The organism is Psychrobacter sp. P11G5, from assembly GCF_001593305.1.
GTDB lineage: Bacteria > Pseudomonadota > Gammaproteobacteria > Pseudomonadales > Moraxellaceae > Psychrobacter.
On the sequence record NZ_CP012533.1, the window covers coordinates 1 to 115,343 of the forward strand.

At 41.6% G+C, this 115,343-nt stretch carries 99 protein-coding genes and 2 tRNA genes (1 of these 101 running past the window's edge); 47 read left to right on the top strand and 54 right to left on the bottom strand.

All coding sequences use genetic code 11. The annotated features are described in order from the left end of the window. Positions 1–18 precede the first annotated feature (18 nt). The 5 genes from dnaA to AK825_RS00025 all read left to right on the top strand — a co-directional run bounded on the left by dnaA (position 19) and on the right by AK825_RS00025 (position 8,292). Positions 19–1,464 (top strand): chromosomal replication initiator protein DnaA, encoded by a 1,446-nt coding sequence (gene dnaA, locus AK825_RS00005; protein ID WP_068038810.1) that lies wholly within the window; start codon positions 19–21, stop codon positions 1,462–1,464. A 149-nt stretch (positions 1,465–1,613) separates the two neighbouring features. Further along, entirely contained in the window at positions 1,614–2,789 is a 1,176-nt protein-coding gene (gene dnaN / locus AK825_RS00010; RefSeq protein ID WP_068033534.1) for a DNA polymerase III subunit beta, read from the top strand. Positions 2,790–2,961: 172 nt separating this feature from the next. Beyond that, entirely contained in the window at positions 2,962–4,188 is a 1,227-nt protein-coding gene (gene recF, locus AK825_RS00015; RefSeq protein ID WP_068033539.1) for a DNA replication and repair protein RecF, read from the top strand. 571 nt (positions 4,189–4,759) lie between these two features. Further along, on the top strand, positions 4,760–7,387 hold the full coding sequence (gyrB, locus tag AK825_RS00020) for a DNA topoisomerase (ATP-hydrolyzing) subunit B (protein ID WP_082787114.1): 2,628 nt from the start codon (positions 4,760–4,762) through the stop codon (positions 7,385–7,387). A gap of 278 nt (positions 7,388–7,665) precedes the next feature. Then, a complete protein-coding gene (locus AK825_RS00025) occupies positions 7,666–8,292 on the top strand; it encodes a manganese efflux pump (RefSeq protein ID WP_068033541.1) in 627 nt (208 codons plus the stop codon). Positions 8,293–8,389: 97 nt separating this feature from the next. On the opposite strand, the gene rlmF is transcribed toward AK825_RS00025, so the two are convergent. Further along, positions 8,390–9,448, bottom strand: coding sequence for a 23S rRNA (adenine(1618)-N(6))-methyltransferase RlmF (rlmF, locus tag AK825_RS00030; RefSeq protein ID WP_068033543.1), 1,059 nt, complete (start codon positions 9,446–9,448; stop codon positions 8,390–8,392). Between the two features lie 29 nt (positions 9,449–9,477). Then, entirely contained in the window at positions 9,478–10,251 is a 774-nt protein-coding gene (locus AK825_RS00035) for a LysE family transporter (RefSeq protein WP_068033545.1), read from the bottom strand. 340 nt (positions 10,252–10,591) lie between these two features. On the opposite strand from AK825_RS00035, the gene AK825_RS00040 reads away from it, so the two are divergent. Beyond that, complete coding sequence (locus tag AK825_RS00040) at positions 10,592–11,395, top strand: crotonase/enoyl-CoA hydratase family protein (protein WP_068033547.1); 804 nt, start codon at positions 10,592–10,594, stop codon at positions 11,393–11,395. A gap of 110 nt (positions 11,396–11,505) precedes the next feature. Further along, positions 11,506–12,453, top strand: a complete 948-nt coding sequence (locus tag AK825_RS00045; RefSeq protein WP_068033548.1) for an AEC family transporter — start codon at positions 11,506–11,508, stop codon at positions 12,451–12,453. A gap of 248 nt (positions 12,454–12,701) precedes the next feature. Here the strand turns inward: AK825_RS00045 and AK825_RS00050 are convergent, their stop codons facing one another. Continuing rightward, positions 12,702–13,526 carry a hypothetical protein gene (locus tag AK825_RS00050; RefSeq protein WP_227514086.1) on the bottom strand — a complete coding sequence of 275 codons (825 nt, stop codon included), beginning with the start codon at positions 13,524–13,526 and terminating at the stop codon, positions 12,702–12,704. 523 nt (positions 13,527–14,049) lie between these two features. On the opposite strand from AK825_RS00050, the gene AK825_RS00055 reads away from it, so the two are divergent. Then, positions 14,050–15,222 carry a MalY/PatB family protein gene (locus AK825_RS00055; protein WP_068033549.1) on the top strand — a complete coding sequence of 391 codons (1,173 nt, stop codon included), beginning with the start codon at positions 14,050–14,052 and terminating at the stop codon, positions 15,220–15,222. Positions 15,223–15,412: 190 nt separating this feature from the next. Here the strand turns inward: AK825_RS00055 and AK825_RS00060 are convergent, their stop codons facing one another. Both AK825_RS00060 and AK825_RS00065 read right to left on the bottom strand, forming a co-directional pair. Then, complete coding sequence (locus AK825_RS00060; protein ID WP_068033550.1) at positions 15,413–15,856, bottom strand: BCCT family transporter; 444 nt, start codon at positions 15,854–15,856, stop codon at positions 15,413–15,415. Between the two features lie 31 nt (positions 15,857–15,887). Continuing rightward, complete coding sequence (locus AK825_RS00065; protein WP_082787115.1) at positions 15,888–16,421, bottom strand: cupin domain-containing protein; 534 nt, start codon at positions 16,419–16,421, stop codon at positions 15,888–15,890. A 281-nt stretch (positions 16,422–16,702) separates the two neighbouring features. On the opposite strand from AK825_RS00065, the gene guaA reads away from it, so the two are divergent. Next, positions 16,703–18,322: a glutamine-hydrolyzing GMP synthase gene (gene guaA / locus AK825_RS00070; protein ID WP_068033561.1), complete on the top strand. Its 1,620-nt coding sequence runs from the start codon at positions 16,703–16,705 to the stop codon at positions 18,320–18,322. Positions 18,323–18,549: 227 nt separating this feature from the next. Beyond that, on the top strand, positions 18,550–19,542 hold the full coding sequence (locus tag AK825_RS00075) for a hypothetical protein (RefSeq protein ID WP_068033562.1): 993 nt from the start codon (positions 18,550–18,552) through the stop codon (positions 19,540–19,542). A gap of 75 nt (positions 19,543–19,617) precedes the next feature. On the opposite strand, the gene AK825_RS00080 is transcribed toward AK825_RS00075, so the two are convergent. The 6 genes from AK825_RS00080 to AK825_RS00105 all read right to left on the bottom strand — a co-directional run bounded on the left by AK825_RS00080 (position 19,618) and on the right by AK825_RS00105 (position 25,068). Further along, positions 19,618–20,622: an oxidoreductase gene (locus AK825_RS00080; protein ID WP_068033565.1), complete on the bottom strand. Its 1,005-nt coding sequence runs from the start codon at positions 20,620–20,622 to the stop codon at positions 19,618–19,620. Positions 20,623–20,693: 71 nt separating this feature from the next. Next, positions 20,694–21,671, bottom strand: coding sequence for a zinc-binding dehydrogenase (locus AK825_RS00085; RefSeq protein ID WP_068033567.1), 978 nt, complete (start codon positions 21,669–21,671; stop codon positions 20,694–20,696). A 171-nt stretch (positions 21,672–21,842) separates the two neighbouring features. Next, complete coding sequence (locus AK825_RS00090; RefSeq protein WP_068033575.1) at positions 21,843–22,478, bottom strand: GDYXXLXY domain-containing protein; 636 nt, start codon at positions 22,476–22,478, stop codon at positions 21,843–21,845. Continuing rightward, positions 22,475–23,590 (bottom strand): DUF4401 domain-containing protein, encoded by a 1,116-nt coding sequence (locus AK825_RS00095; protein ID WP_068033578.1) that lies wholly within the window; start codon positions 23,588–23,590, stop codon positions 22,475–22,477. Before AK825_RS00095 ends, AK825_RS00090 begins: the two co-directional genes overlap by 4 nt. Continuing rightward, the gene (locus tag AK825_RS00100) at positions 23,583–24,722 is read right to left on the bottom strand and encodes a DUF2157 domain-containing protein (RefSeq protein ID WP_068033579.1); all 1,140 of its coding nucleotides are present in this window, start codon (positions 24,720–24,722) and stop codon (positions 23,583–23,585) included. Before AK825_RS00100 ends, AK825_RS00095 begins: the two co-directional genes overlap by 8 nt. A gap of 91 nt (positions 24,723–24,813) precedes the next feature. Then, positions 24,814–25,068 carry a DUF2798 domain-containing protein gene (locus tag AK825_RS00105; RefSeq protein WP_068033581.1) on the bottom strand — a complete coding sequence of 85 codons (255 nt, stop codon included), beginning with the start codon at positions 25,066–25,068 and terminating at the stop codon, positions 24,814–24,816. 266 nt (positions 25,069–25,334) lie between these two features. On the opposite strand from AK825_RS00105, the gene AK825_RS00110 reads away from it, so the two are divergent. Further along, the gene (locus tag AK825_RS00110) at positions 25,335–26,075 is read left to right on the top strand and encodes an aspartate/glutamate racemase family protein (protein WP_068033584.1); all 741 of its coding nucleotides are present in this window, start codon (positions 25,335–25,337) and stop codon (positions 26,073–26,075) included. 111 nt (positions 26,076–26,186) lie between these two features. Here the strand turns inward: AK825_RS00110 and AK825_RS00115 are convergent, their stop codons facing one another. Continuing rightward, a complete protein-coding gene (locus AK825_RS00115) occupies positions 26,187–27,755 on the bottom strand; it encodes an MATE family efflux transporter (protein WP_068033587.1) in 1,569 nt (522 codons plus the stop codon). A gap of 259 nt (positions 27,756–28,014) precedes the next feature. On the opposite strand from AK825_RS00115, the gene AK825_RS00120 reads away from it, so the two are divergent. Continuing rightward, positions 28,015–28,962 carry an alpha/beta hydrolase gene (locus tag AK825_RS00120; protein WP_068033589.1) on the top strand — a complete coding sequence of 316 codons (948 nt, stop codon included), beginning with the start codon at positions 28,015–28,017 and terminating at the stop codon, positions 28,960–28,962. A gap of 80 nt (positions 28,963–29,042) precedes the next feature. Here the strand turns inward: AK825_RS00120 and AK825_RS00125 are convergent, their stop codons facing one another. From AK825_RS00125 to AK825_RS00150, 6 genes are all read right to left on the bottom strand, one after another. Continuing rightward, on the bottom strand, positions 29,043–30,086 hold the full coding sequence (locus AK825_RS00125; RefSeq protein ID WP_068033591.1) for a nitronate monooxygenase: 1,044 nt from the start codon (positions 30,084–30,086) through the stop codon (positions 29,043–29,045). A 157-nt stretch (positions 30,087–30,243) separates the two neighbouring features. Beyond that, positions 30,244–34,281 (bottom strand): ATP-binding protein, encoded by a 4,038-nt coding sequence (locus tag AK825_RS00130; RefSeq protein WP_068033592.1) that lies wholly within the window; start codon positions 34,279–34,281, stop codon positions 30,244–30,246. 221 nt (positions 34,282–34,502) lie between these two features. After that, on the bottom strand, positions 34,503–34,880 hold the full coding sequence (locus AK825_RS00135) for a DsrE family protein (RefSeq protein WP_068033593.1): 378 nt from the start codon (positions 34,878–34,880) through the stop codon (positions 34,503–34,505). Positions 34,881–35,048: 168 nt separating this feature from the next. Further along, positions 35,049–35,591 carry an acyl-CoA thioesterase gene (locus AK825_RS00140; protein WP_068033594.1) on the bottom strand — a complete coding sequence of 181 codons (543 nt, stop codon included), beginning with the start codon at positions 35,589–35,591 and terminating at the stop codon, positions 35,049–35,051. Positions 35,592–35,639: 48 nt separating this feature from the next. Beyond that, positions 35,640–36,809, bottom strand: a complete 1,170-nt coding sequence (locus AK825_RS00145) for an alpha/beta fold hydrolase (protein ID WP_068033596.1) — start codon at positions 36,807–36,809, stop codon at positions 35,640–35,642. A gap of 111 nt (positions 36,810–36,920) precedes the next feature. Further along, positions 36,921–37,517, bottom strand: a complete 597-nt coding sequence (locus tag AK825_RS00150; RefSeq protein WP_068033599.1) for a YigZ family protein — start codon at positions 37,515–37,517, stop codon at positions 36,921–36,923. Positions 37,518–37,653: 136 nt separating this feature from the next. On the opposite strand from AK825_RS00150, the gene AK825_RS00155 reads away from it, so the two are divergent. Together AK825_RS00155 and AK825_RS00160 are read left to right on the top strand one after the other, a co-directional pair. Continuing rightward, the gene (locus tag AK825_RS00155; protein ID WP_068033601.1) at positions 37,654–38,358 is read left to right on the top strand and encodes a 16S rRNA pseudouridine(516) synthase; all 705 of its coding nucleotides are present in this window, start codon (positions 37,654–37,656) and stop codon (positions 38,356–38,358) included. Positions 38,359–38,803: 445 nt separating this feature from the next. After that, the gene (locus AK825_RS00160; protein ID WP_068033603.1) at positions 38,804–39,880 is read left to right on the top strand and encodes a thioredoxin fold domain-containing protein; all 1,077 of its coding nucleotides are present in this window, start codon (positions 38,804–38,806) and stop codon (positions 39,878–39,880) included. Between the two features lie 115 nt (positions 39,881–39,995). On the opposite strand, the gene AK825_RS00165 is transcribed toward AK825_RS00160, so the two are convergent. After that, the gene (locus AK825_RS00165; protein WP_068033605.1) at positions 39,996–40,655 is read right to left on the bottom strand and encodes a DUF2939 domain-containing protein; all 660 of its coding nucleotides are present in this window, start codon (positions 40,653–40,655) and stop codon (positions 39,996–39,998) included. A gap of 502 nt (positions 40,656–41,157) precedes the next feature. Between AK825_RS00165 and dnaJ the strand changes: the two genes are divergently transcribed. The 3 genes from dnaJ to AK825_RS00180 all read left to right on the top strand — a co-directional run bounded on the left by dnaJ (position 41,158) and on the right by AK825_RS00180 (position 44,292). After that, positions 41,158–42,294 (top strand): molecular chaperone DnaJ, encoded by a 1,137-nt coding sequence (gene dnaJ, locus AK825_RS00170; RefSeq protein WP_068033607.1) that lies wholly within the window; start codon positions 41,158–41,160, stop codon positions 42,292–42,294. Between the two features lie 183 nt (positions 42,295–42,477). After that, complete coding sequence (gene dapB, locus AK825_RS00175) at positions 42,478–43,308, top strand: 4-hydroxy-tetrahydrodipicolinate reductase (protein ID WP_068033609.1); 831 nt, start codon at positions 42,478–42,480, stop codon at positions 43,306–43,308. 72 nt (positions 43,309–43,380) lie between these two features. Next, positions 43,381–44,292, top strand: a complete 912-nt coding sequence (locus AK825_RS00180; RefSeq protein WP_227514087.1) for a type II and III secretion system protein — start codon at positions 43,381–43,383, stop codon at positions 44,290–44,292. 129 nt (positions 44,293–44,421) lie between these two features. On the opposite strand, the gene AK825_RS00185 is transcribed toward AK825_RS00180, so the two are convergent. From AK825_RS00185 to erpA, 8 genes are all read right to left on the bottom strand, one after another. Further along, the gene (locus AK825_RS00185; protein WP_068038823.1) at positions 44,422–45,597 is read right to left on the bottom strand and encodes a type III PLP-dependent enzyme; all 1,176 of its coding nucleotides are present in this window, start codon (positions 45,595–45,597) and stop codon (positions 44,422–44,424) included. Positions 45,598–45,691: 94 nt separating this feature from the next. Further along, positions 45,692–46,246, bottom strand: a complete 555-nt coding sequence (def, locus tag AK825_RS00190; protein ID WP_068033610.1) for a peptide deformylase — start codon at positions 46,244–46,246, stop codon at positions 45,692–45,694. 220 nt (positions 46,247–46,466) lie between these two features. Next, complete coding sequence (locus AK825_RS00195; protein WP_068033613.1) at positions 46,467–46,721, bottom strand: GlsB/YeaQ/YmgE family stress response membrane protein; 255 nt, start codon at positions 46,719–46,721, stop codon at positions 46,467–46,469. Between the two features lie 411 nt (positions 46,722–47,132). Further along, the gene (gene mpl / locus AK825_RS00200; protein WP_068033616.1) at positions 47,133–48,665 is read right to left on the bottom strand and encodes a UDP-N-acetylmuramate:L-alanyl-gamma-D-glutamyl-meso-diaminopimelate ligase; all 1,533 of its coding nucleotides are present in this window, start codon (positions 48,663–48,665) and stop codon (positions 47,133–47,135) included. Positions 48,666–48,933: 268 nt separating this feature from the next. After that, the gene (locus AK825_RS00205) at positions 48,934–49,569 is read right to left on the bottom strand and encodes a copper resistance protein NlpE N-terminal domain-containing protein (RefSeq protein ID WP_227514088.1); all 636 of its coding nucleotides are present in this window, start codon (positions 49,567–49,569) and stop codon (positions 48,934–48,936) included. Positions 49,570–50,184: 615 nt separating this feature from the next. Beyond that, the gene (locus AK825_RS00210; protein ID WP_068033617.1) at positions 50,185–50,706 is read right to left on the bottom strand and encodes a disulfide bond formation protein B; all 522 of its coding nucleotides are present in this window, start codon (positions 50,704–50,706) and stop codon (positions 50,185–50,187) included. Between the two features lie 66 nt (positions 50,707–50,772). Next, on the bottom strand, positions 50,773–52,347 hold the full coding sequence (gene gshA, locus AK825_RS00215) for a glutamate--cysteine ligase (RefSeq protein ID WP_082787117.1): 1,575 nt from the start codon (positions 52,345–52,347) through the stop codon (positions 50,773–50,775). Between the two features lie 390 nt (positions 52,348–52,737). Continuing rightward, positions 52,738–53,118 carry an iron-sulfur cluster insertion protein ErpA gene (gene erpA / locus AK825_RS00220; protein ID WP_021813277.1) on the bottom strand — a complete coding sequence of 127 codons (381 nt, stop codon included), beginning with the start codon at positions 53,116–53,118 and terminating at the stop codon, positions 52,738–52,740. 575 nt (positions 53,119–53,693) lie between these two features. Between erpA and AK825_RS00225 the strand changes: the two genes are divergently transcribed. Then, positions 53,694–55,727, top strand: a complete 2,034-nt coding sequence (locus AK825_RS00225; RefSeq protein ID WP_068033621.1) for an ATP-binding cassette domain-containing protein — start codon at positions 53,694–53,696, stop codon at positions 55,725–55,727. Between the two features lie 103 nt (positions 55,728–55,830). Here the strand turns inward: AK825_RS00225 and AK825_RS00230 are convergent, their stop codons facing one another. Continuing rightward, entirely contained in the window at positions 55,831–56,193 is a 363-nt protein-coding gene (locus AK825_RS00230) for a septal ring lytic transglycosylase RlpA family protein (RefSeq protein WP_068033623.1), read from the bottom strand. Positions 56,194–56,907: 714 nt separating this feature from the next. On the opposite strand from AK825_RS00230, the gene AK825_RS00235 reads away from it, so the two are divergent. Further along, positions 56,908–57,930 carry a DnaJ C-terminal domain-containing protein gene (locus tag AK825_RS00235; RefSeq protein WP_068033625.1) on the top strand — a complete coding sequence of 341 codons (1,023 nt, stop codon included), beginning with the start codon at positions 56,908–56,910 and terminating at the stop codon, positions 57,928–57,930. A 61-nt stretch (positions 57,931–57,991) separates the two neighbouring features. After that, a complete protein-coding gene (locus AK825_RS00240; RefSeq protein WP_068033627.1) occupies positions 57,992–58,315 on the top strand; it encodes a chaperone modulator CbpM in 324 nt (107 codons plus the stop codon). Positions 58,316–58,417: 102 nt separating this feature from the next. Here the strand turns inward: AK825_RS00240 and sstT are convergent, their stop codons facing one another. From sstT to AK825_RS00260, 4 genes are all read right to left on the bottom strand, one after another. Next, positions 58,418–59,620 carry a serine/threonine transporter SstT gene (gene sstT, locus AK825_RS00245; RefSeq protein WP_068033629.1) on the bottom strand — a complete coding sequence of 401 codons (1,203 nt, stop codon included), beginning with the start codon at positions 59,618–59,620 and terminating at the stop codon, positions 58,418–58,420. Positions 59,621–59,932: 312 nt separating this feature from the next. Beyond that, complete coding sequence (locus AK825_RS00250; RefSeq protein ID WP_068033631.1) at positions 59,933–60,406, bottom strand: DNA polymerase III subunit chi; 474 nt, start codon at positions 60,404–60,406, stop codon at positions 59,933–59,935. A gap of 7 nt (positions 60,407–60,413) precedes the next feature. Continuing rightward, positions 60,414–62,084 carry a leucyl aminopeptidase gene (locus AK825_RS00255; protein ID WP_068033633.1) on the bottom strand — a complete coding sequence of 557 codons (1,671 nt, stop codon included), beginning with the start codon at positions 62,082–62,084 and terminating at the stop codon, positions 60,414–60,416. 355 nt (positions 62,085–62,439) lie between these two features. Further along, positions 62,440–63,045: a cysteine hydrolase family protein gene (locus AK825_RS00260; RefSeq protein ID WP_068033634.1), complete on the bottom strand. Its 606-nt coding sequence runs from the start codon at positions 63,043–63,045 to the stop codon at positions 62,440–62,442. 547 nt (positions 63,046–63,592) lie between these two features. Between AK825_RS00260 and lptF the strand changes: the two genes are divergently transcribed. Both lptF and lptG read left to right on the top strand, forming a co-directional pair. After that, positions 63,593–64,864 (top strand): LPS export ABC transporter permease LptF, encoded by a 1,272-nt coding sequence (lptF, locus tag AK825_RS00265; RefSeq protein WP_068033637.1) that lies wholly within the window; start codon positions 63,593–63,595, stop codon positions 64,862–64,864. Further along, positions 64,864–66,063, top strand: a complete 1,200-nt coding sequence (gene lptG / locus AK825_RS00270; protein ID WP_068033639.1) for an LPS export ABC transporter permease LptG — start codon at positions 64,864–64,866, stop codon at positions 66,061–66,063. The genes lptF and lptG overlap by 1 nt, the downstream gene beginning before the upstream one ends. A gap of 176 nt (positions 66,064–66,239) precedes the next feature. Here the strand turns inward: lptG and AK825_RS00275 are convergent, their stop codons facing one another. Next, positions 66,240–66,848: a methyltransferase gene (locus AK825_RS00275; protein ID WP_068033641.1), complete on the bottom strand. Its 609-nt coding sequence runs from the start codon at positions 66,846–66,848 to the stop codon at positions 66,240–66,242. 122 nt (positions 66,849–66,970) lie between these two features. On the opposite strand from AK825_RS00275, the gene AK825_RS00280 reads away from it, so the two are divergent. Both AK825_RS00280 and AK825_RS00285 read left to right on the top strand, forming a co-directional pair. After that, the gene (locus AK825_RS00280) at positions 66,971–67,198 is read left to right on the top strand and encodes a hypothetical protein (protein WP_068033643.1); all 228 of its coding nucleotides are present in this window, start codon (positions 66,971–66,973) and stop codon (positions 67,196–67,198) included. A 153-nt stretch (positions 67,199–67,351) separates the two neighbouring features. After that, positions 67,352–68,119, top strand: coding sequence for a hypothetical protein (locus AK825_RS00285; RefSeq protein ID WP_068033645.1), 768 nt, complete (start codon positions 67,352–67,354; stop codon positions 68,117–68,119). A gap of 43 nt (positions 68,120–68,162) precedes the next feature. On the opposite strand, the gene AK825_RS00290 is transcribed toward AK825_RS00285, so the two are convergent. Continuing rightward, positions 68,163–69,328, bottom strand: a protein-coding gene (locus tag AK825_RS00290; protein WP_149038736.1) for an IS3 family transposase whose coding sequence is annotated in 2 segments (ribosomal slippage) — positions 68,163–69,070 and positions 69,070–69,328 — 1,167 coding nt in all. Because the reading frame shifts where the segments join, the coding sequence is not laid out codon by codon here. A gap of 149 nt (positions 69,329–69,477) precedes the next feature. Between AK825_RS00290 and AK825_RS00300 the strand changes: the two genes are divergently transcribed. Continuing rightward, complete coding sequence (locus AK825_RS00300; protein ID WP_346243092.1) at positions 69,478–69,882, top strand: ImmA/IrrE family metallo-endopeptidase; 405 nt, start codon at positions 69,478–69,480, stop codon at positions 69,880–69,882. Between the two features lie 5 nt (positions 69,883–69,887). Here the strand turns inward: AK825_RS00300 and xerD are convergent, their stop codons facing one another. The 7 genes from xerD to recN form a co-directional block, all read right to left on the bottom strand. Next, entirely contained in the window at positions 69,888–70,826 is a 939-nt protein-coding gene (gene xerD, locus AK825_RS00305; protein ID WP_068033653.1) for a site-specific tyrosine recombinase XerD, read from the bottom strand. Positions 70,827–70,850: 24 nt separating this feature from the next. Next, on the bottom strand, positions 70,851–72,071 hold the full coding sequence (locus tag AK825_RS00310; protein WP_068033655.1) for a class I SAM-dependent methyltransferase: 1,221 nt from the start codon (positions 72,069–72,071) through the stop codon (positions 70,851–70,853). A 149-nt stretch (positions 72,072–72,220) separates the two neighbouring features. Beyond that, on the bottom strand, positions 72,221–72,547 hold the full coding sequence (gene tusA / locus AK825_RS00315; protein ID WP_068033657.1) for a sulfurtransferase TusA: 327 nt from the start codon (positions 72,545–72,547) through the stop codon (positions 72,221–72,223). 82 nt (positions 72,548–72,629) lie between these two features. Continuing rightward, positions 72,630–73,109, bottom strand: coding sequence for a hypothetical protein (locus tag AK825_RS00320; protein ID WP_068033659.1), 480 nt, complete (start codon positions 73,107–73,109; stop codon positions 72,630–72,632). Between the two features lie 74 nt (positions 73,110–73,183). Then, the gene (ruvX, locus tag AK825_RS00325) at positions 73,184–73,705 is read right to left on the bottom strand and encodes a Holliday junction resolvase RuvX (RefSeq protein WP_068033660.1); all 522 of its coding nucleotides are present in this window, start codon (positions 73,703–73,705) and stop codon (positions 73,184–73,186) included. A gap of 92 nt (positions 73,706–73,797) precedes the next feature. Continuing rightward, positions 73,798–74,361 carry a YqgE/AlgH family protein gene (locus tag AK825_RS00330; protein ID WP_068033662.1) on the bottom strand — a complete coding sequence of 188 codons (564 nt, stop codon included), beginning with the start codon at positions 74,359–74,361 and terminating at the stop codon, positions 73,798–73,800. A gap of 165 nt (positions 74,362–74,526) precedes the next feature. Next, entirely contained in the window at positions 74,527–76,206 is a 1,680-nt protein-coding gene (recN, locus tag AK825_RS00335; protein WP_068033664.1) for a DNA repair protein RecN, read from the bottom strand. 647 nt (positions 76,207–76,853) lie between these two features. Here recN and AK825_RS00340 point away from each other — a divergent pair. Further along, complete coding sequence (locus tag AK825_RS00340; RefSeq protein WP_068033666.1) at positions 76,854–77,189, top strand: pyrimidine/purine nucleoside phosphorylase; 336 nt, start codon at positions 76,854–76,856, stop codon at positions 77,187–77,189. Positions 77,190–77,398: 209 nt separating this feature from the next. Next, entirely contained in the window at positions 77,399–78,169 is a 771-nt protein-coding gene (gene rlmB / locus AK825_RS00345; RefSeq protein ID WP_068033668.1) for a 23S rRNA (guanosine(2251)-2'-O)-methyltransferase RlmB, read from the top strand. Here the strand turns inward: rlmB and coaE are convergent. The 4 genes from coaE to pilB form a co-directional block, all read right to left on the bottom strand. Next, the gene (coaE, locus tag AK825_RS00350) at positions 78,132–78,815 is read right to left on the bottom strand and encodes a dephospho-CoA kinase (RefSeq protein ID WP_068033670.1); all 684 of its coding nucleotides are present in this window, start codon (positions 78,813–78,815) and stop codon (positions 78,132–78,134) included. The genes rlmB and coaE overlap by 38 nt on opposite strands. Positions 78,816–79,026: 211 nt before the next feature. Continuing rightward, entirely contained in the window at positions 79,027–79,926 is a 900-nt protein-coding gene (locus AK825_RS00355) for an A24 family peptidase (RefSeq protein WP_068033673.1), read from the bottom strand. Positions 79,927–79,933: 7 nt separating this feature from the next. Continuing rightward, a complete protein-coding gene (locus tag AK825_RS00360) occupies positions 79,934–81,157 on the bottom strand; it encodes a type II secretion system F family protein (RefSeq protein ID WP_068033674.1) in 1,224 nt (407 codons plus the stop codon). A gap of 112 nt (positions 81,158–81,269) precedes the next feature. Continuing rightward, a complete protein-coding gene (gene pilB / locus AK825_RS00365; RefSeq protein WP_068033676.1) occupies positions 81,270–82,979 on the bottom strand; it encodes a type IV-A pilus assembly ATPase PilB in 1,710 nt (569 codons plus the stop codon). 444 nt (positions 82,980–83,423) lie between these two features. On the opposite strand from pilB, the gene tpiA reads away from it, so the two are divergent. The 15 genes from tpiA to AK825_RS00440 all read left to right on the top strand — a co-directional run bounded on the left by tpiA (position 83,424) and on the right by AK825_RS00440 (position 98,471). Then, positions 83,424–84,251: a triose-phosphate isomerase gene (tpiA, locus tag AK825_RS00370; protein WP_068033678.1), complete on the top strand. Its 828-nt coding sequence runs from the start codon at positions 83,424–83,426 to the stop codon at positions 84,249–84,251. A gap of 226 nt (positions 84,252–84,477) precedes the next feature. After that, complete coding sequence (gene secG / locus AK825_RS00375) at positions 84,478–84,786, top strand: preprotein translocase subunit SecG (protein ID WP_068033680.1); 309 nt, start codon at positions 84,478–84,480, stop codon at positions 84,784–84,786. 297 nt (positions 84,787–85,083) lie between these two features. Then, positions 85,084–85,168 (top strand) — tRNA-Leu (locus tag AK825_RS00380). 124 nt (positions 85,169–85,292) lie between these two features. Then, positions 85,293–85,369: transfer RNA gene (locus tag AK825_RS00385), tRNA-Met, on the top strand. Positions 85,370–85,817: 448 nt separating this feature from the next. Further along, complete coding sequence (gene rimP, locus AK825_RS00390) at positions 85,818–86,318, top strand: ribosome maturation factor RimP (protein ID WP_068033682.1); 501 nt, start codon at positions 85,818–85,820, stop codon at positions 86,316–86,318. 147 nt (positions 86,319–86,465) lie between these two features. Further along, positions 86,466–87,950: a transcription termination factor NusA gene (gene nusA / locus AK825_RS00395; RefSeq protein ID WP_068033684.1), complete on the top strand. Its 1,485-nt coding sequence runs from the start codon at positions 86,466–86,468 to the stop codon at positions 87,948–87,950. A gap of 191 nt (positions 87,951–88,141) precedes the next feature. Then, positions 88,142–90,874, top strand: coding sequence for a translation initiation factor IF-2 (gene infB / locus AK825_RS00400; RefSeq protein ID WP_068033686.1), 2,733 nt, complete (start codon positions 88,142–88,144; stop codon positions 90,872–90,874). A 149-nt stretch (positions 90,875–91,023) separates the two neighbouring features. Further along, positions 91,024–91,413 (top strand): ribosome-binding factor A, encoded by a 390-nt coding sequence (locus tag AK825_RS00405; RefSeq protein ID WP_068033687.1) that lies wholly within the window; start codon positions 91,024–91,026, stop codon positions 91,411–91,413. A gap of 9 nt (positions 91,414–91,422) precedes the next feature. Continuing rightward, on the top strand, positions 91,423–92,505 hold the full coding sequence (gene truB / locus AK825_RS00410; protein WP_068033690.1) for a tRNA pseudouridine(55) synthase TruB: 1,083 nt from the start codon (positions 91,423–91,425) through the stop codon (positions 92,503–92,505). A 329-nt stretch (positions 92,506–92,834) separates the two neighbouring features. Then, positions 92,835–93,359, top strand: a complete 525-nt coding sequence (locus tag AK825_RS00415) for a type 1 glutamine amidotransferase domain-containing protein (RefSeq protein ID WP_068033692.1) — start codon at positions 92,835–92,837, stop codon at positions 93,357–93,359. 86 nt (positions 93,360–93,445) lie between these two features. Further along, on the top strand, positions 93,446–93,607 hold the full coding sequence (locus AK825_RS14740; RefSeq protein WP_158510464.1) for a hypothetical protein: 162 nt from the start codon (positions 93,446–93,448) through the stop codon (positions 93,605–93,607). A gap of 110 nt (positions 93,608–93,717) precedes the next feature. After that, positions 93,718–93,903, top strand: coding sequence for a hypothetical protein (locus AK825_RS00420; RefSeq protein ID WP_068033694.1), 186 nt, complete (start codon positions 93,718–93,720; stop codon positions 93,901–93,903). A 403-nt stretch (positions 93,904–94,306) separates the two neighbouring features. Beyond that, a complete protein-coding gene (gene rpsO / locus AK825_RS00425) occupies positions 94,307–94,573 on the top strand; it encodes a 30S ribosomal protein S15 (RefSeq protein WP_068033696.1) in 267 nt (88 codons plus the stop codon). A gap of 630 nt (positions 94,574–95,203) precedes the next feature. After that, the gene (gene pnp, locus AK825_RS00430) at positions 95,204–97,300 is read left to right on the top strand and encodes a polyribonucleotide nucleotidyltransferase (RefSeq protein ID WP_068038829.1); all 2,097 of its coding nucleotides are present in this window, start codon (positions 95,204–95,206) and stop codon (positions 97,298–97,300) included. A gap of 481 nt (positions 97,301–97,781) precedes the next feature. Beyond that, positions 97,782–98,471: a NeuD/PglB/VioB family sugar acetyltransferase gene (locus tag AK825_RS00440; RefSeq protein WP_068033700.1), complete on the top strand. Its 690-nt coding sequence runs from the start codon at positions 97,782–97,784 to the stop codon at positions 98,469–98,471. A gap of 647 nt (positions 98,472–99,118) precedes the next feature. Here the strand turns inward: AK825_RS00440 and AK825_RS00445 are convergent. The 5 genes from AK825_RS00445 to AK825_RS00465 all read right to left on the bottom strand — a co-directional run bounded on the left by AK825_RS00445 (position 99,119) and on the right by AK825_RS00465 (position 103,822). Then, positions 99,119–99,853, bottom strand: a complete 735-nt coding sequence (locus AK825_RS00445) for a hypothetical protein (RefSeq protein WP_068033702.1) — start codon at positions 99,851–99,853, stop codon at positions 99,119–99,121. Positions 99,854–100,013: 160 nt separating this feature from the next. Continuing rightward, a complete protein-coding gene (locus AK825_RS00450) occupies positions 100,014–100,568 on the bottom strand; it encodes a hypothetical protein (RefSeq protein ID WP_068033705.1) in 555 nt (184 codons plus the stop codon). 117 nt (positions 100,569–100,685) lie between these two features. Continuing rightward, complete coding sequence (locus tag AK825_RS00455) at positions 100,686–101,204, bottom strand: hypothetical protein (protein WP_068033706.1); 519 nt, start codon at positions 101,202–101,204, stop codon at positions 100,686–100,688. Between the two features lie 156 nt (positions 101,205–101,360). After that, positions 101,361–101,618, bottom strand: coding sequence for a YheV family putative metal-binding protein (locus tag AK825_RS00460; protein ID WP_068033707.1), 258 nt, complete (start codon positions 101,616–101,618; stop codon positions 101,361–101,363). Beyond that, complete coding sequence (locus tag AK825_RS00465; protein ID WP_068033709.1) at positions 101,618–103,822, bottom strand: M3 family metallopeptidase; 2,205 nt, start codon at positions 103,820–103,822, stop codon at positions 101,618–101,620. Before AK825_RS00465 ends, AK825_RS00460 begins: the two co-directional genes overlap by 1 nt. Before the next feature lie 566 nt (positions 103,823–104,388). On the opposite strand from AK825_RS00465, the gene AK825_RS00470 reads away from it, so the two are divergent. The 3 genes from AK825_RS00470 (at position 104,389) to AK825_RS00480 (ending at position 107,593) form a co-directional block, all read left to right on the top strand. Further along, on the top strand, positions 104,389–105,501 hold the full coding sequence (locus tag AK825_RS00470) for a hypothetical protein (RefSeq protein WP_068033711.1): 1,113 nt from the start codon (positions 104,389–104,391) through the stop codon (positions 105,499–105,501). A gap of 205 nt (positions 105,502–105,706) precedes the next feature. Then, positions 105,707–106,465 carry an endonuclease/exonuclease/phosphatase family protein gene (locus AK825_RS00475; protein ID WP_068038832.1) on the top strand — a complete coding sequence of 253 codons (759 nt, stop codon included), beginning with the start codon at positions 105,707–105,709 and terminating at the stop codon, positions 106,463–106,465. A 123-nt stretch (positions 106,466–106,588) separates the two neighbouring features. Beyond that, positions 106,589–107,593 (top strand): NADP-dependent oxidoreductase, encoded by a 1,005-nt coding sequence (locus AK825_RS00480; protein ID WP_068033717.1) that lies wholly within the window; start codon positions 106,589–106,591, stop codon positions 107,591–107,593. Here the strand turns inward: AK825_RS00480 and AK825_RS00485 are convergent. The 3 genes from AK825_RS00485 to AK825_RS00495 are packed head-to-tail and all read right to left on the bottom strand — an operon-like array spanning position 107,590 to position 111,058. After that, positions 107,590–108,207, bottom strand: coding sequence for an alpha-ketoglutarate-dependent dioxygenase AlkB (locus tag AK825_RS00485; protein WP_068033720.1), 618 nt, complete (start codon positions 108,205–108,207; stop codon positions 107,590–107,592). The genes AK825_RS00480 and AK825_RS00485 overlap by 4 nt on opposite strands. An 8-nt stretch (positions 108,208–108,215) precedes the next feature. Next, entirely contained in the window at positions 108,216–109,106 is an 891-nt protein-coding gene (locus AK825_RS00490; protein ID WP_068033722.1) for an alpha/beta hydrolase, read from the bottom strand. A gap of 41 nt (positions 109,107–109,147) precedes the next feature. Further along, the gene (locus tag AK825_RS00495; protein ID WP_068038836.1) at positions 109,148–111,058 is read right to left on the bottom strand and encodes an ABC transporter ATP-binding protein; all 1,911 of its coding nucleotides are present in this window, start codon (positions 111,056–111,058) and stop codon (positions 109,148–109,150) included. Positions 111,059–111,417: 359 nt separating this feature from the next. Here AK825_RS00495 and AK825_RS00500 point away from each other — a divergent pair, with 359 nt between their 5' ends. Both AK825_RS00500 and AK825_RS00505 read left to right on the top strand, forming a co-directional pair. Beyond that, entirely contained in the window at positions 111,418–112,323 is a 906-nt protein-coding gene (locus AK825_RS00500) for a hypothetical protein (protein WP_068033724.1), read from the top strand. Between the two features lie 285 nt (positions 112,324–112,608). Then, on the top strand, positions 112,609–113,499 hold the full coding sequence (locus tag AK825_RS00505; protein WP_068033726.1) for a fructose bisphosphate aldolase: 891 nt from the start codon (positions 112,609–112,611) through the stop codon (positions 113,497–113,499). 241 nt (positions 113,500–113,740) lie between these two features. Here AK825_RS00505 and thiC read toward each other — a convergent pair whose 3' ends face one another. Then, positions 113,741–115,343, bottom strand: the 3' portion of a protein-coding gene (gene thiC, locus AK825_RS00510; protein WP_068033727.1) for a phosphomethylpyrimidine synthase ThiC. It continues 335 nt past the right edge of the window; only the last 1,603 of its 1,938 coding nucleotides appear in the window; the start codon falls outside the window, past its right edge; its stop codon occupies positions 113,741–113,743.

Sequence of the window (115,343 nt, forward strand, 5' to 3'; positions counted from 1 at the left end):
ATGGGGTTCGTACTTTTCATGATAGATACAGCAGCTATTTGGGATAAATGCCTAAACGATTTACGTTATCACGTTAAAGATAATGTATTTACTATGTGGTTAAGACCACTATCAGCACATCAAGAAGCGCAGACACTTATTATTCTTGCCCCTAATGATTACTTTGTAACGTATATCAAAAAAAACCATTTGCATGATATTCAGCAGCTGGTAGCTAAGCATAGCCAAGGCAGTATTGAAGAAGTTATTGTGCGTGTTGATAACGCTGGCCGTGACATTGAAGATAATAATCAGCTTGAGTCAGGTTCCTTATTTGCAGAAGATAAGCCCTCCCCTACCCTTACAGATCACAATTTTGAAACGACGCATAATAATATTGCTAGAGCAGATATTGATGCCAACACGCGTCATGCAGAATTGGTCGACTCAGCCGATGCTAAGTCATTAAGTTATCTTAACCCTGATTTTACCTTCGAAACCTTTGTCACCGGTAAGTCTAACAATTTAGCTTACAAGGCATGTTATGAGCTTAGTAAGCGCCAATCAAAGAATCGTCACAATCCTTTATTTATATACGGTCCTTCAGGATTGGGAAAAACGCATTTAATGCATTCTGTAGCACATCGCTATTTAAAAAATAATAGAAGTTTTTATTATTTCACTTCTGAAAAATTTATTAATCAATTAGTTTATTCATTAAGAAATAATAAAATAGAAGATTTTAAAAAGAAAATAAAAAAAGTAGATTTATTAATTGTAGATGATATTCACGTATTAGCTGGAAAGACTAAAAGCAGCAATGAGTTTTTGACTTTATTTGCTGATTTTACTAGTGGTGATAAGCAGTTAATTTTGGCTTCTGATCGTCACCCATCACAGATGACTGAATTCGACGAACGTTTTAGATCGCGTTTTTCTTGGGGATTAACGGTAGCTGTTGATCCTCCAGAAATCGACACTCGCATGCAAATCTTACAAAAGAAAGCGGCATCTTATGGAATGGCACTTCCTAAAGAATGCGCGTTATTTATTGCTCAAAATGTCGTTTCAAATGTTAGGCGTTTGGAAGGTGCATTGAATCAGGTGTTTGCAAACGCTAATTTGACTGGAGCGCCGATTACTCTTGAGATGGTGCAATATGCGCTAAAAGATATCGTCGCTATGCGCGTACAAGCGGTCAATATGGACAATATTCGTAAAGTTGTCGCTGAGTACTATGATGTAACAGTTAAAGATATCATGGGGCGTAAACGTACTCGTAGTATTGCAAGACCCCGTCAAATAGCGATGGCATTAGCACGTGAGTTAACAGGTGATAGCTTTCCAGAGATTGGACAGTCATTTGGTGGGCGTGACCATACAACGGTGATGCATGCTTGTGATAAAGTTAATCAACTACGAGCAGCGGATCCTGCATTCGATAAGGACTATAAGACGCTAGCGCTGATGTTACAAGCGGCTTAGAGGAGCCTAGGATCACTATGTTTTAGTAGGGTGATATGGTTTATAATAGTCTCAGCATCTATCTACTATATGGATTATATTAGGTGGACAGTATCGAACCATTATCTATATCATTATAAAAAGAATCATTCAAATAAGAGTAACTAAGCATGCAATTATCGATTAATCGAGAGTCGTTACTAAAAGCTATTAACTTGATCGCCAAGGCTGCTGACAAGCGCCATAATATGGTTATCTTGGGTAATATTAAGCTGCAGTTGTCTGAATCTGAGCTTATTTTAACCGCCTCTGATTTAGAAGTAGAGCTGACATCGACATTGAAATTGCCGGTTGGTGCTTGTGTTGAAGCAGGTACAACGACTTTACCAGCTACTAAGTTAAGAGATATCTGTAAATCACTACCTAACCAAGCACAAGTTAACCTTGCCACTCAAGAAAACGAGCGCTGCTTGCTGACTAGTGGTAAGAGTCGCTTTACTTTAGGTACGTTGCCTAGCGAAGATTATCCAAGCTTGGGTAATCCAGAAAATATTACACCATTGACCATCAGCCGTAGTCGTCTTACTGATCTGATTCATAAAACCCAGTTTGCGATGGCAATTCAGGATGTACGCTATTATCTAACGGGTATGCTATTTGATGTTTCACAGCAGCAACTAACTACGGTTGCTACCGATGGGCACAGACTAGCGTTGGCGCGTAGTGTCATCGATGTAAGTGCTGATCTTAATATGCAGGCTATCTTGCCACGTAAAGCAGTGATTGAGCTTGAGCGTTTGGCGTCTGAGCTTGGTAAGATGCTTGGCGATCAAGATAATCCGGTTACTTTAAGCTTCGGTCGTGAATTCTTGCAAGTTAGCCTACCATTTGGTGAAGTTGATAGTGCAGGACAGGTGAGTCAAAACTTAATGGTTACTTTTACCGCGCGTTTGATTGATGGCAAGTTCCCTGATTATCGCCGCGTTATGCCAAGTAATACCGATAAGCTGGCCTTATTCAATCAAGAAAAAATGACTGATGTGCTACGCCGTGTCGCGATTTTAAGTAACGAAAAATCACGTGGCGTAGTCTTTAATTTTGCCAGCGACGGTATGGTAGAAGTCCGTGCTAATAACGCTGAGCAAGATGAAGCCGTCGAGATGATACAAGCTAAGTATCAAGGTGAGCCGATGGAGCTGTCATTTAATGCAGCTTATCTACAAGATGTTTTAGGCGTGATCCAAGGTGATCTACAAATGCATATGAGCCAATCAAATGCCTCAGTGCTGGTCAATCAGCTTAATGATGAGTTCCATCAATATGTCATCATGCCAATGCGTATATAGCATTTTTGGTTTTTAAAAAGACGGTGAGTTAGGCTGTAAAACTTTCTTCGCATAACGGTTTTTAGCAAGTTTCTACGTTTAAAGTCTAACTCTAAATCACTAAGAAAATTACTATTGAATTAAACTTTTGCCTGCTATTAAGCAAGTTATAAAATAGGCGGCTGTCGGTACTATGATTGAACGTCTACAAGTTTCACATCTGCGTAATTTAACTCAGGTCGATCTAGAGTGTGCTGCTTGCAACGTCATCATCGGTGCAAATGGTAGTGGCAAAACATCATTACTTGAAGCTATATTTTTACTTTCAAGAGGTAAAAGCTTTCGCCACCATCAGCCTAAACGTTATATTCAGCACCATCAGAATACTACCATCGTACATGCTAAGCTCAACGATAACAGTACATTAGCTATCCAGAAACAAGCCGATGCTACAACACTTCTACGTCTTAATCAAAACACCGTTTATAATCAAAGTATCTTAACTGAACAGCTACCAACGTTACTGATAGATCCATCCACGATGGATATGTTAGAGCAGGGTAGTGCTAGCCGTCGACAATTATTAGACTGGCTAGTGTTTCACATGAAGCAGGGCTTTCATCCACAATGGGTTGCTTATCAACGACTATTAAAACAGCGCAATAGTTTGCTAAAAAAGACGCGTCATTTGACTCAAGTACAGCTTGCTGAGCTAAAGTCATGGGACAAAGGTCTTAGTAATCATGCCGCACTTATCCATTATTATCGTGAACGGATATTTACTGAATGGAAGCCTTATTTTGCTCAAAGTATCGCTCAGTTATTGCCTGCTTATGCTGATCAATTGAGCCTGAGTTATAACGCTGGCTATGATACTAATGTTGGGCTAGACGTACAGCTCAATGAGCGGCTAGAGCAGGATTTACAGTTAGGATATACTCGTATTGGTAACCACCGTGCCGATATTCACGTGCATTGGCGTTCTATCGATTCAGTAGAAAAGACAAGTTTCAGTGAAGATGAAGATGAAAATATAGGTAAAGTATCAAAAGTTGAAGCAAATCCTAAACTGCCTGTCTTAAAAGAGCAGGCAGCTAATGTGTTATCTCGCGGTGAAAAAAAGCTGTTGATTACTGCTTTGCGTTTGTCTCAGTTACCACTGTTGCTTGAAACTGAAAAAGGCGTCTCTTCATCTAACAGCAATTTTCAATCAAGAGTGACACCAGTAGTACTGCTAGATGATATTACTGCAGAGCTAGATAGCAGAGCAATAGAGATATTATTGTTGACTTTAGCGCAGCTACCATGTCAGGTGTTTATGACCAGTTTGATGGATGATATTTTACCCTTAGTGCATCAGTACTGGTCAGAACCTAAAGTGTTTCATGTGAAACAGGGTGAAATTACTCGTTTTAGGTAATATCTTATTATTTGAGTAGCGTATTATCTTTTTTAACCTGATTTTCGATAAACATCTTCACTTATCTATTTATTTTTCACTCACAATTATCTTCTTTTAAACCCTATCTACCTCCCAAACTGTTCGTTATTTATCCTACTGTCTTCTTATAATCATTATTATCTTCAGAGACCAAGGAGTAGTGATAAAACTCTCAGTAAACAGTGACTTAGAAGCAAAAAAATGCTAAAATGGGGCTTTATTTTTGTCCTATTCTCAGCAAGTTATTTTGTGAATTTATATAGATGTTTTTTATTATCTATAAGCTTTTAAGTGTTTGATAACTATACGTTTCGTTTTTTATCGAGCTTCAATAATGTTTAAAACAAAACGGAAGCTTTGACTTAAAACTGAGGTACTAGTTTTAAGTCTATATTACATGTTACAAAGCTTTAGCTAACAGTGTTTTAGCTAATAATATGCATTAAAGATTTCGACCGTAAAACGTTAAGTCTAAGATAACATCATAAGGTGTCACCGTAGTGGTGAGCTGATGATATATGGCTGATTATGGCTAGATTAAGGAATGCACATGAGTGATTCATTACCTACCGATTACGAACAACTGACGTCAGATACTATGGTGTCAGATATTGTCATTGAGACTGTTGCCTCCGCTGTTGTTCCTGAAGGACTTCCATCTGATTATAGCTCCAAAGATATTCGTGTATTGCGCGGGTTAGAAGCGGTGCGCGTGCGTCCTGGTATGTATATCGGTGATACCGATGATGGCACAGGCTTGCATCATATGGTCTTTGAGGTAGTGGATAACTCTATCGATGAGGCACTTGCTGGTCATTGTGATCAGATTGATATCATCATTCATGAAGATGAGTCAGTGAGTGTTAGCGATAATGGTCGCGGCGTCCCTGTCGATATCCATCCAGAAGAAGGCGTATCGGCAGCACAGGTTATTATGACCGTACTGCATGCTGGCGGTAAGTTCGATGATAACAGCTATAAAGTCTCAGGCGGTCTACACGGTGTAGGTGTCTCCGTGGTTAACGCTTTGTCTAAAAAGCTTGAAATGAATATTTGGCGTGAAGGTTATCACTATCATCAGACTTATACCGATGGCGTGCCTGATGCTGACATTCAACAAATGGAAGCAACTGATAGAACGGGTACTCAAATCCGCTTTTATCCTAGTACCGATGTATTTACCGGTACCATCTTTGAATATGACATCTTAGCTAAGCGTTTACGTGAATTATCTTTTCTTAATTCGGGCGTGCGCATCGTCTTAACGGATGAGCGTATTGATAAGCGTCATGAGTTTGAACACAAAGGCGGATTGTCGGAGTTTGTCAGCTATATCAATGCGGGCAAAGACAGCGTCAATGAGATATTTCACTTTAACAGTGAGCAGGCCGACGGTATCAGTGTCGAAGTCGCGCTACAGTGGACAGATACTTATAACGAAAAAGTGCTTTGCTTTACTAACAACATTCCACAGCGTGATGGTGGTACCCATTTATCTGGTTTCCGCTCAGCGCTGACTCGTTGTTTGAACACTTATATGGATCGCGAAAACTTATTCAAAAAAGAAAAAGTGGTCGCGACCGGTGATGATGCACGTGAAGGTTTGACGGCAATTGTATCGGTTAAAGTGCCTGATCCCAAGTTCTCAAGTCAGACCAAAGATAAGCTGGTATCGAGCGAAGTTAAATCTGCTGTTGAATCAGCGATGCATGATAAGTTCAATGACTATCTGCAAGAGAACCCAAGTGCTGGTAAAGCGATTGCTGGTAAGATCATTGATGCAGCTCGTGCACGTGATGCAGCTCGTAAAGCACGTGAAATGACGCGTCGTAAGACTACTTTGGATATCGCAGGTCTGCCTGGTAAATTGGCTGACTGCCAAGAAAAAGATCCAGCCTTATCAGAACTTTATATTGTGGAGGGTGACTCTGCAGGTGGTTCAGCTAAGCAAGGTCGTAGCCGTAAGACCCAAGCAATTTTGCCATTAAAAGGTAAAATTTTAAACGTTGAGCGTGCACGTTTTGACAAGATGTTATCATCTGCTGAAGTAGGCAACCTAATCACTGCGCTTGGTTGCGGTATTGGCCCTGATGAGTATAACCCTGATAAAGTACGTTATCATAAAATTATCATCATGACCGATGCGGACGTCGATGGGTCGCACATTCGTACGTTGCTGTTGACCTTCTTCTTCCGTCAAACGCCTGAGCTGATTGAGCGTGGTTATATTTATATTGCTCAACCACCGTTATATAAAGTGAAAAAAGGTCGTCAAGAGTTATATCTCAAAGATGACGAAGCCTTAAAAGCCTATCTATTGTCATCGACGATTGATAATACTAAGCTACATATCAGTGCTGATGCGCCTGCCATTACTGGTCAAGCGTTAGAGACGCTACTGAATGACTATAACCAAACGCAGCTGATCAAAGCACGTTTGCAGATTCGTTTTCCAGCAGTGATTTTGGACGCCTTGACGCATACGCCAAAGCTTAGCACCGATATGACTTATGATAAGTCTGCTATGCAAACATGGAAAGAAGCCATGCAAACTCAGCTTAATAACTTTGGTAGTGATTTGAGCCCTGAGATTGAGTTGGTCAATATTCATGCACCGCAACCGAAAAATATGGATGCAGCGGCAGCAGATTTATTGGGTATGAAGCCAGTAGTAGAAGCTGAAGCAGGCGAAGCGTCTAATAATGAGGCGTTATCTACTAAAGCGCAGTGGTTGCCACGGATAACCGTCTATGTGCATCAGTTGGCACATCATTATCTGCTCGACTCTAGCTTTATTAACTCGGGCGAATATAGCAAGCTGCTACGCTTATCAAGCGAGTGGAATACTTTGTTAGAGGACAGCGCATTTATCCGTCGCGATAGTACTAGCGCTAGTAAGGACATTCCAATACGTGACTTTGATTATCTGTGGCAACAGATGATGTTAGATGCGCGTCGTGGTCTATCGGTTCAGCGCTATAAAGGGCTAGGTGAGATGAACGCCGATCAGCTTTGGGACACTACGATGGATCCTGAAAACCGTCGTATGCTACGTGTCACGATTGAAGATGCTATCGCTGCCGACCATATGTTCACTTGTTTAATGGGTGATCATGTTGAGCCGCGTCGTATCTTCATTGAAGAGAATGCGTTGACAGTCTCTAATTTAGATATTTAAATTGGCTATGAAAGTTGCTTAATAACTGTTAAATAATAAAAACCACCGCTTTGGCACTCAAGGCGGTGGTTTTTTAATATTAGAGTTGTTTCACGTGAAACTCAACTCAAAATGGCATTCTACTGGAATAAATTTTTCTCGCTTGCTGTGCGCTTTGCACTTCAGAGGCTTTGCAAAATTTATTCCAGCAGCACTGTATTTTTTCTAAATTGAATCGACTATAGACACTTTCCTAAAGTATCCCAGTTATAAATTATTAGTATAAGCGAAAAAATAAAATGATCGAAGTCGTGTTACTTGCCGTTGCTCTAGCAATGGACGCATTCGCCGTCGCGATTGGGCTGGGTGCCAAGTCGCAAAAACAGAGTAAGCAATATTTATGGCGTTTAGCTATTTATGCTGCGTTATATTTTGGGATTGCGCAGGGCGTGATGCCACTTATCGGCTATTTATTAGGCGCGGCCCTCTTAGGTTGGTTGGCTGCTGCTGCACCTTGGATAGGGGGCATTATACTTATCGGTCTTGGTAGTAAAATGCTTTATGAGGTTTTTGCTGGTGATGGAGAAGATGCGGTAGACAGTGCGCTTCATCTAAAAGCCGATGCTAATAATGCAGTTACGACTATTGAGACTATTAATAACGGTCATCAAATTATTAATCATCGCACCATGTTTACGCTCGCGATTGCGACTAGCATTGATGCGATGGCAGCAGGCTTTACCCTTAATTTATTGGCGCTTAATGCGTGGTTAGCTTGTTTGATTATTGCGCTAGTAACCGCTGGATTTGGGTTGTTTGGTGTTTATCTGGGTTGGCGCTCAGGTACATGGCTAGAGGATAAAGCGGAAGCGTTGGGCGGCTTGGTGCTTATCGCAATTGGGCTAAAAGTTATGTTTTTCGCCTAAAAAAACATTTTATTTTCTCAATAAAAAGCACCGTTCTGGACTCCAGAGCGGTGCTTTTTTGGTTTCACGTGAAACTTTTCATTTATATGACTAACGATTATTCTTCGTCAGTGTTAAAACGCCATGCTAATACACGGGTGTTTTTTTGCCCTTGACTCATCTCAATAATGCGCATTTGAGCGACATCGAGTTGCTTTAACAATAACTGTAGTGGCTTAACGTTTTCAGACTTTGAGACGAGGGTAGTAAACCAGCCGACATGCTCGGCGAAGTCCTGACTCTCTTTTGCCATCTTGGTCAAAAAGGCAATCTCACCGCCCTCACTCCACAGCTCTTTATGCTGACCACCGAAGTTTAGGTTTTGCGCGGCATTACCAGCCTTCGTTGAGTGTCGGCTTATTTGCTCATTTTCATTCTTACCGCGATGTCTTTGTAAATTGTGCTGCTTGCGGGTATTGGCTTCCATCGCTTCCTCTAATGAGGCATGAAATGGAGGGTTGCAAACGACCACATCAAAGTAATCTTGGCGACCGATAATATTCTTAAAAATACGTTTAGGCTCAGGCTGTAGTTTTACTTTAACCGCACCTTTTAACTTCGCATTGGCTTCGCAAATAAGCGCTGCGGTATTGACCGAAATAGGGTCGATATCGCTAGCCGTAAAACGCCAACCGTAGCTTTGACTACCAATAATTGGATAAATGGCACTGGCACCCGTACCAATATCGAGGGCGTGGATTTCTTTACCAGTAGGCGGGGTATTGTCGTCATTAATGTGCGTGGTTTGAGCCAATAAGTCAGCGATGTAATGAATATAGTCGGCACGACCAGGAATAGGCGGACAGAGATAGCCTTCTGGAATGTCCCAAAACTTGACGCCATAATAATGAGCTAATAGCGCTTGGTTGAGCACACGTACAGCCTGATGGTCGGAAAAGTTAATCGTTGGCTCGCCATTAGGGTTGGTAATCGTATGCTTGGCAAGCTCAGGCAATGCGCGGGTCAATACCGCAAAGTCATAACGACCTTGGTGCGGATTACGCGGGTGTAGCTTACCGAGTTTTTTCGCGGTCTCAGGTGAGCGGTTTCTGTGTTTATTAGTGTTTGGTCTACTGGTCATAGTGTGGGGCTTTGATGTTTGAATATAACCAACCATTTTAGCAGATTTCGCGGGTAACGAATGCCTTATCGGCTACGTAAAATGAGGTTTAATCCTAATACTATCATCGCTGTACCCAATACGCGGTCTATCCAGTGCTCAAAACGTTGAAAGCGTCGATGAATCGCAGGAATGGAGAGCAACATTACTACGGTACTAAACCATGCCATCTGCAACACCATCATCCATACACCATAAATGGCCAACTGCCACAGCGGTATGCCGGGTGATAATACGAGGGTAAATATCGCCACGAAATACACCGGTGCTTTTGGATTGAAGACATTACAAAAAAATCCTCGGCGCAAAATGGCAAAAGTTGAGTCAGTATTGGTAGAGGGTTGTTTCTTAGACAGGTTCTTAGACAAGTTTTTAGCAGTAGGGCTTTGTGTTAATAATTTTTCATTAGCATGTGGTTGTTCTTGCTCGGCAGACGCAGTGCGTGAAACGTCAATGCCTGCATTTTCTGAGTTTGCCGCATTTGTTGAGGCTGCTAAATCTGATGGCTTCTTAGGTTTGGCTTGAATGCCTTGCCACCCGAGATAAATAAGATAGCTACCGCCCAACCATTTAATAGCGGTCAATAGAGGCTGAGAATGGGCGATGACTGTCGCTAGTCCTAGCACCGAATAGATAATATGTACGGCGAGACCTAAGGTAATACCAAGACTACAAATCAAACCAGTGCGGCGACCTTTTGCTAATGTCTGCTGTGAAACCAAAACAAAATCAGGGCCAGGGGAGGCAGCAGCGAGTAGATGGACGCTGGTGATAAGCAAAAAACCGTGCCAAAATTCCATAAAATGCTCTGAGTGAAGTCTTAATTTGGATAATAGTTGCACTTATCGCAAATCAGGTCAACTGATATTGATGGCAGCTATGAATAGCAATGCTAAAACGGTGCTTGCGTTGCAAGGGGTGTATGTCTATATTGAAAGTGAACGATGTTAAAAACACTCTACATAGATACAATCCAAAATGAATGTCTATATCTCCGTATAGCTGGAAGAAATTTTTTTGCTTGCTGTGCGCTTTGCCAGACAGAGGCTGCAAAAATTTCTTCCAGCCATACTTTATCTATTGTGGGTTAGTCTAACTATGTCACTGACCTTACAAGAGTAAACTTTAAAAGGAAATACCATGACTACGGAAAGTAATAACAGTACAGACAATCGCATCACTTATGAAACGGACGGCTATATCTGCTTAATCGGACTAAATCGTGCCGATAAGCGCAACGCCTTTGACAGTCATATGATTCAGCAATTATCTGAAGCACTTACCCATTACGATAATGACGATAACCTACGTTGTGCGCTGATATTCGCCCATGGTGAGCATTTTACCGCTGGTCTGGATCTGATGGAGTTACAAGATAAATGGGACAAAGGCGCGTTTGAATTTAGCGATGATGAGATTGACCCGTGGGGAATCAGTGGTAAATTACGTACTAAACCTGTCGTCGTCGCAGTACAAGGTACTTGCTTTACCGCTGGCATTGAGTTGATGCTCAATAGTGATGTAGTCATTGCTAGCGACAACTGCAACTTTGCGCAGATGGAAGTGCAGCGCGGTATCATGCCATTTGGTGGGGCAACGGTACGTTTCATACAGGCAGCAGGCTGGCAAAAAGCCATGCCGTATCTACTCACAGGTAAGGCGTTCGACGCGCAAACCGCAGATAGACTTAATCTAGTCAGTGAAGTGGTGCCAAATGGCGAAGAATACGAGCGTGCAATGACTATTGCGCAAGAGATTTGCAAAGCTGCACCACTGGGCGTACAAGGTCTACTGTCCTCAGCACAAGATGTCAGTCGTAGTGGAACTGCGGCCGCATTGGCTAATATTCATAGCTATTTGCCGCATTTATTCCACTCAGAAGATGCCCGTGAGGGTGCAATGGCGATGGTTGAGAGAAGGGATGCTGAGTTTAAAGGTCGCTAAAGAAGGACGTTAGATTTTGGGTTTATATTTATTCTAAAATCGATTGTTTATAACAGTGCTCATCTGTATCAATGCCTACAAGGGGCAATCATTCCTATGCTTTCACTACTATGTTAGACATCATTAACATCACTGCCCCTATTTTTATCATCATCGCACTTGGCTACTTATGTGTACGCTTCAAAGTCATTGACGCCAAGCATGCGAAAGGCATGGGTAGTCTAGTGATGAATATTGCGCTGCCAGCGTTGATGTTTAACGCTATCGCTGGCACGCCCTTTCAAGAAGTCATCCTACCGCATTATCTGTTTACCTATGCTTTGGGCTCAGTCATGGCTTTTATGGTTGGCATAATGCTCACCAAAGCAGTCTGGCGACAAGACAACATCTCCGCCGCTTTAAATTCCGCTGCGCTCTCGTTTTCTAACAGCGCCTTTATCGGCTTTGCTGTCGTCTCTATGGTTATCGGGTCTAGCAAGGCTGCCGCCTACTTATCGATGAACGTCCTTATCGAAAGCCTTTTAATCCTACCGATGCTGTTTGTAATGGCTGAGATGAATCCTGCTTCAACTAAGTCGCTGGCAAGCGTGCTGCTAGGCATTGGCAAAAACTTCACTCGTAATCCGCTTATCATCGCCATCGTGGTCAGTGTGATTTTCTCTATCTTTAGTATCCCTGTACCACAAGTTGTCGCCCAAACTACGCAAATGCTCACTGGCGCTGCGGCACCACTTGCCTTGTTCGTTATCGGTATGAGCCTATATGGGCTAGAGTTAAAAGGAGATTTACCAAAAATCACCACCATCGGCTTAAGTAAGCTGCTGCTGCATCCGCTGTTGGTACTGCTCGCCATCACATTAATACCTGGCGGCTCGATACAAGATAAATATGTGGCTATGCTATTTGCCTCAGCGCCGGTGTTCTCTACCATTGCTATCATCGGTCAGCATTATGGCTTGGTTGATCGCATGTCTGCTATCGTCATCGTCTCTACCGTGGGCTCGTTCTTTAGTATGAGTGCGGTGCTTATTTATTGGCAGGTGACTGTCGGATTTTAGAGTCTAGGGCGTGATAGCGATAACTAAGAGGAGAGAACTGAATTTAAGGTGTTGAAGCTCTATACTTACAGCAGTAACTAAGTATTATTTAAAGAGTTTAAAGCTATAAGGTATACAGCTAATCCTAAATGAACCTGAGTACTAATTGAGCTTTTTTAGTTATCAAAAAACCCCGCAATTGCGAGGTCTTATTATCTTATCGAGTATTATTGGTTATATTTGCGCCAGCGTTAGCAGTTTGACTATGACTATTTAGCTGATTTATAGTAATCAACGAGCATAGTGCCTAAAGTGCCGTTATCATCGATAGTGACTATTCTGACGGTACCTGACTGTGACGCAGTACTTGATTGAACTTGTCCGGCATTGCCTAAGACGACTTGGTTGTTTTTAGTCGCCTTTGCTTCGTTACCGATAGCGATGCTGTTCATGCCGCCTGCCATAGATTTATTGCCTACGGCTACCGAATTTGCACCTTGTGCTGCTGCCGCCTCACCCACTGCGGTAGAACGTACCCCACTAGCGTTGGCTATGTGACCAAAAGCTTGCGCACGTTCGGCAGTGGCTTTAGATTGCCAACCGATAGACGTCGAGCCTAGACCTGCGGCATTAGCTTCACCGCCAACGGCGGTTGCTGAGTTCAGACCTGCATTGGCTTTATTACCGACAGCGACCGTGTCATTTGTGCCACCAGCCATGGCCGCTTCACCCACTGCGGTAGAGCGAACGCCACCAGCATTGGCTAGATGACCAAAAGCTTGCGCACGTTCAGCGGTGGCTTTGGATTGCCAACCGATAGACGTTGATCCTAGACCTGCAGCGTTGGCTTGACCACCAACAGCGGTTGCTGAATTAAGTCCTGCATTGGCTTGATTACCGATAGCAACGGTATCATTCGTACCGCCAGCAGTTGCGGTATTGCCAAGAGCGAGGGCAGTACTGCTAGTAGCATTTGCATTTATTGGTTGAGGCTCAGTGCTTGTTGCCATAGTCGTGCATGAAACGACGCCTACGATTGCTAAAGTAAGGGCACTAATTTTGAGTGCTAAGTTTGGTAAAAAGTCCATTTTCATAATGCTAAATCCTTTTAGAAAAGCCATCTTGGCTTAGTAGGTGGTTTGGGTGGATGCTTATAGAGCATAATCCTTGCAATATCAGCGCACTCTGGCATAAATAACTCAATTATATGTAGAATTCGCAATATTAATGTAACACTAATTTTTAACCATTATTCAAATAATGATAGTGTTATATTTTTAAAGGTTATTTAAGCTGATGAATGAACAGTTATAGTCTATAAACACGCTAGCTTATTAGCTTATTAAATTAAGCAGCAAAAATATACTTATTGCGCAGTGATATTGTGAGTCAGGTATTGGTAGATGCTATGACCAGTGCCACCAATAAGCAGTAGCGTTACTTAAGAAAAATTGATTTTTCTTAAGTAACGCTACTAAAGATTGAAGTAACAGTAGTCGCAGTAATGATAAATCCTTGTATATATTACCTCTCGAATCATTATGCTATGAGTGGATTAGAGCATAAAAACCACTGTAATATTTGGACTATAATAAATTAAAGCTACCGTAAAGGAGAATGCTGGTGTTATACAACTTTGATGAGATAATTGATAGGCGTGATACGGGGTCACTCAAATGGCATTATAGCGATGACACAATTCCGCTGTGGGTGGCGGATATGGACTTTAAAGCCGCCCAGCCTATCTTGGACACGATTGAACAAGTAGCGCAGCACGGCGTATTGGGTTATACCAAACCTACTGCGGCTTTGTATGAGTCAATTATTGAGTGGCATGGCAGTCGTTATGATTTGCGGCTGGATAAGCAAAATATCTTGTTTTCTCCGGGTGTTGTGCCAAGCTTGGCACTAATGATGAATATATTTACCGAAGTAGGTGCGGCGGTACTGGTCAATGATCCTATTTATACGCCTTTTATGACCAAGGTTGAGCAAAATAGTCGTAAGCTTGTGACCTCTGCACTAAAGGAAGTCGAAGGACAGTATCATTTAGATTTGGCTGATATCGAAGCTAAGATAGTCGAGCATGAGGTAAAGCTTTATTTGTTATGCAATCCGCACAATCCTGGCGGACGCGTGTGGACGAGGGATGAGCTTGAGGCGTTGCTGTCGATTTGTAAAAAGCACAATGTAGCGATTGTCAGTGATGAGATTCATCAAGATTTGACCTTGAGCGGTCATACGTTTATGCCTTTTTTAACGCTAGCAGAAGGTTACGCGCATAAAATAGTCAGCCTGACCTCGATGACGAAAACATTTAACATCGCAGGTATTAAAGGCTCGATGATATTTGCTAAAGATGAGGAGTTAATCAAAAAAATCAGTCAGCAGCAGCACTTAAATGACGAGTACGAGTTGAATTTGTTTGCTTATGAGGTGATTCGTAGTGCTTATAAAGAGGGCGATGAATGGTTGGAGCAGGCACTGGTTTATATTGAAAAAAATATCGAATTAACGCTAGACTTTTTAGCAGGGCATTTGCCTGATATCAAGGTCATGCGCCCAGAGGCGTCGTATTTGATATGGCTGGATTGCTCGGCGTATGGGCAAGATGATCAAATGCTGTATGACAAGTTGAGAGAGGCCAAAGTTGAGCTGAGTGCAGGGATTAAATATGGCGCGGAAGGGCATCTTAAAATGCGCCTTAACGTGGCCTGTCCTGAAGCGCTATTGAGAGAAGGGTTGAATCGTATTTATGCGACTTTTAGTGATGTCGTTAAGGACTCATAAAGCTAGCAAAAAATTCGTTCCACTGGCACTATTTCTGTTTTTGCCTTTGTTTCCAGCTCCGTTTCTAGCTCCTTTTTAAAGTAGATTAACTATTACAGATAGAAACAGCAAAAAGGCTGGACTACGTTGGTAGCCCATCCTTTTAATTTGATATTTTAGAAAAAGCTCAAATACAGTCAATTTTCATAAGCTACTTCTCACTTCCATTGTTTTCAGTATCCTCGCGCATTTGCTCCCATTCCTCATGCTGATGCATGATTGAGCCTTCAAGTGATACTGAGGTTTCGCCTACTTCCCACGGCGCATTATCGGGCAGCTCTTCGATATGAATGGTTTTTATATTGTAATCAGGCTGATAAGCGAGATCATAACGCGCAGCTTTAATTACCGAGACCATCATCATGGAGAGAATGATAATGAGCGGCGCACCAGCGATGATAGAAGCGGTCTGCAAGGTTTGCAGGTCTCCTAAGAACATCAGAATCGCCGGTAATAAACACAATGTGAATGCCCAAAAGAGACGATTCCAACGATGCGGTTCATCGTCTACTTCTACTTGTACGACGGACGCCAAAATATAAGAGATGGAGTCAAAGGTCGTGGCGGTAAAAATGGTGGCTAAAGAGTTACTCATTTTGTTTTCTCTTTATATTGGATGTTAAATTTTATACCTCACCTAGATTTTCTAAGTCCACAAATTCCTTTTTACCGTGGATAGTATACATTTTGCGATTGATGTCTGGATAATTGCAAATATCAATCGGCGGTCTGTTGCCACCCATAAGATAGACTGCGTCTGTATCGCTATCATTAAGCATAGAATGCGCGTCGCCATGCGCTGGGAAACCTACGAAATCGCCGGCAGTTAACTGATAACTGTCATCTCCATAACGCAGTGAAAGCTGGCCAGATAGCACATAAACGAACTCGTCTGACTCTTCATGATAGTGATGCTGCGTGGTCTCATCACCCGGCTCAACGCGTACAAGGTGTAAGCCAAATTTGGTCAGACCAGTGATGACGCTCAATGAAACCGTATGCCGAATGGCCTGCTCATTGAACTGGTGAATATGCTTGGTCTCAGGTGTATTTTCGATATCAGACTTGCTTAGGACATAGTTTTGAGTGTCTTTCGGCAGCTCGTGGGATTGCTCTTTGGTTGGCCTTTTCAATGGCCCTTTCAATGACTTAGTCATCATCTATCTCCGTTACTTTTATTTTGCGCTAGGCCTATATTAGCTATAAATGCATGGTTTTATTTACTTAATTATGTATAAAAGATGATTAGCGGGCTTTTATTCTTCTAATTATTGACCTTCCCGCGTCTTCTTTTGTCGCTTTTACTCTCGTCAAATTTGAATAACTGGCAATAACTACTAATAATCGTCAATAACTGCGAATAATTAATCATCTAATAGCCATTAATGTGCTCAAACTTGTTAAAATAGGCCACTAATTTTTTCTTGATGGACATTGATTTATGACCACTGCCGCTGCCACTCCTGCACTACCTACTATCAAAGAAGACCGCATCCTCATTCTCGATTTTGGCTCACAGTACAGCCAGCTTATCGCTCGCCGTGTGCGCGATTCTGGGGTGTTTTGTGAGATGTTCCCTTACGATATCGACGCTCAGCGTATCCATGACTTTGGCGCAAAAGGCATTATCTTATCGGGTGGCCCTGAGAGCGTACATGCTGAGGACAGCCCGCGTATCAATGATGCGGTGTTTGAGCTCGGCGTGCCAGTATTGGGCATTTGCTACGGTATGCAAGCGATGGCAGATCGTTTCGGCGGACAGGTTCATGCCAGTGATATCCATGAGTTTGGGGCGGCAACGATTGACGTTAATGGACACTCGCAGCTGACTGAAGGCATTGAAGACAGTAGCACGGAAGGCAAGTCAGCCAAGCTTAATGTATGGATGAGTCATGGCGATAAAGTGATTGAAGCGCCAGCAGGCTTCGATATTGTTGCCAGCACCCCAAGCTGTCCGATTGCGATTATGGCCGATGAGTCGCGCCATTATTATGGTCTCCAGTTCCATCCTGAAGTGACTCATACCTTACAAGGTGAGGCGTTACTTGGTCGTTTTGTCCATCAGATTTGTGATTGTGCTGGTGATTGGACGCCCGATAATATTATCGACATGCGTATTGAACAATTACAAAAGCAAATCGGTGATAAGCAAGTATTGCTTGGTCTATCAGGCGGCGTAGATAGCTCAGTCGTAGCAGCGCTATTGCATAAAGCCATCGGTGATCAGCTGACTTGTGTGTTCGTCGATACCGGTCTCTTGCGTCTGCACGAAGGCGATCAAGTAATGCAAATCTTCGCGGAAAACATGGGCGTCAAAGTCATCCGTGTCGATGCTGAAGATTTATTCTTAAATGCATTAGCTGGCGAGTCTGATCCAGAAGCTAAACGTAAAATCATTGGTAAGACCTTTATCGATGTCTTCGCTGATAGCGCGCGTCAAGTGAGCGAGCAAGGCGACGGCAAAGTCGTTGAGTTCTTAGCACAGGGTACGATTTATCCTGATGTGATTGAATCAGCGAAGTCGCATCAAGGCAAAGCACACGTCATTAAAAGCCATCATAACGTAGGCGGTTTGCCAGACGACTTGGCGTTTGAATTGGTTGAGCCGTTACGTGATTTATTCAAAGATGAAGTACGTAAATTGGGTATCACACTTGGCTTACCTGCAAAAATGATTTATCGTCATCCGTTCCCAGGTCCAGGTTTGGGCGTGCGAATCCTTGGCGAAGTCACCAAAGAATATGCCGATATCTTGCGTCAAGCCGATGCGATATTTATGCAAGAGCTTGAGCGTTCTGGCTGGTATGACAAGACTGCGCAAGCATTTGCGGTATTCCAACCGATCAAATCAGTCGGCGTGGTCGGTGATGGTCGCCGCTATGCGTGGGTCATCGCGTTACGTGCCGTTGAGACAGTGGACTTTATGACGGCACGCTTTGCACATCTGCCGTATGATTTGATTGAGACGGTATCGAATCGCATTATGAATGAAATCGCTGAAGTATCACGCGTGACTTATGATGTGTCGAGCAAGCCACCTGCGACGATTGAGTGGGAGTAACATCAAACTAAAAATCTGATTAGCGTCGTCAAACTCGTTCAGCCTACTTGATGTAGTGCTATCACTCGTTTTCCTCGCTACTCAAATTTTTTCGAATTGATATACAGCTTGTCGTCAATAAAAAAACACTCAACTTGGTTGGGTGTTTTTTTTGGTTTGAATGCAAAATTTCCATAGTTTTTTAGATAAGCTAGAATGATGAAATATAACCTAATAGAGAGTTGAAAATGGACTTGCGTGATGTAACTAAAAATCAGCATTTTTTACCTCAAGTAGAGCAAAGGCTTAATGCAATTAATCCTCAAGCTAAAAGTAAAAATCAAAAGATTTACTCGTTTAGCATACAAAATCGTGATTCATGCACTGTCAGCATAGACTCAGAAATAGGTGTTAGTATTTGCAAAAATCTAAGCTTGAATGATTTATTTAGCTTTGATGTATTAGGAAAAGAAGCTAGTAAGTACAATTTCGAAAAACTGTTCCATTCCTATGAAGTAATAATAAAGGCTAATACTGAAAGCTTACTATCTAAAATACATTCACCTAAAACTGATGTTAAATTAGAAATTTTTAACATCTTCAGGTCTAAATTTCTAAATTTTATTAGAAATCCTTATTCTATAAAAAAGATTTTGAATACCTTCTCTGAGCTTAAGGGTGTGATTCCAACCGATCCTATACATCTTGCAAACTTCAATCGCGTGCTCAATGGAAACAAGCCACAGCAGGATCATTTATGCGAACAGCTAGGTATAACAAAAAATGATTATGAATACTGGCTTGCGACTATCTTCTTTCTATTAAATTCTATGGGAACAGATCAACCAAACTTTTTAGATCGACTTATAAAGAGTATTTATGAAAACCCGAACCGCTTAGTTCGAGTATATGTATATACCTACGAAGACGAAAAGTGTCTTCTTTCTGACCGTGGATATAATACGTATGTAGGGGGAGATAGTGAGATGGTATGGGAGTTTAATTTATGTTCTTATGCATTTATAAGATATGTTTTTGAGGATGTAGATGCTTATATACCAGAGTTTATAACAAAAGAAACTATAGATTTTTTCAAATCGATGCCTAAATCTATCAGTGTTGAGAGCATACATAATGACTTAGCGGTACTAGAAATTTATAATAAACACACAGTGTATTTCTGTCATGAACACGTATTTGGTGCAAGCAAAGAGTACGAAGGTGTGACGGTGTCTTTATAAATTATCCAAACCTAAAAAAAGACAGCACTTCAAAAGAGATACTGCCTTTTATTTCTAACGCTAACTCTTAAAAACCTAACCCCGCACATTCACCACATAACGTCCAACCGTCTTGCTCGCCATAAAGCGATCTAAATACTCAGGCGTTTGCTCTAGGGTAATTTCTTCGGCATAACTCTCAAGGTCAGGCAGTTTCATATCGGTTGAAACACGCTCCCAAATGGCCTTTTTATCGTCCAGTGGAATATAGACCGAATCGATACCGAGTAGGGACACTGCTCTGGTGATAAAAGGTATGACTGTCATAGAAAACTCAGCGCCGCTCGCTAAGCCACAAGAAGTAACCGCGCCGCCAGCTTTGGTCTGTTTTAGTAAATTGGCTAGATAATCACCGCCTATTGTATCGATGGCGTTTGCCCACAGCTCGCGACCGGCAGGTTTGTTACCGACTTCATTGATGGTATCGCGATGACGTACCTCACTTGCGCCAAGCTCTTTTAAATAATCGCTTTGCTCAGGCTTACCAGAGAAGGCAATAACGTCATAGCCCAATTGACTCAAAATCGCGATACTGATACTACCGACACCGCCCGTTGCACCAGTGACGGCGACTGGGCCATCACTTGGTTTTGCGCCCATTTTCTCTAATTTCTGAATACTCAAAGCAGCCGTTAAGCCACCCGTACCGTAAATCATGGCTTCTTTTAGCGTTAAAGATTCTGGACAGGCTACCGCCCAATCGGCAGGGATAGAGATCATCTGGCTTAAGCCGCCATCCGTATCCATGCCCAAATCATAACCGAATACTACGACTTCTTGCCCTTCTTTAAAAGTGCCAGACTTGTCACTGACCACGACTCCTGCGGCATCAATACCAGGGGTGTGCGGATAGTTTCTAGTGATTCTTTTGTTGCCTGATGCTGACATCGCATCTTTGAAATTCAATGATGAATAATGCACTTCGATTAACAAATCATTCTCAGGTAAATCACTGACGTTGCGCTGTTGAATGCTTTTTTTGAATTCACCGTCGCTGGTTTCTTCGACGACTAAGGCTTTAAAAGTGGTGTTATTAGACATAAGACTGTTCCTAATTAGTTTTTTGTGTACGTCTTCATTTGCAAATATAGAAAAGCGTGCAAAACAATAACTTAAGGCTTTAACAACACCTTACCTTTTTTGCCTGACTGCAATTTTCCATCGACCGCTTTAACAATGTCAGCTAAATCAAAGATTGCTTCAACAGGCAGTTTTAACTTGCCATCAACCGCGCATTCTATTAACTCATCAACCAAACGCTGCTTATTTGCCACGCTCATTTCTTGACTAATCTTACTACCCCAAAAGCCTTTGATAGTGGCTTGTTTGAAGATAATATGCGTTGGGTTAAGCGTCATTGGCTGACCTGACATAATACCGAACGATGCTAAGGTGCCATAATGACCTAACAATGATAGTAAATCACCACTGGCCTCACCACCGACAGAGTCTACTGCGGCGCTGATGCTGTCATCGCCTACGATTTTACGGACTTGATCTTTCCAGTCTTCGTCTGAGTTATTGATATTATTTTTAATGCCGAGTGCTTCTAATTCTTCTAACGCATCGCTACTGCGTACGACGTTGATTGTATTGACACCGCGCGCAGCAGCCAGCATAGCGAGTGACTTACCAACTGCACCGTTGGCAGCATTATGGATAATCCATTGACCGCTCTCTACTTCTAAGAATTCAAGCAACATCAAGGCACTAAGCGGCATGGCAATCAATTGTGCAGCCAACTCATCTTCTAAGCTGTCCGGTACTGGGAATATCATACTGGCAGGCGCGGTAAAGTATTCAGCCCACGTCGCTTGGACGCTAGCTGCCGCAACACGCTGACCGACGTTTAGGTCTTTGACGTCACTACCAACGGCATCGATGATACCCAAGGCCTCAGAACCACCGATCGCTGGCAGTTCAGGTTTAAAGCCGTATTTGCCGCGAATGGTTAATAGATCATGGTTATGAATGGAGGCGAGTATGGTTTTGACTCGCACTTCATCTGCTTTTGGCTCTGGAATAGGGTTATCACCTAAGCTAAGTACTTCAGTCGGTTTGCCAAAAGTGTCATAAGTTGCGCTACGCATAATAAATCCTTTATTTGTTTTTGATTAATTAAGTATGATTAAGTGTAATAGGTGCTCTTAATAGAAAGAGCTTAATCAGCCATCAACAGTAACAAGTCTGGCTCATAAATCGCAATATTACTTTCGTTAAGTAACGTTGTCGCTTGCTCGCCATAGTGAAATCCTAACCATCTAGTTTGGCGTCTCATCAGCCTGCACTTTATCAACTTCTGTGTTTTTTATTTCAATCACTTTAAATTTCGCATCCACCATATTTGTTAATAGCGGCTCGCCTTTGTCATTGATGCGGAACAGTCCATACTCTGCTGCTTCATAAGCCTCAGCATGACCTTCTTGAAAGAAAAAAGCATTGGTCGCAAGCTTTAGTGAACCATGGCGAATGCGGTAATGAATTGCCATTTCATTAGGCGTTAAATTGCTAGGTTTAGCGTCAGCTAAACGGATAAATTCACCAACTCTATTATCGTCTAAAGCCACGATGACATAGCCGTCACGTGAGGCAGTACCATATAAGTCTTCTTCTGTATGATTCTCTAACGCATTGAATACTTTACGCTCGATAGTATAGCTTAAGGTCATATAATCACCTTGCATAAAACCGCGTGGATCGACAGGGGCGAGCTCAAGTAAAACGGTGTCACCCGTGGCAAGATGGGTCTCGTATTTCGCTACATTTATAGTCATCATAACTATGATAAGCAGCAGTCCTAATAACGCAACGCTAATGGTAAAGGGACGCTTTTGCCACCACGGTAAAGGTTTCGCCAAAGGCTTTTGTACTACCAAATTATCGTTTGTGTCATTCATAACGCGCGCTCCTTACTACCAGAAAAGTAGCGTTTAACCAGCAGCCAACGCATCATTAGCAGACTGATTCCAATAATAAGCATAGAGACAGATTTGACCAGCAACGAAGTATCGAGCTGATAGTAATACCAGAATATATAGCTGACCAAGGCGAAAATACCGAAACCTAATAACACGCGCTGGCTATTGGCAGTAGCAATTATAATGATAAGGCTAGTCGCTAATAAGCCTGATACATAGACTGACATGATGCCTAAACTGATAATAGCGCTGGCGATCATAAGGCCTGCTGCTGATAGTAGTTTGATCTGATAGCGTCTAAGGATAAGGTGGGCCGCATAGAGACTGGCAAGTGTGAGCAGCCCTTGCGCTAGGAAGTAGTTATAGCTGGAGGTTTCATTACTATTTAGAAAACTATTGCCGTATTCAGCGGCGATAAAATAGATCGATATGCTGAGCAACATAATAGCGCTGGCATAGGCGACAGCTTTAGTAATAGCAAAAGCACTGGAGCGCCACTTAGTAGGTATGCGCTGCAACAAACTATAGCGTTGTAAATGATTGACGACAGTAATAAGTGCTAAGAGTCCTAAGCTAACTTCAGATATGGAATAAAAATTAAGTAGATAGACCATGCAGCCCAATGCTACGGTAGCGCTTAACAAGCGATAGAGAAAGTTTGGCATGACAATGGTCATTATTAGCTGAATCAATAAAAACAACCAAACACTGAATGGTTGCTCAAGCTCGTTACTGAGTAAAGCAAACATGATATATATCTGACCGACGATACTAATGGCAAACGCTAAACTGTTCATAAAAGTACTACGGCGGCTATGTTTGCTTTTAAATAACGCCAGCCCCGCCGCACTTAATAATGTACCGATGATAAAAAGCGCAATAGCGCTATCTAACACCCCTGTTTGTTCCAATATTAAAGTTAAAAATCCAATGAAGAACAGACTGGCAAGTAAACCACTCAAACCAAAAAACAGATGGATAAACCATGGCGTGTCATCGTAAGGTTCAGTTTTATTCTCAACAGAAGTGGTATTAATTAACCCATGTTGTTGTAATTGTACAAAGATATCATTCGAGTGCTTGCTATTCATGACCGCCTCCTTTTAATGAGTGAGGCTCAAACTTTCTATTACTTAAACTTGCCACCTTACGCAGCCACATTACCGCCATAGAACTCATCCCGATTAGCAATAACGCTAAAACTAAAAAGCCACCAGCATCAAAATCATCTAGCACCAGCTTAGCTGTCCAAAACATCACTACAACGATGATAGAAAAGCAAAGATAAGTCAGCATCAGCAAGTCAGTATGACGCTTACAAAATCGCCAATAGATAAATCCGCACCAGCTTGCCCATAACAGTAAAGATACGAGCGTGGCCAGAATACGAGTACCTTCAACATAACCATCGTCAAAGACCGTAACAATCGCTAGATGGGTTATAAAATAAGTACTGAGCAAACCGACAATATAGGTGCTCCAATGCAGTTTAGAATGGGTTTCGGTGTTGTCTTTAGAGTTGGCGAGTTCTAAGTCGTTTGTGCTAACGATGGCAGCGTGAGTAGTGGATTTATTAATAGAGATTTTATTGACAGGGAGTTTATTTTCAACACAGACTAGCCATAATTTAAATGCTATAAAGTTCACTAGCGCCAATATTGCTAACTGAAAAATACTTTGATAGTTGTAGTCGATAAATAGGAAATCTGCGATATCTAAGTAGAGGATTAGAGAGGCATTAATTAACCCTAGCCATAGTAGCCACAGCGCAGGCAAGCGTGCGATAAGAACCCACGGAATAATCAATAATGCCCAGCTAAAAAACAGCTGCCACGTATCTGCGCCCGTCTGATACACCTGCCCAAATAGTGCCAGCAAACTGCCAGTAATCACGCTAGCAATAAGCAGTAATAACTGCCTGATAAACGTAAACCTGTGCCTAAAAGAGAGTAGGACGTAGAGTGTGATAGTAATAACCAATGCGCCTTCGACTAGGGCAAATTTACCCATCTTGCCCATATGTAGCCAGTTATAGGCGATAAAAAACACTAGTGACAATAAGAGTGCCACGACGCCGATAACTAATAGAGTCTTATCAAAAAAAGCCAGCCACGAGCGTTTGGTTGGAAATACTTCTAGATGAGTCGCTGCTGTATCTGCATGCTCTAGGGGAAGGCTACCTTGATTGAGCAAGTGCTCGATGGTACGCCGCAATTGAGTCATAGCGCTCTCTACATAAAAACAGTATGTAGTCTATCTTAGCTGTTTTTATCAGGTGAGAGTACGTTTAGTAGAGTTAAGAATGGGAGATAGCTCAATAAAACTCAATCCGACTAAGTACATGCTCCTGCACAAAGTATGCGCAGACGTACGCACTGGGCCACGCAAATACAAAGGCCAATCCCCACGAGTGCATTAGCTCTGTAAAGAAACCATCTATAAAGCCTACTTTGACCAATATCAACGCAGTCGAGATAATGAGCGACATCATCAGTGCCATAAGACCAGTAAAGATTAGCCGATAGTATTTGCGGCGAGTACGTATTCTAATAGTAGGTAGTTTTGCCATAATATTATCTAGTCCTACATGAAAAAGTCACGCTTGAATAATAATATCAGCATGACTTCGTCATTCAGTAAATGGTTGAGTAAAGCATTATTCTTAATCTTATTAGCGGCTATGATATAGAGTATAGAGCTATTGATAAAACGATTATTAGCAATTATAAGTTTTGCTATATCTTAATAATAATGACCATCTCTTTAAAAAGCTCAATTTAGGCAGTCGGTTTTGCTACGATAAACAAGGTTATAACAAACAAATAAGGCAATGACATGGATGCTCAACAGCAACGAGATTCTCTACAAAAAACATTAGGCATCATCGGCGGTATGAGCTGGGAGAGTACCGAAAGCTATTATCGCTTGATTAATGAAGGTATAAAAGCGGAGTTGGGTAACCTACATTCAGCAGATTTACTGATTCATAGTGTCGACTTTGCACCAATTAATAAGTTGCAGGCGCAAGGTGCATGGGATGAAATGGGCGCGATAATAGCGAGTAGCGCTAAGCGCTTGCAAGCAGCTGGCGCACAAGGGTTGCTTATCGCCACGAATACCATGCATAAAGTAGTGGATGAGGTACAAGCTGCAACTGGCTTACCTATTATTCATATTGCAGATGTCACGGCTACTGCAATTAAACTAAAAGGTCTGACCAAGATAGCGCTACTCGGTACGCAATTTACGATGACGCAGGACTTTTACAAGCAGCGCCTTATTGATGCTGGCTTGCAAGTTTTGATACCAGATAAAGATGCGCAGCAAGAGATTCACAGAGTCATCAATGAGGAGCTATGCCAAGGGCAATTTCTTGATAGCTCACGTCAGTATTATAGCCAAGTGATTCAAGACTTAGCGAATGAAGGAGCAGAGGGTGTGATATTAGGCTGTACCGAAATTGGGCTACTTATCAAGCAAGAAGACAGCTCAATTCCGGTATTTGATACTACAGCGATTCATGCAGCGGCGGCGGTAGAATTTTTATTGGATAATGCAAAGTCGAGTCCAAGATAGCACTAGGTTAGGTATTCGTAGTAATAGGTAAATATTGTGAAAAAATTACTCGCCATACCAATGAGCAAAAGCCGCCAAGCCAAGTTAAGTTAAGATTGTATATAAACCAAGCTATGATCGTTTATTCTTTCTTATCATACGGTGTCTATGAAGTCGCCTCTGCAATCGTCGATGCAGCCTTGCGATACGGCGTAAAGGTGACAGTTTCCACACAGTCGTTGGTACAATATCACGAAACGACGCACTAGTGCTCGAATGCGCGCGAAATTCCTCAGACCTTTGTGCGGCCTCTTCTGCGGTCAAGTGTTTACCTTTGCGCCATCCGCCATACAGATATAGTCCTGCACCCATCACAGCAGTGGCTACCATGCCCGCTGGAAACGATAACCAAAGTGCATCGGTGCCGAGTAGGGGATAAAGCCCGAAAGCAAATCCAAGACGCACTGGGTACATGGAAATCACCATGACGATCAGCGGCCAAATTACATAGCCGTTAGCACGCATGGTGCCGAACAGCACTTGCGCTATCCCAAAAAATACAAAACCCCATGTCGCCATTAACTGAATATGCCGCCCAATCGGCACCGCTTCACTGTCACTACCAAGGAACAGGCTCAAAATAGTTTCATCAAAAATGCTCAGCACCCCGATGATCGCTCCCGTCAGCATCACGTTAAAGATGAGTCCCCAGCGGGTGATTCCTGCAACTCTACTCCATTGGTTGGCACCGATGTTCTGTGCGACCATCGCACTGGCTGCGGCACTTAGCGCCATTGCAGGCATCTGCACGTAGGTCCAAAGCTGTTGGGTCGCGCTATAAGCCGCTGTCGTCTGTACCCCCTCGCGGTTGATCAGTGACAGCATAGTTAATGCCGCCGAAGAGATAACGATCATCTGAGTGCCCATCGGCAACCCCTTCGAGAACATCGACTTCAGGATTTCTCGGTCTGCGCGCAAAAAGCGTAGCTCTGGCAACCTAAGTGTCAGCACAGAGCCACGCCAGTACAGGGTTACGACCATGCCAATAAGCGCTAGTGTGTTTGCGACGGCAGTTGCGAATGCCGAGCCAAATATACCCCATTCGGGAAAGGGTCCTAGACCCAAAATCAGCGTCGGCGTCAAAATCAGGTCAATAACGACTGATATAATGATAAACCAAAGCGGCGTCGTAGAATCGCCCGTTCCGCGCAGTGCCATCATCATTAGCGTAAAGGTCAGTGTGACGGGCATCGCAATGAAAATCATCCGCAGATAAGTCAGGGCAAGGCTCACCGCACTTGATGGCGTACCCAGCAGTTCAAGTAGCATTGGGGCAAATATCCACCCTATTGCCGATACCAATATACTTATCGGAATAATGCTACCCAGCGCCGTTCCCATGGTTTTCTTGACCATGGTGTCGTCACGGCGGCCCATTGCCTGACCAATCAAGATAGTAGAAGCCATGCCAAAACCGAAAACGAAGGATATCAGGATAAACATCAAGATGTTGCCGTTCGCCGTCGCTGCCAACGCCTCTTCACCTAAAAACCGACCCACCCAGACGGCATTGATCGATCCGTTTAACGACTGTAGGGCCGATGATCCAAGTGTTGGTAATGCAAACAGGAGCATCGTTTTGGCAATCGACCCTTCGGTGAGGTCGCGTTGTTTACCAATGGCGGTATTTGTTTTACTCAATGTTTATCCTTTTGCGCTAGACCTTTAATTTGGGGCTGATTAAACGAAAGCGCTTATCATAAACCAGAAAGCTTGTGCCGTCTTTATTAGAGCTGTAAACCCTTAACGAGCTTTATGATTATTTGACTATCATTTTTTATGTGATTGTCATACCGTTTAGACGGGAAAATAATTGCTATGATTGCTTAAACTTAAAATAAGCTTATCCTAGAATTATGCTTTTTAATTCATTCTGCCAGCTGCTAACAAGGAAGTCTCGATGCTATTAAAACACCTAAGCCTTGCCGTACTGTTCAGTCTTTCAGTCGTCGGTTGTACTACTGCGCCCAACACCTTGGCCGTAAATACCACGCAAAAGCTTATCCAGTATGAACGCTCAAAATCAGACCTAACGACTAAATCATTTATGCTATCCTCAGGCGATAAAATGGTCTATGCAGAAAACGGCAACGTCGCTGGCGAGCCTTTATTGCTGATTCATGGTTTTGGCGGTAATAAAGACAACTTTACCCGCATCGCTGATGAGTTAAGCGGCTATCATCTACTTATCCCAGACTTGCTAGGTTTTGGCGACTCTAGCAAACCAATGACGGCTGATTACCGCGCAGACACACAAGCCGCGCGCTTACATGAGCTCATGCAAGCCAAAGGTGTGGCTTCGAATATTCATGTCGGCGGTAATTCGATGGGCGGCGCTATCAGTGTCGCTTACGCCGCGAAGTATCCTAATGAGGTCAAAAGCTTATGGTTGGTCGATAGTGCAGGGTTTTGGTCAGCAGGCGTGCCTAAATCGCTTGAAAGCGCTACTCTTGAGAACAACCCTTTGCTGATTAATAGCAAAGAAGATTTTTACAATATGTATAACTTTGTCATGTACAAGCCGCCTTATATTCCAAAATCAGTCAAAGCGGTCTTTGCACAAGAGCGCCTTGCTAATAAAGCGTTAGAATCCAAAATACTAGAGCAAATCGTCACCGACAATGTCGAAGAACGCGCCAAAGTCATCGCTGAATATAACATTCCGACCTTGATCGTTTGGGGCGAAGAGGACAATGTTATTAAGCCTGAAACTGCCGAAATAATGATTGATATCATGCCACATGCGCAGGTTATCATGATGCCAGAAGTCGGTCATGTACCGATGATCGAAGCGGTAAAAGAAACGGCGAAGGATTATAAGGCGTTTAGGGAAAGGTTGAAGAAATAATTATTTGAGTTAAAAGGTTTGTTTAAAACTAAAAAAGAAACATCAGCTGGTCTGGTGTTTCTTTTTTTTGGCTATAGCAATTACAAATCCTTTACCAGTCGCTCTAGCAATTCAATCGTGCCTTCTTGTCTGACCAAGGCTACTCCTTGTCCTGCCCATAAAGACTGGTGTTCTGCATCAAGGTTCTTTTTCGCATGCGCACGTAAGTCTTTGGTCATGGCATTTAATTGTGGGTAGGGTGGTAGCTCATGTGCACTCTCAAATTGGCCAAAATTACGCAGATAATCATTTAATAAACCACGAGCCTGCTTACCTGAAAACAGTCTTGTTAAGCGTGTCTCAGTACTGCGCTTATCTTGACTGGCATCGAGTAGCGCCTGTTTATAAATGTCATTAATACTGCATTTATCTGTAGTCAAAAATGCAGTCCCTATTTGCGCCAGCTCAGCACCTGCTGTTTGAATTGCTTTGATGGCTTGCCCAGTCATAATCCCACCCGCAGCGATTAACGGAATATCGGTACAAGCGCGCGTTTGGCTAATCAAGGTCAATAATCCCATTGGATCGCTTGCGCTTTGTGGCAACCAACCACCGCGATGGCCACCAGCTTCTACCCCTTGTACGCATACTGCATCTGCGCCAATCTCTGCCCATGCTTTCGCTTCCAATGGATGATTGGCAGTACCGATGACGCGTGTACCTAGACTCTGTAAATGCTGAACTTGCTCAGCGCTAATAATGCCAAAGGTAAAACTAGCGACAGGGACAGGATTGTCATAGAGTACTTGTAGCTGATCTGCAAAACTTAGCGCTGGTCGTTCAGGTAACTCTATTTCAATATTTTGCTGTTGATAATACTGGCTTAGCCAAGAAGGCATCTCGCTGTCCAACGTACTAGAATCATGCTCAGACAATACCATCAGATTGATCATAAAAGGGCGGTCGGTGAGCGATTTAATAGTGTCAATTTGCTTATCCAAAACATCTGGCGCCGTCGTGCCAGACCCCAATGATCCCAATCCACCGAAGTTACTGACCGTCACCGCCAGCTCAGGCGTGGTTGCTCCTGCCATAGGTGCTTGTACGATAGGGTAGGTTAAATTAAGAGTATTGAGTAAAGTCATGACGGGCGTCCTTTTTATTTCATTAGGCATTTTACATGACTTACTTTAGCAAAGCTGAAAGGCGTGTGTGTTAGGTAATATGTATTTAGTTGTTCAATAAAAGAAGTATATTTTGACTACAATTTTGTAGTTAAGGTAGTTGACTACGGTTTTATAGTTAAGTTTCTCCAATCGATAAATCCATTACGAACACATTAATACCTTCTTTATATTTCTCTTTAATACAAGCGGTTAAAGACTCTTTCAGTTCTTGAGCATTTTGCGGTTTATACTTACCATTTCTTTTAGGTCTTTTGACCAAGTTTTCACCAAAGTAAAATATCAAATAAATACCTTGTCCTTGAGACTGGTACTCTTTGAGATATAAGTCGCCTAGTTGGTCATTCATAGCTGTCCATAAATCGTCGTGCCATTGTCCTTTGACTTCTATAGGCAGCTGCATCTTACTGCTATTACATACCAAATCAGCACGTTTATCATCTGGCATATCTTTTTCAGTATCTAATCTAAATTGATAAGGTTCAACATAGGGCTTTAATAAATCCGCTAATCTATCTCTACAGTAGTTCTCACCATGAGGCTTTCTAGGGTTTTTATTCTTACCATCTTCATAGAACATTTTATAGCTGTCAAGTTCACTGGATTTGACCTTGCTTTGTATTTCATCAAGCAATTCTAAAATTAAAGATTTTAAGTCTTTGCCGTTTTCAGGTGCTTTATTTTGGAAAGTATTTAACAAATCAGCTAGTCTTGGCGCTTGATAATGAGCATCTCTAATATTGTTAGATTGTTCTGCTAGTAGATTGGTAATGAAGACTGTGTAACTTGAATGAACACAGTTTTTGAGCTTTCTAAGTTCTGCTTGAGCCTCAAAGGTAGTGATATTGCTAACCTCTGTTAGACAAAAAGTAATAAAATTACTTGCATCGTAGGGGTGTCGACTTCCCGAGAAGCCACCAGTAGGCATATCAGTCTTAGGGAATGAATAACTAAAGCGATATGCAATCCAAGACAATAATGTGATGCTCATATTAAAGTTCTTGGTCAAACGTGACTCGTGATAAGTCTCTTTTAGTTGCCAAAATATAGACTTAGGGTATTGAGCACATCTTAGATAATGTAGAAAGCTCTTCTCATCAATAATGCTTAATAATGACAGCCACCTATTAGATTCTTCGATATCTTCATCATTATTAACTATGTTTTTTGCACTAATACCTATTAAGTCACTTATCCTTATTAATTCATCGTTATTGATAAGTGTATCTATGAATCTATCTTTCGTCTGACTGTGCATTTTAGGGTAGCACTTCAATAAATCAACGATAGTATCGATTGAAAGCTTATTTACATCTTTGCCGTAAACCCAATGTAGACCTTGTATAAGTGCCCCATCAGTTTGAAACTGAGGAATAAGCATTTCCTTAATAATTCTTTCTCTAAGGCCTCTGCAAATTACTTCATTTTTGACTGCTTCACAAAGCTTAGGTGTACCGTCATCTTGAAACTTAAAACCTAAATAGTTGTCATAATCTAAAATAACAGAACAAGCTAAAATAACGTTATCAGATAAATCAGATATTGATTCATTCCTTAATAATCGACAATAAATGCCAGCTATCAAGACAGGTTTGATAGGATAATATTTTTTAATGAGTTCAGATATTGTAGGAGCTGAATTATGTAAGCTGGCTTCAAACCCTTTAATGGCAAATTCGGTCAAGCTATTTCCAAAGAGATACTTAACTTTATCAGTCGCTTGCATATCATCAGGAGTGTCATAGTCTCCATACAATAAAACTCTAGCAGGATAATTACAGAGTTTAGCGTCGCCCCCCTCCAATTCAGTCCTGTATGGTAATAAGTTATTTCGAATTTCCTTGAATCTCAACCTCTTTTTTATTCTTTCACGACGGCTACGACGTCTATCTTTTATTTCCCAATCAGGAATGTAAGCCTTTTTTTTATTATCTAAATAGTCTAAAAGCTGACTATTTTGAGCATAAGGCAATGCGAGTAGATAAAGCTCATCAGAGATAGCGTCTCTACCACAGTATAAATTTATAAGGTGTTTCCATCTATCAATATTATGTTCTGTCACACTTTCCGATTGAATATATAGTAATAACTTTTCTATATATTCGCGAGATGGAATGAGTGAAGATAAACTAGTTTGACTAAATAAATAAAAATTAAAATGCTCAATTGATTGCTCTAAATAATACTTCTGAATTTTTATTCTTTCTCCTGGATTTTGTTGGAAGTAATCCATAAAGAATTCAGAAGACTCTCTACCTATCGAAGAAGTATAGAACTTATTAAATATTGAGATACTTTGATAGAAAATGAGTGAATCTAAGGTCTGTTGACTCTCAGAAATATATCGTTGTATAAGGGTTATAATTAGGTCATTAATGTCTTTGACTGATTCATGATTATAGTCAAATTTACTAATATTTAGTGCGAGAATATGTTTTCTAATACTCTTTAAAATTTCAGGAACTCTATCAATTGGATATTGTAAAAAGTAATAATAACTGCCATTTTGAGGTGTGAAATTTTCATCTAATCGTGCATTAGAAAGTTTGAAGCTATAAGATTTCATAATTAATGTAATGATTTGCTCATCTGTAATCAAATCATAACCATGTTTAACGCAATATTCAAAAACTAACCTTAGTGACGAATGACTGCCCTTTTCTATCAAGGGATTGAAATTAGTCGAGGTATTAATCAAACCATTGACATGGAGCAACATAAAAGAATCAGAACGTGCTGAATAATACCACTCATCATCGTAAGCTATCGCAAATAACTCATTGGCTAGCTCCTGAATAAAATCAGCATCTTGTAAAGCTTCAAGTGCGGTTTTTAAGAAGTGAAAGTTACCTTCTTTATCACTTAGTATTTCTCTATATCTTTCAAGTAGTGAACGGTTGGCTAATCCTTCAGCTTTCACCTTCTTCCACTGATTGTTCTTTCGAAACCAAGGGTTTTTTATAGTAAGCTCTTGTAGAGAGTTGAATAACAAAACACTGTCATTATCTGAGAAGTAATTAGTATCGCCATACTCTATCAGCCCGTAAGGGTCAGTTTTGATTACAATTTCAGATAAGTTAGGATTAAAAGTAGGTAGCCATGCGAATAGCCCTCTCAATGACGCAATTACACCATCATCGAAAATTAAATAAGAAAGGATATGACGTTTTACTCTAGGGCTAGACATCGCGTTTGCGAGCCACTTGGCACCCAAATATTCTGCAATACTTCTATGCCATGGTTTAAATAAGTCTGTTTCTAACGATTGAAACAATCGTGACTGTATTGTTGACTCTAGCGTCTCATTATTTATAAGGTCAGTTAAAGAGCTGAGACTTATTGCATCATCAGGTGTGCTGTCTGTCATACCTTTATGAATAAACTGCTTTCCTGCCAATAGGTAAATAGCAAATATCAATCCTGCACATTCAATAACCTGCTCTGAATATAACTTTCCAAGTGCATTCTGTGCTTTTGGGTTCACCTCTTGCCACAGTTTTTCAGTTGCCAGCTCAAACAGTTTAGATTTCGTTTCGGGTACAGGATGAACTGAAAAATCAATTTCTGCCAATAAGGCTAGATTTCTAGGATTTTCATAGAAGGAAGATAAGCTATTTTCTTCTAATTGGGTGATAAGCTGAGAGACGTTTTCTGAAGCTAGACCTCGCGATTGTAAAAACTGCTGAGCATCTTCTCTAGAGAGATTGGTTAAGGTTACAGTCAATATTTCCGCGTAGTCACTCTGAATTTCGTTCTTATTACTATTGTTCCATTCAATACTTCGACAAGTTAATATAAATTTTGGATAGTTCAATTCAGCAAGCTTGTTTAAGACACTATCAATACCACTACTGTCTTTAGTAGAAGGTATTTCGTCAAATGCATCTATTAAGAGAGTTTCATCAGGCTGAATACTTAGTCTCTTGACTGACTTTTGAACCAAGTCTGATGCACTTAAATACTTCGTTTTAATATGAGATTGTTTAGCCAATTTCTTCATTAATTCAGTTTTACCCATACCTGCATCAGCAAGAATGACAATAGGCTTAGACTGAGCTATATCTAATAGTTGTGAGTCCTCTAAAATTATAGTTTCGAGGGCTCCTTTTTCATTACGGGCTTCATATTCGAGATTTCTAACAATATAGCTTTGCATTTATTATTTTTCTATAGGCATTAGATGCTTCTAATCTATCACTAAAAATTGATTCTTGGCAACTAAAGCCTATATCTGTTTTCTATAACTTACTTAAATGAAGCTATAAAATAGCGCAAAACCAAACTTTAAATAAAAAAAATAGGTAAGCCCCCAAACCATCAAAACGATGATTAAGAAAACTGACCTATTTTTATAAACTAATTACTTAGCCTAAACGCTTAGTTCAACTGTAAAGATCCCTTCGCATTCATCAACAGCTCAACCACGTCATCACCGCTAATTTTCGTAAAGCGTTTATCAATGGCTGACTCTTCCACACCGCTGTGCTTCATACATGCACTGCAGACCAATACTTGTCCACCTTTTTCAATGAAGGCTTCTAGTAACTCGCCAGCAGGTTCAAATGGCGCGCCAATATCGACGTTATCTAATGCGTTCGGCAATGCCAAATGTACCGCGTCTACCATCAATATAACGGATGCAGAGTGACCTTTTTTAAGCGCGACACCTGCCATGGTAAAAGCTAAAGTGATTTTGCTTGGGTTTGATTCACTATTGTCAAATAGCGTGCCAACGTAATCCGTATTATTAACCATTTTATTTTCCTTATTAGACTGTATTTAGTTAAATAATATTCAATTGAATATTCTACTCACTAATATCCTAACACTTATTATACGTATTTGTATAATGTAATGTTGTGGAATGGTAGTCTTAAGGTTAACTGGCTGTGACAGATTATCAAAAATAAATTTACAGTTAGCCTAACCTAAAGGCGGCCACGGACGGTCATTATCACTCTCAATCCACTCGGCTACATAGCCGGTCGGCGGCATATTCCAATCAGATTTACCCATCGCATCCAGCACTTCTTGAGTTTCAATCACGCGTCCTTTGCTAGTGACGCCTGTCCGTAGTAGAGCAGACGAGCAGGGCTTGCCTTTCACCCACATTGATTGTTCCACGTAGATCCAACGCTCATCAATAGCAGCCACGTGCGTCTTAATCGTAACCCTATCAAAGGCGCGAATGCGTTTGCGATATTGTACTGTGCTGCCAGCTACGACCAGACCCCAACGCCTATGCAGCAATTGTTTGCCAAGACCAGTACGAATGGCAAAGTCAGTACGTCCCAAATCGAATAACGTCAGCACGCGACCATTATTCATCTCTAAAAAATTATCAATGTCTGTCAAGCTACAACGAATCTCAATCTCGCTGGTACCTGCTAAGTCTAGTTGATCGCCTTTTTTATTAGCGATGACAGCCTTAGTGATAGATTTAGCGTAACGAAAAAATGGATACATGACAGACTCTCAATAGTTTAAGGATTAAGGTTATGATTTATTAGATTATTATTCATTGGAAGCATTATTAGGTGAAGCGTTTTCAGGTGAAACATTATCAAGTGAAATATCGTTAGACGGAATACCAATTGAGTGAAAAAAGGCGCTAACGGTTTCAGGTATCCAATTGATATCGAATTTTGAGGTCTTGGTTTTTTTACCATTCTTTTTCGATTGCTTAGAGCTAGATTTCACGGTGTCAGCCTGTTTGCTAGCTGAGCGATAACGCAGGTAACCAATATGCCCACCATGGTCGGTATCAAGGATAGTGACGCTATCAGAGACATCGCCTTGAGTGGCGGTAAAGCCAATAAAGGGATCATCTTTGGCACTAATCAGCAGTAGCGGATGGGTGACATTTATTAAGTAGGGTAAAGCCGATGAAGAGTGGTAATAGTCGTTTTTGGAGCGATAGCCATGACGCGGCGCGGTAAAGATATTATCAAAGTCACTGATACGATTGACCGACTTGATAGAGGCAATTTCCTCTTCGGTGATATCATTTGCCAGTGCTTTCTTGATAATTGGATTGAGCAAATACGGTGTATAAATACGATGACTCAAGAAACTATGCATACTTAGAGCAGCTGACGACATATCGACAGGAGCGGAGATGACCACGGCACCCTCGCATAGCGCTTCATCACCATATTCACCCATGTATTTTGCCAACGCATTACCGCCTAGCGAGACGCCTACCGCATAGATATGAGCATATTGCTCACGTAAATTCTGGAGCATGTGATGCACCTCTTCGGTGTCACCGGCATTATAAAAGACGCGTCCATTAGCCGGAATACCGCCACAACTGCGAAAGTGTGCCACTACAAAGTGCCAGCCATCGCTATGCATTTGATACGCCAATGCACGTGCATAATGGCTATCGCTACTACCTTCCATTCCATGGAATAGCACAACTAAAGGTGTTTGCTCAAGCGTACTGTCGTTCGCTGTCTCTATTGGATGCGCATCGTAGAAGTCATAAGCGATATCTGTCTCACACAATGAGTCTTGCTTGAGCGCACGCCGATACTTTGGCACCTCTGGTGCAAAAAACTTGGGCAGGATACTTTGCAGGTGTGGATTAGTCAGCCAAAATGGTGGTTTAAAAGGAGTGGGTGCAAACGGTTTTGGGGTGTTTGAAGACTTTGCGCTCTTTGAAGGTTTTGAATTTGTCATAAATTAATCTTATTAGGTCATTATTGTTAGACAGTGCTTTATCATACCGATAGGTCAGGTTAAATCCAATGACTTACAGTGAACGCATGATTACTCAAAATTGTTCATGTTCTATGATTTATCTAGCACCCGACCATCCATCGCTAATCGCTCTTTTAAGCTTTCAATATCTTGTTCAGCAATAGTCACGGTTAACGTAACCTGTTTACTATAATTCACGTCATCAATACTGCCATTTAGACTTTCCACTACATAACGACATTGCGCTTCAGTAGCGAACTCCGCTAATATTTGTACTTGAGCCATTGGTACATAGGGGCTTAGTATCATCTCATCAACTGCCGCTTGCGCAGAACCTGCATAGGCACGAGTCAGGCCACCAGCACCCAGTTTAATACCACCAAAATAACGCACCACAATAATAATAACGTTACCGATAGACTTGTGCTGTAGGACGTTTAGAATTGGCCGACCTGCTGTACCGTTAGGTTCGCCATCATCATCAAAGCCTGCGCTCGTTGTATTATCAGGATCGCCAATGATGTACGCCCAGCAGTGATGACGTGCATCAGCATATTTTTCACGCAGCTGTTCCACGTGAAACATTGCTTGTTCACGTGAAGTGACCGGATAAGCATAAGTAATGAATTCAGATTTCTTGATTTCAAGACGAGCAGTGACGGCACGTTGTAAGGTTTGATAGCTCATATTCTAATGGATGATACGCCTAGGTTTGTGTTGAATATGGTAAACTTGCATGATAAACACTGCTGTCGTTTAAATCATTATTTGACGCAGTGTACTTTTATTATTCACTATAACAAAACTGATGGTAGCAAATAGCATGCGTTTAGATAAATTTATTAGTAAAGCCACTGAACTGTCGCGTAAAGAGTCCAAAAGAATCTTGCACGCAGGCGAAGTCACTGTAAACGATGAAGTCATTAAAGACCCTGGTGTACATGTCGATATCGTCAATGATGAAGTCCTATGGGCAGGCGAGTCGCTATCGGTCGCTGCTGGCAATCGTTATATTTTATTGCATAAGCCAGAAGGCTTTGAATGTACGCTCAAAGTAAAAGAATATCCTATCGTCACCGAGCTAATTGCAGTGCCAGAATTGGGTAGCCTACGTATCGCTGGACGCCTCGATGTCGATACCACTGGTGCATTACTCATTAGTGATGATGGCGGCTGGCTACACCGTGTCACCAGTCCTAAGCATGAGCACGCAAAAGTCTATGAGCTGACTTTGGCTGAGCCAATGGATAGTGACGCGCAGGCCAATGCAGTGAAGGAAGTCAGTGAAGGCATCTTGCTCGATGGCGACCATGAAGAAACCAAACCTGCTATCCTTGAGTTTATCGACGAGACTCACGCACGTCTGACGTTGGAGCAAGGTAAATACCATCAAGTTAAACGCATGATGGGCTACTTCGGTAATAGAGTCACTGAGCTACATCGCGCTAGTATCGGTCATATCACTTTAGAAGGTTTGGATAAAGGTGACAGTCGCTTTTTAACAGAGGAAGAAGTCGCAAAATTCTAAGAGTGGCGATGCCTTAAGCTTATTTATCAGCTGACTTCACCAAAGTTAACTTCGTAATATTCTTCCAAAAAACCAACGCGCAAAAAATCAATTATCCAAAATAGCCATTGGCAGCAGACACCGTATCGGTGGACTGCTTGCTGATGTTGCCTGTCTCTTAAAGCTGAGTAGCAGTTTTGCAAAATAAATCGCCTAGCTCTTATCAAAACCCGCCAATGTGCTACAGTCTCGGTAGCTTACTTAATCTACTTTTTTGCATAATGTTTCTGTTTTATGTTTTAAAAATGTCTCTGTTTTAGATGATGTCGCTACATTAGATTATTCCAGCCCCTTTATCTCAAAATCCATTATTTTAGTAATTTTCATTCCATAACTTGCTTTAAGAACTCCATTGATAATAGCTTTATCTCAGTAATCTACTATTAATTTTGATAGGACAACGCTTGTGAAACAACCTGTATTTAAATTTGCCAGTCTCATTAGTACCATATTATTAGCGACGACCGCTTGCGCCGAGCCATCCGTTTCTAACTCCGTAAGTAAAAGTGCCAGTCAAAACACTAGCCAAAATGCACAGAATACGTCAACAGCTGGAGATGTTAGTGCAACTGTTGACAGTCAGCTACGTCAAGTTCTGACCCAAGCTGGTATCAAGACGCAAATCACTTCTATTACGCCATCTAACTTACCCAATATGTATCAAGTTGATCTCGCTGGCCAACTGCCACTACATATTACTGCTGATGGCGAATACGTTATCCAAGGCGAGCTACAAAAGAATCCAAGCAAGCGTGTTGTGACAAAAACCCCAGCGCGTAGCAATAGTGCGCAAGCGGGTATGCCAGTAAGCGCTACAGTCAAATCTGCTGTACTTGCCAATATGGGCGAGCTTAAAAACATGAGCGCCAAAACACCGTTCTTTTATACAGCTGTACCGGGCGTGCTTTGGGGTGCAACGTTAGAGGGTGTACCGTTTTTATTATCCGATGACGCGCAATATATTACAGATGGCGAGATATCAGTCATTGAAAACGGTCAGTTCATGGGGCTAGACGAAGAGTTTGAAAAACGTAAAAACCAGTCCGTATTTAAAACCTTAGATGAGAAACAATTAATAACCTATCCGGCAACTAGCGCTGAGAGAGCCGTTATCTATGTGGCCGACGACGTCAACTGTCCTTATTGTCGCAGACTGCATCAACAACTACCGATGCTCAATGCAAAAGGCGTGACAGTGAAAATCATCGCCTATCCGATATATGAGCAGTCACCAGCGCAAATGCGTGGTATTTGGTGTCAAGCAGATGATAGCAGTCGTCGCAAGGCATTTGATAAAGCAATGTTAGCGGGTGAGATGACACCTGCATCAGCTAGCTGTAGCGCAGATCATGTGACACCGAATCGTGAAAAGGCGGCAGGACTGGCTGTCATGGCCACACCTGCTATTTACCGCGATGATGGGATGCTATACCAAGCGAGTTTTGAGAGCCCTGAGTTTTTAGAGTTCTTAGGAGTAAATTAGCCAGCTTCGTTATTCTTCTTAAAGAAGATCAGCCATAAAAACCGCCCGATGAACATAGCTCATAGGGCGGTTTTTTATGGTGTATTTTTAATTAAAATGTCTTGTTAATCAAAGCTTACGGCAAGACTACATCAACGATTTTCCACTCAATGAAGCCTTCACGTTGCATCTCTATAGTAATAGGGTAGCCTTTGACTTGACCGCTGATGGTAAAGCAATTGATACCGCAATAGCTTAATGTTGGCTTGTCACTATCGGTTCCCTGGGTTGCTTGCTGCTCTAACTGGGCAGCTTGCTGACTCATCATTTGCTGAACTTGTTGTTTGACTACCGCATCGACATCACCGCGATGAATAATCAAATCTTGAATTAGGTTTTTGAGGTCGACTTGATTGCTGGATATTGCCCAAGCAGCCGCAAGCTCTTTGGTAGCCGTATTGGCCTGACCCTGAGTATTGATAAGTTTTTCGATATTTTCTGGAGTCACAGCCCTATCTACCGCCTGCACGATAAAGCTATTAGCAGCTTTCGCAAGAGGCTCTCCACCAAGCTCTGCAACTAGCGGATATTGCTCCATCGTATTGGCAAACCTGCTGGTCAATTGGGTCTTCATACTCGGTCGTACTTGCTCGTAATTGATAGCAGCAGCGATAGTGGCACCGTCTTTGGCATCGTAGGCATTCTTAAGCTGATACGCACTGTAATAAGGCGAACCAGCATAAATAGCTACTGCAATGACTAACAATAACATCAGCAATGTCATTAGCTTTTTCATAATTTGGGTTACCTTATCGCGGACTTAATACAATCAATATGGCGATAAATACTAGCATGACTCTAATTAATAAAGGTATGAAAATGTTACGTAGATTTGCTGGGCTAGCAACGATTTATAATAGTTATTAGATTCCTTATTGATAGTAGTTATTGTAGATAGCATATTATCAAGCTACTCATTTCACTCCATACCCATGTAAATTATCGCTAGGAGCTTTTCATATTTTTTATAAACTTTAATAGACTAATTAAGAATTTAATGATTTAGGAGCTTGATAAATCAATTTAAGGTCTCCATTAATAGCGCAAACTTATATTAATTGATTTGGTTAAACAGCATCTCGCCGTTTTAGCTCGCAATCTTCATATGCTTCTCGTATTTTCACGCTCATACACCCTATGTTTCATGTGAAACATCTGCGTGTTTTCAGTCGTAAAAATCAATGAGCTAAAAAATGAGATTGCCAGTTGGCGTTACTGTGATGACGAGAGGAGAGCCCATGAGTAAGCGCGATTTTTATGAAATATTAGGCGTTAGTAAGACTGCAGACAGTAAAGAGATCAAACGTTCATACCGCAAGCTGGCGATGAAATATCATCCCGACCGCAATTCTGACGACCCTGATGCTGAAGATAAATTCAAAGAAGCGTCAATGGCTTACGAAGTGCTTAGCGATGAAGATAAGCGCTCAGCCTATGACCGTATGGGCCATGCAGCCTTCGAAAATGGAATGGGCGGTGGCGGCTTTGGCGGTGCAGGCGCGGGCAACTTCCAAGATATCTTCGGTGATATCTTTGGTAACTTTGGTGATATCTTTGGTCAGTCGCGCGGTGGCGGCGGTGGACGTTCGCGTCGTGGTTCTGACTTACGTTATGTAATCGAGCTGACATTAGAAGAAGCAGTACGCGGTTGCAAAAAAGAGATTAGCTTTACCGCACCTGCGCCTTGTGATACTTGTGATGGTAAAGGCGCAAAAGATGCCTCTGATGTAGTTACTTGTCAGACTTGTCACGGTCAAGGTCAGGTTCGTATGCAGCAAGGCTTCTTTGCTGTGCAGCAAGCTTGCCCGCATTGTGGTGGTACAGGTAAACAAATCAAAAACCCATGCCCTGATTGTCATGGCGACGGGGTAAAAGATAAGTCACGCACGCTAGAAGTTTCTATCCCAGCTGGGGTTGATGACGGCGATCGTGTACGTCTGGCTGGTGAAGGTGAAGCGGGCGGAGCAGGTGTGCAAAATGGCGACTTATATGTTGAAGTTCGAGTCAAACCGCACAATGTATTTACTCGTCAAGGTGCGGATCTCTATATGGATGTGCCTGTTAGCATTACCGATGCAGCACTGGGTAAAGAAGTCGAGATCCCAACCTTAGATGGCAAAGTAAAAATTAAAGTCGCAGAAGGTACGCAAAGTGGCAAATTATTGCGTGTGCGCGGAAAAGGCGTCACGCCAGTACGTACGACGATGAAAGGTGATTTGATTTGCCGTGTCGTTATTGAGACGCCAGTGAACTTAACCCGTGAACAAAAAGACTTGTTACGTCAGTTCCAAGATACACTCGATGGTGATAGCAAACATCAACAGTCGCCACATAAAAAGTCATTCTTTAAGAAAATTGGCGAATTGTTCGACTGATAGATTGTTCAACTGATAGTTTGACTTGATAATCGATTTGATTATTTTAGCCCAATAGTTTCACGTGAAACTATTGGGCTTTTTATTGGCTGTATAAAAAATAATTCATGCTATGATATTTAGTATAGGCTATATATAACCTCAAAAATAACCGTATTAAATCATAAGACTTTAGGAAAAAATATGACTAAACAAGTAAGTACACAACTTATCAATGTCGGTGTTATCGGGGCTGGCGGTCGTATGGGGCGTATGTTAATCGAAGCAGTGCAGGACAATCCGCAAACGACATTGAGCGCCGCTATTGAGCGTCAAGGCTCAAGCCTAGTTGGTGCTGATGCGGGCGAAGTAGCGGCTATAGGACGTTTAAATATAAAAATTGTGGATGACCTAACTGCTGTAATTGATGACATAGACGTCCTAATCGACTTTAGCTTACCGGATGCCACTGAACAAAACATGCAAACTTGTGCTGAGCATAAGGTAGCGATGGTCATTGGCACTACCGGCTTTAGCACACAGCAAGAGCAAGTGCTGACCGAAGCCAGTAAGCATACTGCTATTGTTTACGCTGGTAACTATTCTACTGGTGTTAACTTGTCATTGAAGCTGTTGAATATGGCAGCAAAAGCATTCGGCACAGATGCGGATGTTGAAATTATTGAAGCGCATCATAAGCATAAGATTGACGCACCGTCGGGCACGGCTTATATGATGGCAGAGGCAGTCGCAGAAGCACGCGGACAGAATCTAAAAGACGTGGTCGTATATGGTCGTGAAGGCCAGACGGGTGCACGTGAAGCGGGCACAATCGGCATTCATGCTATTCGCGGCGGTGAAATAGTCGGTGATCATACTGTGATGTTTATCGCGGATGGTGAAGTCGTTGAAATTACCCATCGTGCACGCGCGCGCATGACCTTTGCCGCTGGAGCAGTACGTGCGGCTACTTGGATTATTCAGCAAAAAGCTGGGCAATATAATATGCAGGATGTGTTGGGTTTAAATGACTAGTTATCAGTAGCTATCATTAATGTTATAGGATAAATCAGATAGATAGGTGCTACGGATAATAAGGAGCTGAATGTGCGCATAAATAACGATAATTTAAAGGTCATTATCAATGATATTGTTCTTTACGCACGCAACATAATCCTTGCTCTAAGTTTGGGTGTATTGCCAATAGTAGTGCAAGCAGCACCTTATCAAACCTACGTTATTCATACTTACGGCGGTGAAGCGTTACTGCCTGCTGTACGCCAGCAACTGGGTACCAGCACTGATGGTGGAACGGTTGCGACCTATCAAGATAAATTGGTATTACGAACGACGGCTACCAATTATCAAGCGGTACAACAATTACTAACGCAGATTGATGGTCAACCGCAAGCACTGACGGTTGCGGTGCGTGTTGGTAATAATGCCACTAGCCAAAGCGATATTCAGCAAGGCCGAGTCGTTATTTCTAACCGCAGTATCCAAGGTGCAGCAATCATTAATCAGCGTGATAGTCAGCAGCAGAATAATAGTATGTATCAAGTACAGACACTGTCAGGTAGCGCGGCAAGCATCAGTACAGGCACGCTCTATTCGCTAACGCAAAGTTATCAGGCGAATATTTATCCTACCTACAATCGCCCAGCGGGGCAGATTGTTATTCAGCAGCAAATGTTGTTACCAACCACTCAAGGCATTCAAGTCACCCCAAGATTATTGCCAAACGGTCAAGTGGAAGTTAATCTGTCTCAAACTGAAGAGAAACTGGTAATTGCTAATAACTCTAATAATCAAGGCTTTCATAATCAGAACCAGAACATCTATAACGGAAGTAACGCTGTTAAACGTCAAGGTCTCAACAGCACCATTATTGTGCCACGTGGACAATGGGTCGACATCGGACAAATTACGCAAGACACTCAAAATCAAAGCTCAAGTTATGGCAGCAATCGTAGGAATATCAGCAGCACCAGTGCACCTATTTCGCTTTTAATACAGTAATTTGTTTTAATTTTCAAATGACACAAAAAAGCGCGGTGCTGCTAACAACAGCACCGCGCTTTTACTTTATAACTTACTTATCTGCTAATTTATGTCGCTAGCTAACACAAGATGTAATCAACATAAGCTTTAATCAATATAGACCACTTCTAAAGGTGGAAAGCCATTAAACTCGATAGATGAGTAAGAGTTGGTATAAGCGCCAGTGGTCAGCCAGTAGATCTTATCACCAATTTCCAGCTCTTCTGGCAATTGATAACCTGCTTCTTCATACATGATATCGGTCGAATCACACGTTGGACCGGCCAGCACTACTGTTCCTTCACGGGTCGAGGTTTCCATTTTCGGTGTATAGACTGGATATTTAATCGCTTCACCTAAGGTTTCTATCAAACCTTGAAACAGGCCTACATCGGTATATACCCAGCGGGTCAAATCAGTATCTGACTTCCGTGAAATCAATACCACATCACTGACTAGCACACCCGAACCACCAACCAACGAGCGCCCAGGCTCAAGAATAATCTCAGGCATATCTTCAGCACTATAATCATCGTTTAGATAGCTATTAATCTCTTCAGCATAAACCTGTACTGGATTCACTTCACTGATGTAGTTGGCTGGAAACCCGCCACCTAAATTAATCATTTGCAGCTTAATGCCTTCTTCGTTTTTCATCCAGTCAAACATATATTTGACTTTGGCAAGTGCATCATCCCACGCGGCTACGTCTTTTTGCTGGCTACCTACATGGAAGGAGATGCCATAAGGTACTAAGCCCAAATCACGCGCCTGAATCAATAAATCAATCGCCATATTAGGATGGCAACCAAACTTACGTGATAATGGCCATTCAGCAGTATCTGAACCTTGTACCAAGATACGCACAAACACTTTAGAGCCTGGCGCCTGCTGGGCGATGTTCTTTAAGTCAGCTTCTGAATCAGTAGCATAAAGCTGTACGCCTTTATCATAAGCATATTTGACGTGTTCAGCTTTTTTGATCGTATTACCGTAAGAGATACGCGACGCATCGACACCGCAGTCAAGGACACGATCGAGCTCGTAGACTGAGGCACAATCGAAGTTTGAGCCAAGCTCAGCCAATAAGTTAATCACTTCCACAGCAGGACTGGCTTTCATTGCATAATGAATCTTAGCAGTAGGAAATAAGTCAGCCATTTCAGCATATTTAGTTTTGATACGACTTAAATCAACTACTAATAAGGGTGTCTCACGACCTTCAGCAGCTTTAGTGAACTTTTTCCAGCCAGTAGAGTCAAAATATTGGTCAATTTTAATCATGGTCATGATAAGAAGCCCTTAATAGAAACAATAGATTACCTAGACTATAAATGCTAAATAGCCTGTGAATAAAAGTAACGTAAAAAATAAAAAATTAAGCGTTTGTTGGCTGTGTCTCTTTATCCGCTTGTTTCTCGCCTTGCTTTTCACGTATTTTGAGTACTTTACGAACTTTATCACGTGCGCGAGTCTGTTTTAATTTTGATAAATAATCTACAAAGATAACACCATTAAGATGATCCATCTCATGTTGAATACAGACAGCCAATAGACCTTCAACTTCTCTATCGATGGCTTGACCATCTTGATCCATTGCTTCGATACGTACTTTATTAGGACGCTCAACTTTGTCGTAGACATCAGGAACAGACAGACAGCCTTCTTCATACGGCTGTTTTTCTTCTACCAGCGGTGTTACTTTGGGATTAATAAACACCATAGGGGTGTCTTTATTTTCAGACAAGTCCATAACAATCAGCTGAATATGCTGGTCAACTTGTGAAGCTGCCAACCCAATTCCGTCCGCATCGTACATGGTCTCGATCATGTCAGTGATTAAGGTTTTAATCTCATCGTTAACTTCTTTGACTGGCTTAGCAATCGTACGCAAGCGCGGATCAGGATAGCTTAAAATAGGGAGTAATGCCATGACGGAGCACCTCGATAATAGCGGGTAGAATGGGCAGTTTATTATAAGTTAAATGAGGGCAAAAGTAACAATAATCAATGCATAACCGTGCAAATTCGTAGACTACGGTGTCACATTTTGCTTATCTAGGACACTTCCAAGAAATATATCGCACCAAGACTAAAAATAAAAAAAGACCTTACATGATGTAAAGTCTTCTTTCTCGAGAGATATAAAATGACTATATGCGGCGTTTGTTCATAATCATCTCATATAGGAACAATAATATAATTGCACCAATTACTGAGAATAATAGACCAGTGAATCCACCATCGGCGTTAATACCGATGAGACTAGCGACAAAACCGCCAAGCATCGCACCAACGATACCTAATACGATAGTCATAATCCAGCCCATAGGGTCATTACCAGGCTTAATAGCGCGCGCCAATAAACCTGCGACCAAACCTACAATAATCATCCAAATAAAGCTCATTGTTATTCTCCTAATTTATTACAATTGATAAAATCTTTCTATTAATATTATTGCTTAAGATGTTTCTCTTAAGGTCTTTCTAATGTTGATAGCAATATTGTAAACACTCATAGTGGTGAAAAGTAAGCATAAAGTGTTACCAGTGTAGGGGCTATGTGAGGAAAAACGACAAATTGCTATCTTGCAGAAGAAATTGGTAAATGAAAGGTTACAAAGGTAATCAGAGTGATAATGAAGAGACGTTATTCAGTATTTTACTCTTGGTTAGAAAATGTACAGCTCTGAGTTGACGTTAGGCACTAAGCATAAAATAGCGCTATCCCTTATGAAAAGAGTAGCGCTATTTTATTTAACAAGTTATGTGCACGGCATCAATAATCTACGCGAATAGTAGATAAGAAATGATACACTTTAAGTTTGGTCGGTCAATTCACGTAGTGCTGTCAATAAGCGTTCATGAATACCTTCAAAGCCACCATTAGACATAATAATGACTGCATCGCCTGCTCGTGCGTGCGTCGTAATATGATCAATAATAGCTTCTACACTGCATACAACTTGCTGTTTGCCATTATGCTCAACACGATCGATGACTTCTTTTAATCCCCACTCAAGACCAGCTGGTTCATACCAAAGTGTATGATCTGCTAGTACCGCTGATTGGGCTAGACTGTCTTGGTGAATGCCCATTTTCATAGTATTGCTACGTGGCTCAATAACTGCCCATAAATGTCTGCCAGCCAGCTTCTTTTTGGCACCATCTAAAGTGGTCATAATCGCAGTAGGATGATGAGCAAAATCATCGAAGACTAAGATGTTATTAATATCACCGATTAGCTCCATTCGACGCTTAATACCAGCAAAAGCGGATAGCGCTGCACATGCGGTAGTGACATCTACCCCAACATTGTAAGCTGCTGCTACTGCAACCAGAGCGTTGTTGACATTGTGCATGCCGCTCATTGTCCAATCGACGATGGCAGTCGCTGATGGGTCTGCCTTAAAGCTTACTTCAAACTGACTACCATCCTCTGTAATCAATGCGGCTTGCCAGTCGCAAGTAGTCGCCTCGTGCTTCATACTTTCTGTATCAGCCTCTTGTCTGTTCGTCAACTTCTCGTCTGTCACTGCGGTACGCCAAACAGGAGTCCATACCCCTTTAGCTAGCGTGTCTTCTAAACTAGTAGTCGCCGTTGGCATAATGATTTTACCAGTGCTTGGAATCATGCGCACCATATGATGGAACTGAGTCTGAATAGCGTTTAGGTCAGCAAAAATATCAGCATGATCGAACTCAAGATTGTTCAAGATAGCAGTGCGCGGACGATAATGGACGAACTTTGAGCGCTTATCAAAAAATGCAGAATCATACTCATCAGCTTCTATCACAAAATAACCCGATGTTGATGATGTTGTGCCGTCGTTCGTTGTAGAGTTTGATTTTTCGTTACGTGTAACGTCTGCACCTAAATAACTGCTATGTGCAAACACGTTTTGCAAACGCTCATCCGTAGTATCCACTAATGGCACACCGCCAATCAAAAACCCAGTATCAATATCAGCGTAGTGTAATATCCATGCCAACATAGTCGTCGTCGTTGTCTTGCCATGAGTACCGGCCACTGCTAATACATGACGCGACTGCAAAACCTCTTCAGAGAGGAACTGCGGCCCTGAGGTATACCTCATACCTTGATCAAGCATATACTCAATGACATCCATACCGCGCTTCATGGCGTTGCCCACCACTACCAAATCAGGCGTTGGTTGCAAATGCTCCACAAGATAACCTTCTTGAATTATGACACCAGCGCTTTCAAGCTGAGTGGACATAGGAGGATAAACACTAGCATCTGAGCCTGTGACCTTATGTCCAAGCTCTCGCGCTAATAAGGCTAACGAGCCCATAAAAGTGCCACAAATACCAAGAATATGAATGTGCATAGATGTTCCACGCTATGATAAATAAGAAGTTGAATGAAGTAATACAGACGAGAACGAAAAGGTTAGTGAATAGAAAGTAGCAAATGTTTAACGGCTACCAACATTCTTATTTACGCTATCAGCGCTCATTGTAAAGTAAACACTAATAGATAACCAATAAAAAACGCCTAACAAGGTAGGCGTAAACAATATACTTAAAGGACTTTAATAGAAGTTATTTCTCATGCATTTATAAAAATAAAATTGGGCTTATATCATACATTATTGGTTATTTACGCGATAAGGTAAGGTCAGCATTTAAGGTATTGTCATCATTCATCATTACAAGATGATTGTCTTGGATAGTATAACTTTCAATACTTTCGTTCTGATAGACAATGGTAATCATTGTATTGTCTTGACGATAAACACCCGACTCAACGAGTGGTACTTTAGGTGTCTTTGGATTCTCATAAATGCTGGTCTTTAGTACTGAACCATCAGCAAACAAGTTTAGCGTAACTGAAACACTGTCACAAAAAGGGCAGGGCAAAATTCCTACATAATCACCGATTAGCGTTGCCTGTAACTCACTACCTGCGCTGAGGTCTGAAATCATCGGCGCGCGGCGGGTCTGTAAGTTATCATCAGGCTTGGCTGCTGCAATCAACGACTCACCTTCACTAGCGACATCGTCTGCTACAGCAAGGCTATCATCATTCATCTGTGCAGAATCATATTGGTTATTATGCACTTTACTATCAGTCAACGATTGCTTCATAGTTGGATTATGAGCAACAGACGTCGTGGTTGATTGACTGTCACAACTAATCAGAATAATACTAAAAGTCAGCGTCAATAACAGACTACCAAAGCGCTTGATAGGAGAGGTTTTAGCAGGGATAGTAGGTGCGAAGTATTTCATCATTATACCAAAAACAAGCAAGCGTCTTGTAAACAAAAATAGGGCTTATAAAGCATTAACAAATATCCATACTAATAGTAGCGTTAATACAGAAGGAGAACGTTGTAAAAACGTCAACGCCTTTCAATACTTACATTTATCATTCTTTGCATCTTAATACCAATTAACTAACCACTTATCCAAAGTAAATACTACTTTTAGAGAAAATTTAATTAATAATAATTAGGTACAAAGAATGAACGGCTATATAAAGAGGATGAACGGTGCACACCATAACAAACGATCATTGCTCTTATGTAGAGTTTTTGTTATAGACGAGTAAGTTTAGATGAGAGTGATTTTTAATCAAATAATTGATATAAATTATACCTAACAAAAGATAGGTTTTAGCTCAAAAAGAGTATAGATAATACAAAGGTGGTATATGAAATTTGAGATATAACAGAGGTGTAAATGAGAGATATTTAGCAGTTACTTAAAATAAATAACTGCTAATAAGTTAGAGGATTATAGGGCAAAAGATGTAAGAAAAATTATAATAAAACGCATGTCATGACATAGGTAGTTTATCGTTGAAGCAATTATTTAAGTAATTATAAATTTTATCTAGCATTATTAACGAGTAGTTAAAACAGGACGCAAAATACGCCACAATATTAGTCCATGTATCAGGAGCAATACACTAAAGAATATCAATGACTGCTCAGGAATGCTAAGGCCCAAAAAACGCCAAGAAACGGAAGCACATTCTCCAGAGCCTGCAAAGACTTCTTTAAATACTTGTAAAATAGGTAAAGTATCGAGCCAATAGTCTAAGCCTGGACCACATGAAGGTACTTGATCAGCAGGTAAATGCTGAAGCCAAACATGACGCGCCGCCACGACTGTTGCCCAGCCAATGCCCGCCAAACTACCAACCCATAGTAATACTTTAAGAGCGATTGACTTGGGGTTCACTAACGCAGCGATTAAGGCGAATCCGCCCATTACCATTAATCCAATACGCTGAAATATACATAGTGGGCAAGGCATTAATCCCATATAACGCTGTAAAAAGAATATTGCATAACTCATGCCGATCACGGTCATAATAACCAACAACACTTGTAAACTACGATAATTGGTCAGTCTTTGCATCAGGTACGTACTCTTATGGAATGGTTTATCTATAAAGGTTAAATATTAACAGTCGTTAGCCATTTACTAGCGGTACTGCTGTAAAAACTCCATAAAGTCTTCAGTCTCAGCTTCTTCGATTTCAGCTTGTTGTAACACTGATTTTTCGGCAAGTACTTCATATTTAGCTTGTGCGTTAGGACTTAGAGTTTGCTGCAATAAAGAGTCACGATGCTGCTGTGCTAAAGTGAAGCCAAGCTGCCACATGCTACCCAAACGCTCACTATCAGCGTTGACCTGAGCTGAGATAGTCGATTCAGAGTGACCAGCTTTGCCTTGCATAAGCGCTAATGCGGCACGATAGTCGTTGCCACCATAATGGGCATCAAAGAGGGCTGCTAACGGTAACATGTTGTTTAAATGCTCAAGCATCCAGCTTTCTAATGGTACTTCTACACCATCATTGACGATATGTAGATTATCACGGCGACCTTCATTGACCACGCGTTCGATGTTAATTGCTAGCTCATCTTCTTCATCAGGCATTAAATCAGGTGATTCGTTAAGCAGGCAATATAATGCCATGATTTCTAAGAAGCAAGCACTAGACAGGCGAATACCGACATCGCTGTAGGGGTCAAGATCAATCGCGCGGAATTCAACATAGGCGATACCACGACGCTCTAAAGCCTCAGTCGGTGTCTCACCACGGTTAGCGATTTGTTTTGGACGAATAGGACTATAGTACTCATTTTCTATTTGTAGAATATGATCATTAATTTGAATTGGATTGCCATCAGCATCGTTTAAGCCCAATTTTTTGAAGCTTTCATGCGGTGTTTGGATAGCACGGCGCAGCCCCGAAATGTATTCAGGTAAATCATTGTAGCGAATATCGAGATGCTCTTGCACACTATTGGTATAGCCAAGTTTGCCCATACGTAAACTGGTTGCGGTAGGCTTATAGTAAGTTGAATTGTTTTGTAGAATCAAGTCGTGCTCACGTCCTGCCAAAAAACAAGGACAAACATTTGGACTTGCACCTAGCAGATAAAGAACAATACTGGTTAGGCGTTTAAAATTACGGATAAGGCCTAGATATTTATCGTTTTTGAACTCTGTCAGCGTTTGATTGCTTGCTTCAGGCGTTTGTGCCTGCCAATTCTCAAATAGTCCATCACCGAATGACAAGTTATAATGCAAGCCAGCAATGGTCTGCATACGGCGACCATAACGCACACCAAGACCACTACGATATAATGTCTTAAGTTTGCCCGTGTTAGAGCTACCATAATCTGCCAAAGGAATATCTTCATCATCAGACGAAAGCATGCATGGCATAGATAATGGCCACATTAGCTCGTCTTTAGCCAACGCTTGATAAACTAGCACATGTAATTGGCGCAGCATTGAGAGCGTGTCTTTGGGTGTATCTTTGGGATCAGTAATGAGCTCAAGTAGGCTTTCTGAATAATCTGTAGTAATAAAAGGATGGGTCAGCTTTGACCCAAGCTTTTCTGGATGCGGTGTTTGGGTCAGATAACCATCAGTTTTGATTCGTAGACCTTCTTTTTCGATACCACGGAGCATTCCAATTAAATGCTGACTGTCAAACCAATCTGGGATTTCAAAGTTAACAAAGCTGCTCGCAAAATTACTCATAATAGTCATCTATTGTTATTTATTATGGCAGATCAAAACACAACTGGCGTTTGACCATAAAAGAGGTAGATATTAGGTTAAGAATCCCGTCAGTTTAGCTCAAAGCTGTCATGAAAACCACGGACAATTACAAATACGATAAGCTTTATCCAAGGCTGATCCGACCGATTTTGACGGGAAAACTAACTAGAAAATAGTAGCAAAAAACTAAGATAATCGGTGCTATTCACGCGTATTTACCTTCATTTTTTCGTTACTTGTACCATGTAATTACAGCTTTATCCATACCAAGACACTTAGGATAAAGTTATTAGACTAAAAAGCACCTAACAATCAGATAGGTGCCTTAGCAAAACAAATAATTTAAACAATCAATATTGAAGCAGTCATTTAGATAGAAAATGACGAACCACAACCACAAGTGGTAGTCGCATTTGGATTGGTCACGATAAAGCGCGCGCCCTCTAACCCTTCGGTATAATCAACAGTAGAGCCTTGTAAGTACTGATAACTAAGCGAATCTACAACTAAAGTCACATCACCGTTGTCAAAGTTGGCATCATCTTCATTTAAGTCATTGGCAAAGTTAAAACCATAAGAGAAACCTGAACAGCCGCCACCAGTTACATAGACACGTAACATAAGGTCGCTATCACCTTCTTCTTCACGTAGGCGACGTACTTTTTGTGCTGCGCTATCAGTTAAACTTAATATGGTTGGGTCTACGGGTTGGCTTGAGCTTGGGCTAAATTGGTTGGCTGATTCGTTCATATCTACCTCAGTTGCTAGGATCAAATGCTGTCGTCGTCCTGTTTGGGTTTGCAGTTAAATAGTTGCAAATAAAGATACGCACGGCGTTTGATTCGATTGGGTGCTGTGATTATGGCGATGTTATTGGTGTGACTAATGGAACATTATAAATATAGTATTTGTGCCATCATAACTATTTAGTTAAAGGCCGGTACTTATCTTATAGCAGTATATCATAATGGGGGTAACGATTAGTTTGTCAAGAGTGACTCTATATAGTCAATCCACTATAAAAGAGTGACGGTGTTAACCTCGTTTGCAGTATCACCTATACATCTGCATTCGGTTGCCTTGACCCTCTTTTAAATTGAATCAACTATAATGACATTTAACTAGTCAAAGCTAAGCATTTATTATGCCTATAATTGCCAATCAAACCTCAAGTTACTTCTTATAATAAATGCTTGGTTTTAAAATAGTTATTTAATCGTTTGCCTATGGGGCAAGCGTTTGAAATAATAGCCGCCAGTTAACATGCCAGATGTGTGTTTCTTATTGCCTTATATTTTATATTACTGTTGAGATGAAGAAATTATATGATCGAATTTAAAGACGTTGGTGTTCGCCGTGATGGTCGTGAATTGTTTGCAGGGGCAAGCTTTCAGCTACATCCGGGCCACAAAGTTGGCTTGACGGGCAACAACGGCACTGGTAAATCGACCTTGTTTGCCTTATTACTGACGCGGATGGGCACTGGTGATACCGAGGTTACCCTTGATAGGGGCGAAGTGAGCATTCCTGATAGCTGGCATGTGGCGCATATGGCGCAAGAAGTGGGCGCGAGTGCACAAACGGCGATTGATTATGTATTAAGTGGTGACGAGCAGTGGTATGAGATTAACGCTGCTTTAAACGATTTGAGCAGTGTCAGTGATGAGCAGATTGGAGTGTTGCATCAGCAGTTTGATGAGATCGATGGCTATCGCACCCCAACCAAAGCCGCACAAATCATGGCGGGATTGGGTTTTAACACCAATCAGCATGAGCTGCCCGTAGAAGGGTTTTCGGGTGGTTGGCGTATGCGTTTAAACCTCGCCAAAACCTTGATGAGCCGTGCAGACTTAATGCTACTCGATGAGCCAACCAACCATTTGGACTTGGATGCCATTCTGTGGCTTGAGACTTGGATTAATGCCTTTACCGGTCTAGTCATCGTTATCTCACATGATCAAACCTTCTTGGACAATACTGTCGGTCATATCTTGCACGTTGAGCAGCAAAAAATCACCCTTTATACGGGTAACTATCAGCAGTTTATCCGTACCCGTCATGAGCGTATGGCGCAGCAGCAACAAGCGTTTGAGAAGCAAGAAGCAACCAAAGCACATTTGGATGACTTTATTCGTCGCTTCCGTGCTAAGGCCAGTAAAGCTAAGCAAGCACAGAGCCGTATCAAGCAGCTTGAGCGTATGGCAGAGCTATCACCGATGATGGCGGATAATCCATTTTCGTTCCGCTTTTACGAGCCAGCGAATATGAGCTCGCCATTGATTGAGCTAACCGATGCCGATATTGGTTATAGCGATACGCCACTACTTTATAATGTCAATGTGCAAGTGACCCCTGATACGCGTATCGGACTATTAGGCATGAATGGCGCGGGTAAATCGACTTTGGTTAAAGCCTTGGTCGGTGAGCTGGGTGTATTAAAAGGCAGTTATAACGTTTCAGATACGCTGAAACTTGGCTATTTTAATCAGCATCAAATGGATATCCTTGACCCTAAGGCAACCCCAATCGAGATGTTACGTCGTTTAGCAGGAAAAACGTCCGATGCGATGCTGCGCTCGTTTTTAGGTAGCTTTGATTTCCGTGGCGACCGTATCGATACCATCAGTGAGCTATTTTCAGGTGGCGAGCGCGCCCGTCTGACGCTGGCTTTGATTGTCTGGCAACGTCCGAACGTCCTGGTACTTGATGAGCCAACCAACCATTTAGACTTACAAATGCGCCAAGCATTGACCATTGCCTTGCAAGGCTTTGAAGGGGCAGTGGTACTGGTCTCGCATGATCGCGAGTTGATTGCTAACGTCTGTGATGAGTTGTATCTAGTCCATGATGGTCAAATCGATGAATTCGATGGTGATATTAGTGATTATGGTAAGTGGTTAGCAGAAAAACGCAAACAAGAAAATTCGTCAGATAAAGGCAGTAGTAAGAAAAAGAACAAAAAAGCCAATAAGAAGTTTGTTTCACGTGAAACGAACGACAGTCAAGCAACGAGCCAAGTAAACAATAAAACATCTACTGCGCCAGCAAATACTAAAGCCGTTCAGCCTGCGCTTAGTAAAGATGCGCAGCGCAAGATGGCAGCTGAGCAACGCAAGCTAACGGCACCGATTCGCCGTGAGATTGAAAATACAGAAAAAGCATTAGCTAAGATTGATGGACAGCTAGTTATGCTCGAAGAAAAGCTTGCTGACACCACCCTTTATGAAGAAAGTCGCAAGTCTGATTTGCTTGTTTTACTGAATGAGCAGACTGCGCTACAGCAGCAGCATAGCGATAATGAAGAAAAGTTATTGCTGTCGATGACGACGCTAGAAGAGATGGAAGCCAGTTTTGACTAGACAGCTCTAATAAGTGCGATGCGGTTGTGCACTTAAAGCTATTATTTACTTAAAATAGCAGACATAAAAAAAGGGAGAGCGTTAGCTCTCCCTTTTTATTACATTATTGTCTACGGTATTTGCCATCACCATAAGATAGTATCTTCATAGTGGTCGTACAAAGTTGACAGTTTATTTTACCAGCAGCGCCTTTAGACAAATCGAGGATTCGTCCTTTCGTAAAAGGTCCTCTATCCGTGATTTTTACTATTACGCTCTGCTTTGTCTTTTTGTTGGTCACTTCTACCTTCGTACCAAAAGGCAGCGTTTTATGCGCGGCAGTCATAGCATTCATATTAAAGATGCTTCCACTAGCGGTACGTTTACCATGAAACTTATTACCATAATAACTGGTGTTGCCAGCAAAGACTGTGGTAGTAAGTAATAGTGATAATGTGACAACTAAAGACTTGATTAAATAAGACATTTAATACCTTTATGCAGTTTATAAGATAGACAGATATTTTTGCCTACGTTATTTATACTCCCTATGAGTATGAATAATAGGGAGATTTTACAAGAGTGAGCTTGTCATATTATTACTGCTGTGTAAAAAACTCATGAGGTCAAATACCTGTTTTTTAAGAAGAAAAAGATATTTTTCAGTTAAAAAAATGATGATATAAGTACTGAAAGTAGCCTTATAAAGATTGATTCTCATAAAGAAGTCAACAAAATACTGGAAAGATAACAATACAATGTAAATAGGTAATATATAAAGACCAGAACTATCGATATAGCAGAATTAACGTCATAAAAACCTAATTAGAAATAGCTAACATAATGTAAAAAAACCTTGCTATATTCTTACTTATTATTACAAACAAAGTGCTGAGTTGTCTTATATTGCTTCTAAACGAGAGGGACGTGCATCCATTGCCCTCACCAAACTGACACTACGCCAACAGTTGTCAAAGAACAATGATGCCAGAATCATAGTGACGCACGCTAATATAGTGACACACGCTAATAATGATGTTTTAAGTGATTCAGATAATACAAATGCTAGTGTCGCTTGGCATCATTACTGGTAAGACTTTGTTAGCTATGGCCGCAGGCGAAAAAATGAAATACTGACTCAGTATCCCCATATTATCTATTAACTGGATTGTTAGCAAAAAATACGATAAGGAAAAACAACATGGCAGAGAAAAACTACTATGACATTTTAGGGGTCAAAAAAGACGCCTCAGACGCTGATATCAAGAAAAAGTACCGTAAGCTCGTTCGACAATTTCATCCAGATGTCAGTGACGATCCAGATGCTGACAATAAGATTGCTGAGATTAACAATGCTTACGAGACGCTTAGGGACAAGGACAAGCGTAGCGAGTATGACGCGATGCTAAATAATCCATTCGCTGGACGAGGTAGTGCTGGCGGCTTCGGTGGTCAATCGGCTGGCGGTGGGCAGGGTGGTTTCCGCTGGGAAGATATGAAAGATCAGTTCGGAGAGGGCGAAGCCTTTGGTGGTGGCGGTTTTCGCTTCGATGATATATTTTCGGCATTTGGACGTGGGGCACGTGGCTCAGCTGGTGGACAGACAGGTAGCCGCTCTCAAAGTAGTGGCTTTGATCAATTTGGTGGTGGTTTTGGGTCGCAAGATAGCAAGGGTCAAGACCAACATGCAGAGATTACTGTGGATTTGGCCTCGGTCTATAGCGGAGACGATTATAGTATTAAGTTAAATGTCCCTGTCCGTCAGCCCAATGGCAGTGTAGATTATGAGAATAAAACCCTTAAGATTAAGATTCCTAAAGGCATCACTGATGGCAAGCAAATTCGCTTAGCAGGGCAAGGTGCTGCTGGTGGCGGTAATGGCAAAAATGGTGATTTATTCTTGAAGGTCAAAATCAATCACGCAGCTAACATTCGTATCGAAGGCGCGGACGTTTATCAAACAGTCAATATAGCGCCATGGGAAGCGGCATTGGGAGACAAAATCAACGTCAGTACGCCAGCAGGTACACTTGGCGTGACGGTTCCTAAAAACAGCAAATCTGGTAGCAGTTTACGTCTAAAGGGTAAAGGAATTCCTGCTAAGCAAGCGGGTGATTTATATTTAACCTTAAATATCGTCAACCCTGATATCAGTAGCGAGACTGCAACCCAAGCTTATGAGCAATTAAAGCAAGCGTTTGCCGGCACCTCAATCAGCCGTTGATAGAGAGATAAGATGCTCAATTGAAGACGATGAAAATAAAGAGATAACGAGGATGATAATTATGAAAAACTCGCCCGAATTAAACGATATTGTATTGAGCTTAGATGAGCTAGTGTCTGCCTGTGGTCAAGACCATCAATGGGTACTGGCGTTGATTGAAGAAAATATCATTGAATATGATGTACCAGAGCACCAGCAATTTACCGGCTATCAGCTGACGACGGTACGCCGCGCCTCACGTCTGAGTCGTGACTTTGAAGCCAGTGTGCCGGCGATTGGTTTGATACTCGAATTATTAGATGAAGTTGAGCAACTTCGCCAATTAAAACGTCAGCTGGAACTGCAAACACCAGTCGTTGAAGTAGATATTGAACATTTAAAATAGTTAGTTTGATAGTAAAAAGTAGACATACAAAAAGGGCCTCAATGATGAATTGGGCCCTTTTCTGTTTGTGAAGCTTAATTTATAAATCTGAATATCTATCAATTAACGTGAATATTTAGGATCAGCTGCTGCGGTAAATAGTACGTCAGTTGAAGAGTTTAGTGCTGTTTCTGCAGAGTCTTGAATGACACCAATGATAAAGCCAATCGCAACCACTTGCATTGCAATGTCATTTGGAATACTAAATAGGCTCGCAGCCAATGGAATTAATAATAAAGAACCACCAGCGACACCAGATGCACCGCAAGCACTAACGGTTGCAACTAGGCTTAGTAGCAGCGCTGACGCAAACGTTACTTCGATACCCAAAGTATGCGCAGCAGCAAGTGTTAAAACGTTAATTGTAATCGCCGCGCCTGCCATATTAATAGTCGCACCCAGTGGAATAGTTACTGAATAAGTATCTTCGTGCAGACCTAGTTTACGGGCAAGGTTCATGTTGACGGGAATGTTGGCCGCCGAACTACGCGTAAAGAATGCCGTAATCCCTGACTCGCGCAGGCAAGTAAACACTAGTGGATAAGGATTTTTGCCAGTCTTAATGAGGACGATGATAGGGTTGGCCACTAGAGCGATAAACAGCATACAACCGACCAGCACCATCAAAATACGCGCATAACCTGCTAAAGAAGCAAAACCTGTCTCGGCGACGGTATTGGCAACCAAGCCTAAGATACCAAAAGGCGCTAGGGCAATAACCCACTTCACGACTTGAGAGATGGCATCAGCAAAATCGCCGACAACGGTACGAGCAGTATCGCTGGCTTGACGCAGGGCAAAGCCGATGATAATTGCCCATGCTAAGATACCGATATAGTTGGCTTCCGCAATAGCATTAACAGGGTTTGCGACTAGATTCATAAGAAGATTGGTTAATACTTCTTTGAGGTTAGCAGGTGGGACTTGCTCGATGGTAGCATTTACTAAAACCAATTCGGTCGGGAATAAAAAGCTGGCGCCCACTGCCGTCAATGCCGCCAAAAATGTGCCAAACATATACATGATAAGTACGGGTTTAACGTAGACTTCATTACCACTGCGATGTTGACTAATCGCTGCCATGACCAAAATAAATACCAATATCGGGGCAACTGCTTTTAGCGCACCCACAAATAACGTACCTAATAATCCTAATGCAATCCCAATATTTGGTGCCAACCAACCAATTAATACTCCTAATATTAAACCAATAATAATGAGCGGCACCAGCCCTATACGCTGGTACATCGCAGTCAATGAACGCATCTATACACCCTTTAGTTAGTCAGTAAAAAGTAAGTTAATAATGGAAGTAAAAAACTAATCGACGGATGGTAGCATTTTTTCAGATATTCGCATACCAGTCATACTAGAGGTGGGTAGATATCAAAGTGATAAAGAGAGATAAGAAGAAGATGAAAAAAGAAAAAGTGTAATGAATAAAATAAAATTCGCAGGCGAGTATAGGCAATAACTAGTTTGTAAAAAACTGGCCTATCTATAAGGTCTAATAGGTGAGGAAGGTTGCATAGATAATAACAGTCGAAGCATCATAGCTTCATAAGAGAAATGAGCCAACTACACTTTAAAGTGAGTAAGCTCATAGCCTAATTGTTGGTAGATCTTGTATTTGTGACGACCTTCTTGAACGCTGATGGCGTCAGGTTTTATTAGCTCAAGGACGCGAGAAGGTTTAGCATTGCTGGTCGCTGCCATGAAATCATTGACCGGATGTATCGTAGTATTGAGTACGATACCATTAAAATCTGCTGGCATATAAGCACCAAGCAATACCGGTGCTAAAGGCTTGCTAGTAGCAACATCAGTATCAGCACCTTTAGTATCAACATTGGATAGGCGTTGATGCGGTATAAAGCTGGCAGCATCTTGTGCCCATAGCGCCTCATCAAGCGTTGATAGCAACGCGTCATCTTTAATAAGAATCAGTATTGACTGAGTACTTTTATTGAGCGCCGTTTGAGTCAACTGACAAATAAAGCCCAAGAAATCTTGGGCTTTACTCTCACTTAAAACATAAAAACTGATTTTCATAAATCGATTAGGCCATATTTGCGCTGTTTTTTAAGTATTGCATAAATAACGGCACAGGGCGACCAGTTGCCGCTTTATCTTTGCCTGAGTTCCACGCCGTGCCAGCAATGTCTAAATGCGCCCATGCTTGACCTTCTTCAACGAAGCGCGATAAGAAGCATGCGGCAGTTACTGCCCCTGCACCTTTACCACCGATATTTTGCATATCAGCGATTGGCGAATCGAGCTGCGCTTGATATTCGTCATCCATCGGCATATGCCAAATGAGATCACCCGATAAGTTACTAGCATTTTCTAAGTCGAATAATACGTCTTCATCATTACTAAAGACTGCTGAGCGCACATGACCTAAAGCAACCACGCAAGCACCAGTCAATGTTGCTACATCGATGATGGCTGTTGGCTGATAGCGTTGTACGTAGCATAAAGTATCTGCTAACACTAAACGGCCTTCAGCATCGGTATTTAAGATTTCAACTGACTTGCCATTCATGGCTTTAACGATATCGCCAGGGCGGGTTGCATCACCTGATGGCATGTTTTCTGCGCAAGCTAAAGCACCAACGACGTTAATCGGCAGACGCGCTTCACATAGAGCTTTAATCGTCCCCAGTACTGCTGCTGAGCCGCCCATGTCAAACTTCATCTCATCCATTGCCGCACCTGGCTTAATTGAGATACCACCTGAATCAAAGGTTACGCCTTTACCGACTAATACGATAGGAGCATCGTCGTTGACAGCTTGTGCATTATTATCACTACTTGTCACTGCATTTTTAGCAGATTTCTTGTTAGAAGTTTTGGTCGGTAATTTATCAGCCAATGCTTTTAGACCACCAGAAACTTTCGCACTGCTAGTCGTTTCTTTGGTAGAGCCCGCATTCGCACTGAAGTTAGATTTACCGCGATACTCCATAAGCACGAGCTTGCCTTCTTTAGTAGAGCCTTGTGCTACCGCTAAGAAGCAGTTCATACCCAATGCTGACATCTCGTCTTCACCTAGTACCGTCACTTTTAACAAGTCAGGATACGTTTTTGCAAGGGCTTCGGCTTGTTCTGCCATATACGCTGGGAAACAGATATTACCTGGCTCATTAGCCACGTCACGAGTTAAGCTTTGACCAGCAAACACGGATTTTGCGAATTCTAGCGCAGGCTGTAATGACTCGTCAGCTACTAGATAGATATCGTTAAGTACTGGCGTAGTCTGCTCAGACTTATATTTATCAAAACGATAAGTCGCCGCTAACAGATTAAGAGCGAATTGACTGAATTGATTCTCATCTAAGGCATCACCCAACGCGACAGTAATAGATGCTACACGCTTTTGAGTACTGGTATAGATGGTCTTAGCAATTTTCTGTAGTACGTTTTCATTAAGTTTATCAACGTTACCTACACCGACTAATAACACTTGGACAGGATTTTGCTTGGTGGTTTTTTTGTCACCTGCTAAGGCATAATCAGCAACCGTTTCACAGGCTTTACCGTTAAAGTGTGAGACTTCAATCAACTGCTCGATACGTGCGGTATAATCAGTTAACGCTGATGCAGCAAGAATGTTTTTCTTGTCATCAACCAAGACCACTAGGCAAGCTTCGTCTTTACTCTTCGCTTCTTTTTTTAGAATCTTTTGCGTATGAGTTTTAGGCAGGTGCTGAGATAATTTAATATTCATATAGTTATCCTTATTAGAGTGGTAAAACTAGAATCGTAAACAAATGATGCAAATAATATTGGCGATTAAATCTACAATTAATGCAAATATTTCACATCAAATTTTTAAAATAAAAAAATGTCACGCATAGCTTATTTATCACTCATTCGAGATTGGTGAATCCTGCACCTAGAGTGATAAAAGCGTTCTTACCATGACTGCATAGAGTTAAATTGGTTAGCATGTTTAGCTATCTTTATAGTGTAGCATATCAGCTACTCAGTGCGCAGATGGCAGGGATTAGGTAATGTTTTCATACAATTTTCTGCGCTATTTTACTTAACTTGTCATCTATGAGCGATCAACTTATTGGCGATTAAGCATTGACCAGTTCATCAGTCGAGACTAAAGCTGCAAATCTATCTTGCAAAGCTGCCATAGCAGTATCATGCATGATGTCAGCACTTATCGTCTCTCTTTTGTCACTAGGAAGGTCACGAGTGGCACAAGCATCATGGCAGACGAAATTCTGAAAGCCTAAATCAAAAGCAGCCCTTACGCTTGAGCTGACACACATATGACTCATAAAACCAGCAAAAATAATCTGCTGTTTTTGAGTAGATGAGATAAGTTCTTTAAGGTCAGTGTTGTAAAAAGCATTAGGGTGCTTCTTGGTGATAGTTTTTTCGCCATCCATCGGTTTTAGATCGTCAACAATAGCGACGTTAGAGGATAATGGATCAAAGACATTGCCATTATCTGCACCATGATGAGCGACATGAAAGATAGGGATATCTTCTTTACGGGCTTTATCAAGCAGCAGGCTTGCGTTTGCAATCGCCTTGCTACCTAATTGACCTAGCGGCATAGCACCGTTCACGTATTCGCTTTGATAATCAATAAAGACGACAGCGCAATTTGACCAATCGAGCTTATCAAATTCACCACCAGCTAACTCAAGTAGGGTAGAAGGATTAGACATTTTATTCTCCATTGTGCGTTATGAGTATGAATTCTGACTATTGGCAATTTCCGGATAGTAAGTTCTGGATATTAATATTAATAAGTGCTGACAGTTAACGAGTTTAGCAATTAATACTGGCGATATTCGGTGAGTGATACGAATGACAAACAAACCTTTCTAAATTAAATAAACCAAAGACTTCATATTATTAAATTCGCTTATCTTCAGCTGTTGTTAAGTTTTATTGTTTCTTTATCATATCGTCTGTCAACTCACAAAAAAACGTACAAATACGTAACTAGCAAGGGTTAGGTAATGTTTTCAAACACATTTCACCGCTATTTTTTGCCAAAACATGCTAGCATTAGCGGTTATCTTAATCGCTAATTTTTATACGGTATAGCTAATAAGTGACTTAGTTACGTTTACAACTATTTAAGTATTCGTATGAAAAGCGCTACGCCTACAATATCTAGATACCACGCTGAAATTTGTCAATAAGCACGCGCCAAATCGCGCGAATACCAACTGTTTAAGAGTACCTATTGTGATATTACGCCGCTACATGACCCGTCAGGTTGCCTCCACTACCGCTTTAGTATTGGGGTTTTTGGTGGTGATGATGCTCGGTGGACGCCTGATTCGTTACTTTGGAATTGCCGCTGAAGGCAACTTAGATGTCAGCCTGTTATTTATCATTATTGGTTATAACTTGCCGTATTTCTTAGAGCTTATTTTACCACTGGCATTTTTTATTGCATTAATGCTGGTGTTCGGACGCTTGTATGTCGATCAAGAGATGGCGGTTATTAATGCCAGTGGGGTCTCACGTGGTAAGCTTGCCCGATTGATGACGCCATTAATCTTGGCATTGTTTGTGGGTGAAGCGGCATTATCGATTGTCGGCAAACCGTGGGGCGTGCGCTCATCTGAGACTGTTTGGCAGCAGCAAGCATTAACCAGCGCTTTTGACTTGATTCGACCTAATGAGTTTATCAGTAGTGGTAATTATCATCTGTATGTAGGCAGTCTCAGTGACGATAAAAAGCAACTGCAAGATGTGGTACTTATCCAGTCTGAGCCTATTAAAAAAGGCAGCTCTACTAAAAACCTATCTGCCCCAGATATAAATACGGCAAATACTGTAAACAGCCCTGAGTTACCCAAAGAGTTGATTGATACTATGAAGAATAGTAATCAGTCTATTAGCAAAGATACCATTACTTTGGCTAAACGCGCTGAGCAAGTAGACAGTGCAAGTAGCGGCGTGACGCAGCTAGATTTATTTCAAGGTCGCCGCTATGAAGTGGGCGCAGGAAGTCTTAAATATAATCAAGTGGGCTTTGATCGTTACCGTATTACTTTGACTGAATCCTCTAAAGAGATAGTGACTGAGAATAATATCGAAACCCAAAAAATTGGGCAGTTATGGCAAGCGGCAACTGGTGGCGCGCAAGTTGGTAGTGTTAACGCATTACGTGCGGCACAAGGTGAGCTTGGCTATCGCTTTGCCTTACCTTGGCTGATGATTATCGCTCCTATGTTGGCAGTGCCACTTGCGCAAGTACGTCCGCGTCAAGGTCGCTGGTTACGCCTGTTCCCCTCTATTTTATTATTTGTCAGCTGTGCACTAGGTATCATATCTTTGAAGAATGCCGTGGGTAAAGGCAGTGTGAGCGTATGGGCATATGCATGGTTGGTATTAGGGTTTATGGCATTGGCGCTTTATATGAACTGGGGTAGCCGATTCCAGCATCGATTGCGTGTGCGTTTAGAAGATAAGTCATTAGGCTCTGTCGATAATTTAAGAAAAGACTCTAATGGAGGGCAACTATAATGCGCTCCTTGTTATCTAAAGTTCAAGTCTCTCAAAGCCCGTCTTCTAACTTAAAAGTGCTGGGACGTTATGTCAAAACCAATGCACTTCTCGCGATTATCGCCGCAGTAGTTGGGCTATGGGCGTTACAAGTCCTATTTACCTACTTGTCTGAGCTTGAGGATCTGACCGATAGCTACACTATGTCTGATGCGCTCAGATATATTTTTTACCGCTCACCCTATTTCTTAGAGCAATTCATGCCGACTGGTGCGCTACTTGGTGCCGTGGTAGGTTTAGGGTTACTAGCCAGTAAGAGTGAGCTGGTGGTCATGCGCGCCGCTGGTGTCAGTATTTATCGTATCGTCGGTTGGGTACTGCAACCGGCTTTGATTTTTGTAATACTCGCACTGGCTATCAATCAGTTCGTACTGCCGCATTCGAATCAATTGGCAAAAGGGATTAATAACGAAGACAGTAGTTCGCTGGTCACTTCTGTACGCGGCTATTGGACTATGCAGCCACGCTTTGCCAGTAATAATGATGGTGACGCACAGCCTGATGGTAGTGATATTTTGTATATTGATTATGCGGATGTACAAGGCAACATCGGAGAGGTCAAGCGTTGGCATTTGGATAATGATGGCAATTTGCAAACAGCTACTCATGCTGAAGGCGGACGTTATAGTGGACGTATACCAGCGCCTACTGCCAGTACCGAACCGAGCGAGCAATATCGTTATGAGTGGCAGCTGAACAATATGACTGAGCTGACTATTAATCAAGGCTTCGAGAGCAGTCAGTCTAGAGCCCCATTGAATACTTTAAGCCTGCCCTTTGCACCCGAATCTGTTTATTTACTGACACGTGAAGCAGAAGACTTATCGCTCACTCAGCTCTATAAACATCGACAATTTATGCAGCAGCAAGGCAAACGTTCCTTAGATCATGAGCTATCATTTTGGCAGAAGCTGCTGTCACCTTTGTCCATCTTGTCACTGGTGATTGTCGCTTGCTCCTTTGTCTTTGGCTCGCTGCGCACCCATAGCTTAGGCTTGCGTATTGTGGTGGCTTTACTCTTTGGTTTGCTGTTTAGTTACGTTCAGGATTTAGTGGGCTTTGTCTCATTGGCGACTGGCTTTTCACCTTTATTAATGGTGTTGTTACCGATTATCGGTAGTGCGGCGTTGGGTTTTTATCTCATAAAACGACAGATGTAGCTAAAAGCATTCAGACACAAAAAACATGCTAAAGCCGATAACTTTAGCGTGTTTTTTAATGCTTGATAAGTGATAGTCAAATCTAGATAGCGGCGATACAAGGAAACCGACTGCAGACTATACCGTAGTATGTCAAAAGAGATTGACGCGGTAGCGCGCTTATATCGATTTGCCTATTAGTCTTTGGTTGCCATAGTAATTGTATAAGTCTTACCTTGTTTAATTTTTTCGCTATTACCGAACACTTCAGTAAATGAGCGCTTCATAAACTGGCGCAAGCCATTAATCGTCACCACATAGAAACGCCCACCTTTACGCATGCGCGCATAGGCATCGAGGAAATATAGATAATGCTGCTCTTTTCCTACCTTGGCTGGCAAGTTGGACATTACGAGGCTAAAGTCTTTGTCTTTTGCCACATGATTAAAGCCGTTTGATAAATGTACATCAATATTTTTTAGACCATTTTTCTCACAGTTCAGACGCGCATATTCCACTGCCATAAAGTCTTTATCAATTAAAGTATGCAGACCATTCGGACATTCACGCGCCGCTGTCATACCGAGCACGCCATAGCCACAGCCCAAATCTATCGAATCATCATCCGCTTGAAAATCAACGTAATCAAGCAGCATCAAACTGCCATCATCTAGCTTTTGCGGTGAAAAAATGCCCCACGTGGTCGCGAAATCAAACGGCTTGCCCAGCACATCTTGGCGAAAATTAATATCTTCACGCCAATGTTGGGCGTTTTTCAATAGGTCAGCAGGGGGTCTATGGCTCATAGAATATCTCGGATATTGGATAAATAAAAGGTGGTACGCGGCCTAATTAAACAGCGTGTAAATCATGAAGGGTATTGTAACGAGAAAAGGAGAGGTTTGCAGCTATCGATTGATAAGATTGTATGGCGCAGAGTTATATTGTAGAGATTGTGATGGGAGCCAATCGCGCCTTCTGCTTGTATCTGTACCTCCGAGCGGGGCGGTCACTATTGGCTGATGGCATTCCTGCTCAGCGATACTGCTCTCAGCTAAGTGACGCAGTCCGCTCAGACGCACAGGATACCGCGACAGTCACGGCTAAACTGCACCGCAAGTTATGCCTTGCGCATCTTAATCAAGATAATGCTTAACATTAGTGCGCTGGACGCACCCTACAGTTAATCTGTAGGCTAAAAGCCTAGCCTACGCGTGCTTTTGCTATCGTTACCTTCCGTTGTCTATCTGTCTGTTGGAGCCATATTTGGTTTACTATAGAATGGATATAAAAGATCTTAAGGATAAGTATGAATACTACAAAAAAAGGTGATGATTTTGAGAAAGTAATATATGAACTATTTTTAAAAGAGATTAAAGATAATAAGACTACAATAAATCCCAATGCCCATATCAAAGCGTTCAGAAAGAAAAAGTATTACTCAAGGTACAGGGAAAAAGATATTGAGTTTGATATTGCTATAGAAATATATCAAGACGTTGGACTGCCTAACATGTCAAATTTATTACTAATCGAATGCAAGGACTATAAAGGTGCAGTAGGTGTAGACCAACTAGGCAAATTTCTAGATGATATTCGAGATATTTCAGAAGGCGAGCTGACTTATAAAATACGTCCGATAATGGCGATTAGCTCTAATCTTGCTGAAGGAGCTTTCAATAAAGCAAAAAATAGAGGTGTAGGACTTGTAAAGTTAAACAGTGAAAGAACTCTGACGCATATACTAAATCGTAAATATAGATATCAAGATGTTGATAGTAAATACGATATTGAAGATATCTTTGTTAAAGGAGAAATCCCTAAATCAAGTAACCTATCTTATATGATGTATGCACAAAACCAATGGTTTTTTGGAATAGAAGACTATATTAAATTCTTGAGGGGACAACCATTTAATAACTCTAATCAAAAAGTGGATTTCATTCCTAAAGCGGGTTTAGAAAGTTTAGCCGAAAGCTTATTGATGGAGATCGATTATTCAGATGGTTTAGTCAGTTTAGATGAAATAGTCCTACTTGATGCTTTGTCTCATATAACTATTGTTAAAGATGTATGACCCCTGCTGTCAATCCCGTAGAACTAAACTTGGGAGATTTTAGTTACGCAGCCTGACGATAAAAGTCAAACCACACCTGTCTTGGCGATTTATAGCCCAAACCCTTTTGAATCCTAGTCTGATTGTAATACAGCTCGATATATTTGATGATGTCAGTAATGGCTGTGAATCGTGTTTTATAGTCCTTATGATATATTAGCTCATTCTTTAATATGCCCCAGAAGCTTTCTATTGGCGCATTGTCATAACAATTGCCACGACCACTCATAGAGCCTATAAAGTGATGCTGCTTAATGATTTTGTGGTAGGCATGGCTACAGTACTGACTGCCTCTGTCTGAATGCACAATTAATCCTTTATTAGGTCGTTTGTTTTTGATTGCCATATTGAGTGCACGGCAAACCAAGTCAGCAGTCATGCGTTTGTTGATAGCATAGCCGACAAGCTCTTTGGTATATAAATCTTTAACGCCTGCCAAATACAACCAGCCCTCAGCAGTCCAGATATAAGTAATATCGCTTACCCATGCATCATTAGGACGGTTTGCATCAAACTTCTGATCCAGCACGTTTGGATAAACCAGCTTGTTATGATCGGAGTCAGTGGTGACTTTAAAGCGCTTGTGACGACGGCATTTAATGCCGTATTCTTCTTTGATGCTTCTAACCATATATTGGCTGATATCGTACCCTTGCGCTCTTAGGTGGGCATGCAGTCGATCTACGCCATAGCACTGCTTGGTCTGAGTATGAGCGACTTTAACCAGTAGTTCACACTGATTGCGATGTATCTGTTGGTCGCTGAGATCACGACCCAGCCAGTCGTAATAGCTTGATAACTTAACACTTAGCACGCGGCACATAGTGGTGATGCGAAAGAGGTGCTGGTTATCTTTGATGAAGGCGTACCTGACTAGCTGTGCCTTGCAAAGTACGCCGTCGCCTTTTTTAGAATTTCGCGCTCCTCTTCGGCTACTTTAAGCTGCCGCTTGAGCTGCTTTATTTCTTGAAGAGCACTCATAAGATCGGGATCATATTGTTCTGTGCCGATAAGCTTGCCTTGATTGGCTTTGTTCTGCCAGTTAGATAACGTTTGCATCGCTATGCCAAGTTGCTTGGCTGTGGCTGAAACATTACCGTTATTGTCTGCTATCTTTTTAACAGCTTCTGCTTTAAATTCGTCACTGTAGGTTCTTACTTTCTTGGTCATGGTAAACTCCTGTCAATACGCTTAGTTTACCAAGTTTAGTTGTACGGTTTCTTCAGCATAGCTCAGTAACAGATCACGACCACCGATTGCTTGGGAAAATAGATTTTATTCAACAAGAAATTTATTTGTATAAACAGAGCGATGACAACTTGCATAGAAATAGGTTTACATTAGCGCATGAGCTTTCACACATATTGTTAGATCATGGTAGATACTTGATAAAAGATGTTTTGTTGACGGAAGATCTGAATGGAGAAAGTAGAAACAAAAACGAATTTATCAGCAAGTTAGAGTTTCAAGCGAACTATTTGGCGTCTTGCATTCTTATGCCTAAAACGCCTTTCTTAGAATATTTTCTAGAGATTTATAACAAGTTAGGTCTAACACCTAGGGGAAAAGTATTTCTATACAATGATAAGCAAGAATGTAATAAAATTATGGTGAACAACGTACTGGTGGGTCTTTCTAGGTATTTTAACGTGTCAAAAAAAGCAGTTGAAATTAGGCTAAAAGACTTAGGAATATTGTTTGATGAATCCAATTTTACAAAATAAAAATACTAACCTCTCGGATGATGCTCGGCATGCAACTTCTGCAATCTCGCCGTCGCCACATGGGTATAAATCTGTGTCGTTGATAAATCACTGTGCCCCAATAATAACTGCACGCTACGCAAGTCTGCGCCGTGATTGAGCAAATGAGTGGCAAAGGCGTGACGTAAGGTATGCGGCGATAGCTCTTTATCGATACTGGCGATTTTGGCGTATTTCTTTAATAGATACCAAAAGTTCTGCCGTGTCATATAGCCGCCTTGCGCTGTCAAGAACACCGCTTGGCAATTACCCGATTTCAAATGCGCAATCAAATCACCACGGGCATGCGTTAGATAATCTTCTAGCGCATCCGCCGCGTATTCACCCAATGGCACTAGCCTAGTTTTATTACCCTTACCCGTAATTTGTAGCCAGCCTGAATTGAGATTGACTTGCTCTAGTGACAGATTAATCAGCTCGCTGACACGCAGACCGCACGCATAGAGCACTTCCAGCATGGCTTTATCGCGTAGACCTAACGCAGTACTGCTATCGGGTGCGGCAAGAAGATTATCGACATCTGCTTCTGCCAAGTCTTTGGGCAATGGGCGTCCAAGCTTTGGACTTTTGATACGCTCGCAAGGATTATCTTCACGCAGATTGCTGGCAATCATCCACAGGTAGAACTGCCGTAAGCTTGAGAGCATGCGTGCTTGCGTGCGCGGGGTCTTGCCATCTTGAGTAAGCATTGATAGACAGTGCAGCACATCGTCAGGCTGCCAGCGTGTAAGGGCAATAGGATTGGTCAGCTCACAAGAACGCAGGTCTCGCACATAAGCATTACGCGTACGTGTTGCAAGCCCACGTGCCAGCATCGCTTGACGAAACTCAGTGATATAAGCGGGTTCATCATCAACCGCCAGCGCTTTTGGTTGGCGCTGTTGTACGGCACGGTCGCGGCTCATAAGACGATACTCAGTGATTGAATGTTAAGCACGCTCTAAACACCATAACGAGGTGACTTCCGCACTGCGCGCCGCAAATAGCGGATCAGTCTCATCTTGGCTGCGACCATGCTTAGGTTTTGTATCGAGACGGTATTTTACTGCTAAATCGCTATCTGCAAACCAGCCTAATAACTCATCACGAGTACGCAGCTGCAAATGTTCAGCCAAATCCGATAGAATCAGCCAGACCTCTCCTTGCTCGGTTAATTGCTGTTTTGCGCCCTGCAAAAACCCACGCAGCATCGTGCTATTGGCATCATAGACGGCGTACTCAAGGGGTGAGCTGGGCTTAGCGGGCAACCAAGGTGGATTACAAACGATCAGATTGGCAAGTGGCGCATCAGTCGGATAAAGGTCTGCTTGCTGCAACTTTAAGTTAGCTAGCCCTTGGCGCGTAAAGTTTTCGCTGGCGCAGGCCAAAGCACGCGGATTTAAGTCGGTGGCAATTACCTGATTTATACCGCGCTGCGCTAAGATAATTGCCAGCAAGCCAGTGCCCGTACCGATATCATAGGCGACATCATGAATTTTTGGCAATGGCGCATCGAGCAATAGCTGCACATACTCATGGCGGGTTGGCGCAAAAACGCCATAATGCGGGAAAATCGATAAACCTAAACTTTCAATCGGTACACCTTTTTCGCGCCACTGTGCTGCGCCAAGCGCCCCTTGCAAATCACGAAATGACAGCACACACGACTCTTTCAGCTCGCCAAAAGCTGCTGTACAAGCGGCACTGACATCAGGAGCGCGGCGTAATTGGCTGACATAATTGGCATCAAGTTCTAATAGCAAGCGGCTTAAGATACGCGCACGTTGCGCTTGGATTTGGCGCTGCTGATGAAATAAGTTGGGAATGTCTTTGGATAACTCTGAAGATTCAACTGCAGTTTTATTAGACTTAGCAGACTGATTTGCTGCTTTTTTTATTTTACGCTGCTCAGAGCGCTCATTGGTACGCTCGATACGTCGGTTGAGCGCTTGTAGCAATTGCTTGGCATTATGAAAGTCACCGCGCCACAGTAATGAAGTGCCCTCGCAAGCCAAACGGTAAGCCTCATCTGCGGTCGTTTTATCATCAATCAATACAATACGCGCAGGCGGCATATGATTGCTCTCAGACAACCAAAGTGCTTGATGTAAGGTTTCGTTTCCGTCTTTGTTTTCCTGCCACTGCACATACTGCTTTTGGGTTGCTAACACGCTATCTACCTTTAATTTGTGAATGATATGTTTCGTACAAAGCAAAGATATCTTGATGCTATTACTGCTATTACTGCTGTTACTTTATTAATGTACTGACGTTCTTAGTGCTCTTAGGTTAATAATGCTTTAGGGTCAATCAAATGCATTTAAGCATTCTTTTTCTTGACCAAATACCGATAAAGCGTGGCGCTGATAGGCGCGTTATTATCGTCAGCAACTGTGATTTCATCCGGATCGACATTTAAAGGTACATTTTCAGCAAGCGTTTCTTGCTGCACAAGCTCATGCCCCAAATGACGGCAAAAATTAGGAATATCGCGAGTGGTTGCAGGGTCAGTGGCGAGTATCTCAATCACCGCACCGGCTTCGGCTTTACGAATGATTCGATGCAGCATCATCACTGGCTCAGGGCAAATAAGCCCTTGGGTATCTAGATGATGTTGAATCGTGCTATCAGATATTGAAGTAGTCATAGTCGTCGTTTTAAATTAATAAAGTATGGTTAAGAAAGTTCTTTGCTATCTATTGCTTAGCATTATTTTCTGTTCAGCTGTTTTACACTTCTTCAGCGATTTCGGCTTCTTCTTCAGTTTCTAAAAAGTTAAAAAAGCGCTTAAAGCTAACTTTGAATAAAAACGCTACCCCAAGCCAACAAGATAACCCCAACCAAGCAGTATCGGCAAATAATAGCCCGCCAACCAATATGATCGTCGATACGCCAATACTCATAGCAATCATCGATGGCTGATTTAAGCGATAACGATAAATAACCAACGCATCGTAAATGGTAATGGGAATCGTGAGCGCAACCAAGGCATAGGGCAAGTTATAGAAGAGTTGATAAAGCAATTGATTGTCATGAAAGGCTTTGATACTGGCAATGGTGCCAAAGACCATAAAGGCGAGAATAGCGGCATAAATAAGATAAATCGCTATTTGGTTTGCTCGCTGAGCGCCTTTGATACGCGCAATCGCTAGCGGCGCAAAGCCACGTTGCGACTTGTTTTGCAAAGATTGGTCTGAGACAGTGGTCATATTAATCAGTCATTTATTCGTTTAGATGATATAGCAAAGAGGCGCGGTATATTAGCAATGGACTTACTGCTATCTTAATCCGCTTTAATCGCGTCGATGGCGATACTGCTACTGGGATCAGCAAAGTAAGTCGACATCAGGATACAGGCGGAGATATCATCGATTGGGTCGCGCTCATGCTTAATCCAACCATTCTCCCACGCAATTTCTCGCGCTGCGACTGAAGTCAGGCGCTCGTCACAAAGGGTCACTACCACTGGTAGATGCTGCTCCATAATTCTATGCGCTAGGCGACGAGAAAATTTATGCGCACGCTTTGACAGCATCGAGCTGCTCCCATCCATGTTAAGTGGTAACCCGACCACAACCTTTGCCACGCCCCACACCTTGATAATGCCTAACAAATTATCCCAATCTGGCTGACCATTATCCATCGCCAAAATATCGAACGCACGTGCAGTTTCGGTAATCGTATTGCCCAGCGCCATGCCCATCTTTTTAACCCCATAATCTAAAGCTAAGATAAGATGCGGCTTAATGGCTGGTTCGGCGACAGTAGTGTCGGTCGCTTCAAGGGTAGTATCAGGATCTACCATAATTATGCGTACTTCCTATTTCTATTAAGCTCAACTCGTTTAGTTTAACTGCTTTAACTTAGATGTTACTTTTGGATGTCATAGCAAATATGCTATGCATGACCGATATCGCTACTGAGATAATCAAAGTTAACCCCGATTTTTTCAGCGGCAAGCTGCCAACGTTCTTCAAAAGGCGTATCAAACAATAAAGTTAAATCAGCAGGACATACTAGCCAATCGCCGCTTTCAAGCTCACGATCGAGTTGTTTTTTGCCCCAGCTGGCGTGGCCTAGGCATAGCTGGTAGTGCCCAACGCCTTGACCTGCGGCGATACGTTGCAAAATATCTTGGCTAGTAGTGATGCAGACATTTTCTGAGATAGCAAAAGAGGATGCCCATTCTGGCTGACCGGTATGCAGCACAAAGCCTACTTCAGGATACATCGGACCGCCTTCTAACGCCAAATCCTCCATAACCTGAGGATTAGTGACATCGATATCTAAATCTTCTAATAGCTTACCCACATGCGCTTGCTCGAGTGGACGATTCACCATTAAACCTAACGCACCTTGTTTATCATGGCGACAGATATAGATTAGCGCCTTCTCAAACCGTGGGTCTGATAGATCAGGCGCTGCAATTAAGAAGTGATGGGTCAAGTTAGCTTTGGACATAGAGGCAAACGCAACATAAAAAAGATTAGACACTACTATATGGCGATACTAAATAGAAAAGCAATATAGAAAATAAACAGAAGCAAAAATCAACAGACTTGAGATGAGGATTAATTTTCTATTACCAACGTATTTATCAACAACGTATTTATTAACAATGTTTTTCTATTTTACATCGGTTAATAAACTACGTGCGTGCTCACGAGTGACATCAGTGATGTTCACACCGCCTGACATACGCGCCAGCTCATTTACCTGTGCATCTTTGGTCAAGATAATCAGCTCGCTTTGTGTCTGCTCATGATGATGCTTCTGTACTAGAATATGCTGATGCGCTTGAGCGGCGACTTGTGCTTGATGCGTAATCGCTAGTAGTTGCTGCGTTTGCCCAAGTGTACGTAGTAATTCACCGACTACTTGCGCAGTACCGCCACTAATACCGACATCAACCTCATCGAAGACCAGCATAGGCTTAGCAGCATTGTTATCAGCATTGGTTACTTGCAAGACTTGCATGACCAACGCCATACGCGACAATTCACCACCCGAGGCAATTTTATGTAGCGGCTGCATCGGCATACCAACGTTGGCACTGAATAACAGGTCGATGTCATAACAGCCTTGCGCATTATAATGATTAGGATCTGCCTTTTTGGTAAAGACAAATTCACAGCGCGCATTAGGCAGGGCAAGAGGCTGTAATTGCTTGATAAGTTGTTTACTTACAACTGGCGCCGCTTTCGAGCGTTCTTTATTTAATTGCGTAGCTAGCGCTAAATAGTCTTGCCATGCTTGCTCAATTTGCGCCGCCATTGCATCACTGCTTGGCTCATTTTCTAATTGCTCTAACTGCGCTTCCCACATTTTAGCTTCAGCGATTAAGTCGCTAGCTGGCAAGCTATGTTTGCGTGATAAGCGATGCCCTAGACTGATAAGGCTATCTAACGCTTGCAAGCGCTCAGGATCAGGTAATTGCTGTTCAGCATAATCTGAAAGCATAGCAGTCACCTCAGTGATCTGCTGTTGTGCTAGATGTAGCTGCTCAGAGGCTTGCTCAAAAGTTTGGCTGACGCTCATTTGGTTATCACACAGTTTAATCGCTTGACCTAGCAAGGTCATGACGTCTGGCTCATCAGTGTCATTATCAAGCAGGTGCAGACCATGACTGGCCTCCGTCATCAAAGCTTCTATGTTAGAAAGCTCTTCGTGCTCGGCTTCGACATCCGCATAATCGACGGCTAACAATGGTGCAATATCTGCTAGTTGGCTTTGCAAGAGCTGGATACGGTCTTGGCGCTGAGCTTCACGACTAGCAATCTCGTCCGCTTGGCGTTTTAGTCGTTGATACTGTTGGTAGCTACTAGCGGTTTGCGCCGCTAGTGTTGTCAGCTGCGCCATCTCATCAAGCCATTGCACCACAAACTGCGGCTTTAGCAGCGCTTGTTGGGCATGTTGGCTATGGATATTGACGAGTAGTGCACCTAAACTTTTCAATTCTGCTAAGCTCACGGGCGTACCATTCAGCCATGCTTTTGAACGCCCACTATTGCTGAGTTGGCGTCGAATCAAGATTTCCGGCTCATCCAACGAGCGCTCATTTTGAATAAACCAATCGGCTATAATAGTGTTACTTGTCACATCAAACTGAGCATATATATCGGCATGAGCAGCACCATGTCTAACCATTGCGCTATCTGCTCGCTCACCTATACAAAGTGATAATGCATCAAGGAGTAACGACTTGCCGGCCCCTGTCTCACCGGTAATGACATTAAAGCCTTCAGCAACGCTTAGCTCATGTTCAGCAATCAGCGCAAACTGATATAAGGTTAACGATAAAAGCATTAAAGTCTCTCATGGTGGACAACTAACATTGAATAAGATCTTATAGTTAGGATCTTAATTAGGGTCAAACAGTCAGATGATATATGGTGACAACATAATTTAAATACAAATTTTTGTAGCTATTATTCGTATAAAGTCACATAAATTTTTTGGAAATTATCATCAATAATCTCAGTTAGACTAACTATAAGGCTTATGAAAAGCAACTGTGTTTAGTGCGTTATTTTGAATTAATTACATGCTTGTTTTACAACACTAAAACTTATCAATTGATATCAATATCGGTATACATAGCAGTGGTTTAAGAGTAATGGTATAAAGTTAGTTTAAATCATGAACGATATTTTCAGCAATGCTGTAACAAACTTTTTAGATATAATGTGGTAGCATAAACTCACTTAATCATAAACTTCTGCCACAGTATATACACATATTATCGTTAGGGATTTTGAGTGAATAGACGCGGAAACGTTGAAGGATAAGGGTTTAGGTTATTGAACCAATAACATAATATGTTTATTTAAAAAATAACTATGTTAAAAGCAGCTGTTTTAAAATAAGCTGTGTTAGAGATGAAGGTTTAAACTGTAATGTCATAAGACACTTATTTTTTAGTTTAGCAATAATTATTTGATAAGGAAGCCACTATGTCAGCGGCACAATATACTAACGTAACGGTCAATGCTCAAGCTACAGTATCATATGATGGGCGTTGTTCAAGCCATACCATTATGTTTGAAGATGGTCGCCACAAAACATTGGGTGTCATTTTACCCTGTGATAATACTGTTGAGCGATACCATTTTAGCACCAATACTTCTGAGCGTATTGAGATTACCAGCGGTGAATGTGAAGTCAAAATTAATGGTGATGAAGAATTCAGCTATTATCGTGCTGGTCAATCATTTGTGGTTGAAGGCAATAGCAGTTTTAACCTGCGTACCGAAGAAATTGTACAATACGTCTGTCATCTAGAAGGTTAGTATTAAAGAGACAGTTAATCGTAAAGTGACACATACATAAGGTTATAACCAAGGTAGCACCATCACTTTGGTTATAATCTTTTTATTTTAACAGCGACAATAATCTATATTTACCCTTATACTCATGTTTGATAAGTTATCTATAGATATCGTAATATTCTAACTCGTATCGTACTAAGCGATATTCACTTTTTATCAGTAGGCCTATTATGGCAAAACCCAGCTATTTTTATGGTATTCATGCCATTGATGCTTTGCTTGAACATCGTCCGCTTGATGCGCTCAGTTTATTTGTGCAACAAGGTCGTGAGAGCGATAGTCATGTAAAAGCCATTATTGCGCAAGCCCAAGCAAATGGCGTCAGTATGCAACCGACGCAAAAAGACAAGCTTACTCAACTATGTGGTAGCCCGCAGCACCAAGGCGTTGTAATGCATGCTCGGCCATTAGGGTTTGCAGATGAAGGTTTGTTAGATACTATTATTGGACGCGACCAATGTTTATTATTGGTCCTCGACCAAATTACCGATGCGCACAACTTTGGCGCTTGCTTGCGTACAGCAGTAGCGATGGGTGTGGATGCGGTCATTTGTCCAAAGCATCATGCAGCAAGCTTAACACCGACGGTAGCTAAGGTGTCGGTAGGGGCAGCTGAGATGATGCCTATTATTAGTGTGACCAATCTAGCGCGTACACTTACACGCATTAAAAACGCAGGTGTATTTGTGTTCGGTACGGCACTCAATGAAGATGCTAAACCAATACACGCAGCAGATTTAACTGGAAAGACCGCTATAATTATGGGATCAGAAGGTGAAGGCATGCGCAGACTGACTACTGAAAGTTGCGACGAGCTGGTATATATTCCCATGTCGGGCAACGAGCATGGCAACCTACAGAGTCTCAATGTCAGTGTTGCTACAGGTATGGCTCTTTACGAGGTCAATCGGCAGCGTACTTTAGCTGCTGGGCAAGCTTAAGATAGTTTTGGTGTAGTGGTTCTAGTTGTTGATGTAAACTTGCTAAATCTTCTTCATTAACGACTAGATCGTCAGCATGACGATTACGCTCAGTTCGGTCAAGTTGGTTAGCCATGATGGCTTTTATCTTAATCATACTTTGCTCATCACGCAAACTTGCGCGTGCAAGCTGAGTATCTTCATCTGCATCAATAACTAAGATACGTTGGCATAAATTAGCAAGCCCTGCCTCTGCTGCCTCAATTAGTAGCGGTGCTGATAATATAATATACGGTGAGGTGCTTGCTGCCAGTTGTTTCTTCGCAGTCTCACGAATAGCGGGGTGAGTAATCTCTTCGAGTTTAATAAGGGCAGCAGGATTAGCAAATACATGTGTGCGTACAGCTGCCCGATCCATGTTACCCTCTGCGTCAACCACCCAATCCCCAAGTTTTTTCTGAATTTTGTATAAAGTGGGACTGCCTTTCGCCACTACTTCATGAGCAATCACGTCAGCATCAATGATATCAATCCCTTGTGCCGCGAACCAATCGCTAGCCGCTGATTTACCACTGCCAATACCGCCTGTTAACCCAATTACTAAGGTTTTGTTTTGCATTTTTGCTTGCTGGCGTTGAGGTATTGATTTTTTAGAGTGTATTGACATAACAGTGACTTATTTGGCTAGTAGATTAATAGAGAGAATAGTTGTTCATCTAAATATTAGATGACTCAGCTCATATGACTTAGTAAATATCGCTAACTTACTAGCTTAACGTTTATAGATAACAAGGATATGAGTGTTGGTTTACTATATTGTAATCCTATCATAAGCATGTTATCACTAAGTATTTTGCCAAAAAATTGAGATAAGCCTATTAAACGTACATATTCAAGTACCAATTAACGATGTCGGAGCCATAGAGTAATGCAACTATTCCAGCGACAGCGATATAAGGTCCAAAAGCGAAGGGTTGGCTCTCACCATGTCTTTTCATCAAGATAATACCGACGATTGAGCCAAGTAAAGACGACAGGAGGATGATTAACGGTAACATCATCGGTCCAAGCCAAGCACCTAGTACGGCTAATAGTTTGAAATCACCTTGCCCCATACCGTGTTTTTTGGTTATAAGATAGAACACCTTGACCACTATCCATAATGATAAGAACCCGAGCAATAATCCCCAAATCGATTGGGTAGGGGAGACAAACCAGCTTTGAGAATTAACCGCTAAACCAAGCCCTGCTAATGGGAAAGTCAGCCGATCAGGTAATAGCTGAGTATCAAAATCGATTCCTGTTAAGGCAATAAGCGTCCATACCAGTACAAGAGCAGACAACCCAGTAGCAGTAACACCGAATTGGTAGATAACCAATGCTGATAATAGTGCAGTGACAAGCTCCACAATAGGATAACGTGCACCGATTGCAGCGTCACAAGCAGAGCAGCGTCCACGTAGTACTAGCCAGCTTATTAACGGTATATTTTCATACCATTTAATTTTGTGCGCGCAGTGAGGGCAACGTGACGCTGGTCTACTCAAAGTGATAGGCGTATCCTTTGCAGTAACGTCCATCAGAGCTTTAGTATGCTTATGCGGCATATCTATTTGCTGAGACATAAACTGGCTACATTCTTGTCGCCAGCTGTAAACCATCATTAGCGGTATACGATGAATCACTACATTCAAAAAACTACCTACACAAAGGCCTAATATCGCAAATACTATTAGCGCCAAGGTCATATTACTTTGTAATAATTCTATCAATTGCATTACTTTGCTACCCTACTACTGAGCCCATTTGGAAGATTGGTAAGTACATGGCAATGACCAAGCCACCTACTAACACACCTAATACTGCCATAATTAATGGCTCCATTAAGCTGGTCAAGCCATCAACTGCATTATCAACTTCGTTTTCATAATATACGGCTACCTTATCGAGCATCTCTTCCAAGCTACCTGATTCCTCACCAATACCGACCATTTGGATCGCTAAGCTTGGGAACAGATTAGTCGTACGCATTGAAAACTGTAACTGTTGACCAGTTGATACATCATTCTTGATTTGTTGAATGGCATTGTAAAATACCACATTGTTAGCGGCACCAGCAGTAGAGTCTAAAGCATCAATTAGAGGTACACCAGCGGCGAAGGTCGTTGATAGTGTGCGAGCGAAGCGTGCGATAACAGCTTGATAAGCAATATTGCCAAATATTGGCGCTTTTAGAGCAGCACGGTCGAGAAAGTCACGAAATTTCTTAGATCGTTTCTTGGCTTCAGAAAAGCCAGCGATAGAACCACCAATTACGATAATAAGAATAAACCACCACGTTTGCATCCAGTCCGACATGGCGACAACCATCTGGGTAAAAGCAGGTAATTCTGCGCCAAAAGATTCGAATAAACCAGAGAATACAGGAACAACTTTAATAAGCAATATGATTGTGACGATCAAGGCAACGACGATTACCGCAATAGGATATTTCATAGCTTTTTTGATTTTGGCTTTGAGTAGCTCGCTTTTTTCTTTATAGGTAGCGACACGTTCAAGCATAGTTTCAAGTGCACCTGATTGCTCACCAGAATCGACAAGAGAACAGAACAAATCGTCAAAATAGCGTGGATGCCTACGTAGCGCAGAGGCAAAAGTACCACCAGCTTCAATATCAGCTTTGATTTGCAATACCAAGTCTTTCATACTTGGGTTATCTAGCGAATCAGCGACAATCTCAAATGATTGGGTCAAGGGCACCCCAGCTTTCATCATAGTGGCCAACTGACGGGCAAAAATAGCGATATCAATAGGCTTAATGGCTTTCTTCATTTTAAATAAAGGTTTGGGTTTTTTCTTAATAGTTTTAACTGTAATACCTTGTTTACGCAAAGTCGCTTTTGCAATCTCTAAACTGCGACCTGTGGTCTCACCCTTGATTTTTTGTCCACGCCGATTGACCCCGTCATAGACAAAGTCTAGTAGCATATCAGTCTTAGCTTGTGCCATATCTTTACCCTCAAGTTTTTCGTAATCTGTATGCTTTAATCAGCGTTATTTGGTAAGTGTTTTTTGAATGGTCATCGAGTAGCTTATTACAGCTACTGGTTTTCACTTGATATTATTCAGAAGTCACCCGCATCATTTCTTGTATGCTGGTTACACCTTGCAATACTTTTAAAATGCCTGAGCGTCGCAAATCACGAAAGCCATTTTTGACAGCAGCATCTTTGATATCGATCGCATTACCGTCTTCCATAATAATGCGTGAAATATCTGGGCTGACTTTCATAACCTCATAAATACCCACACGACCTTTGTAGCCTTCACGGCACTCGCTACAACCGACTGGCTCGTAGATGGTGCTATTTGGATCGTCGAGATCATCATCGGTAAAGCCAACCTCAAGTAAGCTCTGCCTCGGTACATTAAGCACAGTTTTGCAATTTTTGCATAAACGTCGTGCTAGCCGCTGAGCAATAACTAAGTTGACTGAGGTAGCAATATTAAAAGATGCTACGCCCATGTTACGTAGTCGAGTCAAAGTTTCCGGAGCAGAGTTAGTATGGAGAGTTGACAGTACCATATGGCCGGTCTGTGCTGCCTTAATGGCAATCTCAGCGGTCTCAAGATCACGAATCTCACCAACCATGACGATGTCTGGATCTTGGCGCAAAAACGATTTTAAAGCATTGGAAAAGGTCAGACCTACTTTAGCGTTGACGTTGACCTGATTGATCCCCTCAAGATTAATCTCAACAGGATCTTCTGCTGTAGATATATTGGTCGCTCCAGTGTTCAAAATGTTGATACCTGTATATAACGATACCGTTTTACCAGAGCCTGTAGGACCAGTAATTAATAACATGCCCTGCGGTTTGTGAAGCGCTTCCAAAAACATCTCTTTTTGATCAGGCTCATAACCCAAAGCGTCGATACCAAGCATCGCCGCAGAGGGATCTAAAATACGTAGCACGACCTTTTCACCGAATAGCGTTGGCAAAGAGTTCACCCGAAAATCAATAGCTTTATTTTTAGATAACTTAAGCTTAATACGTCCATCTTGTGGTACACGGCGCTCTGAGATATCCATTTGTGACATGACTTTAAGACGGGCTGCGATTTTCCCTGCTAATTGCACAGGCGGGTTTGCCATTTTTTCCATTACCCCGTCGACTCGAAAGCGCACGCGATAAGACTTCTCATATGGCTCAAAATGCAAATCAGATGCGCCCATACGAATAGCGTCAACTAGCATCTTATTAACGAACTTTACAACGGGTGCCTCATCAATACTGTCGGTAAGAGTGGTCTCGCTGTCATCCTCTTCAGTGTCTTCAAAGCCCACATTTAAGTCGCCATCAGCGAAGTTACCAAAACTCTGCATGGTATCTGCATAGACACTATCAATACGTTTTTTGAGCTTGTCTTCTTCGACCACCACCGTTTCAACAGATAGACGCGAATTAAAAGCAATCGCATCAATCGCATCGATACGGGTAGGATCACTTAAAGCAACAAATACTCGCTGGCCGCGCTTAAAGATAGGCAGGGCATTAAATTTACGGACAATCTTTTCATCAACTAAATCTTTTGGGATGACATCGTTACTAAGCACGCTCAGATCGAAAAAGGGATCGCCAAATGATTGCGACATCAACAGGGCAAGTTGATAGGCATTGGCCATATTATGGTCTACTAAATAAGAAACGAGACTGATTTGCTGTTGTTGCGACTCAGTCTGTGCTGTTTTCATGTGCGCTTCGCTAACGATACCTGCATTAGTTAGCTGCTGTGCTAAACCACCGAATGTACTGGTTGTAGTAGACACTGACTTCTCTCCTTAGTACTGCATATATGACAAATCTGTATAATTTTATTTTTAGATTTAATTTGTTTTTCAATTGAGGAACAATAAATGAAAAAAACTGCATAAAAGATAATGATTCATAATGCACGTTTTAATTTAATATACTGGTATTGAACACATGCAAGAAACATGACAATTTGTATACATGTCTTTGAGGCCTAATAAGACTTTTGTGAAAAAGACATAAAGTAGAACGAATTGAAAAAATGTAAGGATTTCGCGATACCAAAAAGCAGATTTTTAATATTGAAGGCTTTTCTGTGATGATATAAATATATATAGAAGAATTCACATGACATAGCACGATGATGACACTTATAGCAGCAGTTGATAAATATTTGCTATACTTGGGCGCATGTATAGTAGCCGTACTGGCAATGATGAATGACAAAAGGTAGATGAGTGATGCAGGCTTGGGTAATTGGAAACTGGAAACAAAATCCGGCAACGATCAGTGACGTTAATACGTTGTTAGAAACTTTATTAGCGGTAACTAAAAATGAAGGTGCTAGTAACAAAGCCTATTGCCAGCTAATGGTAGCGCCCAGTTGTATTCATTTAGCCCATGTGAGCGCACGCTTGCAAGGTACTTCTATATTAACTGCCGCTCAAGACATTAGTGCCCATAGCGATAGTAGTGGTGCGTATACTGGTGATTGTTCAGCGCAGCAAGTCGCTGATGCAGGTGCGACATGGACGATACTAGGTCACTCTGAACGCCGTCAATACCATCAAGAGTCTCACGAAACGCTATTAAATAAGCTTGGTAATGCGCTTAAACAAGATTTGGGTGTGGTATTTTGTATTGGCGAAACTCAGGCTCAGTATGATGGCAAGCAGACTTTCAATGTACTTGATGATCAGCTAGCAGTGATAAAAGATCTGTTTATTCAGCGTGCAGAGCATGCATCAGAGCATCAGTCTGAGCTGACTAAAGTGTTAGCTGAGCGTTTGATTATTGCCTACGAACCTGTTTGGGCTATCGGCACGGGTAAAATACCGACTGTTACTGAAGTGGAAGCCACTCATCAACACATTAAAGAAACCGTGGCTAGCTTTGATAGAGCATTGCCTGCGATTACCGTTCTATATGGTGGTAGCGTCAATACGGATAATGCCGATAGTTTTGCAGCCAGCCCTATGATAGATGGTGCATTGGTTGGCGGTGCCTCATTAAAGGCCGAAAGCTTTATAGCGATTGCTGATGCTTTTAGTCAGGCTAAAACTAATTAATCTCTGTGATATTTAAACGTCGCATCTCTTTATTACAGATAGGTGCTATATAACAAGCACTTGTTAGTTATAAAAAGTGGGTTTAACAGTGCCCTTGCAATCGTGTACAATGCGCCTTATTTATTCTTATTATAGTTTAATCTCATTGTAGTTCTATGGTTATAGGACTAAGTATAAAGATTCAACTTTCGTTATTAGTCGTTGTTACTCGGCAAAAGAGGCCACCATGTTTACGTTTATATTAGCCCTGCATATTATCGTGGCGATTGCTATGATTGGCTTGATCTTGATACAGCATGGCAAAGGGGCAGACGCAGGAGCATCTTTTGGTGCTGGTTCTTCTGGTACTGTTTTTGGTGCAGCAGGCACGGCAAACTTTTTGACCCGTGCTACTGCCGTATTGACTGTGATTTTTTTCATAACCAGTATGACCCTTGCTGTTAATGCCCGCGAGCAGGCTGAAGACCAGTTTCGTTTAGATGCGCCTGTTTCAGCGCCACAAACTCCGCGTCCTTTAACGCAGAATCCTCAGTAATGACTTTGGTTCCAATGGTTTAAGTTCTAGCTGTTTAGGTTTAGCTGTATTATCTAGCCTAATTGTTTGAAGCCTTTTTAAGATGTAGTCACGTTGTTTGAAGTGTAATAGAGTACGGTAGATAAGCTTTTTATAGTAGTCCTTGCTATTTGGTTACGTTAGTTCTACAATGCTCGTCTGTTTTTATTAAGCTAGATTGACTTGTTACTGTCATCCTCATGGCATAGAGTTAATCATTAAAAATAAGCTGATTAGAAATAGAGCAGTAAAAGAAGTTATAGTTATAAGTAGCTATAAGCGATTGTGGTGGAATTGGTAGACACGCCATCTTGAGGGGGTGGTGGCGCAAGCTGTGGGGGTTCAAGTCCCCCCAATCGCACCAACTTTTTTTACGTCGCACAGTGTAAAGTTGATTATTATAGAAATGAGATTTTTAGTTTAAAGTTTATTTTAAATAAAGATTGACAGACCTATGAAACTAACATACAATGTGCATTCTAAATTGATGCGGGGTGGAGCAGTCTGGTAGCTCGTCGGGCTCATAACCCGAAGGTCGTTGGTTCAAATCCAGCCCCCGCTACCACTTTCAATACTGATTTTTGTACACTAAATTGTCAGTTGCAATAAGCCCACCATTATGTTTGTGGGTTTTTTTGTATCTGAGAGTCAGTGTTATCGCGGTATTTATTCTACTTATGCTAAGCTCTATGTCTATAGAGTAAGGTAATATCAGTCAATTGCGCGGTGATTCGTAAGCGACAATGCCTTTTATTTCATACTCTCTCAGTGACGATTTTGCTTTATGAGTTCTATTAGAATTCATAGTCTTAATTTGATGTCCATTATTCATATCATTTCGTAAAAATAAAACGAATACGGTAGGATATTTGGATTTACTTATAATATAGCCATATTGTTTAGATAGTAAAATATACGACGGTTATAGTGCTATTTCTAAGTGTTCCTCATAATATATATAATAAGGTTCTCTAAGCACTGTGTACAAGCAAACAGGAAAATATAAATAAATTATGAAACTTTCTACCAAAGTTGAAGAACTGACCAATATTATCGCTCCTGCGGTAGCGGCATGTGATGTGGCTTTGTGGGGCGTAGAATTTGTCCCACAAGGGCGTCGCTCTTTACTGCGCATTTATATTGAGTCATTACCTGAAGAACAAGCGCAAGATAAGCAAGTGACTATCGAAAACTGTGCAGCAGTCAATCATCAAGTGAGTGGTATTCTTGAAGTACATGATCCTATTGCTGGTGAGTATATTTTAGAGGTGTCATCGCCTGGATTTGATCGTGCATTCTTCTCAGAAGAGCAAATGCGTGATTATATCGGTCAAACGGTTAGCCTGCGCTTGATACAAGCGATAGGACAAGGCGATAAAAAACGTCGAAAGGTAACAGGCGTACTAGATAGTATGGGTACTGATTCATTAAATCTTACGGCTACTGATAATGAGCAGTTTGAGATTGCTTTTAGCAATATTGATAAAGCTAACCTAATTTTTGAAGATGCTTAATGTTGCTGCAGGTTTCTAATACGGTTATTAATAAATAAGCGTGATAGTCATAAATCGTTTAAAGCATAAATAACGTATGGTTTACTTTAGCAACATAACGTCAATACACAAATTATAAAATTTAAGTAAGTATAGGACTGGTATAGCATGAGTCGAGAAATCTTAACGGTAGTTGAAACCGTCAGTAATGAGAAAGGCCTAAATCCTGAAGATATATTTGAAGCTATAGAAGACGCTTTAGTAGTATCGACTAAGAAAAAAGTATATACCGAACAGCCTGAAGTGGCAGTACGAGTAGCTATTGACCGTACGACTGGTGATTATGATACTTATCGTTACTGGACAGTAGTTGCAGATGAAGATCATGAGATGCCAGCTTGTCAGCTTGCTATCACTGACCTTGACCAAGAAGAATGGTCAATTGGTGATGTAAAAGAAGAGCAGATTGAATCGATCGAATTTGGTCGTATTGCAGCTACTCAAGCTAAGCAAGTTATCATCCAAAAAATTCGTGAAGCTGAGCGTGCTCTAGTAGCAGATGCTTTTGAGCCACGTATTGGTGAGATGATGTATGGCGAAGTCAAAAAGCAGACGCGAGATGGATATATCATCGATTTAGGCGATAATGCAGAAGGTTACTTGTCACGTGATCATATGTTGCCACGTGAGCAGCTACGTGTTAAGTCTCGTATTAATGCAATCCTATATCATGTGAACCGTGAAAATCGCGGTGCACAGTTATTATTGTCGCGTACGCATCCTGAAATGCTTTCAGCATTAATGCAAAAAGAAGTGCCTGAGATTGCTGAGCAAATCATCGAGATTCGTAATGTTGCTCGCTTGCCGGGTACTCGTGCTAAAATATCGGTTAAGACTAACGATCACCGTATTGATCCGGTCGGTGCTTGTATTGGTATGCGTGGTACACGTATCCAAGCAGTACAACAAGAGCTTGATGGTGAACGTATTGATGTCGTTGTGTGGTCCGATGATCCAGCACAATATATTATTAGTGCGCTTGAGCCTGCGGACGTTAGTAGTATCATCTTAGATGAAGATACTCAAACAGCAGACATTATTTTTAGTACTAATGATCAGCTCGCACGGGCAATTGGCTCACAAGGTCAAAACGTACGTTTAGCCTCAGAGTTAACTGGCTATAAGCTGAATATGATGCTTGAAGAAGAGTATCAGAAGCGTCAAGAAAGTGAAAGCAAAGCGTTTATTGAATTATTCTATGAGCGTTTAGAAGTAGATCAAGACTTAGCACATGCTTTAGTTGATATCGGTTTTACCAGTATCGAAGAAGTGGCTTATGTGCCGGTTGAAACTTTCTATGATATCGAAGGTCTAGACGACGAAGCGATTGATATGATTCAAGAGCGTGCTAAAGAAGTAGTCATCGCAGACGAATTAGTTAAACAACAAAACATGAAAGAGCCAAGTCAAGAATTGCAAGATCTTGAGGGTATGACAGTCAGTTGGGCCTATAAAATGGCACAAAAAGATATCATTACCGTTGATGATTTAGCTGAACAAGCAATCTTTGATTTAGAAGATATTGAAGGCTTAGATGCTGAAACAGCAGGAAAGCTCATCATGAAGGCTCGGGAATCTTGGTTCAATGAATAGGCGTTAACTGCATATCGCTGTCTTTTGGTGGTATGCTATTAATAATAAAGGGCTGATAAAAGATCATTATTTAGTGTGCTTATATAATAATTAGTTATGATAAATAACACTAGCATCAGCCTAAACGCAATCATTTGTAGCCAACAACTGAATTGAACATATAGCAAATAATAGACAGTAGGTGATAATAAATGGCAGATAAGACCGTCAAAGAACTGGCAGAAATGGTAGGCAAAACCGCTAGTGCTGTACAACAGCAACTACAGGATGCTGGGCTACCTGCTCGCGGGGAGGATGACTCAGTCACCGAACTTGAGCAAGAGAAGTTGGTGACGTATTTAAAACAAAGTCATGGTCAGCAAGAGAAGCGCCGTATTAGCCTCAAATCTAAGACGACCAGTACCGCGCGTGTGACTGGCTCTTCAGGTAAATCCAAGAGCGTCAATGTTGAAGTACGTAAAAAGAAAGTATTTGATAAGCCGGATCCGGAAAAGATAGCGGAAGAATTAGCTGCGCGTGAACAAGCGATGATTGAATCGCAAGCGCGTGCTGCTAAAGAAGCTGAAGAACGTTCTGCAACTAAGAAAAAGTCAGAAGAGCGTCAAGCAGCAACTCTAGCTGCTATGCGTGCAAGTCTTGGTTCAAGCAAAAGCTCAAGTGGTAAAAACGAAGAGATTTCTACCTCTTCAGTCGTAGTTAAGAAAGGCGGCAAAACTACCGTTGAAGTTAAGCCTAAAGAAAAAGAGAAAGAAAAGAAAAAAGTTGCTGCTACTAAGCCAAAAGTTGAAACCGCAGCTGAGCGCAAGGTTCGTGAAGTACGTGAGAAAGAAGAAGAACGTCTACGTCAAATTGAGACTGAAACTCGTCGCGTACAAGCTGAAGAGGCTCAAAAACGTACACTTGAGCAAATGCGCAAAATGGCTGGTAAATACACGGATCAGCCTGCTGCCGAAGTTCGTAAGGACGAGCCATTGGCTGAAGGTCTGGTAGGCGATGCATTAGAAGAGTCGTTTGAAAAAGAGCGTCGTGAAATCAAGCGTGGTGCAAGCAGCACTGGCGCTCGTGGCCGTCGTCGCAAAAACCAAGATGAACGTGAGTTTAAGAACCGTAAGAACGGTTTGAGATCAACGCAAGCTGCACAACATAAATTCGAGAAACCTCTCGACAAAATTATCTACGATGTTGAGATTAGTGAGCAGATTTCTGTAGCAGATCTTGCCCAGCGTATGGCTGTTAAAGCTCGTGAAGTTACTAAATTGCTGATGAAAATGGGCGAAATGGCTCGTGAAACAGATACTATTGATCAAGCGACCGCTAGTTTAATTGTTGAAGAAATGGGTCACAACCCAGTACCAGTCAGTGATACCAAAGTTGAAGACGATCTTCATCATGCGGTTGATGAGCGCAGCAGTAACGTACAAACGCGTCCACCAGTCGTTACTATTATGGGTCACGTTGATCATGGTAAAACTTCGTTACTTGATAAGATTCGTGAAACGAAAGTTGCAACGGGCGAGGCAGGTGGTATCACCCAGCATATCGGTGCTTATCATGTAAAAACTGAGCGCGGTGTTATTACTTTCCTTGATACTCCAGGTCACGCAGCCTTTAGTGCGATGCGTTCACGTGGTGCTCAAGCGACTGATATCGTAGTATTGGTTGTCGCAGCCGATGATGGCATGATGCCACAAACTGAAGAGGCGATTGATCATGCTCGTGCAGCGGGTACTCCTCTAATCGTTGCTATTAATAAAATGGATAAGCCAGGCGCTGATCCTGATCGTGTATTAAACGAATTAACTGCAAAAGAAGTAGTCTCAGAAGAGTGGGGTGGTGATACGCCAATGGCGCGTATCTCAGCTAAAACTGGTGAAGGCATTGACGAGCTTTTAGAATATATCAGTTTACAAGCTGAATTAATGGAGTTAGAAGCCCCATTAGACGGTGCTGCACAAGGTGTGGTAATTGAGTCAAGACTTGATAAGGGTCGTGGCCCTGTTGTAAGTGTCCTAGTTAAGAAAGGTATGCTTAAACAAGGTGACTTAGTTCTAGCTGGTGAGTACTATGGTAAAGTTCGTGCAATGACTGATGAGCATGGTCAACGCGTTCAGTCAGCTGGTCCTTCTATTCCTGTTGAAATCTTGGGATTACCTGAGACACCAGCAGCTGGTAGCGAATTCCTAGTCGTGACAGATGAGAAAAAAGCACGTGAAGTTGCTGATTTTAGAACCAATCGTGAGCGTGAGCGTCAACTGGAACGTCAGAATGCCATGCGCTTAGAAAGCATGTTCGATCAGATGGAACAAGGCGATGTGTCATTCTTGAATATCGTATTGAAAACAGATGTTCGTGGTTCGCTTGAAGCGTTACTTTCTGCACTGAATGAATTATCAACTGACGAAGTTAAAGTCAGAGTGATTAGTTCAGGTGTTGGTCCAATTTCTGAATCTGATGTTACTCTTGCAGAGTCTAGTGAAGCCGTACTATTAGGTTTCAACGTCCGTGCTGATGCAACCGCACGCCGTAAAGCAGACGCTGCCAACATGGATATTCGCTATTACAGTGTCATCTATGGTTTGATTGATGATGTAAAAGCGGCGATGAGTGGTCTACTTGCTCCTGAACATCGTGAGAAAATCCTTGGTATCGCTGACGTTCGTGAAGTGTTCCGCTCTAGTAAGTTTGGTGCAGCTGCCGGTTGTATGGTCGTTGAAGGGACTATCTATCGTAATAAGCCTATCCGCGTATTACGTGATGATAAGGTTATCTTTACTGGACAATTGCAATCATTACGTCGTTATAAAGAAGACGTTAATGAAGTGCGTACCGGAATGGAATGTGGTCTAGCGGTTCGCGGCTATGATGTTGAAGCTGGCGATAAGATCGAAGTTTTCGAAATCCAACAGTTTGAACGTACGATTTAAGCATATTGTGCTTTTATCTAGCAAAGCTTAGATTATCGAGATAATGATGTACTTAGGCCTAACAGGTCCAACCTGGTAGGCCTTTTTTATCGTATATTTCTGCTATTAAACACTATTACTAAATTATTATTAAAAAACAGGGTAATAATATGAACCAACGTTTACAACGCTTAGCAGACCAAATTCAACGCGAGATTGCAGTACTTATTCGTGATGAGGTCAATGATCCGCGTCTTACTGGTTTTGTGACTATCTCTAGCGTCAAGGTAAGTCCAGATCTAGGTTATGCCGATGTCTATGTTACCATCATGGAGCCTGAGCTAAATGATGCTATGAACAAGACTAACCACGAGCAAAGCATACAAGTTTTGAATAAAGCAGCTGGCTTTTTGCGTACTGAGCTTAGTCATAGTTTAAAAACGCGCACTACACCGCGCTTACGCTTTCACTATGATGAAGTGACTGCTCGTGGTAATTATATGATGGATCTAATCAATCAGGCCGTCACCAAAACAGAGCAAAATGAAGCAGACGAGTAATTTTCTATTATGTCCAAAAGAGCTGATAAGCAACTTAATAAGATAAGAATATCAGGAGTTATCTTAATTGATAAGCCCACTGGTATGACCTCACAGCAAGTAGTGTCAAAGGTGAAATATCTATTTAAGTCACCTGTGTATGACAGCAAAAAAGCAGGTCATACAGGCACACTTGATCCGATGGCGACTGGTTTATTACCTATTTGTTTAGGCGAAGCAACTAAATTTAGCCATTATCAATTGGATGCTGATAAGTCTTATCAAGCGACTATTTTGCTTGGTAGCCAGACAGATACTGGTGATGCAGATGGACAAATAATTGCCCAAGCTGCTATACCAAAATTTAGTGAGACTTTATTAAAAGAGCTTGGACAGCAATTTTTGGGTGCACAGCAACAAATTCCACCAATGTATTCTGCTCTGAAGAAAGATGGTAAGAAGCTTTATGAGTATGCGCGTGCTGGTATAGAAATCGAGCGTGCGCCTAGAGATATAGTCATTAAGGCTATTGATTTATTGAGGTTAGATGAACAGCAGGTTCAACTAACGGTTACATGTTCTAAAGGCACTTATGTACGTGTTCTAGGCGAAGATATCGCTAAAGCATTAGGTACGTTAGGTCATTTAACCGCATTACGTCGCTTACAAGTAGGCGATTTTTTGATCGATAATGCAATGACCTTGTCACAGTTAGAAGAGCTCGAATTACCTCAAAGATTGTCACAACTGTTATATGTAGATGCCTGTGTAAATATTGAGCCTGAATTAATACTAACAACTGAACAGTGCGAACGTGTGAGGTTAGGTCAGCGACTCAACGTATTTGACCAACTGGTAGGTACATTGAATGATTATATTACTGAGGCCGTCGAACAAAACTTAGCTAGTAGCAAGCTAGCTGATGATAAAGATGATAATGTCCTAAAAGATAATCATACTGACAATACCGTGAATCAAAGTGCTGAAGAATCAGTACTGATGCACGAAATACCTGTAGATGTACGTCTTGTTGACGAACAAGGACAGTTTATTGGGTTAGGTGCCGTAAGTCTGAACGGTCGACTACAACCTAAAAAGATTGTTCATTTATAAGATATTTTTATTATAAGTAACCTATTATACTGTTGTTCACCAATCCCTCTTACTAATTACTAGCGCATTACATTAATCACATATCGTCACATTTTATTGCAGGCTTCACCTATGGTGAAGCCTGTTTTTTTTATACACTGTTTAAGTCAGCTAGGAAAAGCAGAATAAACAGATCTAATTACAATACTTAATAATAAAAAGATTAATAACAAAAACACCGAATCATAAGTACTAATACTTAATAGTGAATCATACGAATAATAAGTTAATAAAAACTAATAATAAATAAAAACTTTAGAAAATTACATTTCGAACATATAAGGTAGATTATGAAAACGATTGCTTTCTTACTACATAATAATTTTGAACAAGCAGAGTACGAAGACGTAAATAACCAATTAAAAGAAAAAGGTTATAAGACAGTCCTTATTACTACTAACAAAGAGAAAGAAGTTCAAGGGATGAATGAGGATGTAAATAAAGGCGATACTTTTACCGCTGACATTTTCGCAAAAGATGCCAAAGTTGCTGGTTATCATGCTTTAGTCTTACCAGGTGGTACTGTGAATGCAGATACCATACGTGGCAACAAAGAAGCACACGATATAATCAACGCGGTTAATGATGCAGACAAACCATTAGCAGTTATTTGTCATGCTCCTTGGGTTCTTATTAATACCGGTATTGCTAAAGGTAAAACTCTTACCGCTTATCATTCGCTACAAACCGATTTAGAAAACGCTGGGGCGACCTTTGTAGACAAAACAGTCCAAGTAGATGGTAATTTGATTACTTCACGTAATCCAGATGATATCAACAATTTCGTTGAAGCTATCGACAAAGCATTATCTTAATAAATTTCATCATTCTATGAATAATGAGATAGCAACTTTCATTTAACTTACTTATAACCACAACAACACTAACCGAGGAAAATATTATGGCAAACCCTAATCCAAACGACACCAAACTTGAGCAAGAACGTTCTGAGTCAGCAACTGCAGCACTTAAGAGTCAAACTGAAAATAATCATACAGAAGATTCTGAAGCCGCAGCAGATCGTATTGCTGACAACTTAGAAAATGCTAAAAAAGATAAGTAAAGTTTATTGAGCAGCATTCAGTAGATTATTTACATAGAGTATCTCTAAGACGGATATTAGCTAGATACTAGCTAATATCTGCTGTTACCGAGAGAATAAAAGGAGATTTTATGGATAAGTCAAAAAAAGATATGGATAAGCAAGAATTAGAAATAGAAAAACTAGTAGAAGATATCAATCCTGATCAAGATGTAACTCCAGACAGCTTAGCTGAAGCAACAACGGTACCACTTGATGACGATGCCCTTGGTGGCAATGCTACTGAAGACGATATCAAGAAAAATACAAATAAGTAAGTACCTTATTTATTATATGAATTTTATTATATCAATCGTTTATCTATGCAGTATTAATCTAATATTGTTTACCTAAAACTGTTGAAACTAACACGGAAAGTTGCTGTTAGTTCAGCAGTTTTTTGTTATAATTACTGTCACATTTAAATTAGGCCTTAAATAAGGCAATATGCTTAATTTACTGCTATATGCAGGTGATTGAATTAAGTATTATTTTGCATTAATTTGACCTAATTTTTAAGTAATCGTTACAACAGACTGAGCTTATCGTACACTAGGTCAACTCTAGTAATGCAGGGTTGTCCTGAATGACGTATAAGCTACTTTATTTACTATTCTATTGTTCTTAAGAATACTTAAACCTGAGTATATCTTGGAACTTTTAGCATTGCCGGAGATATTTATGCTAACTAATACCGATCGTGAACAAATCATTGCTCAATACCAACGTGGCGAAAACGACACTGGCTCACCAGAAGTTCAAGTAGCTTTGTTAAGTGCTCGTATCAATGATTTACAGAACCATTTTAAAGAGCACAAAGGTGATCATCATAGCCGTCGCGGTCTTATCCGTATGGTTAATACGCGTCGTAAATTGCTTGATTACTTAAAAGGCAAAGATCTTGGTCGCTATACCACAGTTATCAAACAGTTAGGTTTACGTCGTTAATTCAACGACTATTGTATAGATAGTAGCCAAGTGAGAAGATATTGCCAATTTGCAATATAACTTTGAGAACTACTTTAGAAGTCTTGAGAAAAATGACTTGCTGTTATCAATATAATATATAGGTAAAACAAAAACGGTGTGGAATAGCTTCACGCCGTTTTTTTATGGGTATTGAATAAAGGCTGGACGGTATAAATGCTAGTTAGCCTAACTTTTAACCAGAAAAACACTCAGTTTTGTATTTAATTGGTCAATGCCTATAAATCACTGTAAAATAGTGCACTGTGCATTTCCATAGCTATATCAAAACTTATAGCATTTATTCTGTAGCTGCCCTATGACTAGAGTTAGGTTATATCAGGTACCTTGTATAAATTGACGAGCACAAAATTGGTGCAAGACTTTATTACAACTCGTAAAGATAAGCGGCTATAGAAACCAAATTTGAATAATTAAAAAGATGCAGCAGTACTCTTGATAAATGTATGACCAATAGCAAGGTTTGCAAATAATATTTATCAGTATCTGTAATTACACAATAGAACTCTTAACGACCGATGTTAGATTGCTCAAGCAATTAATATCGTTTTCGTCATTCAACATTAGGAAAAATATATGACAAATCCGACAATGTTTAATACTATTAAACGTGAATTCCAATATGGCGACCAAAAAGTCGTCCTTGAAACTGGCCGTGTTGCTCGCCAAGCTAATTCTATTATGGTCCATATGGGCGGCGTTTCAGTGTTGGTGGCAGCAGTAGTAAAATCTGATGCCAAAGAAGGCCAAAACTTCTTTCCATTGACTGTAAACTATCAAGAAAAAATGTATGCTGCGGGTAAAATCCCAGGTGCATATGGCAAACGTGAAGGCCGCGCCAGTGAGTTTGAAACATTAACGTCGCGTCTAATTGACCGTCCGATTCGTCCGCTATTCCCTGAAGGCTATGTTAACGAAATTCAAATCACTGCTACTGTTGTTTCATCAGATAAGACTCAGTCTGCAGATATCGCAGCACTAATCGGTGCCTCAGCAGCACTGGCTATCTCTGACGCGCCATTCAATGGCCCTGTTGCTGCCGCACGTGTTGGCTTTATCAATGGTGAATACGTACTAAACCCAACGCTTGAACAACTTAAAGAAAGTGACCTTGATTTAGTTGTAGCTGGTACAAAGTCTGCCGTATTGATGGTTGAATCTGAAGCGGCAGAGCTTTCAGAAGATCAGATGCTAGGCGCGGTACTATACGGTCATCAGCAACAGCAAATTGTTATTGATAACATTGCTTCAATGGCAGAAGAAGTTGGTACTGCTAAACAGCAATATGCTGCCCTTAAACGTGATCAAGCGCTTGAAAGCAGCATGAAAGAGCAGTTCGGCGAGCAAGTTGCTGATGCTTATACCATTACTGATAAGCAAGAGCGTTACACTAAGCTTGATGAGATTAAGCAATCAATTATCGATGCGCTTGCTGGTGATGCTGAGTCAGAAAATTATGCTGATACGGTATCTGAGCTAAAGGAAATCTATAACGACCTTAAATATCGTACTGTTCGTGACAATATCTTGTCAGGCAAGCCGCGTATTGATGGTCGTGATCTTGAGACCGTTCGTGCTCTTGACGTACAAGTAGGCGTGTTACCATTTACTCATGGTTCAGCACTATTTACTCGCGGTGAAACTCAAGCATTAGTAACGACAACGCTTGGTAACAGCCGTGACGTCAATATGATTGACTCATTAGCGGGTACTATCCGTGATCATTTCATGCTGCATTACAACTTTCCGCATTTCTCAGTAGGTGAGACTGGTCGTGAAGGGATTCCTAAACGTCGTGAAATTGGTCATGGTCGTCTAGCACGTCGCGGTGTACAAGCGATGCTACCAGACAGCGAACGCTTCCCGTATGTTATCCGCGTAGTATCGGAAATCACTGAGTCAAATGGTTCATCTTCTATGGCCTCTGTTTGCGGTGCAAGCTTGGCATTGATGGATGCAGGCGTACCAATCAAAGCGCCAGTTGCTGGTATTGCGATGGGTCTGGTTAAAGAAGGCGAGCGCTTCGCAGTCTTGTCTGACATCCTAGGTGATGAAGATCATCTTGGCGATATGGACTTTAAAGTAGCTGGTTCTAAAGACGGTATCACAGCCTTACAGATGGATATCAAAATCGAAGGTATTACTCCAGATATCATGGAGCAGGCGTTAAAACAAGCCCATGCAGGTCGTATTCATATCCTAGACGCGATGAATAAAGTATTGCCAGAGAGCCGTACTGAGATCAACGCTCACGCACCTAACTATGCAGTTATTGAAATCAATCCTGATAAGATTCGTGACGTAATCGGTAAAGGCGGTGCGATGATTCGTCAGCTAACCGAAGAGACTGGCGCGGTTATCGATATTGATGATGGTGGCACGATTCGTATCTTTGGTGAAAACAAAGCCGCAACTAAAGCTGCTATCGGTAAAATCGAAGCATTGACTGCTGAAGTTGAAGTGGGTAAAACTTACGAAGGTACAGTCGCTCGTATCGTTGACTTTGGCGCATTCGTCAACGTCTTGCCAAATACTGATGGCCTAGTACATATCTCACAAATCGCAGAAGAGCGCGTAGAGAATGTATCAGACTATCTAAAAGAAGGTCAGATTGTTAAAGTATTCGTTCAAGACGTTGATAACCGTGGTCGCATCAAGCTGACTATGAAAGGTATTGAGCAGAACTAAGCTACCGTCTATTTAATGTAATATTAAATTTTTGCTTTAAAAAACCGCTTCGATTTTTGTCGAGGCGGTTTTTTTTGTACTTATTTTTGGATAATGAATGAAAAATCATTTGGATTTATAGTGTTGGGTGTCGCAAGCTTCGCCTAACACAAATGTTGATATTTGAAATCCAAAAAACACTCACAGTACCTACTAAAAGTACTTATCATTTAATAAAATTTGTGTCTATTTTAGAGCATATAGAGCATATAGAGCATATAGAGCATATAGAGCATATAGAGCATATAGAGCATATAGAGCATCTAGAGCATCTAGGTCAGCAGGTTTTTCCAGTTATCAAAACTCATTTACCATCACGTCTGTGATAGAAAAAACCACTCTTTTTTCTAATTTTTTTATATTCATGTAAGTGTAATAGACCCTAGATATACTGTCATAAAATATCCGTAAGATCTGGCAAATTACTGGAGATAAAATACACATGAAACAGCTTATAGGCGTATATGGAGCAAGTGGATTTGGTAGACAAGTCATGCCATTAATCAAATCTCAATATCCTTACTTAGATAAGTCTTCCTTCGTTTTTATTGATGATTCCAAAGTAACAGATAACCTTAACGGCCATGAAGTACTAAATTTTAGTGAATTTTTAAATTATCTATCGGCTGAAAAATCCGTGACTATCGCTATTGCCGACAGTAAGGTTCGAGAGATATTAGCAGATAAACTTAGGAGAAATAATATCCCTTTAATAGCAGTTGAAGCATCCACAGTCATTAAATTAGACGAGGAGACAATAGAGCTAGGTGAAGGCAGTATTCTGTGTAACAACGTCTGCTTAAAAGTTGATATTAAGATCGGTAAGTTTTTCCACGCTAATACGTATAGCTACATCTCACATGACTGTGTAATTGGAGACTACGTTACATTTGCTCCTAGGGTTAGCTGCAACGGCAACATACATATCCATGATCACGTATACATTGGAACAGGCGCTATAATAAAACAGGGTATACCTGGCAAACCTCTAATTATTGGCAAAGGTGCAATTATAGGTATGGGAGCAGTGGTAACGAAAGATGTGCCTGCAGGAGCAGTAGTAGTGAAAAACCCTGCCCAACCGTTAGTAAAGAGTTTTAAAAGAGAAGAAAACAGCGTGAAAATCGCCTGAAAATAAAATAACGTTATTATCGGATTCGAGCCTTTCCTATTTTTTCTCAAGGCTTTTACATCTAAATTGAAGTCGCTACAGGCTCACACTTGAATGCATTACGACACGTATATTTCTACAGTATTGATGGCCTCTATTGGAGTAAACGATTAAATCTCTGCTAGATCTCTTGTTCTTAATCGCTATATTCAATGCTTGGTAAACTAAATCTACTGCCATGTGCTCATGAATAACACAGCCAACTAGCTCCTGCCGCTTCACAGTCTGCTATTTTCAACAGTTTTGCATACGTTGTGCTTAACCTCGTTCTCAGCTTGCGAATAACCTGCATTCACAAACAATGCTTGAGCGCAAATTTGCACCCTATCTCCTTAATATTTGGCTTTTCAAAATACGATTTTGCTGTAATAAAAAACTGAAGAAATCCCTGCACCAAATCCATTATGCGTGCGTCCACGGTACGCTGGCGTTTTTTCCAAGAGCTACACTATGGTAGGGAGAAATTCAAAGTTAAAGTACTGCTACGTATAGTATACTCATCTGTAAAGATAGAATTAAATTATAGCTAACAAAAATCTAATGCCAAACGCTTACTTTAAACGTTTAACATTGGATTGATGACACTATAAACTAACGAGATAAAGTGCTTACTCTTGATCTAACTTATCAATCATACCTTGGTACTTGTCTTTTCTACTCACAATCTTAGCACGTTCTTCTTCTACATTTGCTATGAGCTTTTTAGCGACTTCTACGCTTTTATCAAAGGCTGCCAGTTCCATATCTACCACAGCTATTAATCTTTGAAGAGTCATGGCAGCCGCTTTTTCGGTGACGCCATTAGTAATGCCCGTAGCTTCGGACATAAAGTCTTCTCTAAGCTTAGATGCCCACTGAAATATACCAGCCATCGTCATATTAGATGTGTCGTCTTGCTCAGACTCATCCTTCTTATCGGCTTCATCTTTTTGATCAGATTTACTATCTTCAGTATCAGTATCAGTATCAGTATCAGTATCAGTATCATCTTTACTAGATTTATCGTCTTCTTTGGATTCACTATCCTTTTCAGACGAATCTTCTTTACTAGATTTATGGTCTTTATCAGTGTCTTTACTTTTACTAGACTTATCCGACTTATCCGACTTATCTTGTTTATCTGACTTATCATCGTCTGATTTATCATTTTTAGTAGAGCTATCGGCTTTCTTTTCTTGAGCTTTGTCTTCTTGATAGTCATGCTCAGCGTTGTATTCTTCAAAGTTACCGTCTTCAAATACTACGGTATCGTCTTTGACTACTTCTACGCCAGTGACTGCTTTATTGTCAGTAGATTTCTTTTCATTTCCAGTCTTACTGTTTTTTGAATTGTTGTTTGACATAACTGATTATCCTGTTTGGAGTTCTAGGTAAAAGATATCTACGCTCGATAATTCTTATAACTTGATATTAGGCTGGAGTGATTTTTTAGTCAATATCTCGACATAAATATACCTATTAAGGCCTACAGGAAAAAACATTTTGATAGAAGGTTTGGCGGATCTAAATGGCGATACTTTTGGGCAGATGAATATCAACTCGAACTTTTGGTAGATCTTGTAAATATTGGTTGAGAAGAGGTAGGGTATCAGTATGCCAATCTAAGGGAATCAAACTTGAGGTATTAGCTATATTGCTTTTAGGATTGTCAAAGACAAGCGGGCGTGTGAATAGAGCAGCCCTACGGACACCTTGATAGCGTATCAACGGAATAAGCTGCTCGCATAAATCAGTCAATGCAGCCGTTAACCAACGCGACCGTGCTGGATGATAAGGGTGGTCGGATATGACAAGGTTAGCAACATAACTTGGCTGATTGCCATTACTACTGATCCCAAGACCAGCATGTTCACGCAACCGTTTATGAAGTAAGCAGCTACCAGCTTCCAAGCTACCATCACGGCAAGTGCGATAATAGCGTTGATAATTGTCAGGATACAAAGTTTTAGTTCGCATCAGCACAGGATCTAGAAATATCCCAGCATTATTAACTGGTAAGATAAGTATCTGCGCGCTACTATTGAGAATAGGGGCATGGGTTAGTTGCAGAGTAGTCATAACAGATGCCCCATGAGTAGATGCTTTTATAAGTTATATAGACTCAGTCTATAGTTGAATAAAGGCTGTTGCCTACTGACATACTGTTATCCAACTCAATGTTTTTAAGATGATAGCTTATTGAGGAGTTTGTGCGGCTTCTAACTGTGCGATTTGCTGCTCAAGCAATTTTATTTGTTCAGCTTTCATATCTGTCAGTTTTTTATTCATTTGTACTTGCTCAACTGCTAGTTTCTCTTGTTCTACTAGTCGTTGACGCTCGTCTTCTAAGCGATCGACTTCTTCCTTGGCTAAACTGTCAGTTTCCGGTAATGACGCATTTAAAATTGCCTCAGAGTCAGGTGTTTGTATCTCAGTTGTCTCAGCGCCTTCATTAATCGAAAGGTCGCTATCAGTATCATCAATACTCGTTGAATCCATAGTCGTTGGTATCGTATCAACTTGAGATTGCTCAGGTTCTGTCGGTATCTCTTTTACAAGCGTTGAGGTGCTCGGAAGCGGGCGTGGCCAAACGAAATAAGCGATAACGATAAGTAGCAGCAACAAAGCTATGGTTATCAGTCTTTTTAGACGGATACCCGTTGGCTTAGTTGTTGCTGTTTTGGTCAGAAGAGGCGAAGGTTTCTTAGAAGTCATACTGTAACCAGTTTATATCGAAAACAAAGTTTCCATACTATAGCAAACTAAAAAACAAAAGCCTATCAATTGATAGGCTAGTAGTGAGTGCATTATTGACGACTTAGCCCAAAGCTTCTATCATTTTATAAGTATATTTACTATAAAAATTTGAAGTTAAGGTTTGAATTTTACTGTGCCACTAGTACCGGTTACCATTGCATCGCGATTAATCTGATCCTCAAGATGATTCTTGGCGCTAATCTCATCAGGGTCGGGACGGTGTTCACTATGGCCACACAGGGTACATTCAATATATTCATCAGGTGCTGGCGTCACGACATTTATTTGCACTACTGCATCTAACGCCTGACACTTAGGGCAACGTACTCCCGCTAAGAATTGCCTTTTTGGACGACTAGATTGATAACGCATTAGCTGACCTCGCGCTTAGTTTGAGCATTTGCCGCAGTATTGATATCTGTATTATTAAAGCCACTATGACGTAACAACGCGTCAATACTGGCACTACGACCACGGAAATTCTCAAAGTTGGTTTTTGCCGGCAAGCTACCGCCCACAGATAAGATAGTCTCGCGGAAGGCTTTACCAGTGATTGGGTTAAAGATGCCGTCTTCTTCAAACTTACTAAACGCATCCGCAGATAGCAGCTCAGCCCATTTATAAGAATAATAACCTGCTGCATAGCCACCCGCAAAGATATGACTAAAACCATTAGCAAAGCGGTTGTAATCGGGTGTTTCCATAATGGCAATATCACTGCGAACGTCATTAAGTGTTGCAAGGATACCGGCATAATCAAGCGCTGGCGTATGCGAGTGAATAAGTAAATCGAACAGTGCAAACTCAATTTGACGCAATGTTTGCATGCCACTTTGGAAGTTCTTGGCAGCTAATAAGGCATCAAGCTTATCTTTTGGTAATGGCTCACCCGTCTCGACATGACTGCTAATAAGCGCAATGCCTTCAGCATCCCACGCCCAGTTTTCCATAAACTGACTGGGTAGCTCGACCGCATCCCACTCAACCCCGTTTACGCCCGCGACATCACCGACCGTTACTTGGGTCAATAGGTGATGTAAACCATGACCAAACTCATGAAATAAAGTTAATACTTCATCATGGGTGAGCAAACTTGGCTTACCGTCTAGCGCTGGGGTAAAGTTGCCGACCATAAAGCAAACTGGTAGCTGCTGATATCCTTGCTCATCATTGCTATAGCGTGACTGAAAACCACTCATCCACGCACCGCCACGCTTGCTACTACGTGCAAATAAGTCAAAGTAAAAGCCACCGAGCAATGTATCGTTTGCATCAAATAATTGATAAAAGCGTACGTCATCATGCCAACGTGAAACGGCATTGGTTTCATCTTTCGTAGCTTCATTAGGACTATTTTGTTCTTGTACTTTAATGCCGTATAAACGCTCAACGATAGCAAAGAGACCGTCAATAACTTTCGGTAAGGGGAAGTACGGACGAATCTCTTCTTGCGATAAACTAAATTTATTTTGTTTTACCTTTTCGGCAATATAAGCACTGTCCCATGGTTGTAGCTCAGCGATGTCATAATCACGTGCACATTCTTGCAGCTGGGCTAAATCTTGTTCAGCAGTAGGCTTAGCTTTGGTAGCCAAATTGCGTAAAAAGGTCTCGACTTCTGCTACGTTGTCTGCCATTTTGGTCGAAAGGGACACTTCAGCATAATTAGCAAAGCCTAATAGCTGGGCTTTTTGTTCGCGTAGCTGCAGAATTTGGCCCATGATGTCAGCGTTATTTAGCGACTCGCCTTTAGCATTGGTATGAGTATCAAATTCAGAAGCACGGGTCACATAAGCGCGGTATAAAGTTTCACGCAGTTTGCGATTGTCCGCATGGGTCATGACCGCTAGATATACAGGAATATTCAGAGTCGCGACATAGTAGGGTGTTGGTAATACATCAATCTCAGCTTGTGTAAGCGTACCACTGGCAAGTTCACGAGCTTTATATTGCTCACCGGCATCGGCTAGTAGTGCCAAGCCGCTTTCTGTTAAACCTGCCAATTGCTCTTCTTGTAATGGCAATGCAAAGGCTTGGGTAGCATCCAAGATATGATCGGAGAACGTTGCAGATAAGGTAGATAATTTACTTTGAATGTCAGCAAATTCGTCCTGCTTATCTTTGGGTAGCGCTACACCAGACAGCTCAAAGCTTTGTAATGCAAGCTCAATGGCACGCGCACGTGCTGGCTCAAGCTCTGCAAAAAATTCTTTATCATTGACGATAGCTTGGTAACGGCTAAATAGTGGCTGGTGCTGACCGACTCGAGTACCGTAAGCGGATAGTTTAGGTAACAACTCATGATGTACATAACGAATCTCGTCATTACTCATCACACTATTAAGATGCGATAAGACTCCCCAACTCCGATCCAATGCCAAATTAATATGATCAAAAGCAATCACATCAGTCAATGCCTGCTTAGCACTTATATTACTAGTGTTGTCTGTAGATGTTGTTAGCTCGTCTAGAAAGTTATTACCTTGCTCAATCGCATCATCTACTTTTACCTGTAATTCGTTAGGCTTCGCTGCGGTAAAGTCGATAAGATGTAGGTTTGGGTCAATCGTAGTCATAGAGGTATCCAATGGTAATAAATGGCTAATTGTTATTTGGTTAATTATTGTTGAATAGTTTAATTTCTTTTTAGCATATACAAGTTAGCAAATTCAAAGAAAGCTATCTAAATGATGGGTATGCTTTGGTAAAAATGCAAGCCAGCAGCCGTAGACTAAAAGTAAATCGTCTATATTGTTTATAGGATATATTGTTTGTCAGATAAATATTATGATTATTAGATGTCTCAAAATATGGTTTTCATTAGTGATGCTTACAAAGCGTCATCATTTGCTTGCAAACTAACCCTATAGCTAGCAACATTAACTTGATAGCATCATAGTTGTTCTACATAAAGTTGTCCTACATAAAAATCAGAATATACTTGTAAATAAGTATAAAAAATAACGGACGTATAGTGTGCATGACAATACATTAAACAAAGCAGTTGAATAGATAAAAGCTGTCCGATGATTAACTATGTCATAGCATTGACATAACTTGGTTAGGATAGCCCTATAGATAAAGCCAGTCTTTATCATTTAGCTACTCAAAACCGACAACAATAACATAAGGAAAAATGTTTATGAAAGCGACCCTCAAGAGTTTACGTGAAACCAAAGCCAATCCAGCAGTGAGTATATTTGTTAAGACCCATCGCGCGCATCCAGCGAATGAACAAGATCCTATCGCTCTAAAAAACCAGTTGAAAGTGATGGAAGAGCGTTTAACCAGCGAATATGATAAGCGTACCGCAACGACTATTCTAGAAAACATTCATGCCAAAACTAATGATTTAAATCATAACTATAATCTTGATACATTAGCGATATTTGCTAGCACTGATGATGTGCAAGTCATCCGTATGCCAATTGATACTACAGAACGGGTTATTATTTCAGATCGATTTGCAACCCGTGACTTAGTTCGCGATATGGCAAGTGCGGTACATTATTATACGGTAGTCCTGACCCGTGATAAGGCGCGACTCATCGAAGCTTCTAACGATCGTGTGGTAATGGAATTCGACAAGGATGATGATAGTCAAAATCATATGGAAAGCATCCCATTCCCTATCGATAATAATGGACTATATACTACAGGCGATGGTGGCTCTGATCGTTCATCTAACAATGAAAGCAGTTATCTAAAAGAGTTCTTTAATCAAGTTGACAAAAGTGTTCAAGAACTATGGGGTGAGCACAAAATGCCACTCGTCATTGTTGGTGATGCAAAAAACATCGGCTACTACAAAGAAGTCTGTGATCGTCCAGACAATATTATTGCAATGGTTTCAAACGCTACCAATCTAGATGATGGTAGTGCACAACATATCGTTAACTCGGTACAAGAGGCGGTAGAAGAATATCGTACTTCATTACATACAGCAGCATTGGGTGAGATTGACAAAGCACGCGGGGCTGACATGCTTCGGACTGATCTGCAGGATGTATATCGTGCTGCATATCAAGGCGCTGGTGAGACCTTGTATGTACGTCGCGGTTACATGCAGGCTGCGATGATTGACGAAAAAGCACAGACATTAACTGCTGCTAATGATGCATCTGAAAAAGGTGTGACTGATGACGCTGTTGGCGAAATCATTGAGCATGTCATTCATAATGGTGGTGAGGCTGTGTTTATGCCACAAGATATTATGAGTGATGATCAGCCAATTGCTTTGGTTACGCGCTACTAATTGTTATTTAGCTAGCCAGTTAGCTTAGCAATAATGATTTAGCATCAACAAAAAAAGCATTGGTTCAGTATGAGCCAATGCTTTTTTGCATTTTATATAATTCATATAGTTGCGATAAAGCTAAGACAAAATTACCATTCCTGTTGTTATAGCGCGAATAACGCCTATAATCGCTTATAACACTTATTTTATGAATACTGAATTTATGATTAATAAAAACTCTTTTGTTGTGACCAGCTATAACATCCATAAAGGCATGTCGCCACTTAATCGCCGAGTAAAAATGCAAGGGATTGCTCAAGCCCTTGAAGAAGTAGGCTCTGATGTCCTATGTTTACAAGAGGTGCAAGGTCAGCATTTGAGGCGCAATATGCACTATAACGAATACCCTGATCAATCTCAGCATGAATGGTTTGGTGAGTATCTGCAGCTAGAAAATAGCTATGGTAAAAATTCAGAATATGAAAATGGTCATCATGGTAATGCGGTACTGAGCCGATTTCCACTAGATCCAAAGCATAACGTTAACATTACTGTGAATAAACTTGAGCAACGCGGTGTCTTGCATTGTGAGGTGCAGCCAGCTGGTTGGGATGTGCCAGTGGTGGTATTGTGCGCTCACTTGAACCTATTTGAGCGTGATCGTATTAAGCAATATCAAGCCATTAGTGATTACATGCGCAACGAGATAGCTCCGAATCAACCTCTGATTTTAGCGGGTGATTTTAACGACTGGAAAAAGCTATCTTGTGACACCTTAGCAAGTGATCTTGGGATGACTGAGGCTTTTAAACAATGTCATGGTAAATTGTTACCGACCTTTCCTGCAAAGCTGCCTGTGCTAAGTTTAGATCGTATCTATGTACGTAATCTTACTGTGAAAAACGCTTGGGTACATACTGGTAAACCTTGGTCAAAATTGTCCGATCACTTGCCTATTAGTGCTGAGTTGGCTTTGTTATAGTATAGGTTCGCTACCTATAAATTGAATAATACCTGTTTCTTTTTTAATAAAATTAAAGCTCAAAAAATTCCAAATTAATAAGATAATTAACTACTAGCACATAAAATATAAGGATATATACCTATGTCTAACCTTTCTAATAAACCATTGCCAACGACTCAACACGCTGTACTTATTCGTGAGTTTGGTGAACCCGATGTCATGAACTATCAAGACGATGTCGCTATCCCTGAGTTAAGTGATGACCAAGTGTTAGTGAAAGTCGCGTATGCAGGCATTAATCCCGTTGATTATAAAACTCGCCAAGGTAAGGGCTGGGGTGCCGAGAATATCCGTAAAAATAAATTTGACCATGACAAACCTGCTATTTTAGGTTTTGATATGGCTGGTGTTGTGGTCAAAAGTAATAACGATCAGTTTACTGTTGATGAGAAAGTCGCAGCGCTTACTTTTGATGGTGGCTGCTATGCTGAGTATGTCGCAGTCGATGCTACATTGCTGGCTAAAGTGCCAGAATCGATAACGCTAGAGCAGGCAGGTGCACTCCCTTGTGTAGGACAAACAGCGCTACAATTTGTAGAGTTTGCTGATATCAAAAAAGGCGAGCATGTCGTAATGAATGCCCCGGCAGGTGGTGTTGGTCATCTACTCATTCAGTTATTAATGGACAAGGTAAATCAGGACGATATCAAAATCACTGTTATTTGTTCACCAGAAAAGTATGCCAAGCTTGATGACCTTATAGATAAGAGCAGGCTAGCAGGCTGGGTTGATTATACTAAAGAGGATGCGTTCCCTGATTTGCAAGCGGATGTACTACTGGACTTGGTCGGTGGTGATGCAGGTGTACGTGCGCTTGATGTGCTCAAGTCTGGTGGACGCGTCAATGTGCTACCAACGATTTGGGTCGATAAGCTCAAGGAGGCTGGCAGCCAAAAAGATCTAAATGTCGCTGGTTATAAAGCTCAACGTAGTGGGCAAGATATGGCAAGAGTATTACAACAAGTGGCAACTGGTAAGCTCAAATTACATATTCAGCAGACTTATCCGCTATCTGAGATCGTTGCCGCTCACACTGAGCTACAAAAAGGCGATACCTTTGGCAAAATTGTCTTAAAAGCCAGCTAATCTGAAAGCACGTGCCGAAACGTTAGACTAATTCGTCCATCGGCTACTGTTTTAGTCTTAGTGACGGTGTGCTTCCAAAATGCTTGGGTATCACCATGCATAACGATAAGCTGACCAGACTCAAGATGAAGCTCGACTTTATCTTGAGTTTTTTTATGCTTAAAAACAAATTTTCGTGTAGCGCCAACGGACAAGGAAGCAATAATTGGCTGATAGCCTAGCTCCTTTTCATCATCCGCATGATAGCCCATACCGTCAGATCCTGAAGGGTAATAATTTAGCAAACAAGTATTAAAGTCAGCGGCGATTCCAATATTTGCCAGCTGTCGCTCGACAACTTGTTTCACATGAAACACTGCATCTGACCATGGAATGCTTTGGCGCGCATGACCGGAGTATTGGTAACTGGTATCTTCTTCACCCATCCAAACAATCTGACGAGTGGTGACATGAGTTTTACCAAATAAAGTTACGATATCAGAGCACCAAGGAAGCTCAGTTAAAAGTTTGTCGTAGAGGTCATTAGGATTATTAATAATAACTCCTAAATTATTGACCTTACCATCATAGGGTAACAAGTTATCAGTGGGTGCTGGGGCAAAAAGATCAGTCATGGTTTGGTTTATTTACGGCTTTGATAGTGTTCACTTATGATTTGCGCACATAATTCAGGCGCTTCCATCGGTAACAAGTGACCGTAATCTGTTAGTGATATGATGCTGTTGTCAGGTACAAAATTTTGCCATTGCTTGCGAACTTTATGGTTAATAAACAAAGTTGGTTTACCGGTAATAAGCGTATAGGGGCAGCGCAATTTTTTAAGAGATTTATCAATATGTGGCGTGCCAAAGTAATTGGCGAGCTCTTGCTCTGGATCAAATATTAGAGAGTAGCTGCCATCAGTATTTGCAGCAAGGCTTTGTTCAGCGAACACCAACAAGTGCTCATCACTGATACGTCTGTAAGCACGTTGTTCGCGCAGGTGCTCATAGTAACCTTCGATACTTGACCAATTCGTTCGCTTGGTTAGTGTGCTTTTAAAAGGCTCGCGGCTGAGCATAAAAGCCCGTGGGAGTAAATTATACAGTGCTGTTTGTTTCTTGGTAAAAGTGACTGGCTCGATAAGGTATAGTTGTGAGAATAGATCGGGACGCTTGGCCGCCGCCATTGCGGTAGCGGTTGCCCCTTGTGAATGTCCAATACCGATAATAGGTGCATCTTGAGTTTTGTCCAAAAACTTAATGAGCATATCGGCATCTTGTTCACGAGTCAGGCGACGAGCTTTGGGCTTGTCGTACCAATAGCCACGCATTGCTAGCGAGGTTATATCAAAATTATCCGCAAGATTATGCATTAGAGGCTGATAGGTACCGACAGTGAAGCTATTACCACCATAAAAATGCGCAGCTGGACGTTTGTGGGTATTTTCTCCTACCGCCGCATTAAGCTGGCTTAGGTCGTAATAGCGGGCTTGTTGTCCACTGATATCAATACTGTTTGTAAATGCTTCCATGAGAATAACACTTCCTTGTGACTCATTATGTTTAACGATAATTAATTGTTTTCACCTAAGAAACCACCACTTTGACGCTGCCATAATCCAGCATAGACGCCATTTAGTGCTAATAATTCATCATGGCTGCCTTGTTCGATGATTTGACCTTTATCCATGACCACCAATCTATCAAGCGCTGCAATCGTTGACAGACGATGGGCAATAGCAATGACGGTCTTGCCAGTCATGATATCATTTAGGCTTTCAGTGATGGCATACTCAATCTCAGAGTCGAGCGCACTTGTCGCTTCGTCCAATAATAAAATTGGCGCATTTTTTAGCATAACGCGTGAGATGGCAATACGTTGACGCTGACCGCCAGAGAGTTTGACCCCGCGTTCTCCAACCTGCGTATCAAGACCAGTATTGCCTTTATCATCATATAAGTCTTTGATAAACTCCCAAGCTTGTGCTTGCTTAGTGGCAAGAATGATTTCTTCATCGCTGGCATCAGGACGTCCATAGGCGATGTTTTCACGTACGGTACGATGGAGCAGTGAGGTATCCTGCGTTACCATACCGATTTGCTGACGCAAGGATTCTTGAGTGACTTCATCAATCGCTTGTCCATCGATATAAATTTTACCTTTATCAACATCAAAGAAGCGCAGTAATAAATTCACTAGGGTCGATTTACCAGCACCTGAACGTCCAACCAAACCGATTTTTTCACCGGGTTTGATATCTAAATAGAAGTTATCCAGTAGTTTTACTTGTGAGGGGATAAGCGCTGTTCCTTCAGTATCAACCTCATCAATGCGCTCACCTTCGATATCATCTTCACCCTCATAACTAAAATCAACACGGTCAAAGACGATATGACCATCGGTAACTTTTAGATTAGAAGCGTTAGGCGCATCAACGATAGTCTGCGGTGCAGATAAGGTACGCATACCGTCTTGGGCGGTACCAATGCTCTCAAACAAGCTTGCTGTTTGCCACATAATCCACTGCGTTAAACCGTTTAATCGTAATGCCATTGCGGTTGCTGCGGCAATAGCCCCAACGCCAATATCGCCTTGTTGCCATAAATAGATACCAATCCCAGCCGTACTACTCACTAAAATAACGCTGATCAGATGGGTTGAGATCTCTAAATAGCTGACCCAGCGCATTTGCGCATGAACCGTTCCTAAAAACTGACCCATAGCGTTCTTAGCATAACCCAGCTCACGGCGCGAATGACTGAACAATTTAACGGTCATAATATTGGCATAAGCGTCAGTGATACGGCCAACCATCAACGCGCGGGCATCAGCCTGTACGATAGCAGTCCGTTTAAGCTTGGGAATAAAGAAACGTAAAGTAAAGCCAACGAGTACAAACCAGATGATAAATGGGATTAATAATAAGCTGTCTAAGTTAAATAAAATGACACCGGTGGTAATAAAATAAACGATCACATACATAAACATATCAGTGACCGTCATCACCGTATCGCGCACGGCCAGTGCGGTTTGCATTACCTTGGCAGAAACTCGACCAGAAAACTCATCTTGATAAAACTGCATCGACTGCCCGAGCATATGCTGATGAAAACGCCAGCGCATTTGCATCGGGAACACGCCCTGAATCGACTGAAAATGAATAAACGATGATAAGGCAATCCAAAACGGACTCAGTAGCATTACCGCTAGCATCAAAAGGAGCACGTCGCCTTTTTCAGTCCATAGCGTTTGCGGCGTATAGATACCTAGCCAGTCAACTATATTACCAATCCATGCAAATAACATCGCTTCATAAATGCCGATACCCGCGGACAAAATCATAAAAAACAGTAGCCAGCCACGTAAACCTTTGGTACATGCCCACAAAAATCTCAACAGCCCTTGACGAGGTGAGGGCAATGGCATAGGAGTATCAGGAAAGGCGGGTAGACGATTTTCAAAAAAACGAAATAGAGCATTCATAGGCAAAAATGATACGCCAAGATAAACGATATTAAACGTCATCTTGGGCACTTACTTGTGTTATTGGGATTGCGCACTATTTTAGCAAAACTTCAGAGTTACACCTGCATGCTAATTGTAATTTGAACGCTACAGGTCGTATTTGGTATTAACTATTAAAAACCACTATAAATAGATTGCTGTACAAAAAATATTTTGTTACCTTCCCCTATTTCGTTTTATTCAATGGGGTATATTCTCTATTAATAATCATTGGCTTATCTAAAAATCAAGCGCTTAAAAATGACTATATCAAGATTCTCAGCACTGGCATACGAACAATAAACCCGCAAAATTGCAATTTAAGAAGGTAGAAGCTAATGATTTATTTAACGATTGCGGTGCTATGTAGTGTCGCTGTTTCCGTTCTGCTCAAAATTCTAAGACGGAAAAACATAGATATACGCCAAACAATCGTGGCCGGTTATCCAGTCGCCTTTTTACTGACTTTTATCTTATTAAAACCAGATGTGAGTAGTGTTAATACACTTGGCGCTGCATGGGGCATTATTATCGCTCTTGGTGTGCTGTTGCCCGTCATATTTGTAATGCTTGGACGTGCGATTGAAGCGGTTGGAATGGTGGCAACCGATGCGGCTCAGCGTTTATCATTGATTATTCCTATTGTCGCAGCCTTTTTATTATTTGGTGAAATTCTGACTGGCACGCGCATATTTGGGCTAGCTTTAGGGTTTTTGGCACTAGGAGCCTTGGTTTATCGTCCGCAGCAAGCTGTCATTGTTAATACCAGTGGCAATACTAGTAGTATAAGTATGGCAGCTACTGAGACTGCTAATAAAAATCCTGTACTCAGAACACCGCTATGGTTGTTTGGGGTGTGGGCAGGTTATGGCATCATTGATATTTTGTTCAAACAAGTTGCCAAGCAAGGCACGGCATTTCCCTTGACCTTATTTGTCAGCTTTGGACTGGCAGGGTTGTTGTTGTTTATTTATTTGCTCATCACCCATGTACGCTGGCAAGGCCAAGCTCTGATGGCTGGTTTACTGCTTGGTGCGCTCAACATGGGTAATATTTATGCATATGTGCGTGCACATCAAGTATTGTCTGACTCACCAAGTATCGTATTCACAGGTATGAACGTTGGAGTCATCGCAGTGGCGACTATCATTGGAGTAGGTGTCTTTAAAGAATCTCTTAATCGTATCAATATGCTGGGATTGTTGTTAGCAGTAAGCGCTGTGGCAGTACTGTTCTTAGCTTAGACAACGAGACAATGTAAATTTCACGAGCAATTTAACATTTATAATAGGAATAGAAGGTTAAGTTTGTATATGCTGATATCAGTATATATAATAAAGCATAGTGATATCATATATAAATCCAACAACTGTTCTTAAAAATCACTAATTCTTAACTTATTCAATGTAGGCACATAGTATGTCCTATGGTAAAGTTATTTATAGTTAGATCGTATGCAAGTTGTCATATAGCGCATAAGGTGTCACAGTAAAATTGATACTTATTAATAATTAGAGGATACACACTTAATGGAATATCAAAAGCAATTACAACGGATAAAAGACGGTTCAGGATTCATCGCAGCACTCGACCAAAGTGGTGGAAGCACGCCTAAGGCACTTGAAAATTATGGCGTGAGTGGAGATGAGTACGATAATGACGAGGCCATGTTTGATCTTGTACATGAGATGCGTGTACGGATTATGACTTGCGACTGCTTTGATAACGAGCGTGTCCTTGGGGCGATTTTGTTCGAAGATACGATGGATCGTGAAGTCAATGGTAAGCCTACGGCTAACTATCTATGGGAAGATAAAAATATCGTGCCTTTTTTAAAGGTGGATAAAGGCTTAGCAGAACAAATGAGCGGCGTACAAGTGATGCGTCCAATACCTAATTTGGATGCATTATTGGATAAAGCCCAAAACTACCCAGTGTTTGGCACTAAAATGCGTTCAGTAATTTATGAGCCAAGTGTCGATGGTATTGAGCTTGTCGTCCAGCAGCAGTTTGATGTGGCGAAGCAAATTATCTCTAAGGGTTTTATGCCTATCGTTGAGCCAGAAGTAGATATCAATAGTGCTGAGAAGCACGAATGCGAGCTACTGCTTAAAACCAATCTATTGCATAACCTTGAGCGCTTGGTTGATGATAAGCAAGTGATGCTTAAGCTGACTTTGCCTGAAGAATCTGGTTTCTACCAAGAATTGATTGATCATCCAAAAGTATTAAAAGTCGTTGCCTTGTCTGGCGGTTATAGCCGTAGCGATGCTTGCGAAAAGCTTAAGCAAAACCCAGGTATGATTGCCAGTTTCTCACGCGCGTTTACCGAAGGTTTGAGTAAACAGCAAAGCGATAAAGAATTTGCTGATACGATTAATACCTCAATCGATGAGATTTATAAAGCGTCGAAGGTTTAATCGAACCACTTTTCCTACATGCTAACGTAAAAAAAGCTTGAACCTAACAATTAGGTTCAAGCTTTTTATTTTAACTAGATTTTAGTAAATGAAGAGCTACACGTCTTTATACAACTGACGGCCTTCACTATGATGTTTTTCGATCATCTCTGCCATACCTTTACGTACTTCCTCGGCCTTGCCCAATAAGCTCAGTTTCTACTTCTTCAATCAGATGACCAGCATTGGTTAAGTCGCCCGTTTAAGGCGTTACCTTTTTATTAGCGGCATCTTTATCCAGTCCCGCTGCATATTCCCGCACGTTTTGAGTGATTTTCATCGAGCAAAATTTCGGGCCACACATTGAGCAAAAGTGGGCAGATTTGTGCGCATCTTTTGGCAAAGTTTCATCATGATATTCACGCGCGGTATCAGGGTCGAGGGCTAGATTAAACTGATCATCCCAGCGGAACTCAAAACGAGCTTTGGACAAAGCGTTATCACGTGCCTGCGCACCTGGATGACCTTTGGCAAGATCGGCAGCGTGAGCGGCAATCTTATAAGTGATGATGCCGTCTTTGACATCCTTTTTATTGGGCAGACCCAAATGCTCTTTTGGCGTGACATAACAAAGCATGGCGGTGCCGAACCAGCCAATCATCGCTGCTCCGATAGCACTGGTGATATGGTCATAACCCGGTGCAATATCGGTCGTTAATGGCCCTAACGTATAAAATGGCGCGTCCGCACACAGCTCAAGCTGCAAATCCATATTTTCTTTAATACGGTTCATCGCGACGTGACCCGGTCCTTCAACCATGACCTGCACATCATGCTCCCATGCCACTTTGGTCAGCTCACCCAAGGTTTTAAGTTCACTGAATTGCGCTTCATCATTGGCATCTTGTAAGCAACCAGGACGCAGACCATCACCCAAACTAAAGGCGACATCATAGGCTTTCATAATCTCACAGATATCTTCAAAGTGAGTGTACAAAAAGCTTTCTTGTTGGTGCGCCATGCACCACTGCGCCATGATTGAGCCACCACGTGACACAATGCCTGTAAGGCGTCCGGCAGTCATCGGTACATAATCGAGCAGTACACCTGCATGAATAGTGAAATAATCCACGCCTTGCTCTGCTTGTTCAATCAAGGTGTCGCGGAATATCTCCCATGTTAAATCTTCAGCGACGCCATCGACTTTTTCTAGCGCTTGATAAATAGGGACCGTACCAATCGGCACTGGTGAGTTACGAATTAGCCATTCGCGGGTTTCATGAATATGATTGCCGGTCGATAAATCCATAATGTTGTCTGCGCCCCAACGTGTTGCCCACGTCATTTTTGACACTTCTTCGTCAATAGAGGAGCCGAGTGCTGAGTTACCGATATTGGCGTTAATTTTTACTAGGAAATTGCGTCCGATAATCATCGGCTCAGATTCAGGGTGATTGATGTTATTAGGGATAATTGCGCGTCCAGCGGCAACTTCATCACGTACAAATTCAGGGGTGATAATTTTCGGCGTATTAGCACCGAAGCTCTCACCATCATGTTGACGCATATCAGTCAACTCGTGCTGCTTTTGCGTCTCACGAATGGCGATATACTCCATTTCAGGGGTGATAATGCCGCGACGAGCATAGTACATTTGCGTGACATTTTTGCCTGTTTTTGCACGGCGAGGTTTATCAATGTGGGCAAATCGTAAGTTGGCAGTGCTAATATCACGGGCGCGCGTTTGTCCATACTGACTTGATAGACCTTTTAACTGCTCGGTATCTCCGCGCTCGTTTATCCAGCCTTCACGTAATTTTGGCAATCCTTTGGTGAGGTCAATCTCAACATTGGGATCAGTATAA

Excerpts from the sequence above, each read along its gene's own strand:
- dnaA (WP_068038810.1), top strand. The coding sequence starts at position 19 with ATGATAGATACAGCAGCTATTTGGGATAAATGCCTAAACGATTTACGT.
- dnaN (WP_068033534.1), top strand. The coding sequence starts at position 1,614 with ATGCAATTATCGATTAATCGAGAGTCGTTACTAAAAGCTATTAACTTG.
- recF (WP_068033539.1), top strand. The coding sequence starts at position 2,962 with ATGATTGAACGTCTACAAGTTTCACATCTGCGTAATTTAACTCAGGTC.
- gyrB (WP_082787114.1), top strand. The coding sequence starts at position 4,760 with ATGAGTGATTCATTACCTACCGATTACGAACAACTGACGTCAGATACT.
- AK825_RS00025 (WP_068033541.1), top strand. The coding sequence starts at position 7,666 with ATGATCGAAGTCGTGTTACTTGCCGTTGCTCTAGCAATGGACGCATTC.
- rlmF (WP_068033543.1), bottom strand. The coding sequence starts at position 9,448 with ATGGTTGGTTATATTCAAACATCAAAGCCCCACACTATGACCAGTAGA.
- AK825_RS00035 (WP_068033545.1), bottom strand. The coding sequence starts at position 10,251 with ATGGAATTTTGGCACGGTTTTTTGCTTATCACCAGCGTCCATCTACTC.
- AK825_RS00040 (WP_068033547.1), top strand. The coding sequence starts at position 10,592 with ATGACTACGGAAAGTAATAACAGTACAGACAATCGCATCACTTATGAA.
- AK825_RS00045 (WP_068033548.1), top strand. The coding sequence starts at position 11,506 with ATGTTAGACATCATTAACATCACTGCCCCTATTTTTATCATCATCGCA.
- AK825_RS00050 (WP_227514086.1), bottom strand. The coding sequence starts at position 13,526 with ATGAAAATGGACTTTTTACCAAACTTAGCACTCAAAATTAGTGCCCTT.
- AK825_RS00055 (WP_068033549.1), top strand. The coding sequence starts at position 14,050 with ATGCTGGTGTTATACAACTTTGATGAGATAATTGATAGGCGTGATACG.
- AK825_RS00060 (WP_068033550.1), bottom strand. The coding sequence starts at position 15,856 with ATGAGTAACTCTTTAGCCACCATTTTTACCGCCACGACCTTTGACTCC.
- AK825_RS00065 (WP_082787115.1), bottom strand. The coding sequence starts at position 16,421 with ATGATGACTAAGTCATTGAAAGGGCCATTGAAAAGGCCAACCAAAGAG.
- guaA (WP_068033561.1), top strand. The coding sequence starts at position 16,703 with ATGACCACTGCCGCTGCCACTCCTGCACTACCTACTATCAAAGAAGAC.
- AK825_RS00075 (WP_068033562.1), top strand. The coding sequence starts at position 18,550 with ATGGACTTGCGTGATGTAACTAAAAATCAGCATTTTTTACCTCAAGTA.
- AK825_RS00080 (WP_068033565.1), bottom strand. The coding sequence starts at position 20,622 with ATGTCTAATAACACCACTTTTAAAGCCTTAGTCGTCGAAGAAACCAGC.
- AK825_RS00085 (WP_068033567.1), bottom strand. The coding sequence starts at position 21,671 with ATGCGTAGCGCAACTTATGACACTTTTGGCAAACCGACTGAAGTACTT.
- AK825_RS00090 (WP_068033575.1), bottom strand. The coding sequence starts at position 22,478 with ATGAATGACACAAACGATAATTTGGTAGTACAAAAGCCTTTGGCGAAA.
- AK825_RS00095 (WP_068033578.1), bottom strand. The coding sequence starts at position 23,590 with ATGAATAGCAAGCACTCGAATGATATCTTTGTACAATTACAACAACAT.
- AK825_RS00100 (WP_068033579.1), bottom strand. The coding sequence starts at position 24,722 with ATGACTCAATTGCGGCGTACCATCGAGCACTTGCTCAATCAAGGTAGC.
- AK825_RS00105 (WP_068033581.1), bottom strand. The coding sequence starts at position 25,068 with ATGGCAAAACTACCTACTATTAGAATACGTACTCGCCGCAAATACTAT.
- AK825_RS00110 (WP_068033584.1), top strand. The coding sequence starts at position 25,335 with ATGGATGCTCAACAGCAACGAGATTCTCTACAAAAAACATTAGGCATC.
- AK825_RS00120 (WP_068033589.1), top strand. The coding sequence starts at position 28,015 with ATGCTATTAAAACACCTAAGCCTTGCCGTACTGTTCAGTCTTTCAGTC.
- AK825_RS00125 (WP_068033591.1), bottom strand. The coding sequence starts at position 30,086 with ATGACTTTACTCAATACTCTTAATTTAACCTACCCTATCGTACAAGCA.
- AK825_RS00130 (WP_068033592.1), bottom strand. The coding sequence starts at position 34,281 with ATGCAAAGCTATATTGTTAGAAATCTCGAATATGAAGCCCGTAATGAA.
- AK825_RS00135 (WP_068033593.1), bottom strand. The coding sequence starts at position 34,880 with ATGGTTAATAATACGGATTACGTTGGCACGCTATTTGACAATAGTGAA.
- AK825_RS00140 (WP_068033594.1), bottom strand. The coding sequence starts at position 35,591 with ATGTATCCATTTTTTCGTTACGCTAAATCTATCACTAAGGCTGTCATC.
- AK825_RS00145 (WP_068033596.1), bottom strand. The coding sequence starts at position 36,809 with ATGACAAATTCAAAACCTTCAAAGAGCGCAAAGTCTTCAAACACCCCA.
- AK825_RS00150 (WP_068033599.1), bottom strand. The coding sequence starts at position 37,517 with ATGAGCTATCAAACCTTACAACGTGCCGTCACTGCTCGTCTTGAAATC.
- AK825_RS00155 (WP_068033601.1), top strand. The coding sequence starts at position 37,654 with ATGCGTTTAGATAAATTTATTAGTAAAGCCACTGAACTGTCGCGTAAA.
- AK825_RS00165 (WP_068033605.1), bottom strand. The coding sequence starts at position 40,655 with ATGAAAAAGCTAATGACATTGCTGATGTTATTGTTAGTCATTGCAGTA.
- dnaJ (WP_068033607.1), top strand. The coding sequence starts at position 41,158 with ATGAGTAAGCGCGATTTTTATGAAATATTAGGCGTTAGTAAGACTGCA.
- dapB (WP_068033609.1), top strand. The coding sequence starts at position 42,478 with ATGACTAAACAAGTAAGTACACAACTTATCAATGTCGGTGTTATCGGG.
- AK825_RS00185 (WP_068038823.1), bottom strand. The coding sequence starts at position 45,597 with ATGATTAAAATTGACCAATATTTTGACTCTACTGGCTGGAAAAAGTTC.
- def (WP_068033610.1), bottom strand. The coding sequence starts at position 46,246 with ATGGCATTACTCCCTATTTTAAGCTATCCTGATCCGCGCTTGCGTACG.
- AK825_RS00195 (WP_068033613.1), bottom strand. The coding sequence starts at position 46,721 with ATGAGCTTTATTTGGATGATTATTGTAGGTTTGGTCGCAGGTTTATTG.
- mpl (WP_068033616.1), bottom strand. The coding sequence starts at position 48,665 with ATGCACATTCATATTCTTGGTATTTGTGGCACTTTTATGGGCTCGTTA.
- AK825_RS00205 (WP_227514088.1), bottom strand. The coding sequence starts at position 49,569 with ATGAAATACTTCGCACCTACTATCCCTGCTAAAACCTCTCCTATCAAG.
- AK825_RS00210 (WP_068033617.1), bottom strand. The coding sequence starts at position 50,706 with ATGCAAAGACTGACCAATTATCGTAGTTTACAAGTGTTGTTGGTTATT.
- gshA (WP_082787117.1), bottom strand. The coding sequence starts at position 52,347 with ATGAGTAATTTTGCGAGCAGCTTTGTTAACTTTGAAATCCCAGATTGG.
- erpA (WP_021813277.1), bottom strand. The coding sequence starts at position 53,118 with ATGAACGAATCAGCCAACCAATTTAGCCCAAGCTCAAGCCAACCCGTA.
- AK825_RS00225 (WP_068033621.1), top strand. The coding sequence starts at position 53,694 with ATGATCGAATTTAAAGACGTTGGTGTTCGCCGTGATGGTCGTGAATTG.
- AK825_RS00230 (WP_068033623.1), bottom strand. The coding sequence starts at position 56,193 with ATGTCTTATTTAATCAAGTCTTTAGTTGTCACATTATCACTATTACTT.
- AK825_RS00235 (WP_068033625.1), top strand. The coding sequence starts at position 56,908 with ATGGCAGAGAAAAACTACTATGACATTTTAGGGGTCAAAAAAGACGCC.
- AK825_RS00240 (WP_068033627.1), top strand. The coding sequence starts at position 57,992 with ATGAAAAACTCGCCCGAATTAAACGATATTGTATTGAGCTTAGATGAG.
- sstT (WP_068033629.1), bottom strand. The coding sequence starts at position 59,620 with ATGCGTTCATTGACTGCGATGTACCAGCGTATAGGGCTGGTGCCGCTC.
- AK825_RS00250 (WP_068033631.1), bottom strand. The coding sequence starts at position 60,406 with ATGAAAATCAGTTTTTATGTTTTAAGTGAGAGTAAAGCCCAAGATTTC.
- AK825_RS00255 (WP_068033633.1), bottom strand. The coding sequence starts at position 62,084 with ATGAATATTAAATTATCTCAGCACCTGCCTAAAACTCATACGCAAAAG.
- AK825_RS00260 (WP_068033634.1), bottom strand. The coding sequence starts at position 63,045 with ATGTCTAATCCTTCTACCCTACTTGAGTTAGCTGGTGGTGAATTTGAT.
- lptF (WP_068033637.1), top strand. The coding sequence starts at position 63,593 with ATGACCCGTCAGGTTGCCTCCACTACCGCTTTAGTATTGGGGTTTTTG.
- lptG (WP_068033639.1), top strand. The coding sequence starts at position 64,864 with ATGCGCTCCTTGTTATCTAAAGTTCAAGTCTCTCAAAGCCCGTCTTCT.
- AK825_RS00275 (WP_068033641.1), bottom strand. The coding sequence starts at position 66,848 with ATGAGCCATAGACCCCCTGCTGACCTATTGAAAAACGCCCAACATTGG.
- AK825_RS00280 (WP_068033643.1), top strand. The coding sequence starts at position 66,971 with ATGGCGCAGAGTTATATTGTAGAGATTGTGATGGGAGCCAATCGCGCC.
- AK825_RS00285 (WP_068033645.1), top strand. The coding sequence starts at position 67,352 with ATGAATACTACAAAAAAAGGTGATGATTTTGAGAAAGTAATATATGAA.
- xerD (WP_068033653.1), bottom strand. The coding sequence starts at position 70,826 with ATGAGCCGCGACCGTGCCGTACAACAGCGCCAACCAAAAGCGCTGGCG.
- tusA (WP_068033657.1), bottom strand. The coding sequence starts at position 72,547 with ATGACTACTTCAATATCTGATAGCACGATTCAACATCATCTAGATACC.
- AK825_RS00320 (WP_068033659.1), bottom strand. The coding sequence starts at position 73,109 with ATGACCACTGTCTCAGACCAATCTTTGCAAAACAAGTCGCAACGTGGC.
- ruvX (WP_068033660.1), bottom strand. The coding sequence starts at position 73,705 with ATGGTAGATCCTGATACTACCCTTGAAGCGACCGACACTACTGTCGCC.
- AK825_RS00330 (WP_068033662.1), bottom strand. The coding sequence starts at position 74,361 with ATGTCCAAAGCTAACTTGACCCATCACTTCTTAATTGCAGCGCCTGAT.
- recN (WP_068033664.1), bottom strand. The coding sequence starts at position 76,206 with ATGCTTTTATCGTTAACCTTATATCAGTTTGCGCTGATTGCTGAACAT.
- AK825_RS00340 (WP_068033666.1), top strand. The coding sequence starts at position 76,854 with ATGTCAGCGGCACAATATACTAACGTAACGGTCAATGCTCAAGCTACA.
- rlmB (WP_068033668.1), top strand. The coding sequence starts at position 77,399 with ATGGCAAAACCCAGCTATTTTTATGGTATTCATGCCATTGATGCTTTG.
- coaE (WP_068033670.1), bottom strand. The coding sequence starts at position 78,815 with ATGTCAATACACTCTAAAAAATCAATACCTCAACGCCAGCAAGCAAAA.
- AK825_RS00355 (WP_068033673.1), bottom strand. The coding sequence starts at position 79,926 with ATGCAATTGATAGAATTATTACAAAGTAATATGACCTTGGCGCTAATA.
- AK825_RS00360 (WP_068033674.1), bottom strand. The coding sequence starts at position 81,157 with ATGGCACAAGCTAAGACTGATATGCTACTAGACTTTGTCTATGACGGG.
- tpiA (WP_068033678.1), top strand. The coding sequence starts at position 83,424 with ATGCAGGCTTGGGTAATTGGAAACTGGAAACAAAATCCGGCAACGATC.
- secG (WP_068033680.1), top strand. The coding sequence starts at position 84,478 with ATGTTTACGTTTATATTAGCCCTGCATATTATCGTGGCGATTGCTATG.
- rimP (WP_068033682.1), top strand. The coding sequence starts at position 85,818 with ATGAAACTTTCTACCAAAGTTGAAGAACTGACCAATATTATCGCTCCT.
- nusA (WP_068033684.1), top strand. The coding sequence starts at position 86,466 with ATGAGTCGAGAAATCTTAACGGTAGTTGAAACCGTCAGTAATGAGAAA.
- infB (WP_068033686.1), top strand. The coding sequence starts at position 88,142 with ATGGCAGATAAGACCGTCAAAGAACTGGCAGAAATGGTAGGCAAAACC.
- AK825_RS00405 (WP_068033687.1), top strand. The coding sequence starts at position 91,024 with ATGAACCAACGTTTACAACGCTTAGCAGACCAAATTCAACGCGAGATT.
- truB (WP_068033690.1), top strand. The coding sequence starts at position 91,423 with ATGTCCAAAAGAGCTGATAAGCAACTTAATAAGATAAGAATATCAGGA.
- AK825_RS00415 (WP_068033692.1), top strand. The coding sequence starts at position 92,835 with ATGAAAACGATTGCTTTCTTACTACATAATAATTTTGAACAAGCAGAG.
- AK825_RS14740 (WP_158510464.1), top strand. The coding sequence starts at position 93,446 with ATGGCAAACCCTAATCCAAACGACACCAAACTTGAGCAAGAACGTTCT.
- AK825_RS00420 (WP_068033694.1), top strand. The coding sequence starts at position 93,718 with ATGGATAAGTCAAAAAAAGATATGGATAAGCAAGAATTAGAAATAGAA.
- rpsO (WP_068033696.1), top strand. The coding sequence starts at position 94,307 with ATGCTAACTAATACCGATCGTGAACAAATCATTGCTCAATACCAACGT.
- pnp (WP_068038829.1), top strand. The coding sequence starts at position 95,204 with ATGTTTAATACTATTAAACGTGAATTCCAATATGGCGACCAAAAAGTC.
- AK825_RS00440 (WP_068033700.1), top strand. The coding sequence starts at position 97,782 with ATGAAACAGCTTATAGGCGTATATGGAGCAAGTGGATTTGGTAGACAA.
- AK825_RS00445 (WP_068033702.1), bottom strand. The coding sequence starts at position 99,853 with ATGTCAAACAACAATTCAAAAAACAGTAAGACTGGAAATGAAAAGAAA.
- AK825_RS00450 (WP_068033705.1), bottom strand. The coding sequence starts at position 100,568 with ATGACTACTCTGCAACTAACCCATGCCCCTATTCTCAATAGTAGCGCG.
- AK825_RS00455 (WP_068033706.1), bottom strand. The coding sequence starts at position 101,204 with ATGACTTCTAAGAAACCTTCGCCTCTTCTGACCAAAACAGCAACAACT.
- AK825_RS00460 (WP_068033707.1), bottom strand. The coding sequence starts at position 101,618 with ATGCGTTATCAATCTAGTCGTCCAAAAAGGCAATTCTTAGCGGGAGTA.
- AK825_RS00465 (WP_068033709.1), bottom strand. The coding sequence starts at position 103,822 with ATGACTACGATTGACCCAAACCTACATCTTATCGACTTTACCGCAGCG.
- AK825_RS00470 (WP_068033711.1), top strand. The coding sequence starts at position 104,389 with ATGAAAGCGACCCTCAAGAGTTTACGTGAAACCAAAGCCAATCCAGCA.
- AK825_RS00475 (WP_068038832.1), top strand. The coding sequence starts at position 105,707 with ATGATTAATAAAAACTCTTTTGTTGTGACCAGCTATAACATCCATAAA.
- AK825_RS00480 (WP_068033717.1), top strand. The coding sequence starts at position 106,589 with ATGTCTAACCTTTCTAATAAACCATTGCCAACGACTCAACACGCTGTA.
- AK825_RS00485 (WP_068033720.1), bottom strand. The coding sequence starts at position 108,207 with ATGACTGATCTTTTTGCCCCAGCACCCACTGATAACTTGTTACCCTAT.
- AK825_RS00490 (WP_068033722.1), bottom strand. The coding sequence starts at position 109,106 with ATGGAAGCATTTACAAACAGTATTGATATCAGTGGACAACAAGCCCGC.
- AK825_RS00495 (WP_068038836.1), bottom strand. The coding sequence starts at position 111,058 with ATGAATGCTCTATTTCGTTTTTTTGAAAATCGTCTACCCGCCTTTCCT.
- AK825_RS00500 (WP_068033724.1), top strand. The coding sequence starts at position 111,418 with ATGATTTATTTAACGATTGCGGTGCTATGTAGTGTCGCTGTTTCCGTT.
- AK825_RS00505 (WP_068033726.1), top strand. The coding sequence starts at position 112,609 with ATGGAATATCAAAAGCAATTACAACGGATAAAAGACGGTTCAGGATTC.